We start from the raw sequence: 115,343 nt of genomic DNA, 5'->3' as shown, positions 1-115,343 counted from the left end.
TCATTCTGGGTCAGATGGGGGCGGTATTGAGAAATATTTGGTTCATATAGATTAGGTAGATCATTACTCAGTTTATAGGGATTAATGACATTGAAGAAATTCGGACTAACGGCATAAATCTCTACTTTGCTGTGAGTTTGGTCATTCACTTGTAAATCTGTAAATAGACGTAGTGCATAGATAACCTCTTTTATGTTCTTTGCATTCTGCAATGCTGGGATCAATGGGAATGGTACCTGTGCTGATTTTACATCATCACCGTTTGGTAAGTTAAACTGAGTTTCTATGCGATATATCTGTGTGTAGTCATTGTGGTAACTTTCAATATTTCTATCCGTTAAATAAAGCAGTAATACTAAAAATGATGAGAGCATACCTAAAGCCGTTATTATTATCGCTAATATACTTGCCATCGGACTAAGCTTAACATCATTAATGAATTCACTTGTAAACATACAAGAATATCTCACTTTATTTATACACATGATTTCAAACACGTAAGTGTGCTGAATTGCTTTCACTGTTACTGCTATGTGGAACAAGGTTAGGCCATTAATAATTCATGGCCTAACCAATAATTTCTGAATGGTTCATTTTTCTATTCTTCAGCAAAACTTCTTGACCAGTTCCATGCTGTTATTTTGCTTCGCAGGGTATTGTTTTTTATTTTTTCTATTTCATTGTCATTTATATAAAATGCATTATTCTTAAATGATTCTTCTAATGATTGTAACTTACCTTTTAGTGCCATTAAGTGGCTGTGTTTTGTTCCTTTATCATCTGATTGCTTTGAAATATTCATATAGCACCCCATTTAAATAATTATCTTTGAATGTAATTAAGTGCCAGAAGGATTCTGGCTATTTATTTGTAATTCTATTTTTGGAATTTATCAATGTTTTTATTTATAGATATGTTTGTATTGAATGTGATTAACTATCATATTATTTTAATTTTTTGATTGTTAGTTAGGTATGGCTGTAACGGGAACAACTGTGCATTTCTACGTTAAAATAAAAAAAAAGCCCCGTAGGGCTTAAAATAGTTATGATTGATAATCACGTTAATTACATCGATTACGGATGTAAGAATTCTGCATGGAAGCGTAAGTGATCTTCAATAAATGTGGCTATGGTGAAATAGCTATGGTCATAACCCGGCTGAATACGAAGTGTCAGTGGCCAATCGCGTTGCCGTGCCAATTCAGCTAATTTTGCCGGTTGTAGCTGGTCTGCCAGAAACTGATCACTATCACCTTGATCTACCAGCATCGGCAGTTGGGTGTGGGCATGTGTAAGTAAGTGGCAACTATCATATTGCAACCACTGACTCTCATCGGTACCCAAGTACGCAGTAAAGGCTTTGCGGCCCCAAGGCACCTGACACGGATTGACTATCGGCGCAAAGGCCGAGGCTGATTGGTATTGCTGCGGGTTACGCAGTGCTAGCATCAATGCCCCGTGGCCCCCCATTGAATGGCCACAAATAGACTGACGGTCACTCACTCTGAAATGCTGGGCGATCAGCGCCGGTAACTCTTGGCTGATATAATCATACATCTGAAAATGTTTAGACCAGGGCGCTTGTGTTGCGTTGAGATAGAACCCCGCGCCTTGCCCTAAATCATAACCTTCGTCATTCGGCACATCATCGCCACGTGGGCTGGTATCCGGCATAACAAGTACCAGACCCAACTCAGCGGCCACCCGCTGCGCAGCAGCTTTCAATGTAAAGTTTTCATCATTACAGGTCAGACCCGACAGCCAGTAAAGCACCGGTGGCGGGTTGTCATCCCGTAAGGGGGGCAGATAGATGCTGAAGGTCATATTGCAATTCAGGCTGCTGGCGGTGTGGCGATAGCGTTGCTGCCACCCGCCAAACATCCGGTGCTCTTCGAGAAGTTCAAGTGACGTATTCATGCGTTGCCTGCCTCCTTGCCTTATTTGTTTTGTGAAGAATGGGTATCTGAAGAATGATTAAAATGGATCACGGTACGGATAGATTTACCTTCATGCATCAAATCGAAGGCTTCGTTAATTTGATCTAACCCCATGGTATGGGTAATAAAATCATTCAGAGCGAATTTACCGTCCAGATATTGCTGCACGATGCCCGGTAACTCGGAGCGCCCTTTAACACCACCAAATGCTGAGCCACGCCATACACGGCCTGTGACCAATTGGAATGGGCGAGTTGAAATTTCTTCACCCGCGCCGGCAACACCAATGATGACTGATTCGCCCCAGCCTTTATGGCAGCACTCAAGCGCTGAGCGCATGACATTGACGTTACCAATACATTCAAAGGAGAAATCTACGCCGCCATCGGTCAGCTCGACGATCACATCCTGAATAGGTTTATCATAATCTTTCGGGTTAATCAGGTCTGTTGCGCCTAGTTTGCGGGCCAGCTCGAATTTACTGGTATTGAGATCAATACCAATGATGCGGCTGGCGCCAGCCATTTTCGCCCCAATCACTGCCGATAAACCAATGCCACCCAAGCCGAAGATAGCGACAGTGTCGCCCGGTTTGACTTTGGCTGTGTTCATCACAGCCCCCATACCGGTGGTCACACCACAGCCCAGCAGACAAACTTCTTCTAATGGTGCTTCTTTATTGATTTTTGCCAGTGATATTTCCGGTACCACTGTCAGTTCAGAGAAGGTTGAGGTACCCATGTAATGGAAGATCGGTTGGCCATTTTTAGAGAAACGAGTGGTGCCATCAGGCATCAAACCCTTGCCCTGAGTGCTGCGGATCGCCTGACACAAATTGGTTTTACCGGAGCGGCAGAATTTACATTCACCGCATTCTGGTGTGTACAGCGGAATGACGTGATCACCTACTGCAACGCTGGTAACGCCTTCGCCGATTGCTTCTACAATCCCACCACCTTCATGGCCGAGGATCACAGGGAATATTCCTTCGGGATCTTTGCCTGACAAGGTGTAGGCATCGGTGTGGCATACGCCACTGGCGACAATCCGTACCAGCACTTCGCCTTTCTGCGGTGGCATCAAATCAACTTCTTCAACCGATAGCGGCTGGTTTGGCCCCCATGCGACTGCGGCGCGAGTTTTAATCATCTGCATGGTGTTGCTCCTATAGCTTCTGTGTGATGGGTGTTATATAAATGAATTGTTTATGTATCTAATATGTTGCATGTAACTGTCTGGGCATAAGTCAATATGGCTTGTATAAATTATGGCCGATAAGCGGCAAGCCGTCAGATAAGTCACTGAATCTCAATCTGCTCGATAATCAGTTCTTTTAAGGTACGGACATTGGGGCTAAAGGCATCTTTACGCCAGATAAGCCAAGTTGCGGTATCGGCAATATCAGCCGGTAAGGCATGAACTTGTACCCGTTCATGGCCCGGCAGTAGCGCCAATACGGAATGGGGTATCAATGCCAGCCCGGCACCACTGGCAACACAGGCTAGCATGGCATGGTAAGACTGGATTTCCATAATATGGCCCGGTAAAACACCGGCCTGACGGAACCAACTCTCCAGGCGCAAGCGGTAAGAGCAACTGGGGCGAAAGGCAAACAGTGTCTCATCCGCCGCATCGCGGGCTTGCATAATCGGGGGGTGGTCCAGACAAGAAATGATCACCAATTGTTCGTCAAAAGAGCGGCACCCGTGCAGTTCATCATGTTGAACTGGCCCATCAACGAGCGCTGCCGCCAGTGTCCCGGCCCGTACTTGTTCGATGATTTCACCAGACGTCCCGGTGATAAGCGATAAGGAGACCTTGGGGTAGCGCTGATGATAGGCCGCCAGCAAGTTAGGCAGGCGGGTGGCCGCGGTGCTTTCCATTGAGCCTAACGGGAAGTTACCCGCAGGTTCGCCAGCATGCGTAATGCGCATTGCCTCTTCGCTTAGCGCCAGAATCCGGTTGGCGTAGCAGAGGAAGTTATGGCCCATAGGGGAGAGCCGCAGCCGCTGTTTTTCACGGATAAACAGGTCGGCACCCAGCTCAACTTCAAGTTGGCGCAGACGGGTCGTCAAATTTGAAGGGACGCGGTGCATCTGCTCCGCTGCCCGGGCAACGGAACCGGTTTCTGCTACACAGCAAAACATGCGTAGCTGGGTCAGGTCCATAGGTGTTCTCTTTTTGTGATGAACTTAATGAGCATTATTCATTTTTTGTGATTCTAATGCTCAGGCATGATATTGGCAACTTTCTTTTAACTGTCTGGCAAGGGTCATCTGTCAGCAAGCAATAGGTAGAGTAGATGGCATTGAGAATTGCATTAAGTGGTTTTCTCGCGTTAGTCGTGGCAATGGGGATTGGCCGTTTTGCTTTTACGCCGCAAGTGCCGCTAATGATCGCAGAGCATCAGTTCACCCTAACCGGTGCCGGGTTGGTGGCAGCATTTAATTATCTGGGATACTTGTTTGGCGCTTTTGATGCTATGCGCGCCAGCCGCCATGTGGAGCGCCGTTTATGGCTTGGATTGTGGGGAGTGGTAACGCTTACGCTGCTATCCGCAATAGTTGATGGGGCGTGGTGGCATGGCATGGTACGTTTTGTCATCGGCTGGGCTAGTGGCTGGTCGATGGTGCTTATCGCCGCCTGGACCAATGAACGTCTGGCCCACTTTGGTCGTCCGGCACTCAGTGCCGCAGTATTTGCCGGGCCGGGCGCGGGCATATTCATCAGCGGTATGTTGGCAGTGGTTATTCATAGCTATGGTTTATCGGCCGCTCAAGCCTGGCTGGTCTATGGTGTATTGGCGTTAGTTATTATTGCCATGATCAGCATTAATCTGCCACGTAGTGGGGAGTTGCATCGCCCGCATATTACTGCGGTTCCTCTGACCTTAACGCCCGCACTCAAGCGCCTGGTGTGGAGCTACAGTCTGGCGGGATTCGGTTATATTCTGCCCGCAACATTTTTATCGCAAATGGCGACAGCGCGCTTCCCAGAGAGCCTGTTTGCCCAGTTTGTCTGGCCTGTATTTGGTGGCGCGGCGGTGATAGGGATCACTATCGGTATTTTGACCCGCCACTGCCTGAGTTCGCAAACCCGCTTGGCATTAACGCTCTGGGTGCAGGCATTGGGGGTATTGTGCGCGGAGCTAGTGCCGGGAGTCAGTGGGTTGGTATTAGGTGCATTACTGACCGGTGGTGGTTTCCTGAGTGTAGTGCAACTTTCATTGCAGCATGGTCGAGAGCTGGCTCCGCAACACACCCGCTATATGGCCGGTTTACTGACCACCGGTTATGCGCTTGGGCAACTGGTTGGCCCAATATTATCCGCTATCTCAACGACGTTGACTCAGCGGTTAGAACCAGCGCTGTACGTGGCAGTGGTGGCACTGTTCATCGCGGGTAGTTTGGTTATCAAAACGCCACGTCGTGCTCAGGAAGTGGTTACTGGTTGATTTACGCTACAGTGAATGTACCAAATGTAACTATTTCATCATGATGTAAATAACAATTCGATATGAAGAACAATCACTGGATAATCATTTTGCTCTCAACTAAAGTGGGGAGCAAAATCCGAACGTGATCTACATCATGTTTATGCTGTTCGGAGGCGTACGCCTGCTGGAGAAAAGAATGTCATCGCTAAGTAAAGAAGCTGAGTTGGTTCATGAGGCATTGCTAGCCCGTGGTCTTGAAACCCCGCTGCGCAAACAAGAGTTAGATGCCCAAACGCGTAAAACTAAGATTCAAGCGCATATGACCGAAGTCATGCAGTTGCTGAATCTTGATTTATCTGACGATAGTCTGGCGGATACGCCAAGGCGTATTGCCAAAATGTATGTTGATGAGATTTTCTCTGGACTGGATTACGAAAATTTCCCCAAAATAACCCTGATTCAGAATAAAATGAAAGTCGATGAAATGGTCACAGTACGAGATATCACTCTGACCAGTACCTGCGAACATCATTTTGTCACTATCGATGGTAAAGCCACCGTCGCTTATATCCCCAAAGACAGTGTGATTGGTTTATCTAAAATTAACCGTATCGTGCAGTTCTTTGCTCAGCGCCCGCAAGTACAAGAGCGACTGACACAGCAAATCCTGTTAGCACTACAGACGTTGTTAGGCACCAATAATGTCGCAGTTTCTATTGATGCGGTGCATTATTGCGTTAAAGCTCGTGGTATTCGTGATGCAACCAGCGCGACCACGACGACATCATTAGGCGGGTTATTTAAATCCAGCCAGAATACACGCCAGGAATTCCTGCGTGCTGTTCGTCATAATAGCTAACGTCGCAACGGCTAATTAGCCTTTTCAGAGAGGGTGCCAGTGGGTGCCCGTACACAGGATGTCGGGTATGCGTCAACGCATCGCAACGTTAGACAGTGCGCGAGGGCTGGCCATCCTTGGCATTCTGCTGCTCAATATCAGCGCCTTCGGTCTGTCAAAGGCTGCCTATCTTAATCCGGCCTATCTGGGCCTTCCTTCGCGGTCAGATGCCTGGACTTGGGCCATCCTCGATATAGTGGCACAGGCCAAGTTCTTATCTATTTTTGCCATTCTGTTTGGGGCGGGCCTTGAGCTATTACTTAAACGTGGCAAGGGTTGGATTCGGGCACGACTTTCCTTATTGCTATTACTGGGATTGATTCACGGTATCTTTTTCTGGGATGGAGATATCCTATTTGCTTATGGTTTGATTGGTCTGGTGTGTTGGCGAATGATTCGTGATGCCAAAGATGCCGCCAGTTTGTTGCGTACCGGTGCGGTGCTTTATTTAGTGGGTGTCGCGGTATTGCTGCTACTGGGGTTTATCACCAATGGCGAACCGGGGCGTTTTTGGCAGCCAGGGCCTGCGGATCTGCAATATGAGCAATTTTGGAAGTTGCGTGGCGGGATGGAAGCCTGGAAGAACCGGTTAGATCTGTTCTCATCCAATTTGATTGCCATCGGTGCCCAATATGGCTGGGAGCTGTCTGGCTCGATGTTATTTGGTGCTGGGTTAATGCGTTCTGGCTGGCTACGCGGTGATTTTAGCTTGCGTCACTACCGCTTGCTTGCCGCATGTTTGATACCGCTTTCACTCGTTATCCAAATACCGGGGGTGGCGCTGCAATGGGGAGTGGGTTGGGACTACCGCTGGAGCGGTTTTTTGCTGCAAGTTCCCCGTGAGTTAGGCGCTCCATTACAGGCTGTGGGCTATTTGGCTCTGCTGTATGGCGTCGCTCCGACAATATCCGGTTGGCGTGTCAGCCATTGGTTGGCACAGGTAGGGCGCATGGCCCTGAGTAATTATTTACTGCAAACATTGCTATGTACGCTGATCTTCTATCACTTCGGTTTATACCAACAACTCGACCGACTACAGCTCCTCGCGATTGTTCCACTGGTCTGGCTGTGTAATATCCTATTCTCCCTGCTATGGCTGCGCTACTTCGCTCAAGGGCCGCTCGAGTGGTTATGGCGAAAATTGACCGCCTATGCCTGCGGTCAATCGTTACAACCACGCAACACTAAGCTCTGAATGCATCTGTAAAGTAAAAAGGATTAAGCGGGTTACAAATTTGTATGTAAACGTTTTCTTTCTTGTGACGCATTTCACGTGGCAAATTCAACAAACTGGGTAGGATAGGCCACCTGCCATGCCCAGTTCACGCCAACGCGCGCATGGTTACTTATTCATAGGATAAGGTCATGGCTGCTTTGCATTCATCTGGAAATAGTATCACCATTCGTGATGTGGCCTCACGCGCTGGCGTTTCGCTGGCTACGGTATCTCGTGTCCTCAATAATAGCGCCGCTATCCGGCCAGAAACGCGGGCCGCAGTGCTGAAAGCGGTATCAGAGCTGGGTTACCGGCCAAATGCCAACGCACAAAATCTGGCAACACAGAGCAGCGATACTGTCGGTGTAGTGGTGATGGATGTCTCCGATCCCTTTTTCGGTGCGCTGGTGAAAGCGGTAGACACTGTGGCGCAACGTCATCAAAAATACCTGCTGATTGGTAATAGTTACCATCAGGCTGATAAAGAGCGCCATGCCATAGAGGTGCTACTACGTCAGCGTTGTAACTCATTGGTTGTTCACGCTAAGGCATTGAGTGACAGTGAGTTAATCGCTTTTTTAGATCAAGTTCCAGGTATGGTTTTGATTAATAGGATTATTCCTGGATTTGAGCACCGCTGTGTAGGATTAGACAATGTTAGCGGTGCGCAAATGGCGTGCCGCTTGCTGCTCAAACAAGGCCATCATCGTATCGGCTTCCTCGGTTCTAATCACCCTATTGATGACGTTACTCAGCGCCAAACGGGTTACCTAAATGCGCTTAAGGCCGCCGGTATCAGTGCTCCTGACAGTTGGCGAGCTTTTGGCACCCCGGATTTAGCTGGGGGGGAGCGTGCCATGATTGATTTGCTGGGGCGCAATTTACAGCTTAGTGCGGTATTTGCTTATAACGACTCAATGGCCGCTGGTGCGCTGGCGGTGCTGAAAGAAAACGGTATCAGTGTTCCTGAGCAGTTTTCGCTGGTGGGCTTTGATGATATCCCTATTGCCCGCTATACCAGTCCCAAATTGACCACAGTCCGTTATCCTATTGTTTCTATGGCAACTTTGGCCACGGAGCTGGCACTTGAAGGGGCCTGTCACTCGCCAGACCCGCACGCGGCTTATTGTTTTAAACCCACATTGGTGCCGCGCCATTCTGTCGCAATTTGTGGGGTCGCTCACTAGTTCGGTATTTATTCTTGTGTAACCGTTTTCAATCTGTGAGAAAATTCACAGATTCTTAACAACGGCCCGTCTATGCTCTAGTTGTTTTCTACCTGAATGTATCAATATGTCATCGGTTACCGGATAAAAAACACACGGTAGCGGGTTTTAGAATAGTAATTTACAAACACACGTTCCGCAGATGTTGAGTTTGTAAGTGGCATGGTTTTTGACGACTCAGGCGGCTTTCTCGGAGTGGAGTGCGCTCAAGGACGATAGATATTCAGTGTCAGCAGCTTTGAACGATGGGTCTTTCTCACGTTAAGGCGACGGTGTTATCACCCTGTACTACCCTACATAAACCCGGAGATACAAATGAATAAGAAGGTTTTCACATTAGCAACCCTGGTTGCCAGCATGATGTTTGGCGCGGCTGCTCAAGCTGATACCCGTATTGGTGTCACTATTTATAAATATGATGACAACTTTATGTCCGTCGTCCGTAAAGCTATCGAGAAAGATGCTAAAGCATCTCCTGACGTTACCTTACTGATGAATGACTCTCAAAATGACCAGTCCAAGCAAAACGATCAAATTGACGTATTGCTGGCTAAAGGTGTGAAAGGGCTGGCCATTAACCTGGTTGACCCAGCAGCAGCACCGGTTGTTATTGAGAAAGCCCGCGGCAACGATGTGCCTATTGTGTTCTATAACAAAGAACCTTCACGTAAGGCATTGGATAGCTACGATAAAGCTTACTATGTGGGTACTGACTCTAAAGAGTCTGGTGTTATTCAGGGTGAGCTGATCGCTAAACACTGGAAAGCCAACCCAGCATGGGATCTGAACAAAGATGGCAAAATCCAATTTGTGCTGTTGAAAGGCGAACCGGGCCATCCAGACGCTGAAGCACGTACAACTTATGTGATTAAAACGTTGAATGAAAAAGGCCTGCCGACTCAACAATTGCAGTTAGATACTGCAATGTGGGATACCGCGCAAGCTAAAGATAAAATGGATGCCTGGTTATCTGGCCCTAACGCCAACAAGATCGAAGTGGTTATTGCTAACAACGATGCGATGGCGATGGGTGCAGTCGAAGCCTTGAAAGCCCATAACAAAACCAATATTCCAGTGTTTGGTGTGGATGCCTTGCCAGAAGCGTTAGCACTGGTGAAATCAGGCCAAATGGCCGGTACCGTGTTGAACGATGCCAACAATCAGGCTAAAGCAACCTTCGATTTAGTTAAAAATCTGGCTGCTGGTAAACCTGCGGCTGAAGGCACTAAATGGAAAATCGAAAACAAAATTGTACGTATTCCGTATGTAGGCGTTGATAAAGATAACCTGGCTGAATTTACTAAATAACAGCCTGTCGTGATAGGTGGTGCCCAAAGCCGTGTTAGTGCTGAGGGTAAAGCAGTAATTATTAACCTTCTGGCCCCGATATTGGGTGACCAGCATTGGGGCGGAAGGTTTTTGCATTGATCCTTATTTTGAATATGCACTTATCGGCGGATAGGGTATTTATCTCGCAGATGAGTAGCAATTCTTAGCCAGGTATAACTATGGCCGATATTAATACAGCACAACCCCGCGAGTGGTTGCTGGAAATGAGTAATATCAATAAATCATTTCCGGGTGTAAAGGCGTTAGATAACGTAAATCTTAAAGTGCGGCCAAGTTCGATCCATGCATTAATGGGAGAAAATGGTGCAGGTAAGTCAACGCTATTAAAATGTCTGTTTGGTATCTATAAAAAAGACTCCGGGAGTATTCTCTTTCAGGGGCAAGAAATAGAATTTAAAAGCTCTAAAGAAGCATTAGAGCACGGTGTCTCTATGGTACATCAGGAATTAAACCTGGTGTTACAACGAACAGTGATGGACAACATGTGGCTGGGGCGTTACCCAACCAAAGGCTTTTTTGTCGATCAAGATAAAATGTACAAAGATACCAAAGCTATCTTTGATGAATTGGATATTGATATTGATCCCCGCGATAAAGTCGCAACATTATCAGTATCTCAAATGCAAATGATCGAGATTGCCAAGGCGTTCTCTTATAACGCCAAAATCGTCATCATGGATGAGCCGACCTCTTCATTAACCGAGAAAGAGGTTAATCATCTATTTACGATTATTCGTAAATTGAAAGAGCGCGGCTGTGGCATTGTTTATATCTCTCACAAGATGGAAGAAATATTCCAACTGTGTGATGAAATCACTATTTTACGTGATGGTCAGTGGATTACTACCCAGCCGCTGGAAGGGCTGACCATGGATCAGATAATCTCAATGATGGTGGGGCGCTCGCTGAGTCAGCGCTTCCCTGATCGCCTGAATAAGCCGGGTGAAGTCATTCTGGAAGTGAAAAATCTGACCTCGCTGCGCCAACCCTCGATCCGTGATGTCTCTTTTGATTTGCATAAAGGTGAGATTTTGGGGATTGCCGGCTTGGTTGGGGCCAAGCGCACCGATATTGTTGAAACCTTATTTGGTATCCGCGAAAAAGTGGCTGGGACCATTAAGCTACATGGCAAAAGTATTAATAACCATAGTGCCAATGAAGCCATTAATCATGGGTTTGCGCTGGTAACTGAAGAACGCCGCTCAACCGGGATTTACGCCTATCTCGATGTGGGGTTTAATTCCCTGATTGCTAATATCCGTAACTATAAAAATAAATTTGGGCTGTTAGATAATACGCGCATGAAAAGCGACACCCAATGGGTTATCGATGCGATGCGGGTAAAAACACCGGGTCACCGTACCAATATTGGCTCTTTATCCGGTGGTAATCAGCAGAAAGTAATTATTGGCCGTTGGCTACTGACTCAACCAGAAATATTAATGTTGGATGAGCCGACTCGGGGTATTGATGTCGGTGCTAAGTTTGAAATCTATCAGTTAATGACTGAATTAGCGAAGAAAGACAAAGGGATTATTATTATCTCTTCTGAAATGCCTGAGCTATTAGGGATCACTGACAGAATTTTAGTAATGAGTAATGGTCAGGTTGCGGGAATTGTTGATACTAAGCAAACCACGCAAAATGAAATATTACGTCTTGCATCCTTGCATCTCTAATCTAGTCGAAGGTTCTTATTATGAATGCGTTAAATAAGAAAAGTATGCTCACTTACCTTAAAGAGAGCGGGATTTATGTGGTGTTGTTCGTATTACTGGCAATTATTATTGTTAAGGACCCGACGTTTTTAAGTCTGATGAACTTAAGTAACATTCTGACCCAATCATCGGTGCGTATTATTATCGCACTGGGCGTGGCGGGGCTGATTGTTACCCAAGGGACCGACCTGTCAGCCGGCCGTCAGGTAGGCTTGGCGGCAGTAGTTGCGGCAACCATGTTGCAAGCAATGGATAACGTTAATAAAGTTTTCCCTGATTTGCACACTGTACCGATTCCGATTGTTATCTTAACCGTCTGTCTGATTGGTGCGATTATTGGTTTGGTCAACGGTATTATCATTGCTTACCTGAATGTGACACCATTTATTACCACATTAGGTACTATGATTATCGTCTACGGGATTAACTCCCTGTATTACGATTTCGTTGGTGCATCACCGATTGCAGGTTTTGATCCGGCATTCTCAACCTTTGCACAAGGGTTCCTGCGGTTTGGTGATTTCAAACTGTCTTATATTACCTTCTATGCTTTGATTGCTATAGGCTTTGTTTGGGTGCTGTGGAATAAAACTCGCTTTGGTAAGAATATTTTTGCCATCGGCGGTAACCCAGAAGCGGCAAAAGTTTCTGGTGTGAATGTGCCACTAAACTTGATCATGATCTATGCCTTGTCAGGTGTGTTCTATGCCTTCGGTGGTATGTTGGAAGCAGGCCGTATCGGCAGTGCGACTAACAACCTTGGCTTCATGTACGAGCTGGATGCGATTGCCGCTTGTGTGGTGGGTGGGGTGTCCTTTAGTGGTGGTGTCGGTACCGTTATCGGCGTAGTGACAGGGGTAATTATCTTTACCGTTATTAACTACGGATTAACCTATATCGGTGTGAACCCTTATTGGCAGTATATTATTAAAGGTGCGATCATTATCTTTGCCGTCGCATTAGATTCACTGAAATACGCTAAGAAGAAATAATCGGCTATTGTGAATTAACGTAACAGCCAGTCAGGGGTAAACCCGGCTGGCTGTTCTGTTATGGGTGTCACTTTTATCCACGTCATTTCGTCAAATTTGTCGATATCAATGGCGCTATTGGCTTAATGGGCTGGATTTCGCAGATAAATAATCCAATAAGTCAGGCCAACCAATAAGCCTCCACCAATAATATTGCCGATTGTCACAGGAATAAGATTATCGATAATAAAGTTGTTTAGGGTCAGAGCGGAAAACTGATCGGGGGTAGCATTAATTGATAACCAGAACGCCGGTGATGCATAATCGCGGATGACAATAGCTAACGGGATCAAAAACATATTAGCGATACTGTGCTCAAAACCGCTGGCGACAAACATGCTAATAGGCAGTAACATCACCACAATTTTATCCGTCAAAGTATGGCCGGAATAACTCATCCATACCGCCAGGCAGACCATCAGATTGGCCAGAATCCCCAAACAAACCGCTTCTACAAACGTATGATGTAATTTGTGTTCGGCAGTTTGCAGCACATTCAAGCCCCATAAACCATTTGCCGCTGTATGCTGACCGGCAAACCAGATCAGTGCCACAAAGAACAGTGCGCCAATAAGATTACCAAAATAGACGTTCACCCAATTGCAGATTAATTGCCGCCAACTGATTTTGCCACTGGCTTTAGCCACCACAATGAGTACTGTGGATGTGAACAAATCAGCCCCACAAATAATCACTAAAATCAGGCCGAGAGAAAAACACAGGCCACCTACCAACTTTGCCAACCCAAATGCCACCACGCCAGCGGTGCCGGTTGTGGCTGTAATGTAGAAGACAAAAGCGATAGAGATGAATACACCGGCAGTCATGGCTAAATAAAAGGTGGTGGCCGGATTCTTAGTGGCTTTATATATACCGACTTGCTCTGCCAGTTTTGCCATATCAACCGGAAGTCGCAGATCAAAGGGATTTTCAATGCTCATTGATAACTCCTTACTTATTATTTTATCGGTGTAGGGGAATGAAAACTAATATTAATAAATTATTTTTCTGACCTAAATGTAATGCATTTTTCATACCAGAGATTCATTGAGTGATTTTACTGTGGTATTTTGTATCTTCCCTAAAATTGGTTTTTTTCTGGATCAGATATTAATACTTATTTTTATTTTCGATATGTATTTATTTATATAGCGCTGGTTGTCATTTGATGTTCCATGTAGGGCGAGTATCACATGTAACCTAATGTTTTTATTTATCTTACGATGTAAATGAGACGTGATTTCAACTGATTGGTAAGATGGACAAATTACGGAGAAATAGTTTGTTAACCCAGATCAAGCTTATCGTCTGTTGATATATATTTGTTCAGTTTAATACCTTAAAGTAGTGATCATTTTTCTGGGCTTAATAACGACGTTTATGGATAGAGCAAAAAAACTACCCCGTCCCACATTGGCTCAAGTTTGGCAAGATACACTGTTCACGGTATCAAAAAAGTTATTATTGCTACGGGATATAACCGATTTAGTTAATGAACTCAGAAAGCTCTCTTTTTCTGTGGTGCGTTTTCAGCGGGTCAATTTATTACTGCTTAACCCTCTTTATAACCAAAATACCCTTTATACCCATGACGATGCGACCAACAAGGTGCAGGGATCGCAAAATATCTTGTTTGCCGAAGGCCCCGGTGGCTTAGCCTGGCAGCAGCAGACGCCTTTGCAGACTGACCATCGCCGTATGCAAAGGGAGTTTTCTGCTGTTTGTGATTTGACACCTTATCAGGCATTGCACTCCGGCTGCCATTTCCCCTTGGGTCATGACAATCACTGGTCAGGCTGTATCGAATTTATTAAAACTGATGACAGTGAGTTTGATGAACAAGCAGTTACTTTTCTGGGATTACTGGCAGATGTAGTAGCAATCGCCGTTGATAATATTGCTGAAATCAATCGGGCATTTTCCGAGCGTGAAAAACTGCGCTTTGAGCGCGACCACTACCGAATTTTAGTAGATGTGACCAATACGGTTATTTCTAAGCTGGATTTGGATGTATTAGCGGCAGAAGTCTCAAAAGAGATACATCGATTTTTTAATATTGATTACATTAGCTTAGCGCTCTGTGGTACCCATAAGGATAAAAATAAGTTAAATGTATTTTCTACCCGCTACCAGAGTGGCAAGGCCGTACAGTATCAGCAGGCATGGGTGGATATTACCGGCACTTTGGCTGGGCAGGTTTTACAGAGTAAAACGTTATTGCTGGTTAATTTGGCTGATATCTCTCTTTTGGCACCGGACGATAAGCAACTGGCAAATATGCTGGATGAAGGGTTACAAGTTGTTTGCCTGTTGCCGCTTTTTTTCGGCTACAAAATGTTAGGTGTTTTGAAACTGGCACAATGTCAGAGTGATATCTTCACTGATAGCAATGTAAAACTGTTGCGTCAAATTGCGGCGCGTATTGCCATTGCTGTTGATAACGCTCTGGCCTACAACGAAATTACCCGCCTAAAAGATTCGTTGGTAAATGAAAATCTCTATCTAACGGATCAAATTATTCATAATGGAGAGTTTGGCGAGATAATCGGTAATAGTGCAGGGATTAAAGCGGTACTGGAACAAGTTGAGATGGTGGCCTCCAGTGATTGTACCGTATTGATTCTGGGGGAAACCGGCACCGGTAAGGAGCTGATTGCCCGGGCTATTCATAATTTGAGTACCCGCAAGAATAAACGCATGGTGAAAATGAACTGTGCAGCCATTCCATCGGGTTTGATGGAAAGTGATCTGTTCGGTCATGAGAAGGGGGCTTATACCGGCGCATCATCACAACGTATTGGCCGGTTTGAAATGGCTGACGGCGGCACACTATTTCTTGATGAAGTGGGCGATATTCCTCTGGAACTACAGCCTAAATTATTGCGTGTATTACAGGAGCGGGAAATAGAACGTCTTGGCGGCAGTAAAATTATTCCGGTGGATGTTCGCCTGATTGCTGCGACCAATCGTGATTTAAAATTGATGATGGTGAATCGCGAATACCGCAGCGACCTCTATTATCGGCTTAATGTTTTTCCGATTGTGATCCCTCCGCTGCGTGAGCGGCCGGAAGATATTCCGTTGTTGGTAAAATTCTTTACTCAAAAAATAGCCAAACGGATGAATCGCACTATCGACACAATTCCTGGTGAAACATTACGTTTGCTCAGCCGTTTACCGTGGCCGGGCAATATTCGTGAATTGGAAAATGTTATTGAGCGGGCGGTCATCCTTAGCCGTGGCACTACGCTGAATTTGCAGTTACAAGAGTTGGAATATCATTTGTCGCCGCTAGAGGCTACTAAACCTGTGGCAGAAAGGGTTGTGCATAAAACCTTATTACCCGAAAGTGAAGAGCCTGAATCTTCAGAGTCTGAGCGCGCGCGAATTGTTCGAGTATTACGTGAAACCAATGGCGTGGTTGCAGGCCCAAAAGGGGCCGCCATTAAGTTAGGGCTAAAACGCACCACCTTGTTATCACGGATGCAGCGGCTAGGAATATCAGTCAAAAGTATCGAAGATGAAGATGGGATGGATTAACTCATTTATTTGCTACGAATAAAACTAATATCTATTTACCGAATACCGTGTGGAACCAAGCAGTGCCAAACCCTTCTACCTGCGAGGCGCCGCGAACAAAGCCAGTCTGGGCGCGCTCAGCGCACAGCCACCGGAGTGTACATAAGTACATGGCGGTGGCGAGCACTGCGTAAACCCAGAATGGCAAAGCGCAGTAGCCGTTAACCGATCAGCCCACTTCGGCTTCTCTACGTAACCGCGCCTTCAATTGGCTATACTCTTGTTGTACATAGTTTTCTGCCCACGTCTGATCCGAAATGGCTTCCAGTTTCACCGCACAATATTTATATTCCGGTGTTTTGGAAATTGGATCCAGATGGTCCAGCGTCAGCTCATTACAGGCACCAATCCACCACTGGTAGGTCATATATACCGCACCGACATTAATGCGTTCACTGACTGAGACCCGCGTGATAACTTTACCGCGACGGGATTCTACCCATACCAGTTGTTGATCCTGCAAGCGCATTTTATCCGCATCCTGCGGGCTGATTTGCACATAACCCGGTTCATCGGCCAGCGTTTGCAGTGCGGAACAGTTGCCAGTCATCGAACGGCAGGAGTAGTGGCCGACCTCACGCACGGTACACAACACCAACGGATATTGCTCATCCACCAGTTCCATTGGCGCACGCCATTCACTGGCAAATAACAACCCTTTGCCTCCAGGGCGGTCAAACTTATTACCGGCATATAACCAGGGTGTACCGTGGCTATCTTCAGTGGTACATGGCCATGGGATATAGCCCAAACCAGCCATTTTCTCGTAGGTTGCGCCATAGTACAGCGGGCACAACTCACGCAGTTCATCCCAAATCTCTTTGGTATTGTTATATTTCATCGGATAGCCGAGTGCGGTCGCCATCAGACTAATAATTTCCCAATCTGGTTTTACATCACCTTGTGGTTCAACCGCTTTTTCAAACCGCTGGAAACCACGGTCTGCCGCGGAATAGACCCCTTCATGTTCACCCCATGAGGTAGCGGGGAAGATAACATCTGCTTCGGCTGCGGTTTTGGTCATAAAGATATCTTGCACAATCAGCAGTTCTAATTCGCTGAAGGCTTCGCGCATCATGGACAAATCCGGTTCGGTCTGGAGTGGATCTTCGCCCATCACGTAGTTGGCTTTAATTTTCCCCTCTTTCACTTTATGCGGAACATCGGTCAGCGAGTAACCGACTTTACCGGATAGGGATGGTACCCCCCAGGCTTTGGCAAATTTTTCCAGTGTGGCGGGATCGGTCACAGATTGATAACCCGGATACATATTTGGCAATGCGCCCATATCGCAGGCACCCTGCACGTTGTTTTGCCCGCGTACCGGGCCAACACCGACATTCGGGCGGCCCAGATTACCAGTTAACAGTGCCAGTCCTGACAGCCCTTTCACGACATCTACGCCCTGGCCCCACTGGGTGACACCCATCCCCCACAAGATAGTGGCTGAAGGGGCGGCGGCATAGATACGCATGGCTTCACGAATTGATTTCGCCGGTAGGCCAGTAATGCTTTCGACATATTCCGGGGTGTATTTGGCGACGATTTCACGGTACTCGTCGAAACCCTCGGTATAGCGGGAGACATAATCTTTATCGTACAGCTCTTCAGTGATCAACACATTGGCAAAGGCATTCACCAGTGCCATATTGGAGCCGTTTTTCAGGGGTAACCACAGATCCGCAATACGCGCCGTTTCGATATGGCGTGGATCGCAGACAATTACTTTCGCGCCTTTTTCTTTGGCTTTCAGAATACGGCGGGCCACGATCGGATGGGAGTCAGCGGCGTTGTAGCCAAACACTAAAATACATTTGGTATCTTCAATCTCACAGATTGAATTACTCATCGCGCCATTACCCAATGTCACTTGCAACCCGGCGACCGACGGGCCGTGGCAAACACGGGCGCAGCAGTCAATGTTGTTGCTGCCGGTAACCGCACGGGCAAATTTCTGCATCACATAGTTGGTTTCATTACCAGGGCCACGGGATGAACCGGTATGCATAATGGCTTCCGGGCCATATTTCTCTTTGATTGCCCGCAATTTACTGCTAGCAAATTCAATCGCTTCATCCCAAGATACCGCCTCCAGCTTGCCGCCTTTTTGGCGACGGATCATCGGCTGTTTAAGGCGCGGAGTTAGCAATTTGGTGTCATTGAGAAAGTCCCAGCCATAGTAGCCTTTCAGGCAGAGTTCGCCCTGATTGGTGACGCCATTTGCGCCTTCAGCGCCAATAACTTTGCCATTTTCGACCAGTAAATTGATTTTGCAGCCGGAGCCGCAGTAAGGACAGACAGTGAGTGCCTTGTGCATATTAATCATCCTTCGTTTTTGGAGCCGCAGCGGTGTTAGCTGCTCTCGTTCACCCGAATCACTGACCTGAGTCAGCTCATCGGGATTATGAGCCTCTAATGAGACTCACCCTGCGGGCCAGCGCAAGCGATGTTCAACATGGTTTACAACCAAGTTGTCGCTCAATTGCTGCCTTGCTGCAACACCAATTACTTTGGGTCATCCTTCGTTTTTGGAGCCGCAGCCTTATTGACTAAAAGCTCATTTCGTTGGCTTCATCCAAAGCAGCGCGCATCTGTTTTTTGCGTAACATAGCCTGCATGGTGTCGCGGCCAATCATGTGCAGCGCCTGTGTTGGGCAAACGGAGATACACGCCGGCCCGGCGGCTTGCCCTTCGCACAAATCACATTTCTGTGCTTCGGCTTTCAGGCAGAATCCTTGTGAGAGGCCGTTAAACATCACTTCGACCTGTTTGGTCACGACGCTCATCGCACCATACGGGCAGGCAACGACACAGGTTTTGCAGCCAATGCATTTTTCCTGCAACACTTGAATACTGTCCGCTGCCCGAACAATTGCGCCGTTCGGGCAAACATTGGCGCAAGGTGCATCTTCACAGTGCCGACACATAATGGCGGTACTGACATTTAGCCCTTTAACCACCTTCAGCCGAGGCGCGAAATTGGCTTTAGTTAGCGTGTCCAGCTTGCCACCGTTGTGTGCCAGCACGCAGGCCACCTCACAGGTGCGGCAGCCAATACACTTTTTGGGGTCTGCGATTATGAACCGGTTCATTGTGTTCTCTCCTTCCCCTTCATCTTTCAGGTTGCGGGTGTGTTGGCTGCACTCGCTTACCCGAATCACTTACTTGAGTAAGCTCATCGGGACTCACTCGCTTGCCGCCTTCCTGCACCTTGAAATCTATTGGGGATAAATACCTTCATCTTTCAAGTTGCAGGTGTGTTGGCTGCACTTGCTTACCCGAATCACTTACTTGAGTAAGCTCATCGGGACTCACTCGCTTACCGCCTTCCTGCACCTTGAAATCTATTGGGGATAAATTGATAGATCTGGCAGATTCACGTTTAGAACAGCTAATCTGGCTCATTACCCTACATACTGCATGGTTTATGCCAACTTGAAATGGTGGCGTAAAAGTGGATGAATATGATTGTTTTATAAAGGATTAGTGGATATTGATGCGGGAGGGAATATTAACAGGAAACTGTCGGCAGGCATGACGTCGGCAAAATTGACGACGGCATGCCGTCATTTAGCTATAAATGCGCGAAACCGCCGTCACCTTGCCAGAGTGGCAGTTGTTGATACACCGTTTCTACCGCCTGTTTTACTGGCTCGGTCATTGGGAAGTAAAACGCCACTAAGGTGGGTTGAATCCCCACAAAAATGACTTCGCTAATATCTTCCTTTAACTGATCAATTAGAAAGTTGAGCGGCAGATTATGGGTGCTCATGATAAACATTTCGGCAATTCGCTCAGGATCAATAATGCGAATCTCACCCGGCGGCAGCTCCATATCGGCAGCATCGACAATAACTAACCGTGTCGGTTGCAACGCACGAATACGATGCACGACATTTTCCGGTGCCGAACCACCGTCAATTACCTGCCAGTCAATCAATGGTTGTTGTGTCATGCGTTCAGCCAGTAACGGGCCTGCACCGTCATCGCCCATCATGCTGTTGCCAACGGTTAACACCAGATTGAGGGCGGTGGTGTGAGTGGCGGAGGGATGTGGCATGTTCATGGGCGGCGTTTCACCATTAAATAGATGGCCGGTTCCTGCTCGATATCGTACAGGGTTTGCAGCAGTTGTTGGCTCCATGGCTGGTGGAGCGAGGCGGGGTCTTCAGCCAGCGGCGCGAAGGCTTTTGCCAATAATTGGGTATGGGTACTGTCGATGGTGATTTCACCAAACTTCAGTAAGCCTGCCATCTTGCGGTGAGCCTCGCCGGCGGGCAACTGACCAAACCATTGTTCATATTCTGCCAGTGGGCATTCCATGATGGCTTTTAAGCAATCAATCACCCCCACATGGTGGCCGATAGCCAGTGAGTAATACATCACTTGCTGTGCTTGCTCGGGCATATCGTCATCACTGTCGAGGAACTTCTGATTCAGTGCATAAAAAATAACCTTAGCGGACATCTCTCTTGCCTCCCGCCAGTTGTATTTGGGCAATGTGTTGCAAGCTGGCGAATATCTCGCTCAAACGCGGATCATCTTGTTGGCGCAGGTAGTGCTGGCAGCGCTGTTCAAATTCCGGTAATGGCTGATTGACCAGCAGCGACAAGAAACTGTCGGTGATTTCCCGCCCCTGGCGATAACCGGCCATACGGCGCGCTTCACGTTCCAACAGCACTCGTAGGTTGAGCGGGGCATCGGGATGGATCAGCGCGACACGTTCATCGGCAGTTTCCTGATGCTCTTCGCCTTTCAGTTTTTGCTCCAGCAGACCCAATGCCACGGCAAAACCATAGATGGTTGCGGCTGGGGTCGGCGGGCAACCGGGAATGTACACATCAATCGGTACGATGGTATCGCTGCCACCCCAGACACAGTACAGGTCATGGAAGATGCCACCACCACAACCACACGCGCCGTAAGAAACGCAGATTTTTGGATCCGGGGCCGATTCATAGGCCCGTAGCGCAGGTGCGCGCATGGCGCGAGTGACCGCGCCGGTAAACAGCAAAATGTCTGCGTGGCGTGGCGAGGCGACTACTTTGATACCAAAGCGCTCGGTGTCGAACAGTGGGGTGATTGAGGAGAAAATCTCAATCTCACAGCCGTTGCAGCCACCACAATCCACCCGATAGACATAAGCGGAGCGCTTGATATCTTTCAATAACTTACTTTTTAACTGGGCTACCGAGGGATCAAGTGCGATCGGCTGGCTAACATGGTGCCCCCAACCCGGTTTCAATGAATGTGGTTGGCTCATAGCTTGCCCCTCCCTTCGCTGTGCTGATCCAGCATGACGTTGTTATTAATAACGATATTCTGCTTGCGCTTACACTCAGGGCAAGTTTCAAAATGTGGCCGCTGCTGCTCGACATCATCGGCCGCCATCCCGGAATGAATCAGCAGTGCCATGACATAATCCACTTCTTTTTTGGGTGCAAAGGGTTGCTGGCATTGCTGGCAATGGGTAAGGGTAAAACTGGCGCGCTGATATAAATCCGCTTTGTTGAAGACGGCCAGTTCAAACTCTTGCGATAACACAATGGCGCGGGTCGGGCAGACTTCCTCACAGCGGCCACAAAAAATGCAACGCCCGAGAAATAACTGCCACTGACGAGTGCCACTAGCAAGATCGGTTTCCATGGTGAGTGCATTGGCAGGGCAGGCCATGGTACAAGCGCCACAGGCGATACATTGCTCGGCATCATATTGCGGTTTGCCGCGAAAACCGTGGCTGACCTCAAGCGGCTTAAACGGATATTTCACCGTGGTGTCGCCCACTTTCAGGATGGTTTTAAACAGTTTTAACATTCTTCATCCCTCTATTTGAGCGGCGAATGAGTGCGCTCAATGCCATAACGCTCGATCTCTTTGTACGGCACGGTGACGGATTTTTGCTTGCGCACATCCACCAGAGTGACCCGGTCAGTACAGGAGTAGCAGGGATCGAGGCTGCCGATAATCAGTGGCGCATCGGAGACGGTATTGCCGCGCAACATATAACGCAGCACTGGCCAATTGGCGTAAGTTGCCGCACGGCAGCGCCAGCGGAACAGCTTCTGGTTGTCGCCGGTCATGCTCCAATGCACATCTTCGCCACGTGGTGCTTCTGAGAATCCGAGGGCGAACTTGTAAGGTTGGTAATTGACTTTTTCTTCCAGTAGCGGCCCGCCCGGCATATGGTTCAGGCCATATTCAATCATCACCAGCGAGTCAAAGAATTCGCGCACCCGCACCAGCAGGCGGGAGTGGACATCGCAGCCATCGAGGGTAAACAACTCTTTGGGCACATTGGCATAGTTGGCGTAGCTGTGGTCATGGCGCATATCGCGCGCATAGCCACTGGCACGGATCATTGGGCCGACCGGGCTGAAATCGCGGGCGATTTTGCGATCAAGCAGGCCCACCCCCACGGTGCGTTGTTCGATATTGGCGGTGCTCATCAACATATCCACCAACTGGCCGATATCGGCACGCATCTCCGATACCAATTGCAGCGTTTTGATACGATCCGCTTTCAGAATATCGCGGCGTACGCCACCAATCAGATTCAGACCGTAGGTTTTACGTGCGCCAGTGAGCATCTCAGCAATTGTCATCGCTTTTTCACGCACGCGGAAGAACTGCATAAAACCGGTATCGAAACCAACAAAGTGACACGACAAACCGATATTGAGCAGATGGCTGTGCAGCCGCTCTACTTCAAGCAAAATGGTGCGGATCATCTGCGCCCGAGGCGGCACGATAATGCCCAAGGCATTCTCAATGGAAGAGGTGTAGGCCACGCTGTGGGTAAAGCCACAAATGCCGCAGATGCGATCTGACAAGAAGGTAACATCGTTGTAACCCATACGAGTTTCAGCCAGTTTTTCCATGCCGCGATGGACATAAAACAGGCGGTAATCGGCATCAATAATATCTTCGCCGTCGACAAACAGCCGGAAGTGACCCGGTTCGTCAGAGGTAATATGCATTGGGCCAATAGGCACCACCCGGCTACTGCTACCGGCTTCGTTTTCAAACTGATAGGTTTCCGTATCGCTGGTGGGTGTGGGGCGTTGGCGATAGTCCATGGTGTCTTTGCGCAGCGGATAGAGATCATCCGGCCAATCATCGGGCAGCACTAAACGGCGCTCATCAGGCAGGCCAACCGGTTGCAGACCATACATATCGCGCACTTCACGCTCGCCCCAGACGGCGGCGGGTACTCGGGGTGTGACTGATGGGAACTCTGGTCGTTCAGGGCTGATAAGTGCTTTGACAATCACCCAGCACTTATCGCCATACTGTTTACCGGTCTCTTCGCCATATTGTTCACGGCCTTCCATCGACAGCACATAGTAAATGGCAAAATAGCCATTCAAGCTGCGTTCATCATTACCAAACAGCACCGACAACCAGCCACCTTGTTGATAGTAAAGGTGCTCTACCACATCGGGCAGGCTATTTAGTTTGATGGTAATGGTCAGTTGATCTGGGGTTTGCCACTCTTCATCTAAAATTGCCGCAGGAAATTGTTCACGCAGGCGGGCTACATAGGCCGCACCCAGCTTTTCACCGCTGTGTGGATGGCTTGAAACCGGTTGACCTGAAACCGGCTGACCTGAAACCGGAATAGCTGAAATAGGGGTTTCGCGAGTCACGTTACATCTCCTGACGATTCGGGGTTAGTTGCACCGCACTATGGCTCTGTGCAACGGATGGAATGGGCTGAGTTACGGGCTGCGGTGGGGAAAGGTGCTGCCACGGCAGCATAAATTGTTGCTGGGTTGGCTCACTGCCATCGTTATTGAGAACAATCTGGGCCGCATCGGTCAATAAACGGGTCACTGGGGCCGGAATATGCACGCCAAGCAACAGCATCAACAGCAACAGTATCGCCATCGGTGCGGTGGTCAGAATACCCAGTTCGCCTTTGCTGACCGCTGCCGGTGGTGTTCCCAGCACGGTGTTGGCAATCATGCGTACCAATCCGGCCAGTACCAGTGTTAGCAGCAAGAGCAGGGCGATAACCAGCCAAATATGGCCGGCATTAATTGCGGCAGCCACCACCATAAATTCACTGATAAACACGTTAAATGGCGGCATCCCAGCCAGCGCTAATGCGCCACCGGCCAGTAACACCGCAGTCAGCGGTGCGACGCGGATAATGCCTTTAATCGCGCCCATATCCCGCGTGCCGTATTTCAATAACACATTGCCGGAACCACAGAACAGCAAGGTCTTAGCCAGGCTGTGATTCAAGGTGTGAAACAGTGCTGCCAGCACGCCTAGCGGGCCACCAATGCCCAGTGCAACAGCAATTAACCCCATATTCTCGACGCTGGAATAGGCCAGTAAACGCTTCATATCGCGCTGTGCCAGAATAAAGAAGGCGGATACTGCAACCGACATCATGCCGAACACCAACAGCAGCATTTGTGGGAAATGTGGCCCGATGGCAGCGCTGATAATGATGTAGTAACGGATGATAACCAGTAGGGCGCAGTTGAGCAGCACGGCGGATAACAGGGCGCTGGTGGGGCTGGGGGCTTCACTGTGGGCATCCGGTAGCCACGAATGCATTGGGAACAGCCCGGTCTTAGTACCGAAGCCAATCAGGATAAAGACAAACGCCAGATGCATCAGGCTGGGGTCCAGCTCTTTAGCGTGCTCGGAAACCACAGTCCAGAAGATGGCACTGCCCGGATCTGCCAGCACATTCGCAGCATTGGCATATACCAGCACCGTGCCGTACAGCCCGAATGCCACACCGACAGTACAGATAATAATGTATTTCCACGCCGCCTCCAGTGAGGAGCGCTGCCCGTATAATCCCACCAAAAAGGCTGAACTGAGGGTGGTGGCTTCAATACCAACCCACATCAGGATCAGGTTATTACTGGTGACCACCAACAGCATGGTGAACAGGAACAGATGGAAGAAACCGTAGTAATTGCACAGTGTGCCAACCGTGATTTCGCCGTTATTCACTTCATGGCGCATATAACCAAGGGAATAGATACCGGTGATAAAGCCGATAATGCCCAGAATAGCGAGGAACAGCGCACTGAGACTATCGATATGCAGCCAGTTGTGCGCCGCCAGAATTTCCCCGCCCAGCGCAACTCGGCACACTACCGTCAGCGCCACCACCAGCAACAGCGTGATGCCGGTAAAATGCACCCAAGTGGTTGCCATCCGTGCGGCACTGCCTAACGCCCGGCAAGCAAACGCGAGCAATGAGGCTATCAGAGGTATCGCCAGCAGCAACAACAGCAGGTCAGTATTACTCATTTCATTACCCCTTTAGCGCCGTCAGTTGTTTAACATCCAGCGTGTGCAGCGTGCGGTAAATCTTGCGCGCCATGAGCGTCATCACAATCACCGCGAAGATGGCATCGGTGGCAACGCCAATCTCGACCAATTCCGGTGCGCGGAAGGCCAGCAGCGCCAGCATCAGATGAGCCCCGTTCTCCATCAGGCAATAGCCAAAGATATTTTTCAGAATATTGCGTTGGGTAACGATACACAGCAGGCCAATCAGGAAATGCCCCAATGAGACAGCCAGCGCCGGTTTCAGTGCGCTGACCATGGGCAATTGCACCGGTTCAACCACGAAGTAGCTCAGCAAGATAATGATGGCAGCGATAAAAATCAGGCTGGCGGTACCAATGATGCCGCCATTGGCTTTTGGATCGTCCATTTGGCGAAAAGCGCGATACATAATCCACGGCACCAGCACCACCTTGGTAACAAAGGCACTCAGCGACCACAGGTACAGCTCGTGGGCACCCAAGGTTTCAGCCAGTACCAGAAAAATCAACACCAGTACCAGTGACTGCAAGGCATAAAGCAGCGCCGAAGTGGCGGGTTTCTTTGCGATGATTACCAGTAGTGAGGTAATGATCAGCAGCCCTGCGAGGTTATTTACGACCAAATTATTGACAAAAAGTGTTCCGGTCATTTTCTACTCCCTTATCCGAGCCAGGCGACAGCAATAAAGCTTGAGCACACCGACATAATCACCAGAATCACCAACACCCCCTGCATGGCCAGTGGCAGTGGTTTGGCGCTGGCGACCTCTGGTGATGGTTTGCCGGGCACGGTTTGCCCGAACCAGTAGAGGAACCAGCCAAAACTCGCCACCGATTCAAGTAGCGCCAGCACCAGCAGAGGTATCAGTAGCCAATGTTCGTGAGAGAGCGAGAAGCCAGCGGCAAAAATAGGGAATTTGCTGAAGAAGCCATTAAAAGGTGGCACCCCAGTGATTGCCAGTGCAGCGACACAAAACCCTACGCCCAGCAGTGGCATTTTGCCCATGATGCCTTTGAGTTTTGGCAACATACGGGTACCGCAGCTATAACTCAGCGCACCGGCCACTAAGAAGAACAGACTCTTGGCAAACGCATGGTTAAAGATGTAGGCAATGCCGCCATCAAAGGCCATTTTTGAGCCATAGATAGCCAACGACAGAGCGAAGAAGATGTAAGACAACTGGGTGATGGTGGAGTAGGCCAGCAGCCGCTTCATATCTTTTTGTGGCAGATACATAAAGAAGCCATAGATCAGCGTAATCACGGCCATCACCATGCCCACGGTGCCAATTATTTGGGGTACATCGCCAGCGGAATAAATGGCGCGGGCAAAGATATAAACCCCCACTTTGACCATCGAAGCGGCGTGCAGATATGAACTGACAGGTGTCGGGGCTTCCATCGCATCCGGTAACCAGATATGCAGTGGCAACTGGGCGGATTTCCCCCACGCGGCAAACAGGATGCCGCCGAACACAATGATTTTGGTGCTGTTATCCAATTGCGCCAGTGCCGTTAGGGCAAAGGTGCCGGTATTAACCAGCAACACCGCTGCCGCCAGATACAGGCCAATAGCCGCAACATGGGTTACCAGCAGCGCTTTGAGTGCCGAGCGCAGTGACTTCTGACTCTGGTAGTAACCAATTAATCCCCACGAACAACCGCCGGTGATTTCAAAGAAGAACAACTGACCCAGCAGAGTGGATGACAATACCAACCCGGCCATTGCACCGATAAATACCAGCAGCAGGGCGTAGTAGCGGTTAGTGCCTTCGTGCGGGTGCTCGCGATTACCCAGGGTCAGATAACCGGTGGAATAGATACTGACCAACAGCCCAAGAAAGACGACGGCGAAAGCAATCAAGGTACTGATGCGGTCGATAGTCAGGCCAAACAGCGCCATATCGCCGTAGTGAATCAGATCAACCGTGACATCAATCTTCCCGCCACTTAAGTAGATATAGGCCAGCAACACGGTCCCGAGGGTTGCCAGTAGTGAAAAGAAAGTACAGGACCATTTCGCCCATTGCTGTGGCAAGCAGGCCGTGAGGATGGCACCGGCAAATGGGACCAGAATGGTCGCAAGGGCGATGTTCATTAGGGCGATATTCATAAGAGCCATGTTCTCCATGATGGGTTTATTAGCTCCTTAAAGACCTGTGAGATAGAAAACCAGGGACAAGGCGGCAACACCAAACCCCAGCCAGGTAACACGGGAGGTCAACAGGAAGCGCCCACGGGCGATACTGTTTTCCACGATGGAGGCCAGTACAAACACCACCACCAGCTTGATAATGCAGGCCAGTAGCGCCCACATCAGGCCAAATCCAGTGAGCACCGCCAGCTTGCCGAACGGGATAAACACGGCGAGGAACAGTTGTGCCACCACCACTTGTTTCAGGCTGATGCCCCATTTGACCAGGCCCAGCGCGGCACCTGAGTATTCGGTTAGCGGCCCTTCTTGTAACTCTTGCTCAGCTTCGGCGACATCAAACGGGATTTTGCCCATCTCGATAAACACGGCGAAACCACAGGCCAGTAACGCCAGCGCGGTAGCGGTCGGCGATTGCCAGTGGCCGGTCGAAAGTGCAGTACTGATGGTGCCGATATTGGTCGAACCGGCGATTAACCCCACCACCAGTAGCGACAGAATCAGTGTCGGTTCCACCAATACACCGAGGGTTAACTCACGGCTGGCCCCGATACCGGCAAAGATGCTGCCGCAGTCCAGACCGGCCAGTGAGAAGAAGAAGCGGAACAGCGCGAACAGATAAAGCAGGGTGATCAGGTCACCCGCCACGCCAAATGGCGATGCCAGCGTGAAAATGGGCAGCGCCATTGCAATCAGCAACATGCTGCCTAATAACACATAAGGCATCAGGCGGAAGATGATGCCTGCGTTAGCCGGTGCTACATCCTGGCGTTTTAACAGTTTGGCTAAATCACGATAGTCTTGTAGCACACCTGGCCCACGGCGCGAGTGCATTCGGGCTTTTACCATGCGCGAAATACCCGACATCAATGGTGCCAGCGCCAGCATGAAAAGCGCCTGCCCAATGGCGAAGGCAATCATAGAGACCGCAGGCATATCAGTAGTTGGCATTGCTCGTCTCCTTAAATAGCCGCGATTATCAGCAGGGTAACCAGTGCGGCGACCACATACAGACAGTAGAGGCGGAAATCACCCTGTTGCAGCCATTGAATACGCTGGCTGAGCCATTGGATCAGGCGAATAAGCGGGGCCACAATTTTGTCGTCCCATAGCGGCTCTACCCGTCCGGCACCATTGACCGAGTGCTCAAGAGCACGTTGCATCATCGGTGCGGGATCGAGTGTTTTACGCATTCGATAGAGTGGGGCAAACATCATCCGCAAGGGTTGAGTAAAACCACCGGCGGAGACAGTCATTGCTTGTTCGTAGGCATAACCACAGGCCCATGGGTCACCGCCATGGCGGAATGCCAGACGGCTGCCTTTGTAGAGGCTGGCTATCAGTAAAATCACCAGTGGCAGGATTAATAAGCCGAAGAAGATGTAGAGGGTAGACAGCATCGCTTGAGAACTGTGTTGTGGGAACAACACCGCCCCTTGTGCAACCTGTAAAGTCTGCGCCTCAGGGGCCGCTATCAGGCTGCTGGCAATGCGGGCAATCACCGGTGCTACCTGGGTGGCACCAATCCCCAATGCCAGGCACAGCAGGGCTAGCAACAGCATGGCTGCCGTCATTGGCCACGGGACTTCCCGCGCCTGTGCGGCTTTTTCTGTGCGCGGCAGGCCGCAGAAGCTAATGCCGTAGACTTTAACGAAGCACATGGCCGCCAGCGCGCCGGTAATCGCCAACATGACAATGGCAATCGGTCCGGCCAGACGAATAATAAATCCGCCATCTTTGGTCATGGTAAATAGCGATTGATAGGTGAACCATTCACTGACAAAACCATTGAAGGGTGGCAGTGCTGAAATTGCCATACATCCCACCAGAAACGCCAGTGCGGTATACGGCATCATCCTTGCCAGCCCACCCATCTTTTCCATATCTTTGGTGTGCACCCGGTAGATGACAGCGCCAGCGCCAAGGAACAATAGTCCTTTGAAGACCGCATGGTTAAGCAGATGGTAGAGTGCACCCAATAGGCCAAGGGCGGCCAATACCGGCTGGTGGCCCGCGATACCTATCATGCCGACCCCAACGCCCATCAGAATAATGCCGATGTTTTCAACCGTGTGATAAGCCAGCAACCGTTTGATATCGTGCTCGGCTAATGCATACAGCACTCCCAGTACCGACGACACTGCACCAAAGGCCAGCACCACCACTCCCCACCACATTTGGCTGGCACCGAGTAAGTCGATACCTACCTTGATGATGCCGAAGATACCAATTTTTACCATCACGCCGGACATCAAGGCCGAAGCATGAGATGGGGCTGCGGGGTGGGCGCGCGGGAGCCAGCCATGTAACGGTAGCATCCCGGCTTTGGCACCAAAACCGAAGAAAGCCAGCAGGAAGATAGCGGAAGCTATTACCGGTTCTGGATGCACCTGCCGGAAGGCGGCAAATTCCAGACTGCCGCTTTGGCGGTACAATAAGAAGAAGGCAATCATGATTAACACGGAACCGGCGTGGGCAATCAGGAAGTAGAGCAGGCCCGCGCTAATAGCATCGTCGTCTTGATCGGAAATCACCAGGAAGTAGGAAGCCAGTGACATCATTTCAAAGAAAATAATAAAGTAGAAGGCGTTATCCACTACCACCAGTGCCACCATCGAGGCGATGAATAGGTTCATAAATACCCCCATTCCCCACGCTCCACGCCCTTTGTATTCCTGCACATAGGCCAGTGAATACAGCGAAGTGACGACCACCAGCAGTGAAATGACCATCAGCATAAAGGCCGCCAATGGATCAAGGCGCAGGCTGAATGCCGCGAAGGGGAATGGCCCGGCGGTGATAAAGGTAATGATATCGCCCCCCAGTAAGGTTGGCGCGGCGGCAAACAAGCCAGCGACCCCACCCAGCAAGGAAGCCAGCCCAGCGGCATAAATCGCCAGCGTTTCGCGACGGGCCAAAAGTAGCGAAAGTAGCGCACCAGCCAGATAGAGCAGTAAGGAGAGCCACAGTAGCTCCAGAGAGTTCATCATCTTTTCTGCTCCTCGTGAGAGAGGGTGGGCGAACTGTCCCCGGTGATAAAGGGCAGGTCGTTGGCAAACCCACGGGCCGCAGCGAGCCGTTTAGCCTGATTGGCTTGCTCGATGCTGTGTTCATCCACCAACATCAGCGCGTTAGTGGGGCAGACCCGTACACATTCCGGTCCCTGTGGTTGGAAGCTACATAAGTCACACTTCACCGCAATGGCACGAACACCGGCGGTCCAGGCCAGGAACGGGTTCATATTGGCCGGGCTGAATGGCACATCAGACAGCTCGGTCATCGGAATATATTCAGGAAAGCTCTCCGGCACGGCTAATGGCTTACTGCCAGCGGGCGTAATTGCGCCAAACGGGCAGGCGATACCACAGAGCTTGCAGCCGATGCAGGTGGTTTCATCCAACTCAACGGCGTTATTGGTCAACGTGATGGCATTGACCGGACAAACTCGCGCGCACCATGCATCCTCACAGTGGCGACAGAGGATCGGTGCGGTGACCGTGGCATTACGCATCACGGTCAATCTGGGGTGCTCTTGTAAACCCTTGGCTTTATGCACCTGGCTGCAAGCAGCCATGCAGGTATTGCATCCAATACAAAGCCTCGACTCCGCAATGACAAAGCGGTTCATAGCCATACCCTCCGGGACAAAAATCTGGTGACAGTCAGGCTGATAGCAATCATTTCTAAGCTGCAAAGCATATTCTGTGCCAGTACGCCTGCTGCAGCTGCAAAAGAGCGGTGAAGGCACGCCTGCTGTGCATTGGGGCGAGGTCAGTAAAGCGCGGAGATTTATACGGCGGTGAAAATGGCGTAATTGCGGTGGTTAAGTGTCGACATTAGTGACGAAACCGCCGCTCATCAGTGACACTTCGACAGTGATTGCTGACTTTAACCCTCTGGTTGCGGCTACATCTAAATAATAGTGTCATTTATTAGTTAGTTAGGTTTGGTGTTGCTTTGGTGGAAACCAGCGCGTGGCTGGCATCTTCTTTGCATTGCTATTGTCATGGATACGCCACAGGAGCAGCACGGTCATGCATGAAATAACCTTGTGCCAGAATGCTATTGCCATGATGGAACAGCAGGCCCGTTTACATGGCGCGCAGCGAATTACCGGGGTGTGGCTGGAAACGGGCGCATTTTCCTGCGTCGAACCGCAGGCATTAGAATTCTGTTTTGAGTTGGTATGCCGAGGCACGCTGGCGGAAGGTTGTGTGCTGCATCTTAGCCAGCAGCCATCACAGGTGTGGTGCTTTGATTGCCAGCAGCAGATTAATTTGCTGAGTAGCAAAGTGACTCGTTGCCCGTTGTGTGCCGGGAGCCATTTGCGCATCGGTTCATCTGATGATGGCGTCATACTTAAGCGGTTGGAGGTGGAATGAATTTACTTTTTTTAACTGAAATTGTGCGATTGAATGGCGCAGAGGTCAGGCTATGTGTATAGGCATCCCCGGTCAAATTGTCGCATTGGATGAAACTCAGCCTGGTACAGCCTGGGTGGATGTGTGCGGTGTGCGGCGTTCGGTGAATATCATGCTGGTGGCTGGCGACTCACAGGCCTGCCTGGCATTAATCGGCCATTGGGTGTTGGTGCATGTTGGGTTTGCCATGAGCCGGCTGGATGAAGAGGAAGCGTTGGAAACATTGCAGTTGTTACAGCAGATGGGGGAGGTTGAGAGTGATGTCGGGGCGTTTTTGGGGCAAAGGGGGTAACCGGGCTGGTATATTATTAAAAGCAGGAGCGGATTACTTTCGGTTGCCAGAGCTTCACGGCTCACGCGAAATATTACTGCTGTTTGCGGTGCTCTCCGGCAGTTTGCAGGCTAATGCGCCCATGTGGCTCATTCGGCCTGCAATCTTTGTCGGTAATATTCCTGATTGCGCTTAACGTCAAAATCCAATCCAATATCAAAAGTTAATTCAACATCATGGTGCTGGTGCTGGTGCTGGTGCTGGATTTTTCGGTTTTTCTTCTGCCAGCCGGTGTTCCAGCTCAACCAATTGTTCTGGTGAAACGGCCGGATAACCTTGTGCGTCATCGGGGATCACATGTACCGCCGGAATGGGAATTAATGGCCCAAGGAAGCGTGGTTCACGTTTCAGAATATAGAGATCCGACAATGCGCCGAGACGGGCAAAAATCTCACGCACTCGCACATTGAGCATATCCTTCGGTGACGGCACAGCAAAACACTGCGCCTGAATGCCCATATGGAGGGCGATAAACAGTGCTCGTTCGCAATGGAAACGTTGGGTAATGATAATAAAATCGTTAGTATCAAATACCTTACGGGTGCGCACGATGGAGTCCAATGTACGGAAACCTGCGTAATCCAGCACGATATCAGCGGGGGCGACACCGGCGGCGATCAGGTCGCGGCGCATGGTCATCGGCTCGTTATAACTTTGCAGTGCATTATCACCACTAAGCAATAAATAACTGACTTTACCGCTGTTATAGGCGTTTATCGCCCCTTGAATCCGGTATTGATAAAACTGATTTATACCGCCAGTACGGTAATACTTGGCAGTACCCAAGACCACACCAACCTGCCGGTGGGGCAAGTCTTGTAGCTCATCGTAGATAAAGGGGGCCGTTTTCCAGCTAATCCAGCGATCGAGCACAATAGCTGTCACCATCAGCAACCCTGCGATGATAATTAAGCTAATAATCAGGCGTTTCCACATTCTTAGGCCTTTGATGCATTCAATCCACTGGTCATATTGTAAGGCTACTGTACCTGCCCATGTTGCGCAATACATATCCCCTTCGTCCTTGAAGCTACAGCGTTGTTGGCTTGCCGCCTGGCTGTAACTCCAATGCCTTTGGGTATTATCTTCGTCCTTGAAGCTACAGCGTTGTTGGCTACGCGCTCTAACCCGAATCACTGACCTGAGTAGCTCATCGGGACGAATATCGAGTATGTGTTTGCTGGTGGATAACCGGCGCACGCAAAACATGAGCCGGTTACTATTTAGAACGATGTGCGCTTATAAGTGCGGTACTGCGGTTGCCAATAGTTATGCTCAATGGCTTTTTTCAGTGCTTCTTCTGAGGTCACAATGGCGACACCTTGCAACTGCGCCGCTTTACCCACCTGCATTGCAATGCTTTTTGACACCGCCTGAATATCGTCGATACGCGGCAGTAATGCTCCTTCACCATTCAACGCTAGTGGTGAACACTCAGCCAATGCACGGCTGGCAGCCATCAACATACCGTCGGTCACCCGCCGTGCACCCGATGCCAGCACACCCAAGCCAATCCCTGGGAAGATATAAGAGTTATTGCATTGTGCAATTGGATACAGCTTTTCTTTATAACTAACCGGTGAGAATGGGCTACCTGTGGCGACCAGTGCGGCACCATCGGTCCAGTTAATAATGTCTTCTGGCCGTGCTTCAACCCGCGATGTTGGGTTAGACAATGGCATCACAATAGGCCGTGGGCAGTGTTGGTGCATCTCACGGATCAGCTCTTCAGTAAATAACCCTGGCTGACCTGATACACCAATCAGCACCGTCGGCTTGGCGTTGCGCACCACATCCAGCAGTGAAATGGAGTCGCTGGCCAGATTCCAGCTTTGTAGCGAATCACTTTTTTGCACCAGTTTACTTTGGAAATCTAATAAGTTAGGTAGCTTGTCAGTCAACAGACCAAAACGGTCAACCATAAAGACTCGCGCCCGGGCCTGATCTTCACTCAGACCTTCTGAAATCATCTGCGCAATGATCTGTTCAGCAATACCGCAACCTGCTGATCCGGCACCGAGGAAAGTAACGGTTTGGTCGCGTAACTGGCTGCCTGCGGCACGGCTGGCGGCAATCAGACTGCCCAGAGTGACCGCTGCGGTACCCTGAATATCATCATTGAAACAACACAGTTCGTCACGGTAGCGGTTCAGCAGCGGGGTAGCATTGTTCTGCGCAAAATCTTCAAACTGCAACAACACATTTGGCCAGCGACGTTTGACCGCCTGAATGAATTCGTCAACAAAAGCATAATATTCATCACCGGAAATACGCGGGTGACGCCATCCCATATACAGTGGGTCATTCAAGCGTTGCGGGTTGTTGGTCCCCACATCTAACACAACTGGCAATGTATAGGCTGGGCTGATACCGCCACATGCGGTATACAGCGATAATTTACCAATGGGGATGCCCATGCCGCCAATGCCCTGATCACCAAGGCCGAGAATGCGCTCACCGTCAGTTACCACGATAACTTTCACGTTCTGTTTGGTGGCATTTTGTAACATATCGTCAATGTGTGCGCGGTTCGGGTAAGAGATAAATAACCCGCGCGCACGGCGATAGATATCAGAGAAGTGTTCACAAGCCTCGCCAACTGTTGGCGTGTAGATAATCGGCATCATCTCGCTGAGATGGGCATCCAGCAGGCGATAAAACAGAGTCTCATTGGTATCTTGAATGTTACGCAGATAGATGTGCTTATCGTCGTCGTTTTTGAAATCTTGATACTGGCGGTAAGCGCGCTCAGCCTGTTCTTCAATAGTTTCAACCGCTTCAGGCAACAAACCGTGTAAGTTAAAGTGGTTGCGCTCATCATTAGTAAAAGCGCTGCCTTTGTTGAGAAGAGGGAATTCCAACAGAATCGGGCCAGCGTAGGGGATATAGAGGGTGCGCTTACTTTCGTATTCAAGTTCCATGAGTTTTACTCTTAAATGACTATGGGTATAGACAGTAATTGTTACCCCGATCCTAAAAGATAAGAGAAATATGTACAGCTTTTGTTAGTTAAATATGTCTGTAATCGGTAAAAATGCGAGGCATCTTGCAGATTTAGCTGAGCAGTTTAGCGCAACCGGGTGTCATTCGTTGCGGGATCTTGCGGTGCTATAATGGGCATCGCTCAGGCCGGTTGATGGCATGGAATACGAGATGATTGATCAGATCGCACACGCGGGAATGCGTTTCACCGCTATTTAAGGGAATAGGCGGGATTAGCATGATAACCGGGGGTTAGCAATGTAACCCCCGATTGGTGGGGCATTATTTCGGCAAAAACGTCATGTGTTTTACATCATCGCAACCCAAGGCCGCCAGTGTTGCCAGTGTGGCATCCCACTGAGTCAGCGCCGGGTTACTGCCCTCAATCAATACTGCACGGCGAATTGCAGCGCAATCCCCACCGGTAATGTTGGTCAGGATCAATGCGGCTTGCAGTGGGGGCAGGCTGGGGTTGAAGGCGGCATTTTCTGCATAACGGCCCACATAGATAGTGCCATCTGCCGCTTCCAATGCAATACCGCTATGAGCGTTGCTATACGGGGCATGACTCCGGTTCGCGCCTTCAAGGGCTGCCTGAGTTAGCGCATCGGTTTCAGCCACGGTGTAGCCATGAAACACCGGATCCATCAGCAGAGTGGTGATATCCAAGTCTTTTGGGCCGAAAGAATCTGGTAAATAATGTCCGAGGGTTGCGGCAGGGCGGCCCGGTAAATGGATATGTAGGTCGGTTCCGCTATTCAGTTCATTCATAAACTGGCGGCAATGACCACAAGGGGTGTAATTAACGGTAATTGCGACCAGGCTGGCTTCGCCGCGTAACCAGGCATGAGTCACCGCACACTGCTCGGCATGAATGGTTTGCTGTAGCGGAACGCCGCTAAACTCCATATTGGCACCAAAATAGAGATTGCCACTGCTCCCCTGCGCGATAGCACCAACCATAAAATGAGAGATTGGCGCGAGCGCACACGCGGCGGCCAGCGGCAACAACGCGAATGCTAACGCATTGTCATCTAACCCACTGATGCTTTTTACCGTTTCCACTTGTTTCGCTGTCAGCATGGCAGGGAAATCGTTTGCGCTCAGAATAGGTTCAAGTGCAGATTGCAGTGAAGCGGGCAGCTTAGCCCAAGGGGCTTGAAAACGTGCTTGCATAGGGGTCTCTCCAATAGTAACGGGAAACTATTTTAGGCAGCTTAGGGGCTTCTTGATGTGATTTAGATCTCGTTACCAATGAAATTGATGCAAGTAAAACTCCAAATGAGAGATGTATCTCAAATTTAAACCTGAAAACGGGCGGCATTTTACCTTGTAACTGTAGGCCCTAATGCGCGTCAGGGAGCCACATTGTTAGCCGAACAAATGGAGCAACACCGGGAACAGGAAAGGAGCTAACAATGAAGTGATAATCCCGCAGATTACCAGTGCCAGCGAGCTAAATGCACCTTCCTGAAAGTCCATTTCAGCACAACGGGCGGTGCCCAACGCATGTGAGGCGGTACCCATGGCTAACCCCCGCGAGGCTTTAGTCGTTATCTTTAATAAATTCAGTAAGCTATGCCCAAACACTGCGCCCAAAATACCGACAAAAATTACGCATACTGCGCTGATGGCGGGTAAGCCATGGATAGACTCAGCGACGGCCATGGCAATGGGGGTGGTGACAGACTTAGGTAATACTGAAGCCGCAATCTCAGGAGTTGCCCCCATCCACAGGGCGACAGCCGTACCGCTGACCATGGCGGTAATACTGCCAATAAAACAGATACTGATAATGGATTTCCAGCGGGCGCGAATTTGGTGCAACTGTTCATACAACGGGAAAGCCAGCGCCACCACCGCAGGTTGCAGTAAGTCATTTAATACTTTGCTGCCAGCAAAATAGTTGGCATAGGGCATATGTGTGACCAGCAGCAATGGAATGATAACAACCATGGATATCAATAATGGGTTAAGCAGCGGCATTTTCAGCCAGCGTGCTAAACGGCGCGCACCAAAGAACACGATTAAGGTCAGTGGCAGTGACCACCATAAATTGCTGATCATTTGTCGTCCTCTGTATGGGTAGGAGAACCAATGACTTTGCGTTCGCGGTGAACATAATGAGAACTGTAAGCCACCACCAACATCACAATTAGGGTGCTGACAAAGCAGGAAACCACGATGGGGCCGAACTGTTTAGTGAGTTGGTCGTAGTACTGCATCACACCGACACCGATTGGCACAAACAACAGCGCCATATAGCGGATCAGTAGATGGCAACCGGGTTTTACCCAAGTTGAGGGCAAGATCTGGGACGCCAGCAGAGCAAACAGAATCAGCATCCCAATGATACTGCCGGGGATGGTGATAGGTAGCAACAAGGCCAAAGCTTTACCTGCCCATAAGCACAGATAAATAATGGCGAAAGCCCGCAGGTACTGCCAGCAAAGTGAAGTCACATTGCGCATAGAAAAGGTCCTGAGTTACGGAATGCATTCATCATACAATTAAGTTTGATTATGTGCTAGCTGTCACACTATGAATAATAGACTCATCATGTATCAAGCTGTGAGCGTGGTGATTGCTACTACACACAACTTATTTGTAGGCTCTTTACTGCATCTTGGCACCTATTGGGTATGTTCTGATACCTGATGGGGGTTTTCTGCCTGCGTCTTAGCCAACCGATAGCCGCGATAGAAAAATGCCAGCCCTAAAATAGCCGCGATAATCAGCATATAGAACATCATCTGCGGTGCGGCCCAGGCGAGTAAGAAGCCACAAAGTATCGGGTTAATGGCTCCACCTAACTGGCCGAGATTCTGTACTCCATAGTAACTGCCTTTGAGATTCGCCGGAGCAATAAAATCGATAAACAAGTATTCGACTGGGATAACAATAATTTCGCCCAATGAGAAAATCGCCATTGCCAGCATCCATAGCGGAATTGAATCTTGAGCCGCCATAAATCCGAGCAGGCCAACGATGAAGAACAGGGTACCAAACATCAGCCAGCGCATTAAATTCTGTTGATTCATACGGCGACTTAATAAGTATTGTAGGGTAATCACAATGGTTGCATTAACGGTCATCACCGCCCCGATCACCTGATAGGCAAATTTCGCATCTGACACCGTAATCAGGTATTGGGATAAATAACCCGAGAATTGGCCAAAGACAATGGCACTGAGCATGCTGCCGAGGGTAAAGTAAATCAGCCGCTTATCACAACGTAAGATGGTAAATGTTTGGCGCAGATCCGGTACTGATTCGCTAGCTGAGCGTTCTGTTACCGACATATCGGTACTGCTTATTTTAAATTTCAACGCAACCGCTACCAGCAACGCCAATACGCCAGAAATGATAAAAGGCAATTGTGAGCCAAAACCAACCACCAAAACCCCCATCGCCGGACCTACCGCCCAGCCGACATTGACCAACGTGTAGTTAGCTGAAAAGGCTTTAATTCGTTCATTCACTGGCAGCCAATCAGCAAAGCAGGCTTTGAGTGCGATACTGTAAACCGAGTAGGCCGAATGCAGCAGCGCCAAAATCAGAATGATCCAGGCCGGATGCTCAATCCATGGCAAAGTGAAAAACGTGGCAGAAAACAGACTTATTGCGAGCAAAATCAAGCGCTTTTTATTGAATTTGTCCACCAGATAGCCGCCATATAAGCTAGTAAAAATACCTAACGTTAAACTTGCCCCTAACACCAGCCCGACTTTATCGGGAGCCAACTGAAAATGCTCAGCCAAATAGATAGTTATAAAAGGCAGGGTGATGGCTCGCCCAATAGTCAGGACTAGCGAAGCAATCAGCAAATTGGTGACTCGTGATGGAAATCCTTTCATGGTGTTTTCTTTTTTAATTATTTGGATAATAAGGTGTATCTATGCGGATTATGTCTAATGAAAAGAACGGCTCGCACAGCGCTACGACAGTGGCTCAGCCAACTACATTAGACTATTGCGGCGATAAAGAGAGGGGGGGGGAGGAAAATTTTTTGCAAACAGCAGATCGACCTGAATCGATCTGCCATTAATTGATATCGCCAACGTCATGGGCATACCGCTAACGCAACAGTAACGGCAAGGACGAAGGGGATTATTAACCTAAATATTCGATGATGGACAGCCCAGCGTTATAATCGGTGCTATAGATAATCCCTTGTGCATCAACAAATACATCACATGACTGAATAACTTTTGGCCGACCAGGCCGTTTATCGACCATTTTTTCCGGGGCCGCAGGTACCAATGCACCCGTTTCCTTCGGTTGGTATGGGTTACTGATGTCGTAAGCGCGCACTCCGGCATTTTGATAGGTGGCAAAAATCAGTGACGAACTGATAAAGCTGCCTGGGCGGTTCTCATGCAGGTTATGCGGGCCAAAATGTGCCCCTTTTTTGACGTAATCCCGCTCATCCGGTACCGGAAAAGTTGAGATGCTCACCGGATTGCTTGGCTCGCGAATATCGAACAGCCAAATATGCTTTTCACCATCTTCCTGATTATCCAGTACCGCCTCATCCAGTACCACTAATAGGTCGCGGTCTGGTAATGGGAGTGCGGTATGGGTACCGCCGCCAAAGGGAGGGCTCCAGTTGCGATGACTTATTAGTTTCGGCTCATGCCGATCAGCGACATCCAGCAGGGTCAGGCCACCATCGCGCCAACTGCCATAGGCTGTATCACCGCTGATAATGGCATGATGCAATGCGTAACGTTTGCCTTCTGGCCAGCTTGGTTGCTCACCCGCTGCAGTGTGCATACCAGGTAAAGCATAACGCCCCGCCACCTGTGGTTTTTGCGGGTCAGCCAGATCAATGGTCAGGAAAATATAATCACTGTAACCATCCAGCAATGCAGAAACATAAGCCCAGCGGCCGCCCACATACCAGATACGATGAATACCAATACCATCAAGCGGCAGGAAGCTAATCTCACGCGGTTTATCCGGTATCGAAATATCAAAAATACGTAAACCGGCACACCAACTGCGGCCTTCCTGCCGGGTACTGACGGTTTGTGCCACCGAGCGGGTGTAATAGACTTTCTCTTGCGCAAAACTGGCGTCAGCAAACAGGTCGCGGGCGTTAATCACCAGCAGCAGGTCATCATGGACTTGTAAGTGTACGTTCCAGGTATTGGGGGGGGCGGCGATAAAACCTGCCGGGCGCGGATTTTTTGCATCCCGCACATCAATAATTGATACCCCTTGCGATACCATATGGCCGACATAGGCATAGCCACGGTGCACCATTACCTGTACGCCGTCCGGTTTACCGCCTTGATTGCTATGGCCAATCAGCCGCATATTGCGGCTGTATTCTGGTTGTGGCAAGGAAGCTTGCGTTGCCATTTATTTCACTCCCAGTCGGTTAGATTTACTGGCCGTTTTTGGCGGCAAGGGTGGCGAACCATGGTGAGTTGAAATCATCGGATTGACCCCAGCCCGGAATAATTTTACTTAACCCTGCCACGTTAACCGGGCCGGGTTGACTGGCTAACAAGGCTTGTGGAATAGACGCAGCCCGGAATTCATAGCTGGCTGGTGTCTCTTCCCCCGCAATCTTCTTGGCAACTAAACGCAAGTTAATGGCCCCAATCAGTTTAGGATCGACGGCAACACTGACTTTCCATGGGCTATTGGCTTCACGCATCAGTTGTAAATCCTGATTCGATATATCAATGCTGTAGAGTTTGATCTCAGTACGGCCATTCTCCTGTAAGGCTTTATAAGCGCCTTGAGTAAAGGCATCCCATGTTCCCCAGATTGCGTCGATTTTGCCTTTCGGATATTTTGCCAAAACGGCACCGACTTTATTGGCAGTATCACCCTGCACATCAGAAGACACAGCCCCGATAGATTCCAGTTCATGAATACCCGGATTCTGTTTTAACAGTGCCTGATAAGCGGCCTGGCGGCGCTCCATCGGTGGGAAACCGGCAACCCAAAGCTTGATGATATTGGCTTTACCGTTGAAGTCTTTAACCAATTGACCAAAGGATTCATTGGTCAGGGAGGCATCATCCTGTTGAGTGACGGTCAGGCCGGGAATATCACCCTGAATAGCGGTATCGAACACCGATACCGCAATGCCGCTGGCTGCAATTCGTTTGACCAGTTCGGTTGAATACGGGTCACGCCCCTGAGAGAGAATGATTCCGTCATATTTTTGGCTGATGGCCTGATTCACAAAGTCTTGAAAACGGGCGTCGTCACCGTTGCTCAAGAAGGTATCGACTTTGAAACCGAGCTTTTTGCCTTCTTTCAATACACCAGACAAAAACTGAGTAGTGTTATCATCTGATCCCAGGTTACGGATCACCGCAATTTTAATCTGCCCTGGATGTTTGGCGATAGCATCCGGGATCGGGGCTACCGTGGCGGTGTCCGCTGCGAATACCGGCAGCGCTGTCAGCAGGCTCAAGGCCAGCAAAGGGAAAGCAATTTTTTTCATCCGAAACTCCGTCATGGTGTCGATAAGTTAGGCAAAATGAGTATTATCTTCGTTGTTATGGCTATCTTTGTGTCTAGACGTCTATTTGTCGCTGTACAGCATCATAACCATAACTATTTTGATTAGGAATTAACTTTGTTATGAATTTTTGGATCGGGTTATATCTTTTAGTTTGGATGGCTTAAATAAGCAGCAAAATAGGACTAAAGGATTATTATGGTGTGAGGCAATAGGGTTAATAACCTTTCTATTACAAAGGCTTATTTTTATCGTGAGTATTCCCTTATTTTTATTAGGATTAATTTTTTATTTCGTTGTTTGCTCAGGACTGATACCCTAATGAAAATGCGTAGTAATCAATAATTGAGGCTCAATATCCATAATATAGGATGGGTTTTGCAATTTTAAAGTTAATGATATTTAAAGGATTAAAGTCACTATGGAAAAAGTTAGCAGTCTATATAAATTCAGGCAGGGACGTGCTGATGGCGCACAACTGAATTTTAGCTGTTTTACCTATAAAAACATCTATTTTTATCTGTCACGCAGTGAGTTTTTATTTCTATTTTTTCGCTATTTATTAGCATTAATGGTACTCATTTTTTTAATACTAATACTATTTCCTGATTTAGCAGATGAAGTCTTGTCTTTGTCGATTCAGGCTTTTCCCGCCGTCTACTCAGTCGTCTTATTGCTGCCTTGTCTCAATCGGTTAATCTACCAAAATCTGACGCCTTATTGGTTGGTTTTTCATATTTTCCCCATTATTGAAATGGTTTTATATACTCCAGTTACCTCATTTTTATCAGATTTATTTTTTCTATATCTGATATTTATCAATATTTATGATGTGAAACTACCTGCTTGCGAACGGAAAAAACAATTTGCTGCTGCTAAGGCGGAAGAGTATCCGTTTGGTCTCACTATCGTTTGCTTTAGTACATTGTATATAAGTTTCTTTCTGTTATTTGAACTGGATGATGCCATTATTTCACTGATGCTACTATCGTGGATTTTCTTTTTACTGGCCAAATGGCATTGGCCAGTTGTGATGCTAAATTTATTAGGCGCTCTTGGCATATTTTGGTTTTTTGCATCAGGTTTTGTCGAGATGAAACATCATAAGAATATTATTGTTAACGCGCTAATTAAGGTTTCCTTGCTGGACAGTATTCTGTTTCTTATTTTCTCATTAAGCTTATTTATTAATATGTTATTTTGGTTGGAGGCATGGCAACGGGATCGGTTGTCAACCGTCACCAACATCGAGTGATAAAAAATGCCGGCTGGGTTTCCCCTGACCGGCATTTTGGCTATTGCCTGACAATTTAATTATTCCCTGACAACCACTTTCGTCAGGGAACGGCGTCATACATCAAATCACTTCACTTGCATGCCAGGTTGGGCACCACTGTCTGGGCTGAGCAGGAAGATATCTTTACCGCCAGGGCCTGCCGCCATCACCATGCCTTCTGAAAGACCGAAGCGCATTTTACGTGGTGCCAGGTTAGCCACCATCATGGTCAATCGGCCTTCCAATACTTTCGGATCAGGGTACGCAGAACGGATGCCAGAGAAGACTTGGCGAGTTTGGCCGCCGATATCCAGAGTTAATTTCAATAACTTATCAGAGCCTTCAACAAATTCTGCCTGCTGAATCAGCGCAATACGCATATCCACTTTGGCAAAATCATCAAAACTGATGGTTTCCTGAATCGGAGAGTCAGCTAACGGCCCGGTGGCTATCACGGTGGGTGCCATATCCGCTTTAGACGAAGTAACCATTTCGTTAACTTTATCTAAATCGATACGGTTGAACAGAGCTTTAAAGGTATTGACCTGATGGCCTAACAGCGGTTGTTGAATGCTATCCCACGTCAGTTCGGTATTGAGGAAAGCCTCAGTACGTTCAGTCAGTGATGGCAACACCGGCTTCAGGTAAGTCATCAGCACGCGGAACAGATTGATACCTAAGGAGCAAACAGCTTGTAGGTCGGCATCGCGACCTTCTTCTTTCGCTATCACCCACGGGGCTTGTTCATCAACATAACGATTGGCAAGATCAGCCAGTGCCATGATTTCACGGATGGCTTTACCTGATTCGCGGCTGTTATAGGCATCTGCAATGCTGACAGCAGCATCGGTGAAGGTTTTATACAGCGCCGGATCGGCCAATTTATCGGCTAATTTACCGCCAAAGCGTTTATTGATAAAACCTGCATTACGCGAAGCCAAATTCACCACTTTGTTGACAATATCGGTATTAACACGCTGGACAAAGTCTTCCAGATTTAAATCGATGTCATCAATTCGTGAAGAGAGTTTCGCGGCGTAGTAATAACGCAAGCAATCGGCATCAAAGTGTTGCAGATAGGTGCTGGCTTTAATGAATGTGCCGCGTGACTTCGACATTTTCGCGCCGTTTACTGTGACATAACCATGAACAAAGATATTGGTCGGTTTGCGGAAATTGCTACCTTCCAACATGGCAGGCCAAAACAGGCTATGGAAGTAAACAATGTCTTTACCAATAAAGTGATAAAGATCGGTTTCAGAACCTTCACGCCAGAACTCATCAAAGTCCAGATCACCACGCTTGTCGCACAGGTTCTTAAACGACCCCATATAGCCGATTGGGGCATCCAGCCAGACGTAGAAATATTTACCTGGCGCATCCGGCACTTCAAAACCGAAGTAGGGCGCATCACGGGTGATATCCCACTGTTGTAGGCCAGACTCGAACCATTCCTGCATTTTGTTCGCGACTTGTTCTTGCAGTGCACCAGAACGCGTCCAGGCTTGCAACATGTCGCTGAAGGCTGGCAGGTCGAAGAAGAAATGCTCAGATTCGCGCATCACCGGCGTCGCACCGGAAACCGCCGACTTTGGATCGATAAGTTCAGTCGGGCTGTAGGTTGCGCCGCATACTTCACAGTTATCGCCATATTGATCTGGCGCTTTACACTTCGGACAGGTGCCTTTGACAAAACGATCAGGCAGGAACATGCCTTTCTCAGGGTCATAGAGCTGAGAAATGGTACGATTCTTGATATAGCCGTTCGCCTTCAAGCGGCTGTATATCAGGCTCGACAGTTCACGGTTTTCATCACTGTGAGTGGAGTGATAGTTATCATAACTGATAGCGAAACCGGCGAAATCCTGTTGGTGTTCCTGGCTCATTTCGGCAATCATCTGCTCCGGTTCGATACCCAGTTGCTGAGCTTTCAGCATGATCGGGGTGCCGTGGGCATCATCTGCACAGATAAAATGAACCTGGTTGCCGCGCATTCGCTGGAAACGGACCCAGATATCTGCCTGGATGTGCTCGAGCATGTGGCCGAGATGTATAGAACCGTTAGCGTATGGTAGCGCGGACGTCACCAATATTTTTTTCGCGACTTGAGCCATAGTGGGAAATTGCTTTCTTTATGTCGATTAAAGGGTCTTTGATGTTAACCGATATGCAAGCTTGCCGCTAGGGTAAGGCAACCCGCACTTTGCCTTAAGTCATAATCGGTTTACTTTGGTGACACAGGGGCAACTGAGTTCTGGTACACTATCTTTGGTTAATAACGATAAATTCAAGGAGCCGGGATGAGCCCAAAATCCCCCGAGCAGACCACCCCTGACCTGCTGCAATCACAAATTTCGAAGGTCCTTACGGCCTTTACTCACCCAACCTTGCAAAAGGATCTCCATACTCTGCGTGCTATCCACCATTGTGCCTTATTGGACAATGTGCTGCATATCGAGCTGGTGATGCCGTTTGCCTGGCAATATGGTTTTGATGCATTGAAAGAGTCGGTCAGCGCGGAATTGCTGGCAGTGACTGGTGCTACAGCTATTGATTGGAAGTTGTCGCATAATATCACCACACTCAAGCGTGCCAATGATCAGCCGGGTATCAAAGGTGTGCGTAATATTGTGGCCGTCAGCTCGGGTAAAGGTGGTGTGGGGAAATCCAGTACCGCCGTTAATCTGGCACTGGCATTGGCGGAAGAGGGGGCCAAAGTCGGTATTCTGGACGCCGATATTTATGGCCCTTCCATCCCCAATATGCTTGGTACCATGAATCAGCGGCCAACGTCCCCTGACGGTAAGCATATGGCACCGATCATGGCTCACGGTCTGGCGACTAACTCGATTGGTTATCTGGTCACTGATGAGAACGCTATGGTGTGGCGCGGCCCGATGGCCAGTAAAGCATTGATGCAGATGCTGCAAGACACCTTATGGCCAGATTTGGATTATCTGGTGATTGATATGCCGCCGGGTACCGGTGATATCCAGTTGACGTTGTCGCAAAACATTCCGGTGACGGGTGCGCTGGTGGTAACAACACCACAAGACATCGCTTTAATCGATGCCATGAAAGGCATTGTGATGTTTGAAAAAGTGCATGTGCCGGTGTTGGGTATTATTGAAAATATGAGCATGCATATTTGCAGTAATTGCGGCCATCTGGAGCCTATTTTCGGCACCGGCGGGGCGGAGAAACTGGCGCAGAAGTACCATTGCAAACTGTTGGGCCAAATTCCATTGCATATTTCTTTACGCGAAGACCTTGATCGCGGTGAACCAACGGTTGTTAGCCATCCTGACAGTGAATTTGCTGATATCTATCGCCAACTGGCATCAAATGTGGCGGCAGAAATGTACTGGCAAGGGGAAGCTATCCCAACGGAAATCTCATTCCGCGCGGTGTAACAGCCGCTAACACCCCTGCGGCGTCAAAGACGCAAAATTATACCCTGCGGCGTCAAAGACACAAAATCATACCCAAAGTCATTGGCGTTGCAGGTAGGCAGCAAACGAATAAATCCCGATGAGCTGACATAAGTCAGTGATTCGGGTGCGTGAGAGCCGCTAACACCCCTGCGGCGTCAAAGACGCAGGGTATAGTGCTGGCATCAAACCCGCTAACTCCTTATAATTGCCGCGCTCGAAGCACGTTACGTGCTTTGTCTCCCCTCACACTTCGTAATCAGGTCTTTAATTTTATGACTGACAAAGCACACCAGTGCGTCATTATCGGGATAGCGGGTGCTTCTGCCTCCGGGAAAAGTCTTATCGCCAGCACGCTGTATCGCGAATTACGCGAACAGGTAGGTGACCAACATATCGGCGTTATTCCTGAGGATGGTTATTATAAAGACCAGAGTCATCTGTCGATGGAAGATCGGGTCAAAACCAACTATGACCACCCGAGTGCCATGGACCACAACTTATTGCTGGAGCATTTGCAATCGTTGAAAGCAGGCAAGCCGGTTGAATTGCCACTTTACAGTTACACTGAGCACACCCGTAAAAAAGAAACCGTCCATTTAGAACCGAAAAAAGTGATTATTTTGGAAGGGATCTTGTTGTTAACGGATCTCCGCCTGCGTCAGGAAATGAATTTTTCTATCTTTGTTGATACTCCGTTGGATATCTGCCTGATGCGCCGTATGAAGCGCGATGTCAATGAACGCGGTCGTTCAATGGACTCGGTAATGGCGCAATACCAGAAGACAGTGCGCCCAATGTTCCTGCAATTTATAGAACCGTCCAAGCAATATGCTGACATTATCGTTCCACGCGGTGGTAAGAACCGAATTGCGATCGATATTCTAAAAGCGAAAATCAGTCAGTTCTTTGAGTAATGTTCGTCTGGACCTTTGCTTCTTAATATGGCAGCTTGCGTAGTAGGTAAGCTGTAACATGCGAATTTTGATGGAGATTTTAGCAATGAGACTGTGCGATCGTGACATAGAAGCCTGGCTGGACAGCGGTAAGTTAGGCATTGATCCTCGCCCACCGGTAGAACGTATCAATGGTGCCACAGTCGATGTTCGCTTAGGCAACCAATTCCGTGTCTTCAAGGGGCACACGGCGGCATTTATTGACTTAAGCGGTCCGAAGGATGAAGTCAGCGAAGCGCTGGAACGAGTCATGAGTGATGAGATCAATCTGCCGGAAGGGGAGGCATTTTTCCTGCATCCAGGGGAGTTGGCGCTGGCCGTGACACTAGAGTCGGTGACAATCCCTGATGACTTGGTTGGCTGGCTTGATGGCCGCTCCTCATTAGCTCGCCTTGGATTAATGGTGCATGTTACCGCACACCGTATAGATCCCGGTTGGCAAGGCAGGATTGTGCTGGAGTTCTATAATTCAGGTAAGTTGCCATTAGCGCTGCGCCCTGGGATGTTAATTGGCGCGCTGAGTTTTGAACCACTCTCCGGCCCGGCAGCTCGCCCTTATAATAGCCGTCAGGACGCAAAATATCGTGGTCAACAAGGCGCTGTAGCCAGTCGTATAGATAAAGACTAGCCATTTCTCGCTGGGAGTTTAGCCTGTTTGGACTTTTTAGCCTGATTAGACAAGAGGATGTCATGAGACGATTACTGACGACGTTAATTATCCTGCTGGTTGTGCTAGTTGCAGGGATGAGCGCATTAGTATTGCTGGTAAATCCTAATGACTTTCGTGCCTACATGGTCAAACAGGTAGAGAAAAAAAGTGGTTATCAGTTGCAACTGGAAGGGGATTTGCGCTGGCATGTTTGGCCACAGCTTAGCATTATTGCGGGCCGGACCGCACTGACCGCCCCAGGTGCAGCGGCACCGGTTATTAGTGCGGAAAATATGCGACTGGATGTCAAACTTTGGCCACTGTTATCGCATCAACTCGAGGTGAAACAGGTGATGCTGAAGGGGGCGGTTATCCGCTTGACGCTAGAGAGTGAGGCGCAACAACAGCCTGATGCCCCTGTTGCGCCATCCGGTAATGCACCGCTTAATGAGCAACGCGCCTGGAAGCTCGACATCAATAAAGTACAAGTTGCCGATAGCCTGTTGATTTGGCAGCGGACGGACAATGATCAAGTTAATGTTCGTGATATCAATCTTGAACTTCAACAAGATGCCCAACGCCAGGTACATATCTCTCTCTCCAGCCGTGTTAATCGTAATCAACGTGATGTCACTTTCTCAATGGTCGCCGATGCAGACATGCGCCATTATCCGCAGCAGTTCAGCGCCAATATCAGCCAATTCAGCTATAAATTGGAAGGCGCGGATATTCCGGTTGGCGGTGTGAGCGGCGAGGGGACATTACAAGCAAGCTATCAACACGATATTCAGCAACTATTGCTGAACCAACTGAGTTTTTCTGCTAATAACAACCAGTTGACGGGGACCGCCAGAGCCACCTTGGGCGAGGTACCCGATTATGTTATCAATTTGGCTGCTGACAATCTTAATCTGGACACTATCTTTGGGTGGGAACCTAAAAGTACAGTTGCCAGTAAAGAAACGCCCCGACAGTCTGCTGTGACCGCACCGGTGATCGCTATTCAGGCCGATGATGATGTCGGGCAGGACTTGCAGGCATTACGTGACTTTACGGCCCAAATATCACTAACGGCGAATAATCTGGTCTATCGGGCGATTAACGTCAGTCAGCTCAATCTTCAAGCCTCCAATCAGCGCGGTAAGGTAGAAATTAGCCGTTTAACCGGTAGTGCGGTTGAGGGGGATTTTTCGTTGCCAGGTTCATTGGATGTGACGGGCAAAAAGGTTCTGGCTGCCGTTAACCCAGTGATAAACCATATGCAACTGGGACCGGTTTTATTGGCCGCTGGCTTGCCACAGATGATGACAGGCAAGTTTTCCATGAAAGCGCAGTTGTCGGGGGATGGCATCACGGTTGATGCATTCAACCACCGCTGGCAGGGGGATGCGCAGCTCAGCATGAATAATGCACGACTGGAAGGGCTGAATATTCAGCAGCTTATTCAACAGGCGGTTACTCGCAGTTCCAGTGATGTCAAAGGTCAGGATCGCTATGAGCGTTATACTGAGGTTAAGCAACTACAGGCGAATCTGGCTTTGCACAGAGGCGCGATGAAAGTCAGCAATCTGAGTGCTGATTCTGCATTGATTTCCATTAAAGGTAACGGGTCACTTAATTTACCTGCACAGCAATGTGATATGGATCTGGCGGTGCGAGTGATGCAAGGCTGGAGCGGGCAAGATAGCCTGGTCAAAATATTGCAAAGCACCGATATCCCTCTGCGTATTTATGGTCCGTGGACTCAACTCAGTTATCAATTGGATGTCGAGCAGTTGTTGCGAAACGAATTACAGCAGCGAGCTAAAAAAGCACTTAATGATTGGGCTGAGCGGAATCAGCAAAGCCGTGGCAGCAAAGATCTTAAAAAGCTTATCGATAAGCTTTAATTTAATGACCTATTACCTCCGATAGGCGTGGCTGTTTATCGGGGGCAATAGCGGCATATTGTTATGTATTTGTTGTGTAACTGTTCGCCAACCTCGCCATTCAAAACATAAAATCCTCTCTCTTGCTCACAAACTACTATTTGTTTCTAAAATCTCTGCGAATCATTGATAGATGTCATAAACTCGCCGATGGACTTTGGGCAGAGTGCAGAGCCAATTATGTATTTTAACGATAATAATGCTGAAGCAATATTTAGCAACACACAGCAACAGGCAAGACTCAGAGAGGGTATATGTTAGATCTTTTGATTGGGATAGTCGTAGCCGTCGGTGTAGGCCGTTATATCATTAAAGGCTACTCAGCAACGGGTGTGCTGATGGTTGGTGGCTTACTGCTATTAATTATCAGTGCCTTGATGGGCAAGAATGTATTACCTGCCAGTGCAACATCAACGGGCTGGCGAGCGACGGACATTGTTGAATATGTCAAAATCTTGCTGATGAGCCGTGGTGGCGATCTTGGCATGATGATCATGATGTTATGTGGCTTTGCGGCTTATATGACTCATATTGGTGCCAATGATGTAGTGGTAAAAATTGCATCCAAGCCACTGCAAATGATCAACTCACCATACTTACTGATGGTTGCGGCTTATCTGGTGGCCTGCTTGATGTCGTTAGCGGTATCATCAGCGACCGGGTTGGGCGTGTTACTGATGGCGACACTGTTCCCAGTAATGGTTAACGTTGGTATCAGTCGGGGTGCCGCAGCCGCAATCTGTGCATCACCGGCGGCGATTATTCTAGCCCCAACATCAGGTGATGTGGTGCTGGCAGCGAAAGCCTCTGAGATGCCACTGGTGGATTTTGCTTTTAAAACCACTTTGCCTATTTCTATTGCTGCGATTGTCTGCATGGCTATCGCTCATTTCTTCTGGCAGCGCTATCTGGATAATAAAAGTCAGGAAAAGCATGAGATGATGGATGTTAATGACATCACCACCAATGCACCGGGCTTTTATGCCATTTTACCCTTTACCCCGATTATCGGTGTGTTGATATTTGACGGTAAATGGGGGCCGGAGCTGCATATCATTACGGTGTTGGTGATTTGTATGCTGATTGCCGCTGTCATTGAGTTCTTACGCAGTTTCAGCGCTAAAACGGTATTTACCGGCCTTGAAGTGGCTTATCGTGGTATGGCTGATGCGTTCGCTACCGTGGTGATGTTATTGGTTGCCGCTGGGGTATTCGCACAAGGGTTGAGTACCGTTGGTTTTATCAGTGGCCTGATTGGATTAGCTCAATCTTTTGGCACCGGTGGCATTATTATGATGCTAGTACTGGTGGTGATTACGATGCTGGCTGCCATGACCACTGGGTCAGGCAATGCGCCGTTCTATGCGTTTGTTGAACTGATTCCAAAGCTTGCAGCTCAAATGGGGATAAATCCAGCCTATTTGGTTATTCCGATGCTACAGGCTTCAAATTTAGGGCGTACTTTATCACCAGTTTCTGGCGTGGTGGTTGCAGTCGCTGGGATGGCAAAAATTTCACCTTTTGAAGTGGTAAAACGTACCTCGGTACCGGTTTTAGTTGGGTTGGTAGTGGTGATTGTTGCCACTGAAATCCTGGTGCCTGTGCACTTGTAATCGCCGCTTATTGCGACAAAAAAGCCGGGTAGATTACCCGGCTTTTGCACCAAATCTCGACGACTTGTTACACCTCATAATCCGGGTCAGGTATTTTCAACGGCGTTATCTTTACCTTCAAGATACGATGGCTGCTGACCTCTAATGGCTCAAAGAGATAGTCACCAATTTTCATCTGTTCACCGACCTGCGGGATGCGCTGGGTATACTCCATGATTAACCCGGCTAAGGTGTGATACTCGCGTTTATCATCAAGAGGCAGTGGTAGATAGAGTACCAAATCCTCCAGCGGCATGTAACCGTTCGCAATCCAGCAGCCATCCTCGGTTTGCTGAATATCATGGCGGGCATCCAACTCTTCACCCGCCACGGGTAGATTACCGGCAATAGTTTCCATCACATCAGTTAGAGTAACCACCCCTTCGATGGAGCCAAATTCATCTACTACAAAGGCAAAATGCGTCTGCGCCTGACGGAACTGCTCTAACGCCATCAACAGCGAAACCTGTTCGGGGAAAATCAACGGCTGGCGAATCAATGCGCGTAAGTCGAGCTTTTCGCCTGCTAACTGCTGCCTTAATAAATCAATGACATGAATAACGCCCAAGGGTTCATCTGTCAGACTATCTTCAGTGACCACGATTCGGGTATGCAAATTTTTGGTCAGCAACTGAGACAGTTTCTCTGGGGGATCGTTAAGGTCCAGATACTCCACATCATGCCGTGATGTCATGATGCTGCTCACTGTACGCTGTGCCAGCCCTAATACCCGCTCAATCATCCGGCGTTCTTGTTCATTGAAGACCTCTTGGCCGACACTGGTATTATCGGCGATTAGGTTGGCAGTATGATTATCCAACTCTGCCTCTTCATGTTTGCCACTGAGCATACGTAACACCGCTTCCGCGGTTCTTTCACGTAATGGTCTAACTGTCGACAAAAAACGGCGACGATTGAATTGTGAGAACTGATTGAGTGATTCGATAATTACTGAGAAACCAATTGCGGCGTACAAATACCCTTTCGGAATATGGTAACCAAAGCCTTCAGCCACTAAGCTAAAGCCGATCATCAGTAAAAAGCTCAGACAAAGTATGACAATGGTTGGATGTGCATTAACAAAGCGCGTCAATGGCTTACTGGCTAACAGCATCAAGCCAATCGCGATACAGACCGCAGCCATCATGACCGCGAGGTGGTCTACCATGCCGACGGCGGTAATGACCGAATCAAGCGAGAATATCGCGTCCAGTACTACAATCTGCGCGACAACAGGCCAGAACCGTGCACCCTTGCGTTGTTGGTTTTGCTGCTGGTCCTTGCCCTCAAGCCGCTCGTTTAGCTCCATGGTGGCTTTAAAGAGCAGGAATATCCCACCGATCAGCATGATTAAGTCACGGGCGCTGAATGGGTGCTGGGAAAGGGTGATTAGGGGGGCCGTTAATGTGGCCAGCCATGAGATGCTGGCTAACAGTACCAAGCGCATCAATAATGCGCACAGTAAACCGGTAACTCTGGCCTTATCTCTTTGATGACGAGGAAGTTTTTCCGCCAAAATGGCAATAAATATCAGGTTGTCAATGCCCAATACAATTTCGAGCACCACCAGCGTCGCCAGCCCTGCCCAAATAGTAGGATCTGCGATCCATTCCATATATCCAATTTCACCTTTGATTTCTACGGCTTATGCCGCTAAAGTGAATAATGGGCGCTGATAGGCTAAAATTCAACATCCAATCATGTAATAGCCTAGACTGATTGCAAATGGCGCAAATAACCTACAGTCATCAGAGGTGGTAAATATCGATTTTAATCGATTGAAAAACAATCAAATTAGCCATTAAAACATTCAGTCGTTAAATATATCAACTCAGTTTATTCTTAAAATGGCCAAATGAGTCTTATAAATCGACAAATTACGCCAGTCTGGCTGAACAAAGTGTGAATGTGGAATATAATACGCAACCAGAACGTTAACTTTTTTATTTGTCTGGATGTGCTGGTAACACATTGAAATAATATATGAATATAGGATAAGTAAGATTTGGAATACAGTCTTGCGCGCTAAATTGTTAGTATCACCTGATCGTATTTGTATCTATTCAAAGGCCTGCTTAACGGCCACTCCAGAAAAGGTATGGTAGATGGAAAAGAAATTGAAGGCTGTGATCCCTGTTGCCGGGCTTGGCACACGTATGTTGCCCGCGACTAAAGCGATCCCAAAGGAAATGCTGCCGGTGGTGGATAAGCCTCTGATCCAATATATCGTCAATGAGTGCGTGGCCGCCGGCGTAAAAGAGATAGTGTTGGTCAGCCATTCGTCCAAAAATGCGATAGAAAACCATTTTGATACATCATTTGAACTGGAAGCTGCACTGGAGTCACGTGTTAAGCGGCAGTTATTGAAAGAGATCCAAAATATCTGCCCGCCGGATGTCACTATTATGCAAGTGCGCCAAGGCCATGCCAAAGGTCTGGGGCATGCAGTATTGTGTGCCCAACCGATGGTGGGTGATAACCCATTTATCGTGCTGCTGCCAGATGTTTTACTCGATGATTCAACAGCAGATTTATCTAAAGAAAATCTTGCCAGTATGATTAAACGCTTTGAAGAGACTGGGCGTAGCCAGATCATGGTGGAGCCGGTACCTAAAGCTGATGTTTCCAAGTACGGTATTGCTGATTGTGGTCATGTGGCTTTGTCACCGGGTGAAAGTACCCTGATGACGGCAGTGGTGGAAAAGCCCTCACTTGCTGATGCGCCTTCTAATCTTGCCGTGGTTGGGCGTTATGTATTGTCAAAAGACATTTGGCCGCTGCTGAAGAAAACGCCACGCGGGGCGGGTGATGAAATTCAGCTTACTGATGCCATTGCGATGTTAATGGAGCAAGAGGATGTTGAGGCTTTTCATATGACCGGTAAATCGCACGATTGCGGGGACAAATTGGGTTATATGAAAGCCTTTGTCACTTATGGCGTTCGCCATAACACCGAAGGCGAGAGCTTTACCGCCTGGCTGAAACAGCAAATCGACTAACGCCAGCTTAGCGGCTGAGTAGGAATAGATTTTAAATTCGCCTTAAGAAATCAGTAGGTTAATTATGACCAAATTGAAAGCAGTGATCCCAGTCGCCGGTTTAGGTATGCGAATGCTCCCCGCGACTAAAGCCATTCCAAAAGAAATGTTGCCTATCGTCGATAAGCCATTGATCCAATATGTGGTCAACGAATGTGTTGCTGCTGGTATTAAAGAAATCATTCTGATAACCCATTCGTCGAAAAATGCGGTAGAAAACCATTTTGATACCTCTTATGAGCTGGAAGCCATGCTGGAAGCGCGTGTAAAGCGTCAGTTATTGGATGAAGTTCAATCTATCTGTCCGCCGGGTGTGACTATCATGCATATCCGCCAAGGTCATCCTGAAGGTTTGGGGCATGCGGTGTTATGTGCCAAACCGCTAGTGGGTGACTCACCCTTTGCAGTATTGTTGCCGGATGTCTTGATTGATGACGCCAAGTCGGATTTAACCCGTGATAATTTGGCTCAGTTAGTTAAACGATTTGAAGAATCTGGTACCAGCCAGGTATTGGTGCATGCCGTAGAACCTGAAGCATTATCCAACTACTCGGTTATCTCCTGTGAAGTGTCAGATTTAGCACCCGGTGAAAGTAGCCGGATTAACGCGATGGTTGAGAAACCGCAAAGCCCGGCTGACTTGAAATCCAATCTGTCGGCTGTAGGGCGTTATGTTTTGTCTGCTGATATTTGGCCAATGCTGGAAAAAACCAAACCTGGTGCTTGGGGTCGTATCCAACTGACTGATGCTATTGATGCATTAGCTGCTGAGAAACCGGTAGATGCCGTCGCTTTAACCGGTCAATCCTATAACTGTGGTGAGAAGCTCGGATATATGAAGGCCTATGTCGCCTACGGTCTTCGCCATCCAAAGCAAGGCGCAGAATTTAAGGCTTGGTTGAAAGAGTTCGTGGCATAAGCCCATTTTAGCAGCAATGAAAAGCAATCCATGGGGTTGCTTTTTTTGTATATAAGCCAGCCAGGTCAATTGAGTCAAATTGGTTTGCACTTTACCAAAGCAAACGTGTGCGAACAGCAACTGGTCAGTTGTGCTATCTATCGCACCAATCACTACCCAGCTGACATAATCCTGAGTTAACATGTTTCCCACATCAAAAACCTGTTGGCCTCAAGGCCGGTAACAGGTGTCATCCTTCAGACAGGAGTTTTTTAATGTCCAAACAACAGATTGGCGTTGTCGGTATGGCGGTGATGGGCCGTAACCTGGCGCTCAACATCGAAAGCCGTGGCTATTCCGTTTCTATCTTTAACCGTTCATCAGACAAAACCGACGAAGTGGTTGCCGAGAATCCAGGTAAAAATCTGGTGCCGAGTTATACCGTGGAAGAGTTTGTTGATTCACTGGAAAAACCGCGTCGCATCCTGCTGATGGTGAAAGCGGGTGAAGCCACTGATAAGACTATCGCTTCACTGACTCCGCATCTGGATAAAGGTGACATTCTGATTGATGGTGGTAATACTTATTACAAAGACACCATCCGCCGTAACCGCGAACTTTCTGCGCAAGGCTTCAACTTTATTGGTACCGGTGTTTCCGGTGGCGAAGAGGGCGCATTGAAAGGCCCATCTATCATGCCAGGTGGCCAGAAAGAAGCCTACGAACTGGTTGCGCCTATCCTTGAGAAGATTGCTGCCCGTGCTGATGACGGTGATGCTTGTGTTGCGTATATCGGTGCCGATGGTGCAGGCCATTACGTTAAAATGGTTCACAACGGCATTGAATACGGTGACATGCAATTGATCGCAGAAGCTTATTCCCTGTTGAAACAGTCTTTAGGCTTAAGCAACGAAGAGCTGGCTAGCACCTTTGCTGAGTGGAATAAAGGAGAGCTAAACAGCTATCTGATTGATATCACCAAAGATATCTTCACCAAAAAAGACGAAGCCGGTAAATATCTGGTTGATGTGATTCTGGATGAAGCGGCGAACAAAGGTACCGGTAAGTGGACCAGCCAAAGTTCTTTGGATTTGGGTGAGCCATTAACACTGATCACTGAGTCTGTGTTTGCCCGCTATTTGTCTTCTCTGAAAGATCAGCGTGTAGCTGCCTCTAAAGTGTTGACTGGCCCTAAAGTGCAGCCTTTTGCCGGTGATAAAGCTGAATTTATCGAGAAGATCCGCCGTGCGTTGTATCTGGGTAAAATCGTCTCTTATGCTCAGGGCTTCTCTCAATTGAAAGCGGCTTCTGACGAAAATAACTGGGATTTACATTACGGTGAGATCGCTAAGATTTTCCGTGCTGGTTGTATTATCCGTGCACAGTTCCTGCAAAAAATCACTGATGCATATGCAGAAAATGCAGATATTGCTAACTTGCTGTTGGCACCTTACTTCAAGCAGATCGCTGATGAATACCAGCAAGCACTGCGTGATGTGGTGTCTTATGCAGTTCAAAACGGTATCCCAACACCAACATTCTCTGCGGCGATTAATTATTACGATAGCTACCGTTCAGCCGTACTGCCAGCCAACTTGATTCAGGCGCAGCGCGACTATTTCGGTGCGCATACCTATAAGCGTATTGATAAAGACGGCGTGTTCCACACCGAATGGCTTTAAGTTAACGGCTACTGCGCGTTCGTATTTTGATATTGGGCAGTGCTCGTCATCCTCACGTACTGTGTGTACGCTCCGGTGACTGTGCGCTGTCCGCAATCAAACTACTTTCGCTCGCGACGCCTTGAATGGACTTGCTGTTAAGACAAACTTAGCAAGAACAGACAGTCGCTGATTTTAAAAGTTTGCCTTAATAAAAACGCCCTCGATGCTGAGTCGAGGGCGTTTTTTTGCTGATAAGAAAGGCAATCAGGTAATTACTTCTCGTGACGTTCGCGCAGGCGGCCAATCACTTTACTCAGATTCAAGTCTTGGTCCTGCAACAACACCAGCAGGTGATACATCAAATCCGATGCTTCGTTGGTCAACTCTTCACGATCATTCACTGTTGCTGCGAGGGCGGTTTCTACCCCTTCTTCCCCCACTTTTTGCGCGATACGCTTAGTGCCGCTGGCATACAGCTTGGCGGTGTAAGAACTGGCTGGGTCGGCTGATTTACGTGAGGCCAATAACTGTTCTAACTGGTACAGGAAGCCCCAATCGCTGGCCGCCGGGGCGAAGCAGCTATTATTGCCTAAATGACAGGTTGGGCCGATAGGATTAGCCAGAATGAGCAGAGTATCATTGTCGCAGTCAGGATAGATATTCACCACATTCAGCACGTTACCGGAGCTTTCACCCTTGGTCCATAAACGCTGTTTGGTGCGAGAGAAGAAGGTTACTTTGCCGGTTTGCTGTGTAACCGCCAATGCTTCCTGATTCATATACCCCATCATCAGAACTTCACCGGAAATGGCATGCTGTACGATGGCTGGCATCAGATTGTCGACTTTATCCCAATCCAGTTGGGCAACTTGTTGTTCGCTTAACACACTCTTATCTCCACGCCTTGTTCAGACAAATACTTCTTCAATTCGCCGATATTAATGATTTGTTTATGGAACACCGAGGCTGCCAGCGCACCATCGACATCTGCGTCACGGAAAGCTTCAAGGAAGTGTTCCGGTGTACCCGCACCACCTGAGGCAATCAACGGAACATGACAGATGGCTCGCATCTGTTTCAACTGACGTAAATCGTAGCCGTTGCGCACGCCATCTTGGTTCATCATATTCAGCACAATCTCACCGGCTCCACGTAACTGGACTTCTTTGATCCAATCCTCGGTCTGCCAGGTGGTGGCTTTGGTCCGTTTTTCATCACCAGTAAATTGATATACCTGATAACTACCACTTTCCGCGTCATACCAAGTATCAATACCGACGACAATACATTGTACGCCATAGCGGTCGGCCAAACGGGTAATTAAGGTTGGATCAGCCAGCGCTGGTGAGTTGATAGATATTTTATCGGCACCGAAGGTCAGGATCTGGCCTGCATCTTCAACGCTTTTAATCCCACCCGCCACGCAGAAAGGAATATCAATCACTTCTGCGACCCGCGATACCCAGCTTTTATCGACCACACGGCCGTCAGATGACGCAGTAATATCGTAAAACACCAGCTCGTCTGCGCCTTCTTGTGCATAACGCTGCGCCAGCGGCACGATATCGCCGATGATTTCGTGATTACGGAACTGGACACCCTTGACGACTTGGCCGTCTTTCACATCCAGACAAGGGATTATACGTTTTGCCAGCATGCGATCGCCTCCTTCACGTTAAACTTGCCGTCCAATAGCGCGCGGCCCACAATCACACCTTGCACACCACTGCCACGCAGGCGGGCAATATCATCCAGACAACCGATACCACCGGAAGCCTGGAATGCCACTTGTGGGTAGCGCTGGCACACTTCCTGATACAGTTCTACATTGGAACCACTCAGGGTGCCATCACGGGAAATATCGGTACACAACACATGCTTCAGGCCAAACGGCAGATATTGCTCGACGATTTGTTCCAGCGTAGCATCTGAGTTTTCCTGCCAACCACTGATAGCCACCTGTTTGCGGCCCGCCTCATTAATTCGGACGTCCAGTGCTAATACGATGGCCTCAGCGCCATAGCGCTCAAACCACTGTTGCACCATTTCTGGCTGCTTAACGGCTGTTGAACCCACGACAACCCGTGTTGCACCGGCTTCCAGCAGTGCGACCACATCTTGTTCGTTACGGATGCCACCACCCACCTGCACCGGAACATCCACACCGGCCAGTAACTCGCGCAGCAACGGGATCTGACGGGCTGCCGGATCTTTGGCCCCGGTAAGATCGACCAGATGTAACACCTGAGCGCCTTGCTGCTGATAATCCTGTAAGCGGGGCAGTGGGTGATTACCGTAATCACGCTGCTGGCCGTAATCGCCTTGATGCAAACGCACTACCTTGCCTTCGATCAAATCCAAAGCGGGAATAATCATGGTGCTCACATCTCCAGAAAGTTTTTCAGCAATTGGGCCCCAGCCGCACCGGAACGCTCCGGATGAAACTGCACGCCAAAGAAGTTGTCTTTTTCTACTGCGGCGGTAAATGGCTCGCCGTAATTGGCCTGGGCGATGGTATCTGGGCATATTGGCATTGCATATCCGTGCACAAAGTAGAAATAGGTCCCATCCGGGATCCCACGAAACAGATGATTACCCGCCTGTGGGGTAATCTGATTCCAGCCCATGTGTGGCAGCGGTAAACCAAAATCCATCATCTGTTTTACCGGCGTATCAATAATACCGAGAGTTTCAATACCGCCACTTTCCTCGCTGCTGGTCGCCAGCAACTGCATTCCAAGGCAGATACCCAATACTGGCTGAGTACAGCTCTTAATCAGTTCGATAAGTTCGCGTTCTTTTAACTGATCCATTGCCGCATGGGCAGTACCGACACCTGGCAGGAAAAGCTTATCTGCACGCAGTACAATCTCAGGGTCACGGCTGATAACTGGCGCGTACCCCAAACGCTGCACCGCATAGGTGACAGAGGAGAGGTTGGCGCACCCCGTATCCAGAATCACCACATTCATTACAGCACTCCTTTGGAACTTGGCAGGGTATTGCCCTCAACACGGATCGCCTGACGTAAAGTACGACCAAACACTTTAAACAGGCTCTCGACCCGGTGGTGATCGTTACGGCCTTTGGTTTTCAAGTGCAGAGTACAGGCCATGGCATAGGAGAGGGAGCGGAAGAAGTGCTCGACCATCTCAGTGCTCAGGTCACCCACGCGCTGGTAATTAAATTCCGCTTTGTATTCCAGATGCGGGCGGCCAGAAATATCCAGCGCGCAGCGCGCCAGGCACTCGTCCATTGGTAAGACAAAACCAAAACGGCCGATACCGCGTTTGTCACCGAGTGCGTTGTTAATCGCCTCACCCAGTGCCAGCGCCGTATCTTCTACGGTGTGGTGGTCATCAATGTAGAGATCACCGCTGACCTGAATATCCATACGGAAACCGCCGTGAGTGGCGATTTGATCCAGCATATGGTCGAAGAAGCCCACGCCGGTTTTGATCTTGCTGCCCCCTTCGCGATCGAGCCACACATTTACGTCAATGGCCGTCTCTTTGGTGACACGGTTAACATAGGCATGACGGTCTCGCTGGGTTAGCTGTTTGGCAATCTGCGGCCAGTTCAGGCCATCACGCTGGTAACGCAAACCGCTGATGCCCATATTGTGAGCCAATTGCAGGTCAGTTTCGCGATCGCCGATAACATAGCTATTGGCACTGTTCATCACGCCTTCAGCCAGATAACTTTCTACCAACGCGGTTTTCGGCTTACGGCAAGTACAATTATCCGCAGGCAGATGCGGGCAAATTAGCACTTGCTCGAAATTGACGCCCTGCGAGCTAAATATTTGCATCATCAGGTTATGAGGAGGATCAAACGTTTCCTGTGGGAAACTGTGTGTACCCAAGCCATCTTGATTGGTGATCATCACCAAACGATAATCCGCTTTTTGCAGTGCCAGCAAGGCCGGGATCACTTCTGGCTCCAGCGCCAGTTTGTCCAGCCGGTCAACCTGAAAGTCTTCCGGTGGCTCGGCAATCAAGGTGCCGTCTCTGTCAATAAAAAGAAATTTCTGGCTCATATCGTTTCCTTACGGAGGCTGGAGGTATTAGTGCTATTGGAGCTATCAATACCGGGCAGGGGAGCAAGGGCGGCAATCACTCGCTCACATTCCTGACGGGTGCCTACCGTAATGCGCAGGCAGTTGGATAACCCCGGTTGCTTATTTTGGTCACGCAGAATGATGCCTTGATCCCACAGTGTTTTGAACACGCTGCTGGAGGCGGTAAACCGGGCCAGTAAATAGTTACTTTCACTGGTAAATACCTGCTCAACACAGGCACAATCTTGCAGCGCGTTTTGTAACCATGCGCGGTTAGCTTGCACCTCTTTCACCCGCTGGCGCATTTGCTCAAGACCTTGTGGGCTGAGCGCTTGCGCAGCAATGTCGGCCACCGGTGTAGACAACGGATACGGTGCGATTACTTTAAGCAGCAATTGGATGATATCGCTGTTAGCCAAGGTAAAGCCACAACGTAAACCGGCCAAAGCAAAAGCTTTCGATAAGGTGCGCAAAATGACTAAATTCGGATAATCTTTTAACCAACCGCTTACCGAGGCCTGTGGGCAGAACTCGATATAGGCTTCATCAATAGCCACGATAGCGCGGCCTTGTGCCAGTTCCAGCACGTCGCGCAACGCGGCTGGGTTGATTAAATTGCCGGTCGGGTTATTTGGGCTGCAAACATAGATCAATTTCACTCGATCCAGGTTTTCTTTAATTGTTGGTAGATCTAACTGCCAGTCAGCGGTGGTTTGTACGGTACGCAGTTCCACACCAAAGGTTTCCGCGCTAACGCCGTACATACCATAGGTTGGCGGGCAGAAGAGTATCGCATCCTTACCTGGTTCACAGAATGCGCGGATCAGCAGCTCAATACCTTCATCGGCACCACGGCTGACTAACACTTGATCGGTTGCTAAACCGGCATAGGCGGCATAACGCTCGATCACCTGTTTCGGCTGACATTCGGGATAGCGGTTGAAGTTTTGCGCCGTAAGTTGGTATTCAGTTGCCAGCGGGTATTCGTTGGCATTAAGCCACACATCGCCATTACCGCCCAAACGGCGGGCAGACATATAAGGGGTCAGGGCACGGACATTGGCGCGGGCCAAATCGGTGACGTTGGTAGATTGGCTCATGCTTGCTCCTTATTGGCGGCTGTCAGGGCCGCGACACGTAGGGTAACGGCGTTTTTGTGGGCGGTGAGTTGTTCGGCTTGCGCTAAGATTTCAATTGTTGGAGCCAGACCCAGCAAGCCCTGTGGTGTTAATTGCTGCACGGTCATACGCTTAACAAAATCGGCCAGACCCAAACTGGAATAAGTTGAGGTATAACCATAAGTCGGCAACACGTGGTTGGTGCCGGAGGCATAATCCCCCGCAGATTCTGGCGACCAGTCACCCATAAATACTGAACCGGCATTATCAATCTGATCGATAATGTCTTCCGGCTGGCGGATTTGCAAAATTAAGTGCTCTGGGCCGTATTGATTACTGATATCAATACATTGTTGCAAATCTTTGGTGACGATCAAGCGGCTGCTTTCCAGTGCCTGACGAGCGATATCGGCGCGTGACAGCAACTTAAGCTGTTGCTCTACTTCAACGGCGACCGCTTGGGCAATGGCGGCATCTGGGGTCAGTAATACCACTTGTGAGTCAGGCCCGTGCTCTGCCTGAGACAGTAAGTCAGAGGCGATAAACGCCGGTGTCGCGCCACTGTCGGCGATAACCAACACTTCTGATGGGCCAGCCGGCATGTCAATTGCAGCACCATCCAAACGTTGGCTTACCTGACGCTTCGCTTCAGTGACATACGCGTTGCCAGGCCCAAAAATCTTGTTCACTTTCGGTATTGATTCGCTACCGAATGCCATAGCCGCAATCGCTTGTGCCCCACCAATCTGGAACACTTCTTTAATCCCACACAGTTGCGCGGCATACAGGATTTCGTCGGCAATCGGCGGCGGGGAACATAAAATGACCCGCTGACAACCAGCAATGCGTGCCGGAGTACCGAGCATGAGTACGGTAGACAGCAGCGGGGCAGATCCCCCTGGAATATACAAGCCGACGGAGGCAATCGGGCGGGTGATTTGCTGGCAGCGCACGCCCGGCTGAGTTTCAACATCTACCACTGGCATTTTCTGCGCGTTGTGGAAGGTTTCAATATTACGTACCGCTTGCGCCATGGCTTGTTTAATGTCGTCATTCAAGCGCCCGGCAGCGGCAGCTATCTCATCGCTACTGATGCGGATATCGGCAACCTGCACCGTATCAAAGCGTTGGCTGAAATCACGCAAGGCACTGTCACCCTCGGCTTTCACCCGATCAAGAATGTCGCTGACGGTTGCGGTGATCCTGTCAGAGGCATTAATAGCCGGGCGGCTGAGCAGCGCCTTTTGCTGCTCTTCACTGCATTGCTGCCAGTCGATTAGGGTATTGAAATTCGTCGGCTGCATCAGTTACTCCATCATTTTTTCAATCGGTAATACCAGAATGGAGCTGGCACCCAGTGCTTTCAGTTTTTCCATCGTTTCCCAGAACAGGGTCTCGCTACTGACCATGTGCATTGCTACCCGGCTCTTATCGCCGGCCAATGGCAGAATGGTAGGGCGCTCGGCACCGGGTAGCAGAGTAATGATTTCGTCCAGACGATCACTAGGTGCGTGCATCATGATGTATTTGGATTCACGCGCTTGAATCACGCCCTGAATACGGGTCATCAGGCGATCAATCAGTTGCTGCTTATCGGCTGGCATTTCGCCATCACGCTGAATCAGGCACGCTTTGGAGCGGTAAATGACTTCAACTTCGCGCAGGCCGTTGGCTTCCAGCGTGGCACCGGTTGACACCAAATCACAAATGACGTCGGCCAAACCGGCACGTGGTGCCACTTCAACGGAACCGTTCAATAAACAGGATTTAAAGGCAACCCCTTGTTTGTCGAGGTATTGCTTTAAGATGTGCGGGTAAGAGGTGGCGATGCGCTTATTTTGCAGACATTGCGGGCCGGTATACTCGGTATCCAATGAGGCCGCAAGCGACAGACGGCAGCCACCGAAATCCAGACGGCGCAATGTGAAATAACGTGGGTCTTCGCCTTGAGCGCGGCGGCTCAACAGCTCTTCTTCCAGCACGTTTTCGCCAATAATCCCCAGATCAACCACCCCATCCATCACCAGCCCTGGGATATCGTCATCACGTACCCGCAGGATATCGATTGGCATATTTTCCGCAAAAGCGATCAGGCGCTGTTGTTGCAAATTGATTTTAATCCCGCAGCGCGATAACAATTCATGGCAATCATCACTCAGGCGGCCTGATTTCTGCATCGCAATGCGTAAACGTGTTTTATCCAGCATGGTAAATCCTCAATCTATTAATTAATCATATAAAATGATGAGCAACAAAAAAGCCCTCGGAAGATAATCTTCCGAGGGCTTTCTCTATTGCGTTCTACCGCCACCTGGAAGATTCGTTAACCGTCTTCCAGCACACATCGGCCTGTAAGACTAATCAGGATGATGGTGATGATGGTGATTAAATTGAACGCAGTTCATAGTAATTTCTCTGTTTGGGCGGTTTTGAGCAAATCAAAATAGCCTTGATATAAACACATAGCCAGAACATGGCATAATCTCTGTCAAACAACGTAAACCATCTGATTGGTATGGTGCAACCTTTTTTTCGCCTGATGCTGTTATTTCACGATGCCTGGATTCGACTTATCAACCAGCAATGATTTTCTATTTGGTGGTTATCACTTGGTTCTATGGCAGCCTAAGCATGAAATATTTACCAATGGTCATTATACCGATTTATAGAAAGACACTCATAATAGAGAGTAATTGTTAGGGAACTGTAGTTGGCGTAACTTATGAGTATTACGTGTGTTATCGGTATGACTCCGTGGAGAGCAATTGAAATGAAGAAAGTAGCCATTATTGGGTTGGGCTGGCTGGGTATGCCGTTGGCGCAATCATTAATCCGCCGTGGAGTACAAGTGGTTGGCAGCAAGACTACGCCAGACGGTGTCGAGGCCGCCAGAATGAGCGGCATTGATTGTTTTCAATTGCAACTGACACCGCAACTAATTTGCTCTCCAGACGATCTGGAGCAACTGATGACCGCCGATGCTCTGGTCATTACCTTACCTGCCAGCCGCACCGCCGAACGTGGGGATCAATATCTTCAGGCGGTACAGATGGTGGTCGACAGCGCATTGGCTTTCGGTATGCCGCGCATTATTTTTACCAGCTCTACCTCGGTGTATGGCGAAACCCGTGGCCGAATCAAAGAGAGTTCACCGCTACAACCGGTGACCACTGCCGGTAAAACGCTGATGGAGCTAGAACTGTGGTTGCATAAGTTACCCAATACCTCGGTGGATATTTTGCGCCTTGCTGGGCTAGTGGGCACTGATCGCCATCCAGGGCGTTTTCTGGCAGGGAAAACCGGTGTGAAAGGCGGATCTTTAGGCGTTAATTTGGTGCATCAGGAAGATGTTATTTCCGCCATCGAATTGCTACTTAATTTGCCCAGAGGTGGCCATATTTATAATCTGTGCGCGTCACATCACCCCGCTAAACGTGATTTCTATCCTGAGTGCGCGCGCGCATTACAATTGACGCCACCGGAGTTTGCTCCCGAGGATATTGAGGAAGCACCCCGTGAGATTGATGGCAGCAAGATTTGTAGCGAACTGGGGTTTGAGTATCAATATCCAGACCCAAGCAGGATGCCTTTGAATTAATTATCTTATCGGCTACTGCGCGTTGTCATACTGAGATTGTGCAGTGCTCGTACTCCTCACATACTACGTGTATGCTCCGGGTACTGCGCACTGTACGCACTCAGTCTGACTTAGCTCGCTACGCCTTGAATGGATGGGCATTGAAAGCATTCAAAATAAGAATCAATACCCTATCACCGCTTTTGATGGATATAGGTCAGCGCCAGCGCCATCGCCAATACCAGCCCTTTGATGATATCCATGGCATAATAAGGTACTGACAGCATCACCAGCCCGTTTTGTAATACACCCAAGATCACCGCACCAATTAAGGTGCCGAAAGCATTGGGTTTGCCAGAACCCGCCAAAGAGAAACCGATATACGCCGCCGCTACGGCATCCATTAGGTAGCCACCCCCGGCGTTCACTTGCGATGAACCAATCCGTGATGCCAACAGAATGCCACCCAGCGCCGCTAACAGTGAAGAGAGCACATAGGCCAGCACCCGATAACGCACGGTACGGATACCCGCCAATCGAGCGGCTTCTGGATTCCCCCCAATCGCATACATACGCCGACCATGTTTGGTTAGCGACAGATACAACTGCACTACAATTGTTACCGCCAACATTATCAGCACAATTACCGGTACTTGGCCCAGTGCTGAAAACATCTCAGGTATGACACCTTCCGCCATATCGCCGCTGGGTAACAACATATTTTGCGTGATAGATCCGCCATAGCTGTAGGTCATCGCCACGCCCTGAATCACAAATAGACTGGCAAGGGTGGCTAGCATGTCAGGGATCTTCAGTACCACGATCAGAAACGCGTTAAACAGACCGACCAAGGTACAAATCAAGAGCGTCAGAATAATGGCACCGGTGGTACCAAAACCGTACCAGACAAATAGCGATACCACGATGGCATTCGCCAGTGAGGCGGTTGAACCCACCGACAGATCAAAACCACCAATCGACAGCGAAATCGACACCCCAATGGCAATCACCGTCACGATGGCGATGGAGCGCAAAATATTGATAATATTGTTTGGATCGAGGAAGTTATCCGATGCCAAGCCAAATAACGCGATTAGCGCCACAACGGTGAGCAACATCCCCCATTTGTAGAGAAAATCAAAGAGCTGATGACGCCATGGTTGTGCGTCGGCTAGGGGGATTTCTTTGTTCACTGAGGGGTTCCTCCAGTAGAGAATAGTAATAATGTCTCTTCATCAACATCAGCGGCGTTCAGTTCGGCGACAATACGCCCATCCCACAACACACAGATGCGAGAGCATAAACCGACCAATTCTGAGAATTCACCGGATGCATAAATAATGCCTTTCCCACTCTGGGCTAAACCGTCAATCAGAGTGAACAGGTCTTGCTTGGCTTTGATGTCGACCCCTTTAGTCGGTTCATCAAAAATCAGTACCTGCGCATCACCGCGCAACCACTTGCCTATCGCCACTTTCTGCTGATTGCCTCCCGACAAGCGCGCGAGTTTCTGTTGCGGCGAAGAGGTGCGCACCCCAAGGCGCTGAATTAACGCTTTGGCCCAATTCAATTCCTGACGGCGGCTAAAAATACTCCAGCGGGAAAAACTGTCATCGGCGGCCACACTGAGATTCATCGGAATCCCTTCGTGGATAAAAATACCTTCTTTGCGCCGCTCTTCCGGTACCAATGCCAATCCTTGTGCGACAGATTGGTCGGGCGACCGTGGTTTCCAGGCTTTACCTTGTAATTCACCACTGTCGACACGGCTGGGTGTTGCGCCAAACAACGCTTTGCACAGTTCGGTTTTCCCCGCACCGGCTAACCCAGCAATGCCTAGGATCTCCCCTTCATGCAATGTCAGGGAAATATCACGCAATTTGTGTTGATCATGTAAACCACGTACTGCCAGCAGTGTTTTACGGCTGACCACCGCTCGCCGCGGGGGGAAAATATCATCTAGCGTATGGCCAAGCATTTTTTCCACAATCTGCTCGCCGCTTAGCTCACCCATGGCATCATGGCTCACACGCCGCCCATCACGTAACACTGTTAATTGATCGCAAATTTCGCGTAATTCATGGATGCGATGTGAAATGAAAACGATTGCCATGCCTTCCGATTGCAAGCGGCGGACTACGCGGAACAAGCGTGCGCTCTCTTCTTGATCCAGTGGTGCGGTGGGTTCATCTAAAATCAGGAAACGGCATTGGTGGGAAAGGGCGCGGGCTAATAACACCTGTTGTTTCTCTGCCAGCGTGCAGGATGCCAAACGTTGACGCACATTCAATTTAAGATCAAGTTGCCTGAGTAGCGCTTCTGCCTGACGGTAAAGCTGTGGCCAGTTAAACAGATGTCCCCGCTCCGCCAGCGTATCCAGCATAATATTTTCCGCCACAGACAGGGTGGGGATCAGCGCGACATCAACCTCTTGCTGAACCACATGGATACCCTGTTTTTTAGCTTGTCGGGGGGAATGAATATCTATCTGTTGGCCGTCAATATAGATCTCACCACGATAGTGACTGTGAGCGCCGGAAAGAATAGCCATCAAGGTTGATTTTCCAGCACCATTAGCACCGACCAGAGCATGGGTAGAACCACCTTCCAGTGTAAAATCAACTTGTTGCAGGGCATGAAATCCAGAAAACGAAATAGAGATATTACGCATCTCAAGGCGGGAGGAGTTAATACTGGACATAAATTTCTGTGACTGCCCTATAAAGTATATTGGCGACCTACCCTTTTTTGCTCTTCCGGGAAAGGTTTACGAATTCTCTCAGGCCAACTCACCGGAGAAACAGGCAGTCAATAATGCTGCTGATAGCTTTCTTTTTTAACACAGTTTCTATTATTCGCAACAAACTAAAGTACTTAAGGTATATCAAAAAATTATTAAACATTGCTGGCTTACCCCTTAAGATGAGAAAAACAGCGATAAGAATGTCATTCAAAAGGAACGGCGATGAGCACGAATGCAATCCGGGTACAGGTAGGCCCGGCCAACTATTTTTCTTTTCCGGGTGCTATCGACAAACTGAGTGAGTTCTATCCTCCGGCGGTACTGGATAAGGCACTGTGGATCTTCGGTGAACGCGCCTTGGCGGCAGCCAGTGATTACTTGCCCACCGCGTTCCACGGGCCACAAGCGGTGCGTGCTGCGTTTTCAACCCATTGCAGTGAGTCTACTGTTGCTGATTTAGTGAAAACGGCGGGCAATGACCGCCAGGTGGTGATCGGTATCGGCGGTGGGGCAGTATTGGATACCGCAAAAGTGGTGGCGCGTAAGCTGGGGTTGCCACTGGTCGCTATCCCGACTATCGCCGCAACCTGCGCCGCCTGGACGCCGCTATCCGTCTGGTATAGCGACGCTGGGCAGGCACTGAATTTTGAAATTTTCAATGACGCCAATCAGTTAGTATTAGTGGAACCGCGCATTATTTTACAGGCCCCAGTGGAATATCTGTTGGCGGGTATTGGCGATACGCTGGCGAAATGGTACGAAGCCGTGGTACTTAGCCCACAGCCGGAAACTTTATCGCTCACCGTTCGCCTTGGATTACAGGCTGCGTTGGATATTCGTAATGTGCTGCTAAAGCAAAGTGAGGCCGCGTTACAAGCGATTAAACAAGGTGAACTGACGCAAGACTTTCTGGATGTGGTGGATGCGATTATTGCCGGTGGGGGCATGGTCGGCGGGTTGGGGGAGCGTTATACCCGGGTCGCGGCGGCACATGCGGTACACAATGGCCTGACCCTGTTGCCACAAACAGAACATTTCCTGCACGGCACCAAAGTGGCTTACGGTATCTTGGTCCAGACAGCCCTGCTGGAGCAGGATGATGCATTGCAATCGCTGATTATTGCCTTTAACACATTAGGTTTGCCAACCCATTTAGCGGCGCTGGATGTTGATATCAATGACCGCGATGCTATTGAGCGGGTGATTGGCCGAATTCTGAAGCCGAGTGAGTCAATTCATTATCTGCCAATTGCATTGAATTCAGACAAACTGTGGGCGGCAATTGAGCGAGTAGAGATAGCGGCTCAACGCTGATAGCACGCGGGAATAGCCATTTAGATCAAACTGTCATAAGAATATTGTTTCAAGTGCTTTAACATCTTGTTTTTTGCTCTCAACTTAGGGCAAAATACGCGCCATGCAATAACCGACGTTTAAACGCGTCGGTTATTTTTTTGCATTCATGTTTTCACAAATAAAGAGGCCGGACAACGATCCGGATAGATAAACAGGTCCGCGAGCGATTATTCACATACTGAAATCGCCGTTATGAGGAAAGAAAGATGGGGCAATTATTCACACTGGCACCGGTGCCCACCGGTATGCGCTGCACATGCAGCGATTATGGCGCAGCAGGTATGGCAAATACCCGTTACTCCGCTCTCATTTCCCCACTTACGTATCCCAGGCAGATACGAAGTTTCCCCGTCACCTCTAACCTGTGCGCTACACTTGCGAATCGGGTTAAAGGTATGGGGAGGCTGAATCATGACGCATAACGCTACTGTTGCAGTCGGTACTAACCAAACGGGTACTAACAACCGCGTTCAACTCAGAAAAACACTGACACTGGTCCAAGTGGTGATGATGGGTCTGGCTTATTTACAGCCGATGACCATTTTCGATACTTTTGGCATTGTATCTGGCTTGACCGATGGTCATGTCGCGACCTCTTACGCCATTGCGTTGATTGCGGTGCTATTCACGGCAATCAGCTATGGCAAACTGGTTAAACGCTTCCCGTCTGCGGGGTCGGCGTATACGTACGCCCAGAAATCCATTAGCCCGAATGTTGGCTTTATGGTGGGTTGGTCATCACTGCTGGACTATCTGTTCATGCCGATGATTAATATTCTGTTGGCAAAAATTTACCTCGAAGCGATTTTCCCCGGTGTGCCATCGTGGATTTTTGTTGGCGCGTTGGTCAGCTTGATGACGCTGTTCAACCTGCGTGGTATCAACGTGGTAGCAAACCTGAACTCGGTTATTGTTGTGGTTCAGGTGGCTATCATGGTGGTCTTTATGGGGCTATTGATTCATGGCGTTTATCAGGGAGAAGGTGCGGGTACATTGGTTAGCCCACGCCCGTTCTATTCTGAAAATGCCCATTTGGTGCCAATGATAACCGGGGCCACGATACTGTGCTTCTCATTCTTGGGTTTCGACGGCATTAGTTCATTGTCTGAAGAAACCCCCAATGCCGGTAAAGTGATCCCGAAAGCGATTTTCTTGACTGCATTGATTGGCGGCGTGATCTTTATTGTGGTGTCTTATTTCTTACAGCTCTATTTCCCGGATATTTCGCGCTTCACTGATCCTGATGCGTCACAGCCGGAAATTATGCTGTTTGTTGCTGGCAAATTCTTCCAGTCAGTTATCTTGTGCTTCTCCTGTGTCACGGTATTGGCATCAGGAATGGCGGCACATGCTGGCGTTTCGCGCCTGCTGTATGTGATGGGTCGCGATGGGGTATTCCCAGAAAAAGTATTTGGTTACGTGCATCCGAAATGGCGGACTCCGGCAATCAACGTACTGTTAGTCGGTGGCGTGGCATTATCTGCTATTTCCTTTGATCTGGTGACGGCAACCGCATTGATTAACTTCGGTGCGCTGGTGGCCTTTACCTTCGTTAACCTGTCAGTGATTTCACAGTTCTATATCCGTGAACGCCGTAACAAAACGTTCAGGGACCATTTCAGCTACCTGGTTCTGCCAATGATTGGTGCAGGAACGGTGGGGGTGCTGTGGATGAATCTGGAAAGCAGTTCAATGACGCTGGGACTGGTGTGGGGCGCAATTGGTCTGGTTTATATGATCTGGAAAACCCGTGCTTTCCGCCAGGCACTGCCTCAGTTTAATGGCGAGCTGGCACAGTAATCGCATCTGATATTGCGCAATTGCTGACTAAAACGGAGCCTGATGGCTCCGTTTTCTATTGGATAACCGACTGTGATAACCCTAGCTTACCAAGCCTCTGGCATACTCAAACAGTGCTTTCAGCAGAGCTAACTTCTCTTTATCGTCTTCATACTGGTTATAGAATTGCTCCAGTTGCAGCACGTAGTCCTGCACTCTTTCAGGATTGAGGGCTTCGCGGCGATGCGCTAGCCAACGCTGTTGCTCACTGTCGGTTAGTGTATTGGGGTAATTACGGGCGCGGAAACGGAAAAATAGCGTTTCCAGCCGTGGATCTTGAAAGGTTAAATCCAGCGCGGGTAAGTTTTGCGGTTCAGTTTGTAAAATGATCTTCATTGTGGCGCGGTCGGCATCGCTGAAGAAGCCATTATACAGTTGTGCATCGACATCATCGGATACCGCAAAGGGTTCGGCTTCGGCGAACAGTGCCACCACTTTTTCGCGTACTTGCGGATTTTGCCGCAATAATTGCAAATTTTGCAGACAACGTTGGCGATCAATGCCCAAACGTTCAGCATTTTCTGGTAATAACGTTTTTGCAGGGGCCAGTACCGGGCATTTATTGATATGTACCAGTTTGAGTGGCACTGCTGCATCTTGAGTATTGAGTTTGTCGCGGCGGGTATACAGGCGCTCGCGCAGTGTATCGCTATCCAACGCCAGCAATGGCGACATATCACCGGCCAGATCACACATAATCACTGCATTTTTATTCTCAGGATGCCATGCCAACGGCGCAACCCAACTGGTATTACCCCGAGCTGCGCCAAACATGCCAGAGACATGAACCAGCGGCGTCATCTCAGCGATATCAATTAAGGCATTTATTTTATGCTTACTGCGGTGTTGATATAGATAGTCGAATAGGCGGGGTTGCGCCTGTTTGACCAATTTCGCCATCGCAATGGTGGCATGCACATCTGACATTGCATCATGGGCATGCAAATGCTCCACGCCATTGGCTTTGGTCAGGTGTTCGAGCTTGAAACTCGGCAGGCCATCTTCATTTTCCGGCCAGACAATACCTTCCGGGCGCAGGGCGTAACACGCCCGCATCACATCTAACAGATCCCAACGGGAATTCCCCCCTTGCCAGCTATAGGCATAGGGATCGTAAAAGTTGCGGTAGAAAATATTGCGACTGACTTCATCATCAAAACGAATATTGTTGTAACCGAGGATACAAGTGCCCGGCACATTGAAAGCCTGATGGATTTGGCGGGAAAACTCCGCCTCATTCACACCATTAGCTAAAGCGTGTTGTGGCGTGATACCGGTTATCATCACGGCCTCTGGCTGTGGCAAATAGTCATCGGCAGGTGCACAGTAAATGACCAGTGGTTCCTCGATAATATTGAAATCCAAATCGGTACGCACCCCGGCAAACTGCGCTGGCCGGTCCAATGCCGGGCGCTGACCAAAGGTTTCATAATCGTGAATGTAGAAAGTAGGTTGCTTATTTTTATCTGACATTATTCGGTTTAACCCTTTTTACTATGGTCATTCTTTAGTGATGATAACCGTTCTGGTGGTAAGCCGCAGTGACCAATGACGTGAGCGTTAGAATATCATTTCAGGTGCGCCGAGACGTTAGGATTTATTTTGACATACTTATGTTTCGCCAAAAGCATGTCGATCTAATGAGTATTTACCTACCGTTTACTCGGCTATTAATACAATTCGCCTACTAAATGATACTGTAGGACTCATGGTGAAAAAACTTCTGCTAACCGGCGCAACAGGGTTTCTGGGCGGGGCAGTGCTTGAAAAATTATTGTTGGCAGACGCCGATTTTAATTATTTACTATTAGTGCGGGCTACTACCCCGGAGCAGGGGCTAAGCCGCATCCGCGAGAATTTGGCGAAGTTTTATCTCCCTGCTCAGCGGCTAAATAAAATAAATATCGATCATATTTTATTAGGTGATCTGGCTGAACCGGATAGCTTTATTAATGATCCACGTATCGATGATGTAACTCATGTTATTAATTGTGCTGCTGTCGCGTCATTTGGTAATAACCCCTTAATCTGGAAAGTGAATGTAGACGGCACCTTGGCATTTGGCAAAAGAATGGCAAAAGTGGCAGGTTTACAGCGGTTTATCCACGTTGGTACCGCCATGTCATGCACACCTGATGCCGGAACGGTGGTGAGCGAGCAGGTATTATCTGCACAAGATGATGCGCATTTAGTGGAATATACCAAGTCCAAATCGGCCATTGAGCGGTTGCTGGCAGAGCAATGCCCAAGTTTACCGCTGGTATTAGCCCGGCCATCGATTGTCGTTGGGCATACCTGTTTGGGGTGCCAGCCCTCCAGCAGTATTTTCTGGGTATTTCGCATGGCACTAATGCTGCGTAAGTTTATGTGCTCATTAGATGACTATATAGACGTTATCCCGGTCGATTATTGCGCGGACGCGTTGCTGTGTATTTTGCTCCATCCCCACTTGACCGAAAATATTTATCATATTTCTGCTGGGGAACAAGACAGCGTCAGTTTTGCTGAAATTGATCAAGCCATGTCCTCGGCGGCACGGCAAAAACCGATGGGTACAGAGTATTGCCAGGTAGACTACGGTGCTCTGGTGCAGATGCGTAAGCAATTGAAAAATATTTTCGGCCCCTGTAATGAGCGCTTAATGCTCAAAGCCATGCGCTTATATGGCTCTTTTGCGGTGTTAAATGTGCGGTTCAGTAATGAGCGCCTGCTCAGTTTGGGTATGCCAAGATCACCACGCTTCACCGATTACATTGCCTGTTGTGTAGAGTCCAGCCATGGAATAACTATCCAGCAACAAATGGCGGTTGATTTTAAGTAAGTATCTCTCCCCGCGTGACGACAGTTTGCGTGATGGTTCACCAGCACGTGAGCGAGAGGTTGCCGCCGAGTTAAGTGAAATTGCGGCCGAACTGAAATCATTGATGTTGGCGGTAACGCAGGGGTAGCAGGTAGAAACGCCCATTTATGGCTATGTTTGGCTGAGTATGGAGCGAACCAAACAGCTTGAGGAACTCGACGATCTGATTAATATGACATTGCGCAGGTGATCTCTCGCCGCTAAAGGCAGATGAAATTTCTGTCTGGCGGGTAAAGCAGGTAAGATAAGCCAATGAATCTTGTCACCAGGTACGACAAAGCGGTATGGTGCAGGTAGCCTGGTCACCAGCAATTGAATTTGTGTAAAACTTAAGTGAAGGTGTAAAAATGGATAATGCAATTAAGCCGACTTTCCAGGACGTTTTGGAGTTTGTGCGTATGTTTCGTCGCAAAAACAAGTTGCAGCGTGAAATCGTTGATAACGAAAAGAAAATCCGTGATAACCAAAAACGCGTTCTGTTGCTCGATAACCTGAGTGATTACATCAAGCCAGGGATGAGTATTGAAGAAATTCAGGCCATTATCGCGGACATGCGTACTGCTTATGAAGATCGTGTTGATGATTACACCATCAAAAATGCCGATCTGTCTAAAGAACGTCGTGAATTGTCGAAAAAACTGAAAGCGATGGGCGAAGTTAAGTAACTTCACCACGGTTTAATAGCTTATTTTAACGCTATTAAGAGAAAGGCTGGCATTAATTGCCAGCCTTTTCTTTTGGCTAAAACGGCCTTAGCTTGACGGTTTGTTCTGCCGCAAGAAACTAAATGCCGGGATTTTCGCGCCTTTGACAAAGATAAACGCCAGCAGTAACGAGCCCCACAGCGCCATAGTGATATAACTACTGACACCCATGATATTCAACCCGCTTTCCAGCATTTGCAGCAGGAACAGCGCCAGTACAATGCCGAAAACTTTGCCAAATCCACCATCGGGATTTACCCCACCCAGTACGGTTGCCAAAATAGTGATCAGCAACAGCGACTCACCGTAGGATGCTTTGGCTGAGTTCAGTTTTGACATCATTAATAAGGCTGCTACCGCACACAGTAATGATGAAATCACATACACCCAAACCAGTGTGCGGCGCGTGTTAATCCCAGAGAAGAAGGTGGCCTTCTCATTAGAACCGGACAAATAGATTTGGCGACCTAGCGGCGTTTTAGCCAGAATTAGCCAGATGGTTAGCGCTACCGCGACGAACAGATAAAGTGGCACTGGCACACCGAGGAAGTTGCTGCGATCCAGTGCCAGTACATAGTTCGGGAAGTTTGAGATAGCCGAACCTTTGGAGATAAGCACGTTCACGCCTTTGAGCAATGTCATGATGCCCAAAGTGGCCAGAATAGGGGATACTCGCACCACCGAGATAAGTATCCCGTTGATAAGCCCCACAACCAATGCTACCGAGGCACCCGCCAATAACATCAACATCATTGAACTGAACGTTGGCGCAAGATGGGTGCAAACCCACGCCATCACCAGGGCACTGGCGTTAGCGGTAGCAATAATCGATAAGTTAATGCCACCGGTTAACATAGTAATCGCCATTGCCAGGGTTAATACCCCCGCGACAGGGATTTGCGAGGCGATGGATTGGAAGTTAGGCGCCGACCAAAATACCTGTGGAATAAAGAGGCTGAATCCCACGCCGACCAGCACCAGCAGGGTAACCAGCCAGCGTTCAGTATGATCACGTTGCGTTGTTTTCGACATGGTTATATCCCTACCTTATGGCGTTGGCCCCAGGCCGTCACACTGATACTAATGACAATCACCAGCCCGATAACCACGGTATGCCAGTACGACGAAATACTCAGTAAATTCAAACCATTTTGTAATATTGCCAGCAAAATCACGCCCAGCAACGTACCGGTTAGCGTCCCACGACCACCCACAATACTGGTACCGCCGAGCACCACAGCTGCCAGCACCGTTAGCTCATAACCCAGCAATGAATCAGGCGCGACGGTTAATACGGTATAAGACTGTACTACGCCGGCGATGCCGGACAAAAAGCCCATATAGCCATACACGAACAGTTGCAATTTGAGAATGCTAAACCCCATGCGTGACGCCGCTTCCTGATTGCCCCCTAAGGCATAGATTTGCCTGCCAATGCTGGTGCGGGTCATCAGTAGAGCGGTAACAATAATGGTAATTAGCAGCGTTAGAATAGGGAGCGACAGGCCGTAGTCATAACCATCGGCAGCGGTAAAGGCGAACAGCATTGGCCCGTGTTCAAACCATTCAGGGTAGCTATATAGCCAAACACCACGGCTGAGGTACAACAGTAAGCCATAGAAAATATTCAGTGTGGAAATAGTGATAATGATCGACGGCACGCGCAAGCGGTTAACCAGCAGCGCATTAATCAAGCCCAAAAGTAGGCCGATACCGCCAGCCAGCGCAAAAGCTACCGGGAAGTTGCCACCAAACTTCACAATTAATGTCACCATGACATATTGTGAAATAATGGTCATCGCAGGGAATGAAATATCAATGCCGCCAGAAATTAATACGATAAATAAGCCGCAGGCCAAGATGGTTAACATGGCATAGTTATTTATCAGATCATAAATATTGGCAAGGGTCAGAAAATCTGGGCTGGTGAATGCAAGATAAGTCGAAATAAGCAAAATAGTGAATGCCAGCATCACTTCATGGCGTTTTAGTTGTTCTTTATTGAATAAACCTGTTTTACCTGCCGCAGATTTATTAACTGCATGGGGATTAGCCATTTACTACCTCCGCAATGGCTGTTTCGCTGCTGTTACCCGGTAAAAATTCTTGTACCAGTCGCCCGGCCCGCATGACTAAAATACGGTGGCTATTGAAATAAGCTTCATCAATTTCATCGCATACCATTAACACGGCGATGCCGCGAGCGGCTAATGCATTGATAATATTATAGATACCGGCTTTGTTGGCGATATCTACGCCCACGGTGGGTGAGTCAAGGATCAAAATTTGTGGATCGGTTGCCAGCCATTTTGCGATGGCAATGCGTTGCGCATTGCCGCCAGACAGCGTATTGACCGGAAGGTCGCTGTTGCCGATTTTGATCGACAGGTGTTTCACCATATCCTCGACCAGAGTATCGACCCGCTCGGTACGCATCAGATGGAACACGTTTTTCAGGCGATGCAGAACCGTGGCACTGATATTGTCACGAATGGATTGTTCCATAATCAGCCCGGTGCTCATTCGGTCTTCAGATACATAACCGACTCCTGCCGCAATAGCATCACGGTTACTGTTGAAATACATCGGTTTATCGTTAATTCGGATGGTGCCTGACTCCGGTGAGGTCAAACCGAATAAACTAAGACACAGTTCAGTGCGGCCAGAACCGAGCAGGCCCACCAACGAGACAATCTCCCCCGGATGCAGCGTCAATGAGATGTTGTGATATTCGTTACTGCGACAAAGCTCCTCCACGGCCAGTACCGGTGGACGGGCGGCACTGTAGGGGGGTAGCACCTGAAAATCGAATTTCATGCCGGTCATCAGCCACGCCAGCCGCTGGTTGTCCACTTCGGCGGCCGGGTAAGTGCCAACCCAATCACCATCCTTTAGCACCGTGATGCGGTCTGATATCTCCAGCACTTCACTTAATCGGTGGCTGACAAATACCACGCAGATGTTGCGTGATTTCAGTTCATGCACCACACGCAATAAGCCGTTAACTTCTTGTCGGGTGAGGGAGGCGGTAGGTTCATCCATCACAATCAATCGGGCATCCTGTGCCAAGGCACGGCAAATAGCCACCAGTTGCTTCTGGGCGATGGGCAAATTCTCAACCAATTCATCCAAATTGAGATGCGCATCGATGCTACTTATCACCTGCTCAGCAGTGGCACGCATCTGGCGTTTGTCCACCCATAAGTGATGGTGATAGTGGTTCATGGCGATATTCTCAGCCACAGTCAGGTTCGGGAATAACGACAAGTCCTGATAAATCACTTGAATCCCTAACCGAACGGATTCAATAGGGGTCAGGCTTGAGTATGTTTTGCCATCAATGGTAATCGTGGCATCCGCATCGGGTTGATAGACACCAGAAATAATCTTGATCAGGGTGGATTTGCCACACCCGTTTTGCCCTGCGAGGCAATGGACTTCACCGGGTAACAGGGTCATGGCCACTTTATTTAGCGCTTTTACGCCATAAAAGGTCTTACTAACATTTTCCAGGGTAATAAATGGCTGCATATATCCTATATCCTTTTGATTCCTAATGAATTAATTGCGGGGCCAGACAGGGCGTCCAGCCCCGCAATAACTTAGTGAATCAATACAGTGAATCCACGTTGTCTTTGGTTACCCGTAATACATTGTGGAACTGGATCAGATGCTTATCTTGGTCAACTTCAGCTTTACCCACGCCAGGAATTTCCATACCTGACTCAATTTTTTCACCTTTCAGCACTTTGTTCGCAACGGCGGTTAATGCATAACCGGCAGAACCTGGGTCATAGGTCACGCCCATCGCGATATCACCGCTTTTAATCAGAGATGCCGCCTGTGAAGGGATCATCATACCGAAGACATGGACGTTGTTTTTCGCGCGTTTCTCTTTCACTGCACGGCCTGCACCGATCGGACCTTGCGAACCGAAGGCGACAATACCTTTCAGGTCACTGTGCGCTTTCATCAAATCGAGCGTGGTACGGCGTGAATCATCAATACTTTCGGCAACGGGCATACGGCTGGTTACCTCGAACATATCGGGGTAGTGCTCTTTCTGATATTTAACAAACAGATCGGCCCACAGATTATGTTGTGGCACGGTCAGGCTGCCGACATAAATCACATAACCGCCTTTACCGCCCATGGCTTTTGCCATCTCTTCCACGTTATCTGCTGCAAATTTGGCGTTATCGATGATTTCAATATCCCAGTTAGCACTTGGTTGCCCTGGAGATTCATTGGTTAACACCACAATACCGGCTTCACGGGCTTTCTTGAATACGGGCTCCAGCACATCGGCATCGTTAGGTACGATGCTGATAGCACTGACTTTTTTGGCAATTAAGTCTTCAATGATCTTAACCTGCTGTGGGGCATCGGTACTGGAAGGGCCAATTTGATAGGCTTTGATAGCCAGATCTTTACCGGCACGTTCCACACCTTCACCCATGCGGTTAAACCACGGCATACCGGCGATTTTGGAGATATTAACCACTTCTACTTCCTGTGCCAGCGCGCTGCCTGAGCACACCATCATGCTGAACAAGCTGGCCGCCAACAGGTTTTTCACACTCAATTTATTCATCTAAGGCTCCCGGAACTCATGTAGGTTGAGGTCGTTGCTATTTAAGGTATTGGTGCAATATTCAAAATGCTGTATTACATGAATTTTATTTATGTTTTTAAAAAAATGAAGATTTAACAGGAAACAGATTTTACATCTTCACTACATTTCCTGTAGGACGAATCTAATACCTTGATAGCAGTTTCCCCCATATACATGAATGCTATTTACATGGACAAAATAGCTGCATTCCCTGTTTGTGACTGGAGTCATGATTTTTGGGGGCAAGACAAAGAGAATTACATAGAAATGGTACGCGAAGAGGTAATAACAGCGATATTTTCATGGATATTCTGGTTCAGATGATTCACCACTTTTCGCTATCATGGCCTGATGCTGAATTACGGGTTAACGCACGCCACCGGGTACCATGGTTAACAGGTGCTGGCGTGGATAATGGCGGTTGATGTTGCGCTGCTGCAATTGCCAGTACACCTGCTCCACGTCATGACGTTGACGGTCAAGTAATAATCCAACCACACTGCCACTGTGGGCTACGTTCAACCCGTATAAATCCAACTCCTCCACCAGTTGCAGCAGGGCGGTAAAGTCTGGTTTTACCAGCAAACGCTGGCTGGCTTGCGCACTCAATGTGGTGGCCTGGCCCAGCAGTGAACAATCGCGGTGCTCGGCGGCTTGAGTAAACAGTTGCCATGCTCGCTCCAGCGAGGTGGCACTTGCCAGTAGCGCCGGTTGGCGATCACGGCGGTGGAAATCCTCAGTTTTAAGGAGCTGCGGGCTTTCCAGTAACAAAATATCTATCGCGGGCTGCCAGTCATAGGAGATTTGTGTTGCGGCAGTTTGGTGGTCAAACAGTGTCAGTTGCCGAAACAGCGTGCTGTCAGTGGGTTCTAACCGGACGCACAGTGTTGCCAGCGCAGCTTCGTTGAGTGTTTCACCGAGATGGCGGGCGGTTGCCAGTGCAGTGGCAGCGATATCGGCGGTACTGCTGGCAAGCCCTTTTGCTACCGGAATGGTGGAATCAAAACTGATGTGCAGGTCATTGACCCTTTCCGCAGGCTGGTCAAAATAGGCCAGTACCGACCGCAGCATCTGGCGCATGCGTGGGCGTTCATTCTTGCCCGGTACACCGTCGGTTACCGATACCGTACTAAACCAGTTGACCGGGCAGGAGATAAGCTTCTCACCACCCAGTATCCAGCCCTGAATCAGCTCACCACAAGAGGCCGGGCAACGGGCTTCAGCCATGACCAAAGATCTGCTGTAAGGCACTGATCAGCCGTTGGTTATCTGCTGCGCTTTTGATTGCCACACGGTAGTGGTTGCGGGTTAGACCGGGGTAATTCGCACAATGGCGAATCAATATATGATGCTGTAACAACGCATGTTGCAGATTAAGTTCAGGTTTAAGGCAGCGCAGGAAAATGTAATTGGCGCACCCTTGCCACACTTGCAACGCGGGCAGGGCGACTAAATGCTGATATAACCAAGGCCGCTGCTGCGCCAACCATTGATGCGTGGCTTGAATATAAGGTTGGTCGTCGAGAATAATCTCACCCGCCAGTGCGGCAAAAGCATTGATAGTCCAAGGCTCGCGTTGCTGTTTCATTTGCGCCAGCGCTGCCTGATCGCCACTGAGCAGATAGCCAAGGCGCAATCCCGGAATGGCAAAAAACTTGGTCAGTGAGCGCAACAAGTATAAGTGTGGGAAATCTGCTAATTGAGGGGTAAGCCCCGGCGCATCTGGCAAGAAATCGATAAAAGCTTCATCGATAATCAAAGCAATGTGGTGCTGATGGCAACACTGCACAATGGCTTGCAGCAATTTGGCATCCGGCATCAGGCCGGTCGGGTTGTTGGGTGTCGCCAGAAATAGGCAGTCTGGGCGCTGTTGGGCTAATAGCGCCAGTAGGCGTTCATCGGGCTGATAGCCATCTGCCTCACTCATCTGGTAATCATGAATCTGGCAGCCGACCCGTTGCAGGGCGCGGCGGTACTCAGCAAAGCCTGGTGTCAACAGCACCGCAGTGCGGGGTTGCAGATGCTGCACCACCGCGTAAATCAGCTCAGTAGCACCATTGCCCGCCATAATATTCTCTGGCAGGCAGTGGTGAGCGCGGGCCAACGCTGCGTGTAATTGGCGATACTCAACATCAGGATAGTGTTCGGCACGGGCCAATTGTTCGATAATCGCCGTTTTCAAGGATTCCGGCATGCCCAGCGGATTAATATTGGCACTGAAGTCAATGATATTGGCTGCATCTGTGCCGATTTTCAGTGCCATTTCCAGCACATTCCCACCATGCTCACTCATTGCTACTCTATTCCCCTATATAGCTTGTGTGTTTAGAGTACCATACCCTTCGCCCTTGATGCTGTAGGGTTGTTTGCTACGCACACTTACCCGAATCACTTACTTGTCGTTGACCCTATATGAATAAGCTCATCGGGATGCGTTTACTTGCTGCCTACCTACAACGCCAATGACGTTGGCTATATCAGCGAGGGAATAGCGTTTAGCGACAATAGCTCCGGCGTGAAGGCGAGCACATCCCGTAGGCGCACCACGTCACCAATAACAATCAGTGCCGGTGCCGATAAACCCTGTGCGGCAACCTGATCGGCTAATGTGAGCAGTGTGCCGCTGGCAACTTGCTGTTGCTGGTGGCTGGCGTACATCACCACGGCGGCAGGCGTTGTGGGGGCTTTCCCCCCGGCGACCAACTGCTGGCAAATGGTTGTCAGTTGTGTCATCCCCATTAGGATAATCAGCGTACCTTCCAGCTTGGCCAATGTTGCCCAGTCCTGTGGCTCATTGCCTTGGCGCAGATGGCCGGTTATCACATGAAAGCCTGAGGCATAATCACGATGTGTTACCGGAATACCCGCATAAGCCAGCCCGCCAATGGCAGAACTTATCCCTGGAACCACCTCAAACGGAATACCGGCCAACGCCAGTGTTTCAGCTTCTTCACCGCCACGGCCAAAGACATAAGGATCACCGCCTTTGAGCCGCACCACATTCAGCCCACGTTGAGCGCAATCAACCAGAATTTGATTGATCTCCGTTTGTGGTACCAAATGGTGGTTGGGGTTTTTGCCCACATTGATCATTTCACAACCATCAGGGGCTTCTGCCAGTAACTCAGCACACACCAAACGGTCATAGACCAGCGCATCAGCGCGACGAATAACATGTAATCCCTTCACCGTAATCAGCGCGGCATCCCCTGGCCCTGCGCCTACCAACCAAACTTTCCCACTTTTCATATTGCCTCTTATTGTGCGGCGAGGGCCGGTTGTACCGGCAGATTCAGGGCCACGCGAATGACATCACGGGCAATCATTAATTCTTCATTGGTATTGACGATAGCAATCTGTACTGGCGCCGAGTCATGTTGGATAAACGACTGATTGCTGATATTTTTCTCTTCGTCCAACTCGATACCGAGGAAGGCTAAACCACGGCAGATTTGCTGGCGGGCTGTGCGGGCATTTTCACCGATACCGCCGGTAAAGATCAGTGCATCAATTCCGCCCAGTTGCACGATATAGCTGCCAATCACCGCGCGGATACGTTCGGCAAAGAGTTCGAGCGCCACTTTGGCACGCGGGTTGCCATTGGCGGCGGCTTGTTCGACATCGCGATAATCGTGGGAGATACCGGAGACACCCAGCAAGCCGGATTGATTATTAATCAAATGGTTGATTTCACTGGCGCTTTTCCCTTCCGCTTGCTGAATAAACGGTAGGATGGAGGGGTCAATATCACCGCTGCGGGTGCCCATCATAATACCGGCCTGCGGGGTGAAGCCCATCGAGGTATTCACCGACTGGCCGTTGCCGATAGCACAAATGCTGGAGCCGTTGCCAAGATGGCAGGAGACAATACGCAATGCTTCCAGTGGCCGCCCCATTCGTTCGGCACAAACGGCACTGACATATTTATGACTGGTGCCATGGAAACCGTAACGGCGAATACCCAGTTCTTCATAGTAGCGCCACGGTAATGGGTACAAATAGGCGGTCTGGCTCAGCGTTTGGTGGAATGCGGTATCAAACACCGCCACCGCGCTGGCATGGGGCAGGGCATGTTGGAACACCCGGATACCAAGCGCATTAACCGGATTATGCAGGGGGGCCAGTGCACCAAGCTGTTCTATCTTATCCAGCACTTCGGGAGTTATCACGACCGAATCGGCGAATGCTTCACCGCCGTGCGCGACACGATGGCCGACACCGGTAATTTCATCCAGCGAATCAATAATATTGTGTTCAATCAGCGCGTGAAGTAGGTGTTCAGCACCTTGGCGGCAATCGGCAATGGGCAGAATTTCGCGCCATTTCACATCTGTGGCGCGCAGGTTAAATATCGCATCATCCATACCGATACGTTCGATTAATCCCTGACAGATCACATGCTCATCAGGTAAGGAAAACAACTGAAACTTCAACGAAGAACTGCCGGCGTTAATCGCCATAATCTTACCGGGCATGCGACTCTCCAGAATAATTCAAATAAGTAATAAGGTCGGTTAATCCCTCACCGCTCAGCGCCGAGGTCACAAATAGGTGTTGCGCGCCCGCCTGTGTGAGGCTGTCAGCGGCCCAACGCAATTGGTCCGGGTGGCTAACGGTGTCGGCTTTACTGATAATGCCAATCACCGGCTTGTTGAAAACCTGCGCCAACATTGGGGCAAACCAGCTTTGGGTTGCATCCGCATTTTGTACCAGTCCGACGATATCCGCTTCACAGGCACTAGCCAGTAACGCACTGTATAAACAGCGGTTTTCCAGGTATTCACCGGGAGTATCAATGGCATTGTCCTGCCAAACGATGGACTGGGTTTTCTGGTAATTAAGTGCTTCACCCTGCAAACGCTGGATAAGCGAGGTTTTGCCGCACTGGCTAGGGCCAATCAACATGATGCGTTGCATGGCATCAGGTCCGGGTCATCGGGCAGGCGGTAAACTTCATCATGTCGCCGAGGGTGTGGATCACCTGTTTCAGTGCATATTCCACCGCTGATACATCACCGGTAAACACCACTGCACCGGTGAAACGGTCGATAAAACCAATCTCAACTGCACCGGATTTGGTGGCGATATCACTGGCAATAATCGAGGCTTCGCTAGGCGTAATGGTCAAGATGCCAATGGCGCTACTGACATCATTCAGCCCCAGTTTTTTGTAAAGTGCTTTATTGGGGTTGGCTATCAGATGCGCCAGGGTTATCTGTTTACCGGGAACATATTCCTGAATCACGCGCTCGGGGGTGCTGCTCTTTTCCATCATGCCTCCTGAACTAACTGACGCCATAGCGCCTCATGGGGCCGTGGGATCACTGAGCTGTAAACCAATAATCCCTTCTCACCGGCACACTGGCTGGCAACGTCCACGGCAGTTTGTACATCAGCAATATCGCCGCTGAGCACCTGATAGCATTTGCCACCGATGCCAAACGCCATATGGATCCGCACCAGCGTGACATTGGCCGCTTTGACCGCGCGGTCGGCGGCAGTAATACAGGCCGCCACACTCCAGGTTTCCACCACACCTGCCGCCTGGCGATTCTCCACCGTATTCAGGCCGCTGATCGCCGGCAATACAGATGGATGAAGGTTTGGCAGGACGATGCTATCGACCAACAGATGCCCACTGTGCCGCTCACCGTTTTGTACCGATTGGGTAACGGCACCGATATCGCCACCGACCATCAACAGATATTTACCGGGGCACAGGGTTTTGCTCACCAATAGGCTGACGTTAGCGCTTTTCAGCATCAAATCGCAGACTTCCATGCCCTTGGCGATACTGCTTAATTCAACAATTCCAATGGCTTGTGACATAGCCCTTCCTTTTAATAAACGTCAGCCCGTTTAAGGGTGATGGCATTTGCGCTAATAGCCGTGACCGTGCCGCTGATACTGGCATGCACCGGTGCGCCTAACGCGTTATTCGGAATTTGGCCAATAAGTTGACCGTGATCGACCCGTTCGCCGACCGTGACGATGGCGTCGGCGGCAGCCCCAATATGCTGGCGCAATGGCAATACCACCTGTTGTGGCTGATAGTCCTGTTCGCTGAATGGCGCGGCCTGATACCAGTCGGTGAGATCCAGACGGGCAATCAGCCTTGATATCGGTACCATGCGGTAATTAGCCATCGGATCGGCCTCACGTAGCGCCCCTTGATAGCGGGCACCTTGCGCCCGCAACTGCGTTTTCAGCAGGCGGTTAATGCGCATCGGTGAAATATCCACCGGGCAGGCGTAACTTTCACAAAGCCCGCATTCCGAGCAGGTCAGGGCGCTGAGTAAAATGTCTGGTGTGGCAACTTGTTGATAGGTTATCGCTCGCACCAGCAGATGCGGGGGAAGCTCATGGCCAATCAAATGACGCGGGCATAACTCAGTACACATGCGGCACTGCTCACATACGGTACGAGCAATGGCTAGCACATCCTGGTCGCTGCGGGCGCGGCGGGTAATCAGTAAGTGATCAGCGGGCAGCACCAACAGGCCGCCGGTAGTTTTAGTTACCGGTTGGTCAAGGTCATGCAGGGCATGACCCATCATTGGCCCGCCATTGATATAGGCCGGATTGTTGATGGTAGCCCCTCCTGCCAGCGCCAGAACCTCGCGCAGCGGGGTACCCAGCGGTACCGTCAGGGTTAAGGGTTTCGCCACTGCACCATTTACGGTCAGGGTGCGGCGAGTCACCGGCCACTGCTGTTCCACCGCCCGTGCCACATTGAGTAGCGTTTGCACGTTGTTCACCACCACGCCGATGCTGACTGGCAGCGCCGCAGGTGGCACCCGGCGGCCAGTTGCCAGCCAAATAGTGATAACCTCATCACCGGCGGGATAGACATCGGGCAGAATATGTAGCCGGATTTGTGGCGGTAATAGTGGGGTTAGTACGGCAATCGCCTCACTATATTTGGCTTTTAAGGCGATGATGCCTTCGCGTGCGCCGGTGGCTTTCATGCCATACAGCACACCGCGCACCAGTCGGGCTGCCTGGCGCGGCATCAACTGCTGATCCACTTTCAGCATTGGCTCGCACTCAGCCGCATTGACCAGAAAAATTTCAGCCTGCGCTTGTAGCTTCACTGCCGTTGGAAAACCCGCACCCCCGGCACCGACCACACCCGCGTGCTGAACCCGTTGCTGAATAGTCACGGCATCACAATCAGCCAGTTCACCGTAGGCGGGTAGCAAGCAGGTATCCGCACTGTGTAGGTCACTCATAAAGCGCCTCGATAATCCCACGGATATCATTGCCGTCAGCCGCACGCGGGTTAGTGCGCAGTGTCACATCGGCAAGTGCGGCGGTAATTATGTCGGGAATACGTTGCTCTAACTGGCCCTCATTGATTTTCATCGCGGCCAGCGGCTGAGGTAATCCGCACTGGCGTTTGAGTTGTTCAATCTGATGGACCAATTGGTTGACTGCGCTGCGCTCATCGCCATTTTCCGCACTGAAATGGCACAGTTTTGCCAATCGCGCATAGCGTTTACATGCCCGCGCATCAAGCGCGTTAAAGCGAATCACCGGCACCAATAGCAAGGCATTCGCCAAACCGTGCGCGATATGAAATTGCCCCCCCAACTGGTGTGCAATAGCATGATTGATGCCCAGACCAGCCTGGCTGAATGCCATGCCAGCCAGCGTGGAAGCGTTGTGCATCTTACCTCGGGTAATCAGGCAATCACCTTTGCGGCAAGCGGTGGGCAGGTGGCGGAACACCAACTGCACCGCTTTTTCTGCCAGCGCATCAGTAAAGTCACTGGCACGCGGGGAAACATAAGCTTCCAACGCGTGAGTCAACACATCCAGCCCGGTATTGGCGGTGATAACTGGCGGTACGGTAACCACCAGAGCCGGGTCCAGAATGGCGATGTCCGGGTAAATATCATCGTCAAACAGAGGGTATTTAATACTTTTTTCCGGGTCGCTGATCACACAGGCACTGGTCACTTCTGAACCCGTGCCGCTGGTGGTCGGGATAGCGATACAGGTCTCGATCTCTATCCCCTGTTTACGACTGAACCAGACAATGGCTTTCGCCGCATCTAGTGCGGAGCCGCCGCCAAAACCAATCACCACATCGGGGCGCAAGGCATGCATCTGCTCAATGCCCTTAACCACGGTGTTAATGTTCGGGTCCGGCGTAATGTCGCTGAACAGACTGATTTGGTTATCCTCTGCCAGCACCTGTTTTAAGCGATCCAGCAACGGTGAGGTGGCCAGAAAGCCATCGCAGACAATCCAGATTTTGCGCTGATGGAAGCGTTGCAGCACCTTAAGGCTGCCTTCCCCGCTGTAAATACGTGTTTGCAGGAAAAAAGTCTTCATACGTCCTCGCTCAGCGAATGGAAAAACCGTTAGTCAGCACACAGCGGCGCTGGCGCGCAAAGGTGCGAGCCGAGGTGGTGCCTTCGCCGGTCGGGGTGGCGATGGTAAAGGTGGTAAAGCCTTCACCGCCGACGCCTATCCCGGCATAGGACGGGCCGTTTTTAACAAAAATAGAGGTTTGTAACAGTCGGGCGGCCAGATTCAGGCGCGAGACATTTTGTGAGTGCATGGTGGCGGTATGGTGCAGGCCACCTTCCACTTGCAGTGCCAGCGTCAGGCCGGCATCAAAATCCTTTACCCGAACCACCGGTAACAGCGGCATCAGTTGTTCGGTAGTGACCAGCGGATCGTCACCAGCCACTTCAACCAGCAGCAAGCGCGGTGCTTTGGCCGGACAAGCGATGCCCGCCGCTTTCAGCAGTTCAAGCGGGCTTTTACCCACCAGATTCTTATTGGCGTGGCCTTGAGGTGTCAGGCAGGCTTTGCGCAGGCTATCGACCTCTTGCGGATTACTGATCAGCAGCGCATCGAAGGCTTGCATCTGTTGCAATAGCCTGTCGGCAACACTCTCCACCACGATCAGGCTCTTTTCAGCGATACAGGGCAGGTTATTATCGAATGAGGCTCCTGCCACGATATCCTGCGCCGCTTTTACCAATTCAGCCGTTTCATCCACCAGACAAGGTGGGTTACCGGCACCGGCACCAATCACTTTTTTGCCGCTCTTCATGCCCATTGCCACAATGGCAGGCCCGCCAGTGATGGCCAGCAAGGCGATTTTGTCGTGCGCCATCATCTGCTGAGTGGCTTCAAAGCTTGGCTCTTTCACGGTCACCACCAGATTGCGAATACCGCAACTGTTGAAGATGATTTCTTCAATTTGGGCGATTAAATCCAGTGATACTGATTTAGCGCCTGGGTGTGGGCTAAAATAGATGGCATTACCGGCCGCCAACATACTGATGCTGTTATTAATAATGGTTTCGGTTGGGTTAGTGCTAGGGGCAACGGAACCTATCACGCCAAAAGGCGAGTATTCGAATAACACCATGCCGCCATCGCCGGTCAGCGCCGTGGTGGACAAATCTTCAATACCTGGGGTGTTTTCTAACGCTGCTTTATTTTTCAGTAATTTATCTTCTTTGTTCCCCATGCCGGTTTCACTGGCACCGCGTTCTGACAGTGAGGGCAACTGTGCTTTTAGCTGTTCACGCAGGGCGCGGATAATCGCGCTGCGGGTTTTCATCGGGCTTTGTTGATAACGCAAGAATGCGTTATGAGCGGCATTGACAGCTTCATCCACGCTGGCAAAAATGGCGCTGGAGGCAGACGCAGATGTGGGCGTCAGTTGCTCAATGAGGATAGTGCGAATGAGAGATTCAAGGTCATTGGTATTCATTATTCATTCCTCAGATGTAAAGCCGATATGGCCGCTTCTGCTATGTGCATATCTTGTTCGACGCTACCGCCGCTGATGCCTAACCCCCCCACTAATTGGCCGTTACGCCATAGCGGGTAGCCACCACCAAAGCTCACTACTTTGCCACCGGTACTGGCCTCAAGCTGGAACAGGTCGGCCCCCGGTTGTACGGCATCGCTAAGTTGGTGAGTTGCTGTTTTCATCGCCACAGCGGTCCAGGCTTTTTTCGGTGCCAGTTCGCTGCTGACCAGCAAGGTGTCGGGCATGCGGTAGGTCATAATCATGTTGCCGTGGCGGTCAGCCAGTGCTACGACCACAGCAATTTGTAATTTCATGGCGGCATCGACCGCCAATTTAACTAACTGATGAACATCAGAAAATCCCAGAGAAGCCGTTGTTTGTGGCTGACTTGTGGCTGGGGGGAGGGCTGTTGCCGCCAGATAACGGGCCACCACGGTTTGCGTGGTGTGTTGTAACTGTTGGCGCTGGTCTTCATCACGGGCCAGTGCGTACAGGCAATCCGATAAACGGTTTAGATATTGCAATAACACTGGGCGTACCGGGACTTGTTCAGCCAGTTCAATCAGCCGCCGTTCACAGCGCCGTGCCAGAGTGCGGGCAAAATGCAATCGGCTACCGGCTTCACTGCTACCCGGCAGGATAAAACCCTGTACCGGTGGCAGCCCCGCCATACAGCGGTCTACGGCTTGCTCCAGCGCTTGGATCTCAGGTTCATTAATACTTTTGCGCCCGGCAGGCGGTGTTGCGATACCTTCGCTTGCCAATTCAGCGCTGAAATAAAACAACTGATGTTGTATGGCATCGAGTAATTGACGGTTTTCCTCGCCCTGCGCCACGCGGGCACACAAGCTCAGTGCTGCATTGAGTTCATCCAGCGTGCCGTAAGTTTCCACCCGGGGATGGCTCTTTTTCACACGTTGCCCGGTGAACAGGGCTGTGGTGCCTGCATCGCCGGTTTTGGTATAAATGCTCATAAGGTCCCCGCTCAATCAGTAAGAACATTAATCATCAGTAAGAACATTCATCGACGATGGCGACAATCGCCAAATCGATGGCATCATTCGGCTCGGAAAATACCCGTCTGGCACTGGAACCGCCTGACAGCAAGACCAAATCGCCCTGACCGGCACCGACGGAATCGACGGCCACTTCGTCCGGTGTTTTGCTGTCGGGTGGCAGTGAGCCATCACCGGCAACACGGCGTACCAGCAGCAGCTTCCTACCGATCAACGTGGGTGATTTTTGCGTTGAGACCACGGAACCTACCACTCTGGCCAGTTGCATGATTTACTCCTGCCTTAACAGTTGAATGTGACGGGCTGACACGGTGTCCTGCGCCAGCGGTGTAACCAGCGTGTGGCTTGCAATGAGTAGCCAGCCGGGGTCGAGAGTGGCGATATCGCGATAACTTAGAACCTTGCCCGCGTGCAACCGTATAGCAACGCCCTGACTGTCGCTGAAACTGAGCGGCAATGAGTGCAGTGCGGCACAAGGCAACGCAGCCAGCAGTTGGCGATGTAAGCTGATATGCACTTTCATCCCCCACGACCATGCTTCGTTTAACGCCGCCACCGCAGGGCAGGTGGTATCGAACTGCGCCAGCCGGTGGATAAATGCCAGATCCGGCAACATCAGATGCAGCGTGGCATAGTGCACGAATACCGATGGATCAAGCCCGGCGCGCAATTGAGGCAGTAGCAGGGCGTGAACCCGGCGTTCGCGCTCAACTAACCGCGTGACAATCTGGCTGACCAGTTGTTCGGTTTGCGCCTGAGTCAGATTCATGGCCGCGTTGTCCCTGATGACGTTAATATCGTGGCAAACGCCGCAGGGTCGTCGGCACCCGCTGCATTGGCCTCGTCGGTATCGATATGCATCTCCAGTTTCATTTGGGGTGAAACGCGGATCGCCACATCATCCAGTATCAGGCGACGGCCACTGCCCTGAATGGCAACTTGTACCCGGTCACCGTGTTTTACCCGATAGATAAGGGCATCCAGCGGCGACATATGAATATGGCGCAGTGCCACAATCACCCCGTGGGGTAACGTCAGCTCAGCGAACGGGCTGACTAGCGTGATGGCCGGGGTATCGTCCAGATTGCCAGACATCCGCAGGGGGGCATTGATACCCAGCGTGCGTGCATCGGTACGGGAGATCTCCACCTGGCTGTGGCTACGCAACGGGCCAAGAATACGCACATTTTTCAGGCTGCCTTTCGGCCCGACCAGCGTTACCGTCTGTTCGGCGGCGTACTGGCCGGGTTGAAGCAGCGCTTTCTTTTCAGTAATCGGCTGCTGTGGGAACAGCCGTTGGTAGTCCTGCATCGAAAGATGCAGGTGTCGGTTGGAAACCCCAAGTGGGATCGGACGAAGACGCATTTCGTCGAGGATCTTATTGACAACGGGTTCCAGTAACGCTTTTTCCATCAGACTTTTCCTCGTTTACCCAAGTGGATACAGCGAAAGCGAGGCTCGCCTTTATGGCGTCGGCAAGCCGGATCGAGGCAGAGATTACAGCTCACCCGGGGAGCGATTAGAGCCTCACTTTCCACACTACTTTCTTCGGCACTGATTTTTTCAGCACTAAAGACAGGTTCAGGTACATCATCTGTGGCGGTCGTCGCAACGGGCTGAGGCTCTGCGGCTTCCGTCTCCTCGTTAATGGGTGCTGTAGCGATAACTGGCTCTATCGCCACGGCGATTTCGGGGGCTGCGACCTCGACAGCCTCTGTCAGCCAATAGGCCAACAGGGCTTTTGTCGGGCGGGCCAGTACCGCGCGGGACACTAATCCGTGATGCAGTTCGGCCAAGGCGGCACCGGTACTGATTGCCGCCTGTACCGAGGCCACATCACCGGTCAGACGAATTAACATCCAGCCGGAACCATTGGTTTTTTCTATACCTATCAGGTTGATAGATGCTGATTTTGCCATCGCATCCGCCGCACTGATCGCCAGCGCTAGACCGCTAACTTCAAGTAAACCCAGTGACGTTTTCACGCTGTGCTCCTCTTCTTGCCCTTAGGCAGAGGTCGGTAAAATGGCTTCTACATCGCTGTGTGGACGTGGGATCACATGGCAGGATTTCACTTCACCCACCGCGCTGGCAGCCGCAGAACCGGCATCAACAGCGGCTTTTACTGCGCCGACATCGCCACGGACCATCACGGTGACCAGACCGGAGCCGATTTTTTCGTAGCCCACCAGTTGTACGTTGGCGGATTTGACCATGGCATCAGCCGCTTCGATAGCAGCGACCAGACCTTTGGTTTCGACTAAACCTAATGCGTTATTCATGTTTCATTTATCCTTGTTATCAAGTAAGGGCTATCTTGTTTGCCATTTTGAACCAGGGCAGTGCTCGCCATCCTCACGAACCTTGGTTTTTACAACACCAGGTGTACGCTCCGGTGGCTGTGCGCTGGCCAAGTCCAAACTGCCTGCACCGACAACGCCCTGCGATTTGTGTGTGGTTACTTAAATGGTAAGCCTTTGACTAACCGGGCCGCGTTATTGCCAAGCTGCCGTAGTTGGTCCTCGTTCTGCCCGCGCCGCTGTCGAAATAGCGGGTTGGCGGGCGGTAAATTACGAAAATGCACGACTACTTCGTCGCCGGAACAGGCCAGCCCGACCAATAACGGAGAGCGGGTGGCGGCCTGCCAGGCGCGTTGTGCTACATCACCGTCGTCGTCTTGTTGCCAACGCCAGGGAATGCCTTCCTCCTCAATACCCAGCAGCACCTGATGCCAAACGGCTTCGGGTGTCGGTGTCGTCAGACTGATCACTATTGCAGGAGCGTCATGGGTGAAATTCATCCGTGATTCTCCCGTTGCCAGGACAGAATCAGCCCGGTGGCTACCGCATTACGTGGCCCCTCGCTGGCGCGAATGTTGCCGCGCCCCGCCACCAATTTGTAGTGAGAGAGCGCATCGGTGACCAATTGCGGAATTTCAAAGTCCAGCGACGAGCCGCCAACCAACACCACGAAGGGGATATCGCGGATATTGCCGGTTGGGCTGACTTGACGCAGGGCGCGAAGCGCATTGGTAACAAACACCCGCTCTTTGGCGGAGCGGCGGATATTGCGCACTTTTTCCAGCGCGTAATCTCCCGGCAGTGGCACTAAACCTTCCGGCTTGACTACCACCAGTCGGGCAAAAACCTCTGGCGGCAGCGGTTGTGGGAAGAACTGAACGCTGCCATCTTCATGGCGCAGGTGGAACAAGCTTTCCACTTTTGCCAGCGGGTACTTTTTGATGTCCTCTGCCAGATAGCGGTCTTGTAAATCTAATTCAGAGGCGATGATCATCGTGACCATATCGCCAGCTCCCGCCAGATGGGTGGCAACGATCTGGCCCTGAGCATTGATGATGGAGGCGTCGGTAGATCCCGCCCCCAAATCGAGGATGGCGAGTGGCCGTTGCGTCCCTGGTGTGGTCAGCGCGCCGAGTATCGCCGCTTCGGCTTCTGCCCCCCCAACCTGAACATCAATATTCAGTGTCTTTTCGATTTCTCTGGCGATATGCGCCATTTGCAGGCGATCAGACTTCACCATGGAGGCGATGCCCACCGCTTGTTCAAGCGAGAATTCGCCCGCCAGACCGCCGGTGACATTGACCGGCACGGCAGTGTCTACTGCCAGCAAGTCTTGAATGAAGATCTCATTGGTGGGTTTGTTGGTCAGTTCCGCCATGGTTTGGCGAACGTGTTCGAGCATGCCGCCGATATTGGTTCCCGCTTCACCACTGACATTGTCCAAATGACGGAAGCTGTTGATCGCCGTCATAATGGCTTCACTTCCGGTCGCCACATCAACTCGTACCGTGCGGCCGTCAGCGAATAATTCCAGATGACCGGCCGGTATTGAGCGTGCTTTAACATCCCCTTCTGGTGTTTTCACTACCACCGCCGAGCGGGTACCAATCAACGCTCGCGCCACCGGCACAATGTTTTTGGTTTCTTCGGCAGTCAGTTCAAATACGGTGGCAATACCATAGGGGTTAGAGAGGGTTTCAATCACTTGACCCGGCATAGCAACTTCTACCGCCGCCAGCATGCCCATCGGGATGCGGTCGATATGTAGCACCTCATCAACGATCGGTAGCGGGTGCGCCAGCCGATTATTGACCAGCACGCCATCGTCTCGTTGCAAGATAACCGCCGTGATGCGATAGCCAGCGCCGTTGGCAGCATTCACCACCGCCGCGACATCGGCGAAATCCACCGCTGATGGCACCACCAGAATGTAAGGTTGGGTAGGGTCACGGGTGACCAACTCGTCAATAGTAATGGTCAGCCCAACCCCCAACCCCAGTCCACCGGGGGTTTTCGGGTTATGACCGATCATGGTGGATTCGGTGATGATGGTTTCGGTAATTGTCTCCATCGCCACATCACCAATCACCGGTGTGGCCTCGTTAATGCGGATCAGGCTGATATCGCTTAGTGCAATACCGGACTTTTCCACCAACATATTCAGCGCCTTGTTAATGCCGAAAATATTGCGTTGAGTCCCTTTGATACCCGTCGTCTCGGTCAGGGTACTGGTAATAAAGTGCAACTGACCACCAGCCGTGCATTGTGCTAATGCCACTTCTGTTGACGAGTTACCAATATCCACACCGACGATGTAATCCATATCCGATCCTTAAATGACTAATAACTGGATGTCGTGATCAACGGGGCTATCGTACCTAGGGGCGCTCCGGCGGCTTACGCCGCTACGACCCCCACGGCACGCTTCCCCTTGATTGATATCACTGCGTTAATCGTCGCCTTTTAGCTTCTTACGCTGAACATACAAAACGGCAGCTTCACGGACGAATGCCGCACAGATAGTCGCTTTGTAGGTCTGTTCCAAGTCGTCGGCGATAGCGTTCAGCTCCTCTTTGCTGGAGCGGAATGGACGTAGGGCGTTATAGATATCCAGTACCTTGTCATCCGGTACTGCCGTCAGCTCGGCTGCACGCTCGAAGTTAATTGCTAACAGTGGACGACCTGCATCACGGGCAATAGATGCCTGAATACGCAGGATTTCCGGTGTAATCCGCAAATCTTGCGAAGTGACACTGCCGTTCAAAACGTTAGCCAGCGTGAGGTCATCCAGCGTTTTGTTCGTGGCCGTTTTGACCCAGTCAGGGTGTTTATTTGCCAGCGGATAATCAGAGACTTTGGCATCATTGCGCGAACTGGTTGCTGGTGCTGCACAAGCAGCCGCAGGTGTCTGGCCTTGCAAGCTGTTCATCTTGCTCAGCACATCGCGAACCATGGATTCAATAGCTTCGGAATTCATTGTGTTTTCCTTTGTTAAAGCGCCACCCGGAGTTCCTGAGGATTCTTGCCGGTCACCACATATTTGGTTTCTTTAATATGCAGAATCGCTGATTTAGCCTGATATTTTGGCCGTGCCATTTGGTCGTTCAGGGTAGGAACCGGTTGTGGTGATTCCCGTTTGGCATAACGCGCGGCGTTTTTGCCAATCTGGCGATAAGTTTCCAGCGTCAGCAGCGGGGCCTGCGGGAATAACTCCAGATTGGAGAGCGGCGGTAAGCCTTGCTGATGAATCACCGTAGTGCCTTTGGATTGAATGCCGATAGAGATACCGGAACCACTCAGGCGGTTACCCTCGACGGCAACAAACGCCACGTCGGAGGATTTAAAGCAGCGGATAACGCGTGCTTTAATGCCTTCTTCTTCAATACCGGCGATCAGTTCGCGCAGAATATTTTTGTGCGGGATACCGACGATGTTAGCCGTTTGTGACAGGCCAAATGCCGGGCCGACGGCAATGATTACTTCATCCTGATTGCTGCCAGGGCGGGCTTCACCCACTTCGGTGAGGAAATTCCCTTCAGCAACAGTGGCCGCAGCCGCTGCGGGTTGGGTATCCTGCTTAAAGGAGACGGTATTTTTGTCTCCCTGCATTTCCTGCAATACGCCTTCGATAATTTGGCGTAACAGTTTTTCGTTAATATCCACCATCTCGTGAACCCCTTAGCCAAGCTCATTCGGATCAAGCGCGTTTGGAATGTTTTTGATCTCTTCCCAACGTGCACCTTCCAGCCGGTAACCGGTAGCTGGACCCGCGTAGTCATTGACGTCATTCACCGCTGACAGCACTTGGTTGTCACCTTTGATGATCGCCGAGGTATGCAGGTAGTCACCGGCAATTTTGGCTTTCTGGATGTTGAGCATGTCTTGCGCCACATCTTCGAAACCGCCTTGTGCCAATGCTTTAACCACTTCCAAACCGGTGCGGTTTTTGCTGATGATTTCCTGAGCGAACTTGATGTCTTCAACGATGTTACGTTCCGGCATATCTTTCGAGCCGTGTGCATATGTCGCCGCAATCACTTCTTCGTCAGTAATGGGTGGCAGACCCATACCGGCAAATACCGCTTGCAGTGCACGGGCAGCTTTATTACGAATTGCCACCACGTCAGCTTCTAGCACCGGACGCAAGCCACCATCAACTTTCAAGTCGCGCTGCAATACGTTGTAATCGTCAAAGTCTTCGGCATCTTCGTTGGAACCGGCGAACATGTTGTCGTAGTTCGGCACCGCAGAAAAACCAGATGAGATAAAGTCAGTACCCGGCAGGAACTGCATCAGCAGACGCGCGGTACGGCGCATATCGGAGTGGGTAAAGGTCTGGTCGTTACTGGAGGCGCATTCCAAATCCAGTGCAGAGCAAATCAGGTTTTCTGCCAGAATGGCCCGGATACCCGATGGCACAGCGGACGGCACGCCAACACAACTCACTGAACCATTTTGCAGCCCCTGAACCCCGGCAGCTTTGGTGATATAGATACAGCGAGCTTCCAGATACAGCATGGATTTGCCTTCGGCATAACCCATTTGCACCTCGGAGCCTGAACCTGAGGTAAAACGCATTTTCAAACCGCGTGACGCATAGGACGAGGCAAGGAAGCCTTTGGACCATGGCGTGTCATCACCGTCGGTAAATACCGGCTCAGTACCGTAAACCGAAATGGTTTCGGCATAACAGGTATGGCCCAGCATCCCCAGCTTCAATTCGGTGGCTTCTTCCAGTGAACATTGTGTCAGCACACCAGGGCGACCCACTTGCGAACCGACCAACAGTGCGATGGCATTGAATGGCGCATAACGGGCCACGGCCACGGTAGTTTCCTGCTCATCAAAGCCACGGTATGCGCCTTCGGCGGCATCGGCGGCAATCTGCACCGGATTATCTTTAACGTTAGTGACGTGAGCCTGTTGTGATGGGGTACGACGTGCGCGCATTTTCTGCATCGACATCATCATTTCCACCACGTTCATATGAGAAACCACCTCGACAATTTTGGCCGGGGTCATCGCTGTGGTGAGTGGCACAATGGTGCGGCGTGATACGTTAGGATCACACAGCATGTTGGCCAACTTGATGGAGTCCATCTTCATCACTTCTTCCGCATGCGCTAAATTGATACCGTAGCGGGCGATAAAGTGGTCTATCAGGTCGAAACTGCTTTGTGGCTTACCGTCTAATTCGGTCACCACACCGTTAACAATCTTGATGGAAGGTTTTGGATCATTCGGGCTTTCCATGGCAATAAAGCCTTCCTCGATCCACTCTTTGACAAAGCCGTCCTGATTAACTGGGCGTTTCGCCAACGCTTCAAATCTTTTCGATTTCATGAAACAGCCTCACTGTGGCGTCAGATATAAGAAGGGCGGTCGTTTTTCGGTTCAGAACCCAAGGTCGCTAATACCGTTTTGCCGATCTCACGAGCAGAAATGACGGCCTGACGAACTGCGCCAGAATCACCGGAGATAACCAGAATCACTTCGTTACTGAAGCTGGTGCCATGTGCGGGGGAGCTGTAAGCCACCACGTCAACGTTGGCGGATTTCACGGCGGTATCTGCCATCAAAACACCAATCGACGCCGGTGCACCGACTATCACACCGCAAGAACGGCCCAATGGTGCGCCAAATGCCTTTTCCAATGCGTGGCTGGCACGTGCGCTGTACTGCAATTCAATGTGACCAGCTTCATTGGCGTAAACGTCGCCGAAGGTCCGATCCAACTCTTTCAGCGCCACTTCAACAGCACGTTTCACATCAGAAACATCATCACCACCGAAGATAATCAGCGAGCCATGACCGGCACCGCCCTTGGTATCGCGGGGTAACTCAATACTGACCACTTCGGTATTGGTGGCCTTAACGGCTTCATCGGCTGCCATGATGTGCGGGCCGGCGCCAGTACGTGCGCCCAGAATACCGATGGAGCGATAGCGTTTTTCCAGCTTCATTGCGTCCAGTAGGGCGCTGTCGACGTTGGCGATCACCAGTCCGACCGTGTCACCGATCGCGGTACCAACAAATTCCGTTAAACTGCAAGTCTTCTCAGCCATAGCCGTATCTCGTTGTTTATAGGAGGGTTGTTTAGAAGACGCCGGAGCGTGTTCGCTGACTTTTGCTATCACCTGCGCCATGATTTGGTCGACCAGGTCATTGCTTTCCATTAGCTATTTCCCTTTGGCAAGAACTTCTCGACATCGGTATGTGGGCGTGGGATGACATGGGTCGATTTCACTTCACCCACTTTCGCGGCCGCACTTGCGCCAGCATCAGTGGCAGCTTTAACCGCCCCCACGTCACCACGTACGATGACAGTGACCAGACCAGAGCCAATTTTTTCATAGCCGACTAATGTCACATTGGCCGATTTCACCATGGTGTCCGCAGCCTCAATGGCTGCAGTCAACCCTTTGGTTTCCACCATTCCTAGTGCTTCTTGTTGCATAAATACCTCGACGGGGATGTCAGGAACCTGATGTTTGTGCGTTGGAAATACAGCTATTTCGGTTTCGAACGCGCTCAGGTTCTAAAATAAAAACTGTCGTGTTGGGGCCATTCAGTAAATTTAAAAAAGTAAAGTCAGTAATTTTAAAAATAAAGTTGTCAGGTTCGTGCTGAGAACGAATATACAAACAAGCAATGAAAAAGAATGGCTGTATTGAATTTACTGATGGGAATGGTTAGTGAACAAATAACAAAATATTGTCATGGTTATAGCTTAACGACTTGTTTTATAATGGAATTTATCGAAAGTATGGTGGTAATAACTGGCTATTGCATATTCAGAATTACAATTTATTAGGTGACAATAATAATTAAATTTGTTAATTGCGCGCCTGCCCGTTTAATAGGTCGCGTGATCGCGCGCATAAATATAATGATATCCGTGAGGGTGAAGTTGCCACAAAAGTGCGAGCTTGATAACAATAACGGAAAGAATAAATGGCAAGAAAGTCATATGGCTGAATAAAGCATAAAAGTGCCTGTTAACACGGTGTTGGCGCTAACTTTTCTGCGGAAATGACAATAATTTGTTATTGAAGGTCTACTTTTTGTTTAATTAATGGCACATCACGACAACACTTTCATTTTTGCTCTCTTTATAGTGGCTGGGTCATGGGCCGTGCATTTCCATACCCGTCATACTTCGAGCTGCATGTGCGTTGGCTGCCTTCCTGAAACTCGAATTATTTAGGGTATATAACGTATTAATTTAATAACAAGCAGGGTAACCCTATGAACGACTCACTAAAAGCGCAGTGTATTGCGGAATTCCTCGGTACCGGGCTGTTTCTGTTTTTTGGTATTAGTTGTTTGGCTGCATTGAAAGTAGCAGGTGCCAGTTTTGGTTTGTGGGAAATCTGTATTGTGTGGGGGTTGGGTATTTCACTGGCGGTCTACCTGACGGCAGGAATTTCCGGTGCTCACCTCAATCCGGCTATTACCATCGCGTTATGGTTATTTGCCTGCTTCCCTGGCCGGAAAGTCATCCCGTACAGTATTGCTCAAGTCGCCGGTGCTTTTGGTGGCGCGGCACTGGCCTACATGCTCTACCATAATTTATTTACTGACTTCGAAGCCGCACACCAGATGGTGCGTGGTAGCATGGAAAGCCTGCAATTAGCCAGTATTTTCAGCACCTTCCCATCGCCAGCAATCAGCGTATGGCAGGCTGCATTTGTTGAAATTATTATCACCTCGATTCTTATGGGGCTGATTATGGCGCTAACTGATGATGGTAACGGCGTACCGCGCGGTGCGTTAGGCCCACTATTGATCGGTATTCTGGTGGCGGTTATTGGTGCATCTACCGCTCCGTTAACCGGTTTTGCCATGAACCCGGCACGTGATTTTGGCCCTAAATTATTCACCTTCTTTGCCGGCTGGGGAAAAATCTCAATGACCGGTGGCCGTGATATACCGTATTTCATTGTTCCGATTGTGGCACCGATTATTGGTGCTTGCCTCGGGGCCGCAGTCTACCGCTTCCTCATTGGCAAAAATCTACCTTGTAATACCTGTAAGTTAGAGGATGAGAAAGTCAATTTATAAAGCAACGTGGATTTCCTCATCTGACGTTGGGTGAGGAAATTTCGTGATCCATTCTGGTTAATGGATCATTAATTGTCCCCTGATGTTTATGACTCTGGTAGAGTAAATTGTTACTTTGCCTTTTCAGGGAAATAGATTTTAACCTGATGAATAGGAATAATTAAATAACAATGCTCTAACATATTACTTATTACAGGGACGCGTTATAACAATAAAATAAAATTTAATAACAATAAATTAACTGAGAGGTTTTATCATGATTTCTGCCAGTTCTCTTAACTCAGAGCTCATAAATAAAATCGCCCAGGATTTTGCCCAAGCCACCGGGTTGGCGGTGGTAGTGGTGAATATTCACGGTGAGGAAATCTCTGACCTGTTTAATTTCACTCCATTTTGTCAATTAATGCGTCAAGATCCGGTTAACCATCTACGTTGTCGGATGAGTGATCGTTGTGGTGGTCTTGAAGCATCCAAATCCAATGAGCCATGTATCTACCGCTGTCATGCCGGATTAACGGATTTTTCTATTCCTTTGGTGATTGCCGGCCATCTGGTGGGTTTTGTGTTATGTGGTCAGGTCCGGCTGCATGCAGATGTTTACCTTATTGATATTCTGAATATCGATAACCACTGGCAGCAGAATCCGGCGCTAATGGATGAGTTCCATAATGTGCCGATAATGGATTTTTCGCGGGTAATAGCCTCGGCTGATTTACTGAAGCTGATTGTTGAGAACTGCCTGAAAAAACACCTCAATTTTGTTGTGATCAATGACAATATGGGGAGCAAAGATCCAGGCAGGGTACGGCCGGTTCATCCGCATGACAGCAAAATGAAGAAAGCACTACGCTATATAGACACGCATTTATCAGAAGAGCTACGGTTGGAAGAGGTGGCTGGCAAGGTGTATCTCAGCCCTTACTATTTCAGTAAGTTATTTAAAAAATATCAGGGGATCGGCTTCAATGCCTGGGTCAACCAACAACGTATGGCTAATGCCAGAGAGATGTTGCAGCACAGTGATTGGAGCATTGCCAGCATTGCCAAAAATCTTGGTTTTTCCCAAACCAGCTACTTTTGCAAGGTGTTCCGCCAGACCTATAATGTGACACCGCAGGTATTTCGTTCACTTTCTTCTGAGCGCAGTGAAATGAAATGACAGTTATTGATCTAATAACAATTAGTCATGTTCTATGTTCACGTTTATATATTTAAAAACTGTGCCAGCTATTAATGTATAAAATAAATAATGACAATTTTTTGTTATGTTTTTATATATGATTTATATCTTAACTCATTGTTTTTGTTTTTGTTTAAATCTAATGTCGGCAATTTTTTGCTGTGGTGACACTAAAAAATAACCGCCAAAAAATGAAATTAACCATTTTTTATTTGTGGAAAAGAGTATATTAACGTTAACCGGATTTAATAAACCAGTTGACGTTACAACTGTGTAAATAAAGAGATAAATTCTATAACGAAATAGAAATAAAATAATCTACTGTATTAGATAAATACATACCCCAATCTAGTTGGCGTCGCAGCAAGGCAGCAAACGAGTAAACCCCGCCGGCTGACTAAGGTCAGTAATGCAGGTGCGTGATAGCTGCTAACACCGCTGTAGCTGCCAATACGATGGGGAAGTTACTGAAATGGTTATGTCGTGTACGCATTGGCACTTAATACACGACAGGGAAGGGGGTGACAATCCCCCGCAGCCCCCGCTGCTGTGATGCCGACGAACCCGCTGAAACCACTGATCCATCGGATTGGGAAGGTGCGGGGGAGGATGACGCTAAGCCAGAAGACCAGCCAAATCGGTAAAATATATTCAACTCCTTCGGTGGGAAGTGGGTTGTCATCAGATGCGCGCTGCGGTGACGTTGCGCAGACGCACCTTTTTGACACTGCATATCCCGCTCGAAATGGCGGGATTTTTTATGCAACGGTCTGGCAAACAAGCATTTATTATCGCAGGTACCGGCAGTGGATGCGGTAAAACAACCGTGACGTTGGGTATTCTGCGGGCGCTGATGGCGCGCGGGTTGTCTGTGCAGCCGTTTAAGGTCGGGCCAGATTACCTGGATACTGGTTGGCATAGCGCCGTCAGTGGTGTTACCTCGCGTAATCTTGATGCTTTTATGCTGCCGCCTGCGACCTTGAATGGGTTATATAACCAGCACATGCGCCATGCTGATGTGGCGGTGATCGAAGGTGTGATGGGCTTGTATGACGGCTACGGCACTGATCCCGATTATTGCAGTAGTGCGGCGATGGCCAAGCAACTGGGCTGCCCAGTTATCTTACTGGTGGATGGCAAGGCGGTATCCACCTCGGTTGCGGCTACCGTGCTGGGGTTCTGCCAGTTTGACCCAAATCTCACCATCGCAGGCGTGATTGTTAACCGTGTTAATTCAGAAAACCATTATCAGCTAATCCGCCACGCCATCGAGCATTACTGCGGTATTCCCGTGCTGGGTCGCTTGCCGGTGATGGACGATGTCGCACTGCCATCACGCCATTTAGGGTTGATACCGGTGCAAGAGCAGCGTGAGGGCGTGGCGGGTAAAACCCAGCAGCCCGACAGCTCGCCCCGCTGGCAACGGCTGGCACAGCAGGTTGAAGCCTTTATCGATCTCGACCGATTACTGGCATTGACGCATTGTGCGGCACAGCCTGCCGGCACCCCGCCTTCCTTACCTCCGTCTACACTGGCTAACGGCCTGACACTGGCCTTGGCCGAAGATGAAGCCTTCAATTTTTATTACCCCGATAACCTTGACCTGCTTGAGCAGGCAGGCGTGCGCATCCAACGTTTCAGCCCACTCCATGACCACCGGTTACCCGATTGCCAGATGATTTATCTCGGAGGCGGTTATCCCGAAATTCACGCTGCCCGCTTAGCCGCAAATACAGCGATGCATGCAGCGTTACAGCAAGCGCACCGCCAACAGATCCCGCTGTATGCCGAATGCGGTGGCCTGATGTATCTCGGTGATGGCTTAACGGATGAGAGTGGTCAGCGCCACCCGATGGTTGGCATTTTGGCCGGTGAGAGCCGGATGGGGAAACGGCTGACTCGCTTTGGTTACTGTCAGGCACAGGCCCGCAGTGACACTTTATTGGCTGCACAAGGTGAAATTCTGCGTGGTCATGAATTCCATTATTCCGATTTTACCAGCCCATTGACGCCGGTATTTGATAGTAGCAAATGGCGTGATGGCGTCGCTATTCAGCGCTGGCACAGTGGCTATCAACTTCAGCGCACTCAGGCCAGCTATCTGCATATCCATTTTGCCCAGCGCCCCGGTTTACTGAATGGCTGGCTGACGGCTGCCCGGAGCGTGCTATGACCCTGAGCGCATGGTTTATTGCTTTCTTGCTTGATAGCTGGCTCGGCGACCCGCCGCACTGGCCGCACCCGGTGCGCTGGATAGGTAACCTGATCTCTGTCATGCAACGTGCTATCCGTGCGGTTTGTCACAGCGAACGGGCACTGAAGTGGGGGGGAGCAGCGCTGTGGTTGGTGGTGGTCAGCGTGACATGGCTGTTGAGTTGGGGGTTCTTATCACTGATGACACACATCAATCCGTGGCTCGGCTGGTTGGCGCAAGTGTGGATGATTTACACCCTCTTAGCCGGACGTTGCCTGAGTGATGCGGCGCTGCTGGTATTTGATGCCCTGCAGCATGGTTCGCTGGCACAGAGCCGCGAGAAGCTGTCATGGATTGTCGGGCGTGACACCTCACAACTGGAGAAGCCACAAATCACCCGTGCGGTGGTCGAAACGGTGGCCGAAAACAGCGTTGATGGCGTGATTGCACCGCTGTTCTTTCTGATGTTAGGCGGTGCCCCGCTGGCAATGGCTTACAAAGCAGTCAATACCCTTGATTCGATGGTGGGTTACAAAACGCCAAAATACCGCGCGATTGGTTATGTATCGGCACGGATGGATGATCTGGCGAACTGGCTCCCAGCCCGTCTGAGCTGGCTATTACTCAGCGCCGCCGCGTGGTTACTACGAGCCGATTACCGTCAGGCATTGTGCATCGGTTGGCGTGATCGTTATCAGCACGCCAGTCCTAACTGCGCCTGGTCTGAAGCCACGGTTGCCGGTGCGCTTGGCGTGCGGCTGGGGGGGCCGAATAATTACTTTGGCGTGCGGGTTGAAAAACCCTGGATCGGTGATGAACGGCGCGAGGTGGCGCTGGATGATATCCCGCGCACTATCCATTTGATGCTGATGGCGTCGTTATTAGCACTGTTACTGTTTGCCCTGATTCGTCTGCTGCTGGTCGGCATTTAACAAGGATAACCTGATGAACTATATAAAGAACCCGCAGGAAATAGAGCAAAACAGTTTTGCCATCATCGGTGACATTATTGCCGATGAGCACCCGGACTTTCGCTTTGTCAGTGAGATGCAAGAAGCGGTGATCAAGCGGGTTATCCATACCACGGCGGATTTTGATTGGCTGGATATTTTGCATTTCTCACCGCAGGTACTGACCCATATTGCCGAGGGTATCCGCCGGGGTTGCACCCTTTATACCGATACTACGATGGCGATGTCCGGTATTAACAAAGTGCTGTTAAAGCAGATGGGATGCGAATGCCGTTGTTACATCAGTGACCCACGGGTGGTGGAGAGTGCGCCGCGACAGGGTATTACTCGCTCGATGGCCGCAGTGGATGTCGCTCTGGCAGAGTCAGGTGAAAAGCTATTTGTGTTTGGTAATGCTCCGACTGCGTTGTTCCGCTTGTTGGAACGCCACGCCACACCGATCGCGGTCATTGGCGTGCCGGTGGGGTTTGTCGGGGCGGCTGAATCCAAAGATGCCTTGGTTGCCAGTGATCTGCCGTGCATTGCAGCACTTGGGCGCAAAGGGGGCAGTAATGTGGCGGCAGCCATCATCAATGCCATCCTCTATCAGTTGCGGGGGGCGCTATGAGTGAGGCTACTGTCAATGACAGTCAGATGCTGCAAAACCAGCAATTAGACAGTATTTGGCATAACGGCAAACAATATCGCAAAGGCTACACCACCGGCTCTTGTGCGACCGCGGCGGCTAAAGTGGCGGCGCTAATGGTGTTGCGCCAGCAAGTGATTGACCAGATTTCAATTGTGACGCCTTCCGGTGTCACGTTATGCCTGAATGTAGAACAACCCCTCATTGAGGGCCAGCAAGCTACGGCGGCCATCCGCAAAGATGGTGGTGATGATGTTGATGCCACCCACGGCATGCTGATTTTTGCTCGCGTCACGCTGTGTGAACAGACGGAAATTACTCTGCGCGGTGGTGAAGGGGTCGGGACAGTGACACGTAAAGGTATTGGCCTCCCCGTCGGTAGTTCAGCCATTAATCGTACACCGCGCCAGACCATCGAGGCGGCGGTGCGTGAGGTCATCGGCCCGTTACGCGGCGCTGAAATAGAGATTTTTGCTCCCGAAGGGCAAGAGCGGGCGAAAAAAACCTACAACGGGCGGTTAGGGATCCTCGGTGGCATTTCCATCATCGGTACTACCGGCATTGTGACACCGATGTCGGAAGAGAGTTGGAAACGCTCGCTGGCTCTGGAATTGGAGATGAAGCGCGCGGCGGGTGAAGATCGCGTCATTCTGGTACCGGGCAATCATGGCGAGCGCTTTGTCCGCGACCATCTGGGCCTCGACAGTCAGCGGGTGGTGACTATGAGTAATTTCGTCGGCTATATGTTGCAGGAAACTGTGCGACTGGGTTTTCGCCAGGTGCTGCTGGTAGGGCATCCCGGCAAATTAGTGAAAGTGGCCGCCGGTATCTTCCATACCCACAGCCATATCGCGGATGGCCGCATGGAAACACTGGTTGCCCATCTGGCGCTGATGGGGGCGCCGCATGCGCTATTGCTTGAAGTAAACCAGTGTGACACCACTGAAGCGGCGATGGAGTTGATTGCTGAGCAGGGGTGGCAGGCGGTCTACAGCCGTATTGCCGAGCGTATCTGTGAGCGCATTGCTGAAATGATGCGTTTCTCCGTTAATCCGCCGCAGTGCGATGCGATTTTATTCTCTTTCGATAATCAGGTGTTAGGCAGCAGCCGGCCCCTGGATGAGATTGTGGAGGCATTGCGATGATTACTGTTGTCGGCATCGGCCCAGGTGATATCGACTATCTGACCCCTGAAGCCCGGCGGGCTATCAGCCAGGCTGAAGTGTTGGTGGGCGGGAAGCGCCATCTGGCAACATTTAGCAGCAATCTTCGAGAGTCCCGCTTGTTAGATGCCGATCTGCTGGGGTTACTGGAGTGGCTGGATAGCAACAAGGCACGCGCCATTGTGGTACTGGCTTCCGGTGATCCTCTGCTGTATGGCATTGGCAAACTGCTGGCGGCGAACTTCGGCACTGACGAGCTACATATTGTGCCCGGCATCAGTGCCATTCAATATCTGTGTGCCAAAGTGGCGCTGGATATGAATGACCTTTTTCTTACCAGCAGCCACGGGCGGGTGCCCGATTTTGACTGGATTTTCCAGCATGACAAGGTGGCGATGGTGACTGACAGTGTTATCGGCCCACGCGCCATCGCTGATGCATTACATCAGCGTGGTCTGTCCCGCACCTTGATTATCGGTGAAAACCTGTCACAACCCAATGAACGTATTCACCGTCTGTCGCAACAACAGGTAGCGGCACGTTATGACATGAATGTGGTGGTGATCCTCAATGAGAGATGATCTGTTCTTACGCGGGCAAAAAGTCCCGATGACCAAAGAAGCGGTGCGCGCATTGGCATTGGAACGGCTGGAGTTACCTTGTTACGGCCATCTGATTGATGTGGGGGCCGGAACGGGCAGTGTGGCGTTGGAGGCGGCAATGCGCTTCCCCGATTTGCAGGTCACCGCGATTGAGCGCAATCCGGCAGCACTGGCGTTGATTAGCGAAAACCGCCAGCGGCTGGGTTGCCACAACGTGGCGATCATCGCAGGCGTTGCCCCGCTAGCTAATACTGCCGCAGCCGATGCCATTTTTATTGGTGGCAGCGGCGGCCATTTAACCGATCTGATTGATTGGGCGCTGATGACGCTAAAGCCCGATGGCCGTTTGGTACTGACCTTTATTTTGCTCAATAACCTTAATGACGCGTTGGCTCACTTACAGCGCTGCGCTGTCAGTCAGTTAGATTGCGTGCAATTGCAACTCTCCACCCTGACCCCTTTGGGCAGCGGGCACTATTTTAAACCTAATAATCCTACTTATCTTATTTCCTGCCACAAGGAGGCGCGCAATGTCTGAGCATCCTGATGCTGCATCAACAGCGGTAATACCATCCTGGGATACACAAAAAATCTGGTTTGTCGGCGCAGGGCCAGGCGACAAAGAGTTGATCACCCTAAAAGGCTACCGTTTGTTACAGCAAGCAGAGGTGGTTATCTACGCCGGTTCGCTGATCAATACCGAACTGCTGGAATATTGTTCGCCCGAGGCACAATGCCACGATAGCGCGGGTTTGAATTTGGAACAGATCATCACACTGATGGTTGATGGTGTGCGTGCTGGCAAGTTAGTCGTGCGGTTACAAACCGGTGACCTCTCTTTGTATGGTTCGATCCGTGAGCAGGGGGAAGTGCTGAGTGAGCACGGTATTGGTTTTGTGTCGGTACCGGGTGTCAGTGCTTTTCTTGGCGCAGCGGCGCAACTGGGGGTGGAATACACCGTGCCGGAAGTGGCGCAGAGCTTGATTATTACCCGAATCGAAGGGCGAACCCCGATGCCGCCGCTGGAGCAACTGGAGGCGTTTGCCGCGCACCAAACATCGATGGCGATTTTCTTGTCAGTACAAGAGATGGACCGCGTGGCTGAACGTTTGATTGCTGGCGGATACCCAGCGACGACTCCTGTTGCGGTGGTGTACAAAGCGACATGGGCTGAAAGCCGCACTGTGCGCGGTACGCTGGCTGATATCGCCGAATTGGTTCGCGCCGCTGCTATTCATAAAACTGCACTGATTTTGGTGGGGGCGTTCCTCGGTGATGAATACCACTATTCCAAACTCTATGATGCGGGGTTTAGCCATGAATATCGTCAAGCCTGAATCCATAGCGGTGTTTTGCCTGACTCCGGGCGGGGTGCGGTTGGCGCGGCGTTTGCAGACCCACTTGCCGCTGACCTGCTTTACCAGTGAAAAACTGTTGGAACCGGGTTTTCTGCCGTTCAATGGCAGTTTTGGCGACACCCTCCGTGAGGCATTTAAACAGTATTCGGCACTGGTGGTGGTTGGGGCTATCGGCCTGACAGTGCGGGTTATCGCACCGTTGGTGAATGACAAAATGAGTGATCCGGCGGTGGTGGTGATTGATGAGCGTGGGCAACATGTCATTAGTCTGTTGTCTGGTCACGTGGGGGGCGGCAATACGTTAACCCGTTATTTGGCGGGCATTCTCGGGGCCGATCCGGTGATAACCACGGCAACCGACGTTAACCAGATGGCGGCATTGGATACGCTGGCGACCCAACTGGATGGCGAAATGCAGGATTTTCGTCACGCCGTCAAAGTGGTCAATCAAATGTTGGTCAGCGAACAAAAAGTGGGTTTGTGGTGGGATACGCCTCTGCTGGCTGAGCGTGAACGCTGTGACACTCGTGGTTTTGTACCGGTTGATTCGCTGGATCAATTGCCAAAACTGGATGCGATAGTTTGTGTCACGTTGCGCGACAGCCTGCCTCCATTACCGTTACCGGTGTACAAACTGGTGCCACGCCGGGTGGTCGCGGGTATCGGTTGCCGCCGGGCCACCTCGCTGCAAACCTTGGTTGAATTGTTACAACAGCAAATGGCCGAGAATCACTTTGACGTCATGGCGCTGCGGGCTATTGGCAGTGTCACTATCAAAAAAGATGAACCCGCGCTACATCAATTGGCTCAGTGCTGGCGAGTACCGTTCGAACTGTTCAGTGTCGGCGAACTGAGCCGCCATGAGCAACGTTTCCCTGCTTCTGATTTTGTCCGCCAAACGGTGGGTGTCGGCAGCGTTTCACAACCGGTCGCCTGGCTGATGAGCGACGGTAAATTGGTTGGCAATACTCTGCGTCAGCAGGGCGTCACCATCACTCTGGGAGTATCGCATTAATGTTAACCGTAATTGGCATCGGGCCGGGCAGTGAATCGATGATGACGCAGGAAGCTATCGCCGCAATCCGCGACGCGGAAATTATCGTCGGTTATAAAACCTATACCCATCTGGTGAAACCCTTGACTGGGGATAAGCAGGTGATCAAAACCGGCATGTGTAAAGAGATAGAGCGCTGCCAAACTGCCATTGATCTGGCGCTGGCGGGCCATAACGTGGCGCTTATCAGCAGTGGTGATGCCGGAATCTATGGTATGGCGGGGTTGGTGCTGGAGCTGGTAACGCAACAAAAATTGGAGTTAGAGGTGCGGTTGGTGGCTGGGATCACCGCCAGTATTGCTGCAGCCTCGTTACTCGGCGCGCCACTAATGCATGATTTTTGTCATATCAGCCTGAGTGATTTGATGACGCCGTGGGCGGTGATCGAAAAACGCATTGTCGCGGCAGCGCAGGCTGATTTTGTTATCTGTTTCTATAACCCACGCAGCCGTGGCCGTGAAGGGCATCTGGCCCGCGCGTTTGAGTTAATGCAGCCGTGGAAGCGGCCGGAAACGCCAGTCGGGGTAGTGAAAGCCGCCGGGCGTAAAAAACAGGAAAAATGGATCACTACGCTGGGTGAGATGGATTTCGAACCGGTGGATATGACCAGTCTGGTGATCGTCGGTAATCAGGCGACCTATTGCCGTGATGGGTTGATGATCACGCCACGGGGCTATTCATTGTGATGAGCCATCACCCTTATCCACCGATTCATGTCTTTGGCGGTACCAGCGATGCACGGTTGATTTGCCAATTGCTGGATGCCGCAGAGCAACGCTATAGCCTGTCGGTTGCCACCGATGCCGGTAAACAACTGGCGGGGGATATTGGGGGTGAGGTCATGGTTGGGCGGATGGATGCAGGGGAGATGGCTGATTTTTTGGCGACCAGACAGGTCCAGTGGGTGATTGATGCCTCGCATCCTTATGCCTGCATGCTCAGTGACAATGTGGTGGCGGCCTGCGAACAGTTGCATGTCACGCTGACCCGTTACCAACGGCCAAGTGAAATTGATGTTCTAAGCCACCCTCTGCTGCACAAGGTCGATAGCGTTGCGGCGGCCTGTGAGGTGGCACAACAGTTGGGGCCGCGGGTGTTACTCACAACCGGCAGCAAGCAGTTGGCTGAATATCAACGTGGGCTGGCGGGCAAAACTTTACTGGTTCGGGTGCTGCCCACGGCGCAAGTGCTGAACCAATGTGAAGCGCTGGGATTGGGGGTAGACCACATTATTGCACTGCGTGGGCCATTCAGTGCGTCGTTCAATCAGGCACTGTATGAGTTTTGCCAGCCGGATGTGGTTATCACTAAAGAGTCTGGTGCCCAGGGGGGATATCAGGAAAAAGTCGCCCCCTGTCTGGCACTGAATATCCCCTGCATTGTGGTGTGTCGCCCCGCCAGCGTGGTATTGGGCGGTATCGGTCAACAAGTGACGTCATTGGATGAATTTAGCCAACATCTGACCCACTGGCAGCAACAACGAGGACAATAAAATGAAAAAGGCACTGTTGGTGATCAGTTTCGGCACCAGTTATGAACAAACCCGCCAAAAGAATATTGATGCTTGCGAACAGCAACTGGCGGCAGCTTACAGCGATCGTGATGTCTTTCGCGCGTTTACCTCGGAGATGATCATCCGCAAATTGCGCAAACGCGATGGTTTGCTGATCAACAACCCGCGGGAAGCGCTAAAACAGCTGGTTGAACAGGGCTATCAGGATGTCGCTATCCAATCGCTGCATGTGATAAACGGCGATGAATACGAAAAAATTGCCAATGAAGTGCGCACCTTTAGCGACTGTTTCCATCGTCTGGTATTGGGTACACCGTTATTAAGTAGTTTTGCCGATTACCAACAATTGCTGGTGGCGTTACAGGCTCAAATGCCGGTGCTGGCTGCCGATGAGCGGGTGGTCTTTATGGGCCACGGTGCCAGTCATTATGCTTTTTCAGCCTATGCCTGTCTGGATCATCTCATGACCTCGCTGCACTTCCCGGCATTGGTGGGCGCGGTAGAAAGTTATCCAGAAATCAGCCATATCATTACCCGATTGCAACAGCAGGGGGTGCGTAAAGTGCACTTAATGCCGCTGATGTTGGTGGCCGGTGATCATGCCATCAACGATATGGCCTCTGATGAACCGGACTCATGGCAATCGCAACTGGAGGCCGCCGGTATCTGTGCTCACTCCTGGTTACAAGGATTGGGCGAGAACCCATTGATACGTCAAATGTTTGTCGAACATCTGGACCAAGCCTTACAACAAAAACAGCAGGAGGCAGCGTAATGAGCGGCAGACTTTATGCGTTAGGTGTTGGCCCTGGTGCCAGTGATTTGATTACGGTACGCGCAGCACGGCTGATAGCCAAACTCGATGTGCTGTATGCGCCTGCCGGGCGTAAAGGCGGCGACAGTCTGGCGCTCTCTATTGTGCGTGAATACCTTTCACCACATACCGAAATCCGCACCTGTCACTTCCCTATGAGCGCTGATGACAGCGAGAAGCAAGCGGTATGGGATGAGGTGGCGCAGCAGTTGCAATCGGAAGTGACCAATGGCCGCCAGGTGGGATTTATCACCCTCGGCGATGCCATGTTATTCAGCACATGGGTGTTTTTATTGGAACGCATTGGGCGGCCTGATTGGTTGGAAATTGTACCAGGCGTAACCTCATTTGCCGCCATTGCCTCGCGTGCTGCGTTACCGCTGGCGATGGAGCAGCAGTCACTGGCCATCATGTCCTGTACCGCACCGGAAGCCGAATTGGAGCGCGCACTGCGGGATCACGACTGTGTGGTGCTCATGAAGGTCTACGGCCGCTTTGCCCGGATCCAGGCGCTGCTGGCACGGTTGGAGCTGTTCCCACATGCGCTGTTGATGTCGGAAGCCTCATTACCCGGCGAAGTGTGCTGGCGTCAGCTTGATAGCATCGCCGCTGACCAGCCATTGCCCTATTTCTCGACCATTTTAGTGAATAAACAGAAATTAGTTAATGAATAACAGTGATTTAATCAATAACGGATCGTTAAGTTTTTTAACCGATATCCAAAGTGATTGGAGCAACTAATGGAAATGGAAAAAGAGTTAAAGAAACTCTCGTATAGCGGCGTGGCAATGGCAATCCTGCTTACGTTGGCACCGAATGACGTTTTTGCCATGCACATTATGGAAGGTTTTCTGCCGCCGATGTGGGCGCTGGCTTGGTGGGTGCTGTTTCTGCCATGCCTATTTATGGGATTGGTGCGCTTAAAGCAGATTGTGGCAGAAGACAGCAATCAGAAAGTGTTACTGGCTCTGTGTGGTGCGTTTATTTTCGTGCTCTCAGCACTGAAAATCCCGTCGGTGACCGGCAGTTGCTCGCACCCTACAGGGGTAGGGTTGGCAGTCATCTTGTTTGGGCCGGTGGTGGTGGCGGTGTTGGGGGCGATTGTACTGCTGTTCCAGGCACTATTACTGGCACACGGCGGGCTGACAACGCTCGGTGCTAACGGTATGTCGATGGCGGTGATCGGGCCGGTAGTGGGTTATTTGGTGTGGAAATTGGCCTGTAAAGCAGGATTACGCCGTGATGTTGGGGTTTTCCTCTGTGCCATGTTGGCAGATTTAACCACTTATTTTGTCACCTCAGTACAACTTGGCTTGGCGTTCCCCGATCCACAATTTGGTATCAGCGGTTCAGTTATCAAGTTTATGGGGGTGTTCTGTATTACCCAGATCCCGATTGCGATTGCTGAAGGGTTGTTGACGGTCATGATTTACGACCAATTGACCAAACGGCGCTTAATTCACGCGGAGAGCCACTAACATGAAAAAGACCCTGATCCTGCTGGCAATGGTGATTGCACTGGTTATTATGCCGTTCTTTATTAATCACGGCGGCGAATACGGTGGCTCGGATGGTGAGGCTGAAGCGCTGATCCAACAAACGGCACCGCACTATGAGCCTTGGTTCCAGCCATTATATGAACCTGCCAGTGGTGAAATTGAGAGCCTGTTGTTCACGCTGCAAGGTTCCATTGGCGCGGCGGTGATTTTCTATATCTTGGGCTACTACCGGGGGAAACGCGGTGAGCATGCTGGGGATTGATAAACTAAGCTATCAAAGCCGCTGGCGGCAGGTTGACCCAATAGGGAAACTGGTGCTGTATGGGGTTTTCCTGCTGCTGGCGATGCTCAGCCCGCCGCTCTATCAGGCGTTATTGCTGATATTTATCGCCGCGCTGACCTGCTACTTGTTACGCGTTGGCCCGCGCCGTTATCTGCGCTGGCTGGCTATCCCGCTGTCATTCCTGTTGGTGGGGCTGGTGACCATTGTGTTATCCCTTTCTCGTCAACCGGAGAGCATGTGGTGGAGTATACAAATCGGTAATTGGTGGTTCGGTATCGATAAAGTTGGCCTAACCACCGCCAATCAAACCTTGTGGCGCAGTCTGGCTGCGTTGGCTGCTACCTTCTGGTTTGTGTTGAACACGCCATTCCCACAACTTATTCAGATACTTAAACGTTGCCATGCTCCCCGTTTGCTGACCGAGCAAATTTTGCTGACCTGGCGCTTTATTTTTATTTTGGCTGAAGAGGCTGCCGCTATCCATCATGCGCAGTCCC

Annotated in this window: 110 protein-coding genes, 1 pseudogene, 1 riboswitch and 1 other annotated feature (2 of these 113 running past the window's edge); of the genes and pseudogenes, 43 read left to right on the top strand and 68 right to left on the bottom strand. The window is 50.1% G+C overall.

What is annotated here, in order from left to right:
• The 5 genes from darB to ptrR all read right to left on the bottom strand — a co-directional run.
• A protein-coding gene (darB, locus tag A6J67_RS18200; RefSeq protein ID WP_080608312.1) for a darobactin export ABC transporter permease subunit crosses the window boundary here: on the bottom strand, positions 1 to 455 show its beginning. Its footprint begins 1,957 nt before the window's first position; 455 of the gene's 2,412 nt are visible here — the first part of the coding sequence; it begins with the start codon at positions 453 to 455; the stop codon falls past the left edge of the window.
• 143 nt (positions 456 to 598) lie between these two features.
• Positions 599 to 802, bottom strand: coding sequence for a darobactin family peptide antibiotic (gene darA / locus A6J67_RS18195; RefSeq protein ID WP_005187575.1), 204 nt, complete (start codon positions 800 to 802; stop codon positions 599 to 601).
• 274 nt (positions 803 to 1,076) lie between these two features.
• Positions 1,077 to 1,919 (bottom strand): S-formylglutathione hydrolase, encoded by an 843-nt coding sequence (gene fghA, locus A6J67_RS18190; protein ID WP_032906836.1) that lies wholly within the window; start codon positions 1,917 to 1,919, stop codon positions 1,077 to 1,079.
• Between the two features lie 20 nt (positions 1,920 to 1,939).
• Positions 1,940 to 3,094: an S-(hydroxymethyl)glutathione dehydrogenase/class III alcohol dehydrogenase gene (locus A6J67_RS18185; protein WP_005187580.1), complete on the bottom strand. Its 1,155-nt coding sequence runs from the start codon at positions 3,092 to 3,094 to the stop codon at positions 1,940 to 1,942.
• A 143-nt stretch (positions 3,095 to 3,237) separates the two neighbouring features.
• Complete coding sequence (gene ptrR / locus A6J67_RS18180; protein WP_005187581.1) at positions 3,238 to 4,107, bottom strand: putrescine utilization regulator PtrR; 870 nt, start codon at positions 4,105 to 4,107, stop codon at positions 3,238 to 3,240.
• A gap of 134 nt (positions 4,108 to 4,241) precedes the next feature.
• Here ptrR and A6J67_RS18175 point away from each other — a divergent pair, with 134 nt between their 5' ends.
• The 7 genes from A6J67_RS18175 to mglC all read left to right on the top strand — a co-directional run bounded on the left by A6J67_RS18175 (position 4,242) and on the right by mglC (position 12,775).
• Positions 4,242 to 5,393, top strand: a complete 1,152-nt coding sequence (locus A6J67_RS18175; RefSeq protein ID WP_005187582.1) for a YbfB/YjiJ family MFS transporter — start codon at positions 4,242 to 4,244, stop codon at positions 5,391 to 5,393.
• 178 nt (positions 5,394 to 5,571) lie between these two features.
• On the top strand, positions 5,572 to 6,234 hold the full coding sequence (folE, locus tag A6J67_RS18170) for a GTP cyclohydrolase I FolE (RefSeq protein ID WP_042569448.1): 663 nt from the start codon (positions 5,572 to 5,574) through the stop codon (positions 6,232 to 6,234).
• A gap of 67 nt (positions 6,235 to 6,301) precedes the next feature.
• Positions 6,302 to 7,468 carry a DUF418 domain-containing protein YeiB gene (gene yeiB, locus A6J67_RS18165; protein ID WP_050297525.1) on the top strand — a complete coding sequence of 389 codons (1,167 nt, stop codon included), beginning with the start codon at positions 6,302 to 6,304 and terminating at the stop codon, positions 7,466 to 7,468.
• A 170-nt stretch (positions 7,469 to 7,638) separates the two neighbouring features.
• Positions 7,639 to 8,676, top strand: a complete 1,038-nt coding sequence (gene galS / locus A6J67_RS18160) for an HTH-type transcriptional regulator GalS (RefSeq protein ID WP_005187588.1) — start codon at positions 7,639 to 7,641, stop codon at positions 8,674 to 8,676.
• Positions 8,677 to 9,030: 354 nt separating this feature from the next.
• The gene (gene mglB / locus A6J67_RS18155) at positions 9,031 to 10,023 is read left to right on the top strand and encodes a galactose/glucose ABC transporter substrate-binding protein MglB (RefSeq protein WP_005187589.1); all 993 of its coding nucleotides are present in this window, start codon (positions 9,031 to 9,033) and stop codon (positions 10,021 to 10,023) included.
• 200 nt (positions 10,024 to 10,223) lie between these two features.
• Positions 10,224 to 11,744: a galactose/methyl galactoside ABC transporter ATP-binding protein MglA gene (mglA, locus tag A6J67_RS18150; RefSeq protein WP_005187591.1), complete on the top strand. Its 1,521-nt coding sequence runs from the start codon at positions 10,224 to 10,226 to the stop codon at positions 11,742 to 11,744.
• Positions 11,745 to 11,764: 20 nt separating this feature from the next.
• A complete protein-coding gene (gene mglC, locus A6J67_RS18145) occupies positions 11,765 to 12,775 on the top strand; it encodes a galactose/methyl galactoside ABC transporter permease MglC (RefSeq protein ID WP_005187595.1) in 1,011 nt (336 codons plus the stop codon).
• Positions 12,776 to 12,897: 122 nt separating this feature from the next.
• Here the strand turns inward: mglC and focA are convergent, their stop codons facing one another.
• Positions 12,898 to 13,755 (bottom strand): formate transporter FocA, encoded by an 858-nt coding sequence (gene focA / locus A6J67_RS18140; protein WP_050088187.1) that lies wholly within the window; start codon positions 13,753 to 13,755, stop codon positions 12,898 to 12,900.
• A gap of 439 nt (positions 13,756 to 14,194) precedes the next feature.
• Between focA and flhA the strand changes: the two genes are divergently transcribed.
• A complete protein-coding gene (gene flhA / locus A6J67_RS18135; protein ID WP_080608311.1) occupies positions 14,195 to 16,354 on the top strand; it encodes a formate hydrogenlyase transcriptional activator FlhA in 2,160 nt (719 codons plus the stop codon).
• A 208-nt stretch (positions 16,355 to 16,562) separates the two neighbouring features.
• Here flhA and fdhF read toward each other — a convergent pair whose 3' ends face one another.
• The 13 genes from fdhF to A6J67_RS18070 form a co-directional block, all read right to left on the bottom strand.
• Positions 16,563 to 18,710, bottom strand: a complete 2,148-nt coding sequence (fdhF, locus tag A6J67_RS18130) for a formate dehydrogenase subunit alpha (protein ID WP_080608310.1) — start codon at positions 18,708 to 18,710, stop codon at positions 16,563 to 16,565.
• Between the two features lie 232 nt (positions 18,711 to 18,942).
• Positions 18,943 to 19,485 carry a 4Fe-4S binding protein gene (locus A6J67_RS18125; RefSeq protein WP_032906839.1) on the bottom strand — a complete coding sequence of 181 codons (543 nt, stop codon included), beginning with the start codon at positions 19,483 to 19,485 and terminating at the stop codon, positions 18,943 to 18,945.
• A gap of 482 nt (positions 19,486 to 19,967) precedes the next feature.
• Positions 19,968 to 20,453 carry a hydrogenase maturation peptidase HycI gene (gene hycI / locus A6J67_RS18120; RefSeq protein ID WP_050297565.1) on the bottom strand — a complete coding sequence of 162 codons (486 nt, stop codon included), beginning with the start codon at positions 20,451 to 20,453 and terminating at the stop codon, positions 19,968 to 19,970.
• 2 nt (positions 20,454 to 20,455) lie between these two features.
• Complete coding sequence (locus A6J67_RS18115; RefSeq protein WP_032906840.1) at positions 20,456 to 20,860, bottom strand: formate hydrogenlyase maturation HycH family protein; 405 nt, start codon at positions 20,858 to 20,860, stop codon at positions 20,456 to 20,458.
• Positions 20,850 to 21,656, bottom strand: coding sequence for an NADH-quinone oxidoreductase subunit B family protein (locus A6J67_RS18110; RefSeq protein ID WP_032906841.1), 807 nt, complete (start codon positions 21,654 to 21,656; stop codon positions 20,850 to 20,852). Before A6J67_RS18110 ends, A6J67_RS18115 begins: the two co-directional genes overlap by 11 nt.
• Entirely contained in the window at positions 21,653 to 22,207 is a 555-nt protein-coding gene (gene hyfH / locus A6J67_RS18105; protein ID WP_050297523.1) for a hydrogenase 4 subunit H, read from the bottom strand. The genes A6J67_RS18110 and hyfH overlap by 4 nt, the downstream gene beginning before the upstream one ends.
• Positions 22,208 to 22,218: 11 nt before the next feature.
• Positions 22,219 to 24,039, bottom strand: coding sequence for an NADH-quinone oxidoreductase subunit C (locus tag A6J67_RS18100; protein ID WP_072088653.1), 1,821 nt, complete (start codon positions 24,037 to 24,039; stop codon positions 22,219 to 22,221).
• Position 24,040: 1 nt separating this feature from the next.
• Positions 24,041 to 25,672 carry a hydrogenase 4 subunit F gene (locus A6J67_RS18095; RefSeq protein ID WP_005187624.1) on the bottom strand — a complete coding sequence of 544 codons (1,632 nt, stop codon included), beginning with the start codon at positions 25,670 to 25,672 and terminating at the stop codon, positions 24,041 to 24,043.
• Positions 25,673 to 25,676: 4 nt separating this feature from the next.
• Complete coding sequence (gene hyfE / locus A6J67_RS18090; protein ID WP_005187625.1) at positions 25,677 to 26,342, bottom strand: hydrogenase 4 membrane subunit; 666 nt, start codon at positions 26,340 to 26,342, stop codon at positions 25,677 to 25,679.
• A gap of 11 nt (positions 26,343 to 26,353) precedes the next feature.
• Positions 26,354 to 27,805: a hydrogenase 4 subunit D gene (locus A6J67_RS18085; RefSeq protein ID WP_005187634.1), complete on the bottom strand. Its 1,452-nt coding sequence runs from the start codon at positions 27,803 to 27,805 to the stop codon at positions 26,354 to 26,356.
• A 36-nt stretch (positions 27,806 to 27,841) separates the two neighbouring features.
• Positions 27,842 to 28,795 (bottom strand): respiratory chain complex I subunit 1 family protein, encoded by a 954-nt coding sequence (locus tag A6J67_RS18080; RefSeq protein ID WP_005187639.1) that lies wholly within the window; start codon positions 28,793 to 28,795, stop codon positions 27,842 to 27,844.
• 11 nt (positions 28,796 to 28,806) lie between these two features.
• On the bottom strand, positions 28,807 to 30,834 hold the full coding sequence (hyfB, locus tag A6J67_RS18075) for a hydrogenase 4 subunit B (RefSeq protein ID WP_080608309.1): 2,028 nt from the start codon (positions 30,832 to 30,834) through the stop codon (positions 28,807 to 28,809).
• The gene (locus A6J67_RS18070; RefSeq protein ID WP_032906844.1) at positions 30,831 to 31,472 is read right to left on the bottom strand and encodes a 4Fe-4S dicluster domain-containing protein; all 642 of its coding nucleotides are present in this window, start codon (positions 31,470 to 31,472) and stop codon (positions 30,831 to 30,833) included. Before A6J67_RS18070 ends, hyfB begins: the two co-directional genes overlap by 4 nt.
• A gap of 406 nt (positions 31,473 to 31,878) precedes the next feature.
• On the opposite strand from A6J67_RS18070, the gene hypA reads away from it, so the two are divergent.
• Complete coding sequence (gene hypA, locus A6J67_RS18065) at positions 31,879 to 32,226, top strand: hydrogenase maturation nickel metallochaperone HypA (protein ID WP_050297521.1); 348 nt, start codon at positions 31,879 to 31,881, stop codon at positions 32,224 to 32,226.
• Between the two features lie 52 nt (positions 32,227 to 32,278).
• Positions 32,279 to 32,557 carry a HypC/HybG/HupF family hydrogenase formation chaperone gene (locus tag A6J67_RS18060; RefSeq protein ID WP_005187654.1) on the top strand — a complete coding sequence of 93 codons (279 nt, stop codon included), beginning with the start codon at positions 32,279 to 32,281 and terminating at the stop codon, positions 32,555 to 32,557.
• A gap of 213 nt (positions 32,558 to 32,770) precedes the next feature.
• On the opposite strand, the gene sanA is transcribed toward A6J67_RS18060, so the two are convergent.
• The 8 genes from sanA to A6J67_RS18015 all read right to left on the bottom strand — a co-directional run bounded on the left by sanA (position 32,771) and on the right by A6J67_RS18015 (position 42,047).
• Positions 32,771 to 33,532, bottom strand: coding sequence for an outer membrane permeability protein SanA (sanA, locus tag A6J67_RS18050; protein ID WP_005187660.1), 762 nt, complete (start codon positions 33,530 to 33,532; stop codon positions 32,771 to 32,773).
• A 287-nt stretch (positions 33,533 to 33,819) separates the two neighbouring features.
• Positions 33,820 to 35,517 carry an NAD-dependent malic enzyme gene (locus tag A6J67_RS18045; RefSeq protein ID WP_050297520.1) on the bottom strand — a complete coding sequence of 566 codons (1,698 nt, stop codon included), beginning with the start codon at positions 35,515 to 35,517 and terminating at the stop codon, positions 33,820 to 33,822.
• A gap of 343 nt (positions 35,518 to 35,860) precedes the next feature.
• A complete protein-coding gene (cdd, locus tag A6J67_RS18040) occupies positions 35,861 to 36,754 on the bottom strand; it encodes a cytidine deaminase (protein ID WP_005187666.1) in 894 nt (297 codons plus the stop codon).
• A 195-nt stretch (positions 36,755 to 36,949) separates the two neighbouring features.
• Positions 36,950 to 37,645, bottom strand: a complete 696-nt coding sequence (locus A6J67_RS18035; protein ID WP_032906846.1) for a CidB/LrgB family autolysis modulator — start codon at positions 37,643 to 37,645, stop codon at positions 36,950 to 36,952.
• Positions 37,642 to 38,049 (bottom strand): CidA/LrgA family protein, encoded by a 408-nt coding sequence (locus tag A6J67_RS18030; protein WP_005187673.1) that lies wholly within the window; start codon positions 38,047 to 38,049, stop codon positions 37,642 to 37,644. The genes A6J67_RS18035 and A6J67_RS18030 overlap by 4 nt, the downstream gene beginning before the upstream one ends.
• Before the next feature lie 162 nt (positions 38,050 to 38,211).
• Positions 38,212 to 39,435 carry an MFS transporter gene (locus tag A6J67_RS18025; RefSeq protein ID WP_005187675.1) on the bottom strand — a complete coding sequence of 408 codons (1,224 nt, stop codon included), beginning with the start codon at positions 39,433 to 39,435 and terminating at the stop codon, positions 38,212 to 38,214.
• A 256-nt stretch (positions 39,436 to 39,691) separates the two neighbouring features.
• Positions 39,692 to 40,945 carry an LVIVD repeat-containing protein gene (locus tag A6J67_RS18020; RefSeq protein ID WP_005187678.1) on the bottom strand — a complete coding sequence of 418 codons (1,254 nt, stop codon included), beginning with the start codon at positions 40,943 to 40,945 and terminating at the stop codon, positions 39,692 to 39,694.
• 25 nt (positions 40,946 to 40,970) lie between these two features.
• Complete coding sequence (locus A6J67_RS18015; protein ID WP_032906847.1) at positions 40,971 to 42,047, bottom strand: sugar ABC transporter substrate-binding protein; 1,077 nt, start codon at positions 42,045 to 42,047, stop codon at positions 40,971 to 40,973.
• A 439-nt stretch (positions 42,048 to 42,486) separates the two neighbouring features.
• Here A6J67_RS18015 and A6J67_RS18010 point away from each other — a divergent pair, with 439 nt between their 5' ends.
• Positions 42,487 to 43,320 carry a hypothetical protein gene (locus tag A6J67_RS18010; protein ID WP_072088652.1) on the top strand — a complete coding sequence of 278 codons (834 nt, stop codon included), beginning with the start codon at positions 42,487 to 42,489 and terminating at the stop codon, positions 43,318 to 43,320.
• Between the two features lie 107 nt (positions 43,321 to 43,427).
• On the opposite strand, the gene metG is transcribed toward A6J67_RS18010, so the two are convergent.
• Positions 43,428 to 45,455, bottom strand: coding sequence for a methionine--tRNA ligase (metG, locus tag A6J67_RS18005; RefSeq protein WP_042569460.1), 2,028 nt, complete (start codon positions 45,453 to 45,455; stop codon positions 43,428 to 43,430).
• Positions 45,456 to 45,641: 186 nt separating this feature from the next.
• Here metG and apbC point away from each other — a divergent pair, with 186 nt between their 5' ends.
• The 5 genes from apbC to dcuC all read left to right on the top strand — a co-directional run bounded on the left by apbC (position 45,642) and on the right by dcuC (position 51,918).
• On the top strand, positions 45,642 to 46,754 hold the full coding sequence (gene apbC, locus A6J67_RS18000) for an iron-sulfur cluster carrier protein ApbC (RefSeq protein WP_005187694.1): 1,113 nt from the start codon (positions 45,642 to 45,644) through the stop codon (positions 46,752 to 46,754).
• Between the two features lie 293 nt (positions 46,755 to 47,047).
• A complete protein-coding gene (udk, locus tag A6J67_RS17995; RefSeq protein ID WP_005187697.1) occupies positions 47,048 to 47,689 on the top strand; it encodes a uridine kinase in 642 nt (213 codons plus the stop codon).
• Between the two features lie 85 nt (positions 47,690 to 47,774).
• Complete coding sequence (gene dcd, locus A6J67_RS17990) at positions 47,775 to 48,356, top strand: dCTP deaminase (protein WP_050297519.1); 582 nt, start codon at positions 47,775 to 47,777, stop codon at positions 48,354 to 48,356.
• A 62-nt stretch (positions 48,357 to 48,418) separates the two neighbouring features.
• A complete protein-coding gene (gene asmA / locus A6J67_RS17985; RefSeq protein WP_050297518.1) occupies positions 48,419 to 50,266 on the top strand; it encodes an outer membrane assembly protein AsmA in 1,848 nt (615 codons plus the stop codon).
• A gap of 293 nt (positions 50,267 to 50,559) precedes the next feature.
• Positions 50,560 to 51,918, top strand: a complete 1,359-nt coding sequence (gene dcuC, locus A6J67_RS17980; RefSeq protein WP_005187706.1) for an anaerobic C4-dicarboxylate transporter DcuC — start codon at positions 50,560 to 50,562, stop codon at positions 51,916 to 51,918.
• A gap of 67 nt (positions 51,919 to 51,985) precedes the next feature.
• Here dcuC and A6J67_RS17975 read toward each other — a convergent pair whose 3' ends face one another.
• Positions 51,986 to 53,572, bottom strand: a complete 1,587-nt coding sequence (locus tag A6J67_RS17975) for a TerC family protein (RefSeq protein ID WP_042569462.1) — start codon at positions 53,570 to 53,572, stop codon at positions 51,986 to 51,988.
• Positions 53,573 to 54,062: 490 nt separating this feature from the next.
• On the opposite strand from A6J67_RS17975, the gene galU (A6J67_RS17970) reads away from it, so the two are divergent.
• The 3 genes from galU (A6J67_RS17970) (at position 54,063) to gndA (ending at position 57,575) form a co-directional block, all read left to right on the top strand.
• Positions 54,063 to 54,956, top strand: coding sequence for a UTP--glucose-1-phosphate uridylyltransferase GalU (gene galU / locus A6J67_RS17970; protein ID WP_050088183.1), 894 nt, complete (start codon positions 54,063 to 54,065; stop codon positions 54,954 to 54,956).
• A gap of 64 nt (positions 54,957 to 55,020) precedes the next feature.
• Positions 55,021 to 55,914 carry a UTP--glucose-1-phosphate uridylyltransferase GalU gene (gene galU / locus A6J67_RS17965; protein ID WP_005187716.1) on the top strand — a complete coding sequence of 298 codons (894 nt, stop codon included), beginning with the start codon at positions 55,021 to 55,023 and terminating at the stop codon, positions 55,912 to 55,914.
• 254 nt (positions 55,915 to 56,168) lie between these two features.
• The gene (gene gndA, locus A6J67_RS17960) at positions 56,169 to 57,575 is read left to right on the top strand and encodes an NADP-dependent phosphogluconate dehydrogenase (protein WP_050084504.1); all 1,407 of its coding nucleotides are present in this window, start codon (positions 56,169 to 56,171) and stop codon (positions 57,573 to 57,575) included.
• Positions 57,576 to 57,829: 254 nt separating this feature from the next.
• On the opposite strand, the gene hisIE is transcribed toward gndA, so the two are convergent.
• From hisIE to hisL, 9 genes are all read right to left on the bottom strand, one after another.
• The gene (hisIE, locus tag A6J67_RS17950; RefSeq protein ID WP_032906850.1) at positions 57,830 to 58,444 is read right to left on the bottom strand and encodes a bifunctional phosphoribosyl-AMP cyclohydrolase/phosphoribosyl-ATP diphosphatase HisIE; all 615 of its coding nucleotides are present in this window, start codon (positions 58,442 to 58,444) and stop codon (positions 57,830 to 57,832) included.
• Entirely contained in the window at positions 58,438 to 59,214 is a 777-nt protein-coding gene (hisF, locus tag A6J67_RS17945) for an imidazole glycerol phosphate synthase subunit HisF (RefSeq protein WP_032906851.1), read from the bottom strand. The genes hisIE and hisF overlap by 7 nt, the downstream gene beginning before the upstream one ends.
• A complete protein-coding gene (hisA, locus tag A6J67_RS17940; protein WP_005187731.1) occupies positions 59,196 to 59,933 on the bottom strand; it encodes a 1-(5-phosphoribosyl)-5-[(5-phosphoribosylamino)methylideneamino]imidazole-4-carboxamide isomerase in 738 nt (245 codons plus the stop codon). Before hisA ends, hisF begins: the two co-directional genes overlap by 19 nt.
• Positions 59,934 to 59,938: 5 nt before the next feature.
• Entirely contained in the window at positions 59,939 to 60,529 is a 591-nt protein-coding gene (hisH, locus tag A6J67_RS17935; RefSeq protein ID WP_032906852.1) for an imidazole glycerol phosphate synthase subunit HisH, read from the bottom strand.
• Positions 60,529 to 61,596: a bifunctional histidinol-phosphatase/imidazoleglycerol-phosphate dehydratase HisB gene (gene hisB / locus A6J67_RS17930; protein ID WP_050288019.1), complete on the bottom strand. Its 1,068-nt coding sequence runs from the start codon at positions 61,594 to 61,596 to the stop codon at positions 60,529 to 60,531. Before hisB ends, hisH begins: the two co-directional genes overlap by 1 nt.
• Positions 61,593 to 62,717, bottom strand: coding sequence for a histidinol-phosphate transaminase (gene hisC, locus A6J67_RS17925; RefSeq protein ID WP_032906854.1), 1,125 nt, complete (start codon positions 62,715 to 62,717; stop codon positions 61,593 to 61,595). Before hisC ends, hisB begins: the two co-directional genes overlap by 4 nt.
• On the bottom strand, positions 62,714 to 64,039 hold the full coding sequence (gene hisD / locus A6J67_RS17920) for a histidinol dehydrogenase (RefSeq protein ID WP_042569481.1): 1,326 nt from the start codon (positions 64,037 to 64,039) through the stop codon (positions 62,714 to 62,716). The genes hisC and hisD overlap by 4 nt, the downstream gene beginning before the upstream one ends.
• Positions 64,040 to 64,042: 3 nt before the next feature.
• Entirely contained in the window at positions 64,043 to 64,942 is a 900-nt protein-coding gene (gene hisG / locus A6J67_RS17915; protein ID WP_005187744.1) for an ATP phosphoribosyltransferase, read from the bottom strand.
• Between the two features lie 44 nt (positions 64,943 to 64,986).
• Positions 64,987 to 65,117, bottom strand: a sequence feature (His leader region).
• A complete protein-coding gene (gene hisL / locus A6J67_RS23330; RefSeq protein ID WP_105877057.1) occupies positions 65,093 to 65,140 on the bottom strand; it encodes a his operon leader peptide in 48 nt (15 codons plus the stop codon). (Overlaps the previous feature by 25 nt.)
• Before the next feature lie 365 nt (positions 65,141 to 65,505).
• Here hisL and A6J67_RS17910 point away from each other — a divergent pair, with 365 nt between their 5' ends.
• Positions 65,506 to 66,333: an SDR family oxidoreductase gene (locus tag A6J67_RS17910; RefSeq protein WP_032906855.1), complete on the top strand. Its 828-nt coding sequence runs from the start codon at positions 65,506 to 65,508 to the stop codon at positions 66,331 to 66,333.
• Between the two features lie 173 nt (positions 66,334 to 66,506).
• Here A6J67_RS17910 and A6J67_RS17905 read toward each other — a convergent pair whose 3' ends face one another.
• Together A6J67_RS17905 and A6J67_RS17900 are read right to left on the bottom strand one after the other, a co-directional pair.
• Complete coding sequence (locus A6J67_RS17905) at positions 66,507 to 67,505, bottom strand: ABC transporter permease (protein ID WP_050072904.1); 999 nt, start codon at positions 67,503 to 67,505, stop codon at positions 66,507 to 66,509.
• Positions 67,502 to 69,013 carry a sugar ABC transporter ATP-binding protein gene (locus A6J67_RS17900; RefSeq protein ID WP_042569483.1) on the bottom strand — a complete coding sequence of 504 codons (1,512 nt, stop codon included), beginning with the start codon at positions 69,011 to 69,013 and terminating at the stop codon, positions 67,502 to 67,504. The genes A6J67_RS17905 and A6J67_RS17900 overlap by 4 nt, the downstream gene beginning before the upstream one ends.
• Positions 69,014 to 69,277: 264 nt before the next feature.
• Here A6J67_RS17900 and A6J67_RS17895 point away from each other — a divergent pair, with 264 nt between their 5' ends.
• The 3 genes from A6J67_RS17895 (at position 69,278) to A6J67_RS17885 (ending at position 72,211) form a co-directional block, all read left to right on the top strand.
• Entirely contained in the window at positions 69,278 to 70,369 is a 1,092-nt protein-coding gene (locus tag A6J67_RS17895; RefSeq protein WP_005187760.1) for an oxidoreductase, read from the top strand.
• A 248-nt stretch (positions 70,370 to 70,617) separates the two neighbouring features.
• On the top strand, positions 70,618 to 70,833 hold the full coding sequence (locus A6J67_RS23875) for a hypothetical protein (protein WP_032906857.1): 216 nt from the start codon (positions 70,618 to 70,620) through the stop codon (positions 70,831 to 70,833).
• Positions 70,823 to 72,211: an APC family permease gene (locus A6J67_RS17885; RefSeq protein WP_005187764.1), complete on the top strand. Its 1,389-nt coding sequence runs from the start codon at positions 70,823 to 70,825 to the stop codon at positions 72,209 to 72,211. The genes A6J67_RS23875 and A6J67_RS17885 overlap by 11 nt, the downstream gene beginning before the upstream one ends.
• Positions 72,212 to 72,292: 81 nt before the next feature.
• Here A6J67_RS17885 and sbcB read toward each other — a convergent pair whose 3' ends face one another.
• Positions 72,293 to 73,723 (bottom strand): exodeoxyribonuclease I, encoded by a 1,431-nt coding sequence (gene sbcB / locus A6J67_RS17880; protein ID WP_005187767.1) that lies wholly within the window; start codon positions 73,721 to 73,723, stop codon positions 72,293 to 72,295.
• Between the two features lie 238 nt (positions 73,724 to 73,961).
• Here sbcB and A6J67_RS17875 point away from each other — a divergent pair, with 238 nt between their 5' ends.
• The 3 genes and pseudogenes from A6J67_RS17875 (at position 73,962) to tmaR (ending at position 75,775) form a co-directional block, all read left to right on the top strand.
• The gene (locus tag A6J67_RS17875; protein ID WP_080608496.1) at positions 73,962 to 75,071 is read left to right on the top strand and encodes an SDR family oxidoreductase; all 1,110 of its coding nucleotides are present in this window, start codon (positions 73,962 to 73,964) and stop codon (positions 75,069 to 75,071) included.
• A gap of 13 nt (positions 75,072 to 75,084) precedes the next feature.
• Positions 75,085 to 75,300 (top strand): annotated as a pseudogene (locus tag A6J67_RS23970) (FUSC family protein); the annotation flags it as partial.
• 157 nt (positions 75,301 to 75,457) lie between these two features.
• Positions 75,458 to 75,775, top strand: coding sequence for a PTS system regulator TmaR (gene tmaR / locus A6J67_RS17865; protein WP_005187773.1), 318 nt, complete (start codon positions 75,458 to 75,460; stop codon positions 75,773 to 75,775).
• 87 nt (positions 75,776 to 75,862) lie between these two features.
• Here tmaR and A6J67_RS17860 read toward each other — a convergent pair whose 3' ends face one another.
• The 27 genes from A6J67_RS17860 to pduA all read right to left on the bottom strand — a co-directional run bounded on the left by A6J67_RS17860 (position 75,863) and on the right by pduA (position 99,983).
• Positions 75,863 to 76,846, bottom strand: coding sequence for an ABC transporter permease (locus A6J67_RS17860; protein ID WP_050288015.1), 984 nt, complete (start codon positions 76,844 to 76,846; stop codon positions 75,863 to 75,865).
• A gap of 2 nt (positions 76,847 to 76,848) precedes the next feature.
• Entirely contained in the window at positions 76,849 to 77,871 is a 1,023-nt protein-coding gene (locus A6J67_RS17855; protein WP_072088651.1) for an ABC transporter permease, read from the bottom strand.
• Positions 77,864 to 79,345, bottom strand: a complete 1,482-nt coding sequence (locus A6J67_RS17850) for a sugar ABC transporter ATP-binding protein (RefSeq protein WP_005187783.1) — start codon at positions 79,343 to 79,345, stop codon at positions 77,864 to 77,866. The genes A6J67_RS17855 and A6J67_RS17850 overlap by 8 nt, the downstream gene beginning before the upstream one ends.
• 79 nt (positions 79,346 to 79,424) lie before the next feature.
• Complete coding sequence (locus A6J67_RS17845; RefSeq protein WP_226715553.1) at positions 79,425 to 80,360, bottom strand: autoinducer 2 ABC transporter substrate-binding protein; 936 nt, start codon at positions 80,358 to 80,360, stop codon at positions 79,425 to 79,427.
• Positions 80,361 to 80,795: 435 nt separating this feature from the next.
• On the bottom strand, positions 80,796 to 81,656 hold the full coding sequence (locus A6J67_RS17840) for a GHMP kinase (protein ID WP_050288014.1): 861 nt from the start codon (positions 81,654 to 81,656) through the stop codon (positions 80,796 to 80,798).
• Positions 81,649 to 82,722: a threonine-phosphate decarboxylase CobD gene (gene cobD, locus A6J67_RS17835; protein ID WP_042569488.1), complete on the bottom strand. Its 1,074-nt coding sequence runs from the start codon at positions 82,720 to 82,722 to the stop codon at positions 81,649 to 81,651. The genes A6J67_RS17840 and cobD overlap by 8 nt, the downstream gene beginning before the upstream one ends.
• A gap of 179 nt (positions 82,723 to 82,901) precedes the next feature.
• The gene (cobA, locus tag A6J67_RS17830; RefSeq protein ID WP_005185279.1) at positions 82,902 to 83,678 is read right to left on the bottom strand and encodes a uroporphyrinogen-III C-methyltransferase; all 777 of its coding nucleotides are present in this window, start codon (positions 83,676 to 83,678) and stop codon (positions 82,902 to 82,904) included.
• An 8-nt stretch (positions 83,679 to 83,686) separates the two neighbouring features.
• Positions 83,687 to 84,904, bottom strand: a complete 1,218-nt coding sequence (locus A6J67_RS17825; protein WP_050072907.1) for an acetate/propionate family kinase — start codon at positions 84,902 to 84,904, stop codon at positions 83,687 to 83,689.
• Positions 84,894 to 85,346 carry a EutP/PduV family microcompartment system protein gene (locus A6J67_RS17820; protein WP_005185284.1) on the bottom strand — a complete coding sequence of 151 codons (453 nt, stop codon included), beginning with the start codon at positions 85,344 to 85,346 and terminating at the stop codon, positions 84,894 to 84,896. Before A6J67_RS17820 ends, A6J67_RS17825 begins: the two co-directional genes overlap by 11 nt.
• Positions 85,347 to 85,350: 4 nt before the next feature.
• Complete coding sequence (gene pduU / locus A6J67_RS17815; RefSeq protein WP_032813079.1) at positions 85,351 to 85,701, bottom strand: propanediol utilization microcompartment protein PduU; 351 nt, start codon at positions 85,699 to 85,701, stop codon at positions 85,351 to 85,353.
• A complete protein-coding gene (locus A6J67_RS17810) occupies positions 85,701 to 86,258 on the bottom strand; it encodes a BMC domain-containing protein (protein ID WP_005185285.1) in 558 nt (185 codons plus the stop codon). The genes pduU and A6J67_RS17810 overlap by 1 nt, the downstream gene beginning before the upstream one ends.
• A gap of 11 nt (positions 86,259 to 86,269) precedes the next feature.
• Positions 86,270 to 87,661 carry a 4Fe-4S dicluster domain-containing protein gene (locus A6J67_RS17805; protein ID WP_050288011.1) on the bottom strand — a complete coding sequence of 464 codons (1,392 nt, stop codon included), beginning with the start codon at positions 87,659 to 87,661 and terminating at the stop codon, positions 86,270 to 86,272.
• Positions 87,654 to 88,769 (bottom strand): 1-propanol dehydrogenase PduQ, encoded by a 1,116-nt coding sequence (locus A6J67_RS17800; protein WP_005185290.1) that lies wholly within the window; start codon positions 88,767 to 88,769, stop codon positions 87,654 to 87,656. The genes A6J67_RS17805 and A6J67_RS17800 overlap by 8 nt, the downstream gene beginning before the upstream one ends.
• A gap of 10 nt (positions 88,770 to 88,779) precedes the next feature.
• On the bottom strand, positions 88,780 to 90,168 hold the full coding sequence (locus tag A6J67_RS17795; protein ID WP_005185292.1) for an aldehyde dehydrogenase family protein: 1,389 nt from the start codon (positions 90,166 to 90,168) through the stop codon (positions 88,780 to 88,782).
• Positions 90,168 to 91,184 (bottom strand): cob(I)yrinic acid a,c-diamide adenosyltransferase, encoded by a 1,017-nt coding sequence (locus A6J67_RS17790; RefSeq protein ID WP_050072910.1) that lies wholly within the window; start codon positions 91,182 to 91,184, stop codon positions 90,168 to 90,170. Before A6J67_RS17790 ends, A6J67_RS17795 begins: the two co-directional genes overlap by 1 nt.
• 34 nt (positions 91,185 to 91,218) lie before the next feature.
• Positions 91,219 to 91,494 (bottom strand): EutN/CcmL family microcompartment protein, encoded by a 276-nt coding sequence (locus A6J67_RS17785; RefSeq protein ID WP_005185294.1) that lies wholly within the window; start codon positions 91,492 to 91,494, stop codon positions 91,219 to 91,221.
• A 3-nt stretch (positions 91,495 to 91,497) separates the two neighbouring features.
• Positions 91,498 to 91,995, bottom strand: coding sequence for a microcompartment protein PduM (pduM, locus tag A6J67_RS17780; RefSeq protein WP_032906375.1), 498 nt, complete (start codon positions 91,993 to 91,995; stop codon positions 91,498 to 91,500).
• Positions 91,992 to 92,639, bottom strand: a complete 648-nt coding sequence (locus A6J67_RS17775) for a phosphate propanoyltransferase (protein ID WP_005185300.1) — start codon at positions 92,637 to 92,639, stop codon at positions 91,992 to 91,994. The genes pduM and A6J67_RS17775 overlap by 4 nt, the downstream gene beginning before the upstream one ends.
• Positions 92,639 to 93,211, bottom strand: a complete 573-nt coding sequence (locus tag A6J67_RS17770) for a BMC domain-containing protein (protein WP_042569495.1) — start codon at positions 93,209 to 93,211, stop codon at positions 92,639 to 92,641. Before A6J67_RS17770 ends, A6J67_RS17775 begins: the two co-directional genes overlap by 1 nt.
• Before the next feature lie 21 nt (positions 93,212 to 93,232).
• The gene (pduJ, locus tag A6J67_RS17765; protein WP_004090424.1) at positions 93,233 to 93,508 is read right to left on the bottom strand and encodes a propanediol utilization microcompartment protein PduJ; all 276 of its coding nucleotides are present in this window, start codon (positions 93,506 to 93,508) and stop codon (positions 93,233 to 93,235) included.
• A 176-nt stretch (positions 93,509 to 93,684) separates the two neighbouring features.
• Positions 93,685 to 94,026 (bottom strand): glycerol dehydratase reactivase beta/small subunit family protein, encoded by a 342-nt coding sequence (locus A6J67_RS17760; protein ID WP_032906379.1) that lies wholly within the window; start codon positions 94,024 to 94,026, stop codon positions 93,685 to 93,687.
• Positions 94,023 to 95,849 (bottom strand): diol dehydratase reactivase subunit alpha, encoded by a 1,827-nt coding sequence (locus tag A6J67_RS17755; RefSeq protein WP_050288005.1) that lies wholly within the window; start codon positions 95,847 to 95,849, stop codon positions 94,023 to 94,025. The genes A6J67_RS17760 and A6J67_RS17755 overlap by 4 nt, the downstream gene beginning before the upstream one ends.
• Before the next feature lie 126 nt (positions 95,850 to 95,975).
• Positions 95,976 to 96,503, bottom strand: coding sequence for a propanediol dehydratase small subunit PduE (gene pduE / locus A6J67_RS17750; RefSeq protein ID WP_042569498.1), 528 nt, complete (start codon positions 96,501 to 96,503; stop codon positions 95,976 to 95,978).
• Between the two features lie 14 nt (positions 96,504 to 96,517).
• Positions 96,518 to 97,189, bottom strand: coding sequence for a propanediol/glycerol family dehydratase medium subunit (locus A6J67_RS17745; protein WP_161597806.1), 672 nt, complete (start codon positions 97,187 to 97,189; stop codon positions 96,518 to 96,520).
• Between the two features lie 15 nt (positions 97,190 to 97,204).
• Positions 97,205 to 98,869, bottom strand: a complete 1,665-nt coding sequence (gene pduC, locus A6J67_RS17740; protein ID WP_005185311.1) for a propanediol dehydratase large subunit PduC — start codon at positions 98,867 to 98,869, stop codon at positions 97,205 to 97,207.
• 20 nt (positions 98,870 to 98,889) lie between these two features.
• Complete coding sequence (pduB, locus tag A6J67_RS17735; RefSeq protein ID WP_005185312.1) at positions 98,890 to 99,702, bottom strand: propanediol utilization microcompartment protein PduB; 813 nt, start codon at positions 99,700 to 99,702, stop codon at positions 98,890 to 98,892.
• The gene (gene pduA / locus A6J67_RS17730) at positions 99,702 to 99,983 is read right to left on the bottom strand and encodes a propanediol utilization microcompartment protein PduA (protein ID WP_032906380.1); all 282 of its coding nucleotides are present in this window, start codon (positions 99,981 to 99,983) and stop codon (positions 99,702 to 99,704) included. Before pduA ends, pduB begins: the two co-directional genes overlap by 1 nt.
• A gap of 791 nt (positions 99,984 to 100,774) precedes the next feature.
• Between pduA and pduF the strand changes: the two genes are divergently transcribed.
• The 17 genes from pduF to A6J67_RS17645 all read left to right on the top strand — a co-directional run.
• Positions 100,775 to 101,590: a propanediol diffusion facilitator PduF gene (gene pduF / locus A6J67_RS17725; protein WP_005185315.1), complete on the top strand. Its 816-nt coding sequence runs from the start codon at positions 100,775 to 100,777 to the stop codon at positions 101,588 to 101,590.
• A 256-nt stretch (positions 101,591 to 101,846) separates the two neighbouring features.
• Positions 101,847 to 102,749 (top strand): transcriptional regulator PocR, encoded by a 903-nt coding sequence (pocR, locus tag A6J67_RS17720; protein WP_005185316.1) that lies wholly within the window; start codon positions 101,847 to 101,849, stop codon positions 102,747 to 102,749.
• Between the two features lie 485 nt (positions 102,750 to 103,234).
• A riboswitch (cobalamin riboswitch) is annotated at positions 103,235 to 103,422 on the top strand.
• Positions 103,423 to 103,530: 108 nt separating this feature from the next.
• On the top strand, positions 103,531 to 104,943 hold the full coding sequence (locus A6J67_RS17715) for a cobyrinate a,c-diamide synthase (RefSeq protein ID WP_050297564.1): 1,413 nt from the start codon (positions 103,531 to 103,533) through the stop codon (positions 104,941 to 104,943).
• Positions 104,940 to 105,896, top strand: a complete 957-nt coding sequence (gene cbiB / locus A6J67_RS17710; protein ID WP_050297516.1) for an adenosylcobinamide-phosphate synthase CbiB — start codon at positions 104,940 to 104,942, stop codon at positions 105,894 to 105,896. The genes A6J67_RS17715 and cbiB overlap by 4 nt, the downstream gene beginning before the upstream one ends.
• Before the next feature lie 13 nt (positions 105,897 to 105,909).
• Positions 105,910 to 106,542, top strand: a complete 633-nt coding sequence (locus A6J67_RS17705) for a cobalt-precorrin-8 methylmutase (RefSeq protein ID WP_042569500.1) — start codon at positions 105,910 to 105,912, stop codon at positions 106,540 to 106,542.
• Complete coding sequence (cbiD, locus tag A6J67_RS17700; RefSeq protein ID WP_042569501.1) at positions 106,539 to 107,705, top strand: cobalt-precorrin-5B (C(1))-methyltransferase CbiD; 1,167 nt, start codon at positions 106,539 to 106,541, stop codon at positions 107,703 to 107,705. The genes A6J67_RS17705 and cbiD overlap by 4 nt, the downstream gene beginning before the upstream one ends.
• Positions 107,702 to 108,304, top strand: coding sequence for a cobalt-precorrin-7 (C(5))-methyltransferase (locus A6J67_RS17695; RefSeq protein WP_032906387.1), 603 nt, complete (start codon positions 107,702 to 107,704; stop codon positions 108,302 to 108,304). Before cbiD ends, A6J67_RS17695 begins: the two co-directional genes overlap by 4 nt.
• On the top strand, positions 108,294 to 108,863 hold the full coding sequence (locus A6J67_RS17690) for a decarboxylating cobalt-precorrin-6B (C(15))-methyltransferase (protein WP_042569502.1): 570 nt from the start codon (positions 108,294 to 108,296) through the stop codon (positions 108,861 to 108,863). Before A6J67_RS17695 ends, A6J67_RS17690 begins: the two co-directional genes overlap by 11 nt.
• Entirely contained in the window at positions 108,856 to 109,662 is an 807-nt protein-coding gene (locus A6J67_RS17685; protein ID WP_032906390.1) for a cobalt-precorrin-4 methyltransferase, read from the top strand. Before A6J67_RS17690 ends, A6J67_RS17685 begins: the two co-directional genes overlap by 8 nt.
• Positions 109,643 to 110,698, top strand: a complete 1,056-nt coding sequence (cbiG, locus tag A6J67_RS17680; protein WP_042569503.1) for a cobalt-precorrin 5A hydrolase — start codon at positions 109,643 to 109,645, stop codon at positions 110,696 to 110,698. The genes A6J67_RS17685 and cbiG overlap by 20 nt, the downstream gene beginning before the upstream one ends.
• On the top strand, positions 110,698 to 111,423 hold the full coding sequence (locus A6J67_RS17675; RefSeq protein WP_032906393.1) for a precorrin-3B C(17)-methyltransferase: 726 nt from the start codon (positions 110,698 to 110,700) through the stop codon (positions 111,421 to 111,423). Before cbiG ends, A6J67_RS17675 begins: the two co-directional genes overlap by 1 nt.
• Entirely contained in the window at positions 111,423 to 112,229 is an 807-nt protein-coding gene (locus A6J67_RS17670) for a cobalt-precorrin-6A reductase (protein ID WP_042569504.1), read from the top strand. The genes A6J67_RS17675 and A6J67_RS17670 overlap by 1 nt, the downstream gene beginning before the upstream one ends.
• Position 112,230: 1 nt before the next feature.
• Positions 112,231 to 113,025, top strand: a complete 795-nt coding sequence (cbiK, locus tag A6J67_RS17665) for a sirohydrochlorin cobaltochelatase (protein ID WP_042569505.1) — start codon at positions 112,231 to 112,233, stop codon at positions 113,023 to 113,025.
• Positions 113,025 to 113,738: a cobalt-factor II C(20)-methyltransferase gene (locus tag A6J67_RS17660; protein WP_050287999.1), complete on the top strand. Its 714-nt coding sequence runs from the start codon at positions 113,025 to 113,027 to the stop codon at positions 113,736 to 113,738. The genes cbiK and A6J67_RS17660 overlap by 1 nt, the downstream gene beginning before the upstream one ends.
• Positions 113,739 to 113,804: 66 nt before the next feature.
• The gene (cbiM, locus tag A6J67_RS17655) at positions 113,805 to 114,542 is read left to right on the top strand and encodes a cobalt ECF transporter S component CbiM (RefSeq protein WP_005185360.1); all 738 of its coding nucleotides are present in this window, start codon (positions 113,805 to 113,807) and stop codon (positions 114,540 to 114,542) included.
• Between the two features lies 1 nt (position 114,543).
• Positions 114,544 to 114,825, top strand: a complete 282-nt coding sequence (locus tag A6J67_RS17650; protein WP_005185363.1) for an energy-coupling factor ABC transporter substrate-binding protein — start codon at positions 114,544 to 114,546, stop codon at positions 114,823 to 114,825.
• A protein-coding gene (locus A6J67_RS17645) for an energy-coupling factor ABC transporter transmembrane protein (RefSeq protein WP_032906397.1) crosses the window boundary here: on the top strand, positions 114,812 to 115,343 show its 5' portion. It continues 146 nt past the right edge of the window; 532 of the gene's 678 nt are visible here — the first part of the coding sequence; it begins with the start codon at positions 114,812 to 114,814; the stop codon falls past the right edge of the window. Before A6J67_RS17650 ends, A6J67_RS17645 begins: the two co-directional genes overlap by 14 nt.

The organism is Yersinia sp. FDAARGOS_228, assembly GCF_002073315.2.
GTDB classification, from domain to species: Bacteria; Pseudomonadota; Gammaproteobacteria; order Enterobacterales; family Enterobacteriaceae; genus Yersinia; species Yersinia intermedia.
This window is presented reverse-complemented; position numbering and strand designations above follow the sequence as displayed.

What these genes read in the sequence shown, in the direction of transcription:
- darA (WP_005187575.1), bottom strand. Translation starts at nt 802, where the DNA reads ATGAATATTTCAAAGCAATCAGATGATAAAGGAACAAAACACAGCCAC.
- fghA (WP_032906836.1), bottom strand. Translation starts at nt 1,919, where the DNA reads ATGAATACGTCACTTGAACTTCTCGAAGAGCACCGGATGTTTGGCGGG.
- A6J67_RS18185 (WP_005187580.1), bottom strand. Translation starts at nt 3,094, where the DNA reads ATGCAGATGATTAAAACTCGCGCCGCAGTCGCATGGGGGCCAAACCAG.
- ptrR (WP_005187581.1), bottom strand. Translation starts at nt 4,107, where the DNA reads ATGGACCTGACCCAGCTACGCATGTTTTGCTGTGTAGCAGAAACCGGT.
- A6J67_RS18175 (WP_005187582.1), top strand. Translation starts at nt 4,242, where the DNA reads ATGGCATTGAGAATTGCATTAAGTGGTTTTCTCGCGTTAGTCGTGGCA.
- folE (WP_042569448.1), top strand. Translation starts at nt 5,572, where the DNA reads ATGTCATCGCTAAGTAAAGAAGCTGAGTTGGTTCATGAGGCATTGCTA.
- yeiB (WP_050297525.1), top strand. Translation starts at nt 6,302, where the DNA reads ATGCGTCAACGCATCGCAACGTTAGACAGTGCGCGAGGGCTGGCCATC.
- galS (WP_005187588.1), top strand. Translation starts at nt 7,639, where the DNA reads ATGGCTGCTTTGCATTCATCTGGAAATAGTATCACCATTCGTGATGTG.
- mglB (WP_005187589.1), top strand. Translation starts at nt 9,031, where the DNA reads ATGAATAAGAAGGTTTTCACATTAGCAACCCTGGTTGCCAGCATGATG.
- mglA (WP_005187591.1), top strand. Translation starts at nt 10,224, where the DNA reads ATGGCCGATATTAATACAGCACAACCCCGCGAGTGGTTGCTGGAAATG.
- mglC (WP_005187595.1), top strand. Translation starts at nt 11,765, where the DNA reads ATGAATGCGTTAAATAAGAAAAGTATGCTCACTTACCTTAAAGAGAGC.
- focA (WP_050088187.1), bottom strand. Translation starts at nt 13,755, where the DNA reads ATGAGCATTGAAAATCCCTTTGATCTGCGACTTCCGGTTGATATGGCA.
- flhA (WP_080608311.1), top strand. Translation starts at nt 14,195, where the DNA reads ATGGATAGAGCAAAAAAACTACCCCGTCCCACATTGGCTCAAGTTTGG.
- fdhF (WP_080608310.1), bottom strand. Translation starts at nt 18,710, where the DNA reads ATGCACAAGGCACTCACTGTCTGTCCTTACTGCGGCTCCGGCTGCAAA.
- A6J67_RS18125 (WP_032906839.1), bottom strand. Translation starts at nt 19,485, where the DNA reads ATGAACCGGTTCATAATCGCAGACCCCAAAAAGTGTATTGGCTGCCGC.
- hycI (WP_050297565.1), bottom strand. Translation starts at nt 20,453, where the DNA reads ATGCCACATCCCTCCGCCACTCACACCACCGCCCTCAATCTGGTGTTA.
- A6J67_RS18115 (WP_032906840.1), bottom strand. Translation starts at nt 20,860, where the DNA reads ATGTCCGCTAAGGTTATTTTTTATGCACTGAATCAGAAGTTCCTCGAC.
- A6J67_RS18110 (WP_032906841.1), bottom strand. Translation starts at nt 21,656, where the DNA reads ATGAGCCAACCACATTCATTGAAACCGGGTTGGGGGCACCATGTTAGC.
- hyfH (WP_050297523.1), bottom strand. Translation starts at nt 22,207, where the DNA reads ATGTTAAAACTGTTTAAAACCATCCTGAAAGTGGGCGACACCACGGTG.
- A6J67_RS18095 (WP_005187624.1), bottom strand. Translation starts at nt 25,672, where the DNA reads ATGAGTAATACTGACCTGCTGTTGTTGCTGCTGGCGATACCTCTGATA.
- hyfE (WP_005187625.1), bottom strand. Translation starts at nt 26,342, where the DNA reads ATGACCGGAACACTTTTTGTCAATAATTTGGTCGTAAATAACCTCGCA.
- A6J67_RS18085 (WP_005187634.1), bottom strand. Translation starts at nt 27,805, where the DNA reads ATGAATATCGCCCTAATGAACATCGCCCTTGCGACCATTCTGGTCCCA.
- A6J67_RS18080 (WP_005187639.1), bottom strand. Translation starts at nt 28,795, where the DNA reads ATGCCAACTACTGATATGCCTGCGGTCTCTATGATTGCCTTCGCCATT.
- hyfB (WP_080608309.1), bottom strand. Translation starts at nt 30,834, where the DNA reads ATGATGAACTCTCTGGAGCTACTGTGGCTCTCCTTACTGCTCTATCTG.
- A6J67_RS18070 (WP_032906844.1), bottom strand. Translation starts at nt 31,472, where the DNA reads ATGAACCGCTTTGTCATTGCGGAGTCGAGGCTTTGTATTGGATGCAAT.
- hypA (WP_050297521.1), top strand. Translation starts at nt 31,879, where the DNA reads ATGCATGAAATAACCTTGTGCCAGAATGCTATTGCCATGATGGAACAG.
- A6J67_RS18060 (WP_005187654.1), top strand. Translation starts at nt 32,279, where the DNA reads ATGTGTATAGGCATCCCCGGTCAAATTGTCGCATTGGATGAAACTCAG.
- sanA (WP_005187660.1), bottom strand. Translation starts at nt 33,532, where the DNA reads ATGTGGAAACGCCTGATTATTAGCTTAATTATCATCGCAGGGTTGCTG.
- A6J67_RS18045 (WP_050297520.1), bottom strand. Translation starts at nt 35,517, where the DNA reads ATGGAACTTGAATACGAAAGTAAGCGCACCCTCTATATCCCCTACGCT.
- cdd (WP_005187666.1), bottom strand. Translation starts at nt 36,754, where the DNA reads ATGCAAGCACGTTTTCAAGCCCCTTGGGCTAAGCTGCCCGCTTCACTG.
- A6J67_RS18035 (WP_032906846.1), bottom strand. Translation starts at nt 37,645, where the DNA reads ATGATCAGCAATTTATGGTGGTCACTGCCACTGACCTTAATCGTGTTC.
- A6J67_RS18030 (WP_005187673.1), bottom strand. Translation starts at nt 38,049, where the DNA reads ATGCGCAATGTGACTTCACTTTGCTGGCAGTACCTGCGGGCTTTCGCC.
- A6J67_RS18025 (WP_005187675.1), bottom strand. Translation starts at nt 39,435, where the DNA reads ATGAAAGGATTTCCATCACGAGTCACCAATTTGCTGATTGCTTCGCTA.
- A6J67_RS18020 (WP_005187678.1), bottom strand. Translation starts at nt 40,945, where the DNA reads ATGGCAACGCAAGCTTCCTTGCCACAACCAGAATACAGCCGCAATATG.
- A6J67_RS18015 (WP_032906847.1), bottom strand. Translation starts at nt 42,047, where the DNA reads ATGAAAAAAATTGCTTTCCCTTTGCTGGCCTTGAGCCTGCTGACAGCG.
- A6J67_RS18010 (WP_072088652.1), top strand. Translation starts at nt 42,487, where the DNA reads ATGGAAAAAGTTAGCAGTCTATATAAATTCAGGCAGGGACGTGCTGAT.
- metG (WP_042569460.1), bottom strand. Translation starts at nt 45,455, where the DNA reads ATGGCTCAAGTCGCGAAAAAAATATTGGTGACGTCCGCGCTACCATAC.
- apbC (WP_005187694.1), top strand. Translation starts at nt 45,642, where the DNA reads ATGAGCCCAAAATCCCCCGAGCAGACCACCCCTGACCTGCTGCAATCA.
- udk (WP_005187697.1), top strand. Translation starts at nt 47,048, where the DNA reads ATGACTGACAAAGCACACCAGTGCGTCATTATCGGGATAGCGGGTGCT.
- dcd (WP_050297519.1), top strand. Translation starts at nt 47,775, where the DNA reads ATGAGACTGTGCGATCGTGACATAGAAGCCTGGCTGGACAGCGGTAAG.
- asmA (WP_050297518.1), top strand. Translation starts at nt 48,419, where the DNA reads ATGAGACGATTACTGACGACGTTAATTATCCTGCTGGTTGTGCTAGTT.
- dcuC (WP_005187706.1), top strand. Translation starts at nt 50,560, where the DNA reads ATGTTAGATCTTTTGATTGGGATAGTCGTAGCCGTCGGTGTAGGCCGT.
- A6J67_RS17975 (WP_042569462.1), bottom strand. Translation starts at nt 53,572, where the DNA reads ATGGAATGGATCGCAGATCCTACTATTTGGGCAGGGCTGGCGACGCTG.
- galU (WP_050088183.1), top strand. Translation starts at nt 54,063, where the DNA reads ATGGAAAAGAAATTGAAGGCTGTGATCCCTGTTGCCGGGCTTGGCACA.
- galU (WP_005187716.1), top strand. Translation starts at nt 55,021, where the DNA reads ATGACCAAATTGAAAGCAGTGATCCCAGTCGCCGGTTTAGGTATGCGA.
- gndA (WP_050084504.1), top strand. Translation starts at nt 56,169, where the DNA reads ATGTCCAAACAACAGATTGGCGTTGTCGGTATGGCGGTGATGGGCCGT.
- hisF (WP_032906851.1), bottom strand. Translation starts at nt 59,214, where the DNA reads ATGCTGGCAAAACGTATAATCCCTTGTCTGGATGTGAAAGACGGCCAA.
- hisA (WP_005187731.1), bottom strand. Translation starts at nt 59,933, where the DNA reads ATGATTATTCCCGCTTTGGATTTGATCGAAGGCAAGGTAGTGCGTTTG.
- hisH (WP_032906852.1), bottom strand. Translation starts at nt 60,529, where the DNA reads ATGAATGTGGTGATTCTGGATACGGGGTGCGCCAACCTCTCCTCTGTC.
- hisB (WP_050288019.1), bottom strand. Translation starts at nt 61,596, where the DNA reads ATGAGCCAGAAATTTCTTTTTATTGACAGAGACGGCACCTTGATTGCC.
- hisC (WP_032906854.1), bottom strand. Translation starts at nt 62,717, where the DNA reads ATGAGCCAATCTACCAACGTCACCGATTTGGCCCGCGCCAATGTCCGT.
- hisD (WP_042569481.1), bottom strand. Translation starts at nt 64,039, where the DNA reads ATGCAGCCGACGAATTTCAATACCCTAATCGACTGGCAGCAATGCAGT.
- hisG (WP_005187744.1), bottom strand. Translation starts at nt 64,942, where the DNA reads ATGCTGGATAAAACACGTTTACGCATTGCGATGCAGAAATCAGGCCGC.
- A6J67_RS17910 (WP_032906855.1), top strand. Translation starts at nt 65,506, where the DNA reads ATGAAGAAAGTAGCCATTATTGGGTTGGGCTGGCTGGGTATGCCGTTG.
- A6J67_RS17900 (WP_042569483.1), bottom strand. Translation starts at nt 69,013, where the DNA reads ATGTCCAGTATTAACTCCTCCCGCCTTGAGATGCGTAATATCTCTATT.
- A6J67_RS17895 (WP_005187760.1), top strand. Translation starts at nt 69,278, where the DNA reads ATGAGCACGAATGCAATCCGGGTACAGGTAGGCCCGGCCAACTATTTT.
- A6J67_RS23875 (WP_032906857.1), top strand. Translation starts at nt 70,618, where the DNA reads ATGGGGCAATTATTCACACTGGCACCGGTGCCCACCGGTATGCGCTGC.
- A6J67_RS17885 (WP_005187764.1), top strand. Translation starts at nt 70,823, where the DNA reads ATGACGCATAACGCTACTGTTGCAGTCGGTACTAACCAAACGGGTACT.
- sbcB (WP_005187767.1), bottom strand. Translation starts at nt 73,723, where the DNA reads ATGTCAGATAAAAATAAGCAACCTACTTTCTACATTCACGATTATGAA.
- tmaR (WP_005187773.1), top strand. Translation starts at nt 75,458, where the DNA reads ATGGATAATGCAATTAAGCCGACTTTCCAGGACGTTTTGGAGTTTGTG.
- A6J67_RS17860 (WP_050288015.1), bottom strand. Translation starts at nt 76,846, where the DNA reads ATGTCGAAAACAACGCAACGTGATCATACTGAACGCTGGCTGGTTACC.
- A6J67_RS17855 (WP_072088651.1), bottom strand. Translation starts at nt 77,871, where the DNA reads ATGGCTAATCCCCATGCAGTTAATAAATCTGCGGCAGGTAAAACAGGT.
- A6J67_RS17850 (WP_005187783.1), bottom strand. Translation starts at nt 79,345, where the DNA reads ATGCAGCCATTTATTACCCTGGAAAATGTTAGTAAGACCTTTTATGGC.
- A6J67_RS17845 (WP_226715553.1), bottom strand. Translation starts at nt 80,360, where the DNA reads ATGATGGTGTGCTCAGGCAGCGCGCTGGCACAGGAAGTAGAAGTGGTT.
- A6J67_RS17840 (WP_050288014.1), bottom strand. Translation starts at nt 81,656, where the DNA reads ATGGCTGAAGCCCGTTGCCCGGCCTCTTGTGGTGAGCTGATTCAGGGC.
- cobD (WP_042569488.1), bottom strand. Translation starts at nt 82,722, where the DNA reads ATGAGTGAGCATGGTGGGAATGTGCTGGAAATGGCACTGAAAATCGGC.
- cobA (WP_005185279.1), bottom strand. Translation starts at nt 83,678, where the DNA reads ATGAAAAGTGGGAAAGTTTGGTTGGTAGGCGCAGGGCCAGGGGATGCC.
- A6J67_RS17825 (WP_050072907.1), bottom strand. Translation starts at nt 84,904, where the DNA reads ATGCCCGGTAAGATTATGGCGATTAACGCCGGCAGTTCTTCGTTGAAG.
- A6J67_RS17820 (WP_005185284.1), bottom strand. Translation starts at nt 85,346, where the DNA reads ATGCAACGCATCATGTTGATTGGCCCTAGCCAGTGCGGCAAAACCTCG.
- pduU (WP_032813079.1), bottom strand. Translation starts at nt 85,701, where the DNA reads ATGGAAAAGAGCAGCACCCCCGAGCGCGTGATTCAGGAATATGTTCCC.
- A6J67_RS17810 (WP_005185285.1), bottom strand. Translation starts at nt 86,258, where the DNA reads ATGTCACAAGCCATTGGAATTGTTGAATTAAGCAGTATCGCCAAGGGC.
- A6J67_RS17805 (WP_050288011.1), bottom strand. Translation starts at nt 87,661, where the DNA reads ATGAGTGACCTACACAGTGCGGATACCTGCTTGCTACCCGCCTACGGT.
- A6J67_RS17800 (WP_005185290.1), bottom strand. Translation starts at nt 88,769, where the DNA reads ATGAAGACTTTTTTCCTGCAAACACGTATTTACAGCGGGGAAGGCAGC.
- A6J67_RS17795 (WP_005185292.1), bottom strand. Translation starts at nt 90,168, where the DNA reads ATGAATACCAATGACCTTGAATCTCTCATTCGCACTATCCTCATTGAG.
- A6J67_RS17790 (WP_050072910.1), bottom strand. Translation starts at nt 91,184, where the DNA reads ATGAGCATTTATACCAAAACCGGCGATGCAGGCACCACAGCCCTGTTC.
- A6J67_RS17785 (WP_005185294.1), bottom strand. Translation starts at nt 91,494, where the DNA reads ATGCAACTGGCCAGAGTGGTAGGTTCCGTGGTCTCAACGCAAAAATCA.
- pduM (WP_032906375.1), bottom strand. Translation starts at nt 91,995, where the DNA reads ATGAATCTGACTCAGGCGCAAACCGAACAACTGGTCAGCCAGATTGTC.
- A6J67_RS17775 (WP_005185300.1), bottom strand. Translation starts at nt 92,639, where the DNA reads ATGGAAAAAGCGTTACTGGAACCCGTTGTCAATAAGATCCTCGACGAA.
- pduJ (WP_004090424.1), bottom strand. Translation starts at nt 93,508, where the DNA reads ATGAATAACGCATTAGGTTTAGTCGAAACCAAAGGTCTGGTCGCTGCT.
- A6J67_RS17760 (WP_032906379.1), bottom strand. Translation starts at nt 94,026, where the DNA reads ATGAATTTCACCCATGACGCTCCTGCAATAGTGATCAGTCTGACGACA.
- A6J67_RS17755 (WP_050288005.1), bottom strand. Translation starts at nt 95,849, where the DNA reads ATGGATTACATCGTCGGTGTGGATATTGGTAACTCGTCAACAGAAGTG.
- pduE (WP_042569498.1), bottom strand. Translation starts at nt 96,503, where the DNA reads ATGAATTCCGAAGCTATTGAATCCATGGTTCGCGATGTGCTGAGCAAG.
- pduC (WP_005185311.1), bottom strand. Translation starts at nt 98,869, where the DNA reads ATGAAATCGAAAAGATTTGAAGCGTTGGCGAAACGCCCAGTTAATCAG.
- pduB (WP_005185312.1), bottom strand. Translation starts at nt 99,702, where the DNA reads ATGGAAAGCAATGACCTGGTCGACCAAATCATGGCGCAGGTGATAGCA.
- pduA (WP_032906380.1), bottom strand. Translation starts at nt 99,983, where the DNA reads ATGCAACAAGAAGCACTAGGAATGGTGGAAACCAAAGGGTTGACTGCA.
- pduF (WP_005185315.1), top strand. Translation starts at nt 100,775, where the DNA reads ATGAACGACTCACTAAAAGCGCAGTGTATTGCGGAATTCCTCGGTACC.
- pocR (WP_005185316.1), top strand. Translation starts at nt 101,847, where the DNA reads ATGATTTCTGCCAGTTCTCTTAACTCAGAGCTCATAAATAAAATCGCC.
- A6J67_RS17715 (WP_050297564.1), top strand. Translation starts at nt 103,531, where the DNA reads ATGCAACGGTCTGGCAAACAAGCATTTATTATCGCAGGTACCGGCAGT.
- cbiB (WP_050297516.1), top strand. Translation starts at nt 104,940, where the DNA reads ATGACCCTGAGCGCATGGTTTATTGCTTTCTTGCTTGATAGCTGGCTC.
- A6J67_RS17705 (WP_042569500.1), top strand. Translation starts at nt 105,910, where the DNA reads ATGAACTATATAAAGAACCCGCAGGAAATAGAGCAAAACAGTTTTGCC.
- cbiD (WP_042569501.1), top strand. Translation starts at nt 106,539, where the DNA reads ATGAGTGAGGCTACTGTCAATGACAGTCAGATGCTGCAAAACCAGCAA.
- A6J67_RS17695 (WP_032906387.1), top strand. Translation starts at nt 107,702, where the DNA reads ATGATTACTGTTGTCGGCATCGGCCCAGGTGATATCGACTATCTGACC.
- A6J67_RS17690 (WP_042569502.1), top strand. Translation starts at nt 108,294, where the DNA reads ATGAGAGATGATCTGTTCTTACGCGGGCAAAAAGTCCCGATGACCAAA.
- A6J67_RS17685 (WP_032906390.1), top strand. Translation starts at nt 108,856, where the DNA reads ATGTCTGAGCATCCTGATGCTGCATCAACAGCGGTAATACCATCCTGG.
- cbiG (WP_042569503.1), top strand. Translation starts at nt 109,643, where the DNA reads ATGAATATCGTCAAGCCTGAATCCATAGCGGTGTTTTGCCTGACTCCG.
- A6J67_RS17675 (WP_032906393.1), top strand. Translation starts at nt 110,698, where the DNA reads ATGTTAACCGTAATTGGCATCGGGCCGGGCAGTGAATCGATGATGACG.
- A6J67_RS17670 (WP_042569504.1), top strand. Translation starts at nt 111,423, where the DNA reads ATGAGCCATCACCCTTATCCACCGATTCATGTCTTTGGCGGTACCAGC.
- cbiK (WP_042569505.1), top strand. Translation starts at nt 112,231, where the DNA reads ATGAAAAAGGCACTGTTGGTGATCAGTTTCGGCACCAGTTATGAACAA.
- A6J67_RS17660 (WP_050287999.1), top strand. Translation starts at nt 113,025, where the DNA reads ATGAGCGGCAGACTTTATGCGTTAGGTGTTGGCCCTGGTGCCAGTGAT.
- cbiM (WP_005185360.1), top strand. Translation starts at nt 113,805, where the DNA reads ATGGAAATGGAAAAAGAGTTAAAGAAACTCTCGTATAGCGGCGTGGCA.
- A6J67_RS17650 (WP_005185363.1), top strand. Translation starts at nt 114,544, where the DNA reads ATGAAAAAGACCCTGATCCTGCTGGCAATGGTGATTGCACTGGTTATT.